This is a genomic window from Rhizobium sp. BK379 (genome assembly GCF_014193955.1).
In the GTDB taxonomy this organism is placed as follows: domain Bacteria; phylum Pseudomonadota; class Alphaproteobacteria; order Rhizobiales; family Rhizobiaceae; genus Rhizobium.
The window spans coordinates 171,553-284,854 of sequence record NZ_JACIAD010000010.1; the positions used below are offsets into that span (position 1 = coordinate 171,553).

General features: G+C 58.7%; 105 protein-coding genes and 5 pseudogenes (2 of these 110 running past the window's edge). 64 read left to right on the forward strand and 46 right to left on the reverse strand.

What is annotated here, in order from left to right; genetic code table 11:
* The 3 genes from FHT93_RS32600 to FHT93_RS32610 all read left to right on the forward strand — a co-directional run.
* Positions 1-723, forward strand: the 3' portion of a protein-coding gene (locus tag FHT93_RS32600) for an ABC transporter ATP-binding protein (protein WP_210299464.1). The gene continues 66 nt to the left of window position 1, outside the view; only the last 723 of its 789 coding nucleotides appear in the window; the start codon falls outside the window, past its left edge; its stop codon occupies positions 721-723.
* Positions 723-1,415 (forward strand): ABC transporter ATP-binding protein, encoded by a 693-nt coding sequence (locus FHT93_RS32605; protein WP_183851213.1) that lies wholly within the window; start codon positions 723-725, stop codon positions 1,413-1,415. The genes FHT93_RS32600 and FHT93_RS32605 overlap by 1 nt, the downstream gene beginning before the upstream one ends.
* Before the next feature lie 98 nt (positions 1,416-1,513).
* The gene (locus FHT93_RS32610; protein WP_246781774.1) at positions 1,514-3,979 is read left to right on the forward strand and encodes a PAS domain S-box protein; all 2,466 of its coding nucleotides are present in this window, start codon (positions 1,514-1,516) and stop codon (positions 3,977-3,979) included.
* Positions 3,980-3,998: 19 nt separating this feature from the next.
* On the opposite strand, the gene FHT93_RS32615 is transcribed toward FHT93_RS32610, so the two are convergent.
* The 4 genes from FHT93_RS32615 to FHT93_RS32630 all read right to left on the reverse strand — a co-directional run bounded on the left by FHT93_RS32615 (position 3,999) and on the right by FHT93_RS32630 (position 6,329).
* The gene (locus tag FHT93_RS32615; protein WP_183851214.1) at positions 3,999-4,382 is read right to left on the reverse strand and encodes a response regulator; all 384 of its coding nucleotides are present in this window, start codon (positions 4,380-4,382) and stop codon (positions 3,999-4,001) included.
* Between the two features lie 51 nt (positions 4,383-4,433).
* Complete coding sequence (locus FHT93_RS32620; RefSeq protein ID WP_183851215.1) at positions 4,434-5,078, reverse strand: response regulator transcription factor; 645 nt, start codon at positions 5,076-5,078, stop codon at positions 4,434-4,436.
* Positions 5,079-5,255: 177 nt separating this feature from the next.
* Positions 5,256-5,654: a GFA family protein gene (locus FHT93_RS32625; protein ID WP_183851216.1), complete on the reverse strand. Its 399-nt coding sequence runs from the start codon at positions 5,652-5,654 to the stop codon at positions 5,256-5,258.
* Positions 5,655-6,020: 366 nt separating this feature from the next.
* On the reverse strand, positions 6,021-6,329 hold the full coding sequence (locus FHT93_RS32630; protein ID WP_183851217.1) for a hypothetical protein: 309 nt from the start codon (positions 6,327-6,329) through the stop codon (positions 6,021-6,023).
* 52 nt (positions 6,330-6,381) lie between these two features.
* Between FHT93_RS32630 and FHT93_RS32635 the strand changes: the two genes are divergently transcribed.
* Positions 6,382-7,254, forward strand: a complete 873-nt coding sequence (locus tag FHT93_RS32635; RefSeq protein WP_183851218.1) for a hypothetical protein — start codon at positions 6,382-6,384, stop codon at positions 7,252-7,254.
* Between the two features lie 24 nt (positions 7,255-7,278).
* Here FHT93_RS32635 and FHT93_RS32640 read toward each other — a convergent pair whose 3' ends face one another.
* The 7 genes from FHT93_RS32640 to FHT93_RS32670 form a co-directional block, all read right to left on the reverse strand.
* Positions 7,279-7,509: a hypothetical protein gene (locus FHT93_RS32640; protein WP_018114839.1), complete on the reverse strand. Its 231-nt coding sequence runs from the start codon at positions 7,507-7,509 to the stop codon at positions 7,279-7,281.
* 179 nt (positions 7,510-7,688) lie between these two features.
* Entirely contained in the window at positions 7,689-7,886 is a 198-nt protein-coding gene (locus FHT93_RS32645; protein ID WP_018114838.1) for a hypothetical protein, read from the reverse strand.
* Between the two features lie 305 nt (positions 7,887-8,191).
* Entirely contained in the window at positions 8,192-9,007 is an 816-nt protein-coding gene (locus FHT93_RS32650) for an alpha/beta hydrolase (protein ID WP_183851219.1), read from the reverse strand.
* A gap of 166 nt (positions 9,008-9,173) precedes the next feature.
* A complete protein-coding gene (locus FHT93_RS32655; RefSeq protein ID WP_112542154.1) occupies positions 9,174-10,115 on the reverse strand; it encodes an NAD(P)-dependent oxidoreductase in 942 nt (313 codons plus the stop codon).
* Positions 10,116-10,315: 200 nt separating this feature from the next.
* Positions 10,316-11,326: a 2-dehydropantoate 2-reductase gene (locus FHT93_RS32660; protein ID WP_112542155.1), complete on the reverse strand. Its 1,011-nt coding sequence runs from the start codon at positions 11,324-11,326 to the stop codon at positions 10,316-10,318.
* Positions 11,327-11,567: 241 nt separating this feature from the next.
* A complete protein-coding gene (locus FHT93_RS32665) occupies positions 11,568-12,077 on the reverse strand; it encodes a cytochrome P460 family protein (RefSeq protein ID WP_183851220.1) in 510 nt (169 codons plus the stop codon).
* A 294-nt stretch (positions 12,078-12,371) separates the two neighbouring features.
* Positions 12,372-13,841 carry a sodium:solute symporter gene (locus FHT93_RS32670; RefSeq protein ID WP_112542216.1) on the reverse strand — a complete coding sequence of 490 codons (1,470 nt, stop codon included), beginning with the start codon at positions 13,839-13,841 and terminating at the stop codon, positions 12,372-12,374.
* 531 nt (positions 13,842-14,372) lie between these two features.
* Between FHT93_RS32670 and FHT93_RS32675 the strand changes: the two genes are divergently transcribed.
* From FHT93_RS32675 to FHT93_RS32695, 5 genes are all read left to right on the forward strand, one after another.
* Complete coding sequence (locus FHT93_RS32675) at positions 14,373-14,960, forward strand: Urease operon accessory protein (protein WP_183851278.1); 588 nt, start codon at positions 14,373-14,375, stop codon at positions 14,958-14,960.
* 171 nt (positions 14,961-15,131) lie between these two features.
* Positions 15,132-16,733 carry a GMC family oxidoreductase gene (locus tag FHT93_RS32680; RefSeq protein ID WP_183851221.1) on the forward strand — a complete coding sequence of 534 codons (1,602 nt, stop codon included), beginning with the start codon at positions 15,132-15,134 and terminating at the stop codon, positions 16,731-16,733.
* 362 nt (positions 16,734-17,095) lie between these two features.
* Entirely contained in the window at positions 17,096-17,818 is a 723-nt protein-coding gene (locus tag FHT93_RS32685) for a response regulator (protein ID WP_183851222.1), read from the forward strand.
* A 29-nt stretch (positions 17,819-17,847) separates the two neighbouring features.
* Positions 17,848-18,861: a cytochrome c peroxidase gene (locus FHT93_RS32690; RefSeq protein ID WP_210299465.1), complete on the forward strand. Its 1,014-nt coding sequence runs from the start codon at positions 17,848-17,850 to the stop codon at positions 18,859-18,861.
* Positions 18,818-21,355, forward strand: a complete 2,538-nt coding sequence (locus FHT93_RS32695; RefSeq protein WP_113206449.1) for a two-component system VirA-like sensor kinase — start codon at positions 18,818-18,820, stop codon at positions 21,353-21,355. The genes FHT93_RS32690 and FHT93_RS32695 overlap by 44 nt, the downstream gene beginning before the upstream one ends.
* Before the next feature lie 25 nt (positions 21,356-21,380).
* Here the strand turns inward: FHT93_RS32695 and FHT93_RS32700 are convergent, their stop codons facing one another.
* The gene (locus tag FHT93_RS32700; protein WP_281413617.1) at positions 21,381-22,700 is read right to left on the reverse strand and encodes an MFS transporter; all 1,320 of its coding nucleotides are present in this window, start codon (positions 22,698-22,700) and stop codon (positions 21,381-21,383) included.
* A gap of 292 nt (positions 22,701-22,992) precedes the next feature.
* On the opposite strand from FHT93_RS32700, the gene FHT93_RS32705 reads away from it, so the two are divergent.
* Positions 22,993-24,096 (forward strand): FAD-dependent oxidoreductase, encoded by a 1,104-nt coding sequence (locus tag FHT93_RS32705; RefSeq protein ID WP_183851224.1) that lies wholly within the window; start codon positions 22,993-22,995, stop codon positions 24,094-24,096.
* Between the two features lie 230 nt (positions 24,097-24,326).
* Here FHT93_RS32705 and FHT93_RS32710 read toward each other — a convergent pair whose 3' ends face one another.
* The gene (locus tag FHT93_RS32710; RefSeq protein WP_162728499.1) at positions 24,327-25,682 is read right to left on the reverse strand and encodes an ATP-binding protein; all 1,356 of its coding nucleotides are present in this window, start codon (positions 25,680-25,682) and stop codon (positions 24,327-24,329) included.
* Positions 25,683-25,948: 266 nt separating this feature from the next.
* On the opposite strand from FHT93_RS32710, the gene FHT93_RS32715 reads away from it, so the two are divergent.
* Complete coding sequence (locus FHT93_RS32715; RefSeq protein ID WP_018114824.1) at positions 25,949-26,305, forward strand: hypothetical protein; 357 nt, start codon at positions 25,949-25,951, stop codon at positions 26,303-26,305.
* Positions 26,306-26,447: 142 nt separating this feature from the next.
* A pseudogene (repC, locus tag FHT93_RS32720) lies at positions 26,448-26,594 on the forward strand (replication initiation protein RepC); the annotation flags it as partial.
* A gap of 71 nt (positions 26,595-26,665) precedes the next feature.
* Here repC and FHT93_RS32725 read toward each other — a convergent pair.
* Both FHT93_RS32725 and FHT93_RS32730 read right to left on the reverse strand, forming a co-directional pair.
* Entirely contained in the window at positions 26,666-26,869 is a 204-nt protein-coding gene (locus FHT93_RS32725; protein ID WP_018114823.1) for a cold-shock protein, read from the reverse strand.
* Between the two features lie 39 nt (positions 26,870-26,908).
* The gene (locus FHT93_RS32730) at positions 26,909-28,174 is read right to left on the reverse strand and encodes an MFS transporter (RefSeq protein WP_113013718.1); all 1,266 of its coding nucleotides are present in this window, start codon (positions 28,172-28,174) and stop codon (positions 26,909-26,911) included.
* 156 nt (positions 28,175-28,330) lie between these two features.
* On the opposite strand from FHT93_RS32730, the gene FHT93_RS35765 reads away from it, so the two are divergent.
* A complete protein-coding gene (locus tag FHT93_RS35765) occupies positions 28,331-28,459 on the forward strand; it encodes a DUF2442 domain-containing protein (protein ID WP_246715695.1) in 129 nt (42 codons plus the stop codon).
* An 82-nt stretch (positions 28,460-28,541) separates the two neighbouring features.
* On the opposite strand, the gene FHT93_RS32740 is transcribed toward FHT93_RS35765, so the two are convergent.
* Entirely contained in the window at positions 28,542-28,880 is a 339-nt protein-coding gene (locus FHT93_RS32740) for a hypothetical protein (RefSeq protein WP_113013717.1), read from the reverse strand.
* Positions 28,881-29,282: 402 nt separating this feature from the next.
* Here FHT93_RS32740 and FHT93_RS32745 point away from each other — a divergent pair, with 402 nt between their 5' ends.
* From FHT93_RS32745 to FHT93_RS32770, 6 genes are all read left to right on the forward strand, one after another.
* Complete coding sequence (locus FHT93_RS32745; protein WP_112542166.1) at positions 29,283-30,803, forward strand: alpha-N-arabinofuranosidase; 1,521 nt, start codon at positions 29,283-29,285, stop codon at positions 30,801-30,803.
* A gap of 62 nt (positions 30,804-30,865) precedes the next feature.
* Positions 30,866-31,951: a sn-glycerol-3-phosphate ABC transporter ATP-binding protein UgpC gene (gene ugpC / locus FHT93_RS32750; protein WP_183851225.1), complete on the forward strand. Its 1,086-nt coding sequence runs from the start codon at positions 30,866-30,868 to the stop codon at positions 31,949-31,951.
* A 139-nt stretch (positions 31,952-32,090) separates the two neighbouring features.
* A complete protein-coding gene (locus FHT93_RS32755) occupies positions 32,091-33,359 on the forward strand; it encodes an ABC transporter substrate-binding protein (RefSeq protein ID WP_112542168.1) in 1,269 nt (422 codons plus the stop codon).
* A gap of 100 nt (positions 33,360-33,459) precedes the next feature.
* Positions 33,460-34,293, forward strand: coding sequence for a sugar ABC transporter permease (locus FHT93_RS32760; RefSeq protein WP_183851280.1), 834 nt, complete (start codon positions 33,460-33,462; stop codon positions 34,291-34,293).
* 1 nt (position 34,294) lies between these two features.
* Positions 34,295-35,119, forward strand: a complete 825-nt coding sequence (locus tag FHT93_RS32765; RefSeq protein ID WP_018114220.1) for a carbohydrate ABC transporter permease — start codon at positions 34,295-34,297, stop codon at positions 35,117-35,119.
* Between the two features lie 163 nt (positions 35,120-35,282).
* Positions 35,283-36,206 carry an ArsR family transcriptional regulator gene (locus tag FHT93_RS32770; protein WP_112542169.1) on the forward strand — a complete coding sequence of 308 codons (924 nt, stop codon included), beginning with the start codon at positions 35,283-35,285 and terminating at the stop codon, positions 36,204-36,206.
* 49 nt (positions 36,207-36,255) lie between these two features.
* Here the strand turns inward: FHT93_RS32770 and FHT93_RS32775 are convergent, their stop codons facing one another.
* The 5 genes from FHT93_RS32775 to FHT93_RS32795 all read right to left on the reverse strand — a co-directional run bounded on the left by FHT93_RS32775 (position 36,256) and on the right by FHT93_RS32795 (position 41,811).
* Positions 36,256-37,386 (reverse strand): substrate-binding domain-containing protein, encoded by a 1,131-nt coding sequence (locus FHT93_RS32775; protein WP_183851226.1) that lies wholly within the window; start codon positions 37,384-37,386, stop codon positions 36,256-36,258.
* Between the two features lie 63 nt (positions 37,387-37,449).
* A complete protein-coding gene (locus FHT93_RS32780) occupies positions 37,450-38,436 on the reverse strand; it encodes an ABC transporter permease (protein ID WP_183851227.1) in 987 nt (328 codons plus the stop codon).
* Positions 38,433-39,419, reverse strand: a complete 987-nt coding sequence (locus tag FHT93_RS32785) for an ABC transporter permease (RefSeq protein ID WP_183851228.1) — start codon at positions 39,417-39,419, stop codon at positions 38,433-38,435. Before FHT93_RS32785 ends, FHT93_RS32780 begins: the two co-directional genes overlap by 4 nt.
* Positions 39,416-40,930 (reverse strand): sugar ABC transporter ATP-binding protein, encoded by a 1,515-nt coding sequence (locus FHT93_RS32790; RefSeq protein ID WP_183851229.1) that lies wholly within the window; start codon positions 40,928-40,930, stop codon positions 39,416-39,418. The genes FHT93_RS32785 and FHT93_RS32790 overlap by 4 nt, the downstream gene beginning before the upstream one ends.
* Positions 40,927-41,811 (reverse strand): sugar phosphate isomerase/epimerase, encoded by an 885-nt coding sequence (locus tag FHT93_RS32795; RefSeq protein WP_183851230.1) that lies wholly within the window; start codon positions 41,809-41,811, stop codon positions 40,927-40,929. Before FHT93_RS32795 ends, FHT93_RS32790 begins: the two co-directional genes overlap by 4 nt.
* A 154-nt stretch (positions 41,812-41,965) precedes the next feature.
* On the opposite strand from FHT93_RS32795, the gene FHT93_RS32800 reads away from it, so the two are divergent.
* The 4 genes from FHT93_RS32800 (at position 41,966) to FHT93_RS32815 (ending at position 46,380) form a co-directional block, all read left to right on the forward strand.
* Positions 41,966-42,994 (forward strand): AraC family transcriptional regulator, encoded by a 1,029-nt coding sequence (locus FHT93_RS32800; protein WP_183851231.1) that lies wholly within the window; start codon positions 41,966-41,968, stop codon positions 42,992-42,994.
* A gap of 286 nt (positions 42,995-43,280) precedes the next feature.
* A complete protein-coding gene (gene cmoA / locus FHT93_RS32805; protein ID WP_113211127.1) occupies positions 43,281-44,042 on the forward strand; it encodes a carboxy-S-adenosyl-L-methionine synthase CmoA in 762 nt (253 codons plus the stop codon).
* An 11-nt stretch (positions 44,043-44,053) separates the two neighbouring features.
* On the forward strand, positions 44,054-44,803 hold the full coding sequence (locus tag FHT93_RS32810; protein WP_183851232.1) for an isoprenylcysteine carboxylmethyltransferase family protein: 750 nt from the start codon (positions 44,054-44,056) through the stop codon (positions 44,801-44,803).
* A gap of 326 nt (positions 44,804-45,129) precedes the next feature.
* Positions 45,130-46,380, forward strand: a complete 1,251-nt coding sequence (locus FHT93_RS32815) for a sensor domain-containing diguanylate cyclase (RefSeq protein WP_183851281.1) — start codon at positions 45,130-45,132, stop codon at positions 46,378-46,380.
* 97 nt (positions 46,381-46,477) lie between these two features.
* Here FHT93_RS32815 and FHT93_RS32820 read toward each other — a convergent pair.
* The 5 genes and pseudogenes from FHT93_RS32820 to FHT93_RS32845 all read right to left on the reverse strand — a co-directional run.
* Positions 46,478-46,585: pseudogene (locus FHT93_RS32820) on the reverse strand (transposase); the annotation flags it as partial.
* A gap of 100 nt (positions 46,586-46,685) precedes the next feature.
* Entirely contained in the window at positions 46,686-47,432 is a 747-nt protein-coding gene (locus tag FHT93_RS32825; RefSeq protein ID WP_112542178.1) for an SDR family NAD(P)-dependent oxidoreductase, read from the reverse strand.
* Between the two features lie 493 nt (positions 47,433-47,925).
* Positions 47,926-48,522: a J domain-containing protein gene (locus FHT93_RS32830; RefSeq protein WP_112969725.1), complete on the reverse strand. Its 597-nt coding sequence runs from the start codon at positions 48,520-48,522 to the stop codon at positions 47,926-47,928.
* A gap of 602 nt (positions 48,523-49,124) precedes the next feature.
* On the reverse strand, positions 49,125-49,328 hold the full coding sequence (locus tag FHT93_RS32840; RefSeq protein WP_112542180.1) for a cold-shock protein: 204 nt from the start codon (positions 49,326-49,328) through the stop codon (positions 49,125-49,127).
* 129 nt (positions 49,329-49,457) lie between these two features.
* Positions 49,458-50,559, reverse strand: a pseudogene (locus FHT93_RS32845) (GSU2403 family nucleotidyltransferase fold protein).
* Positions 50,560-50,782: 223 nt separating this feature from the next.
* On the opposite strand from FHT93_RS32845, the gene FHT93_RS32850 reads away from it, so the two are divergent.
* Positions 50,783-51,028, forward strand: coding sequence for a hypothetical protein (locus tag FHT93_RS32850; RefSeq protein ID WP_162728497.1), 246 nt, complete (start codon positions 50,783-50,785; stop codon positions 51,026-51,028).
* A 35-nt stretch (positions 51,029-51,063) separates the two neighbouring features.
* Here the strand turns inward: FHT93_RS32850 and FHT93_RS32855 are convergent, their stop codons facing one another.
* Positions 51,064-51,453: a nuclear transport factor 2 family protein gene (locus FHT93_RS32855; RefSeq protein ID WP_113013705.1), complete on the reverse strand. Its 390-nt coding sequence runs from the start codon at positions 51,451-51,453 to the stop codon at positions 51,064-51,066.
* A gap of 25 nt (positions 51,454-51,478) precedes the next feature.
* Positions 51,479-52,231: a glucose 1-dehydrogenase gene (locus FHT93_RS32860; protein WP_113013704.1), complete on the reverse strand. Its 753-nt coding sequence runs from the start codon at positions 52,229-52,231 to the stop codon at positions 51,479-51,481.
* 108 nt (positions 52,232-52,339) lie between these two features.
* Between FHT93_RS32860 and FHT93_RS32865 the strand changes: the two genes are divergently transcribed.
* The 3 genes from FHT93_RS32865 (at position 52,340) to FHT93_RS32875 (ending at position 55,922) form a co-directional block, all read left to right on the forward strand.
* The gene (locus FHT93_RS32865; RefSeq protein ID WP_210299467.1) at positions 52,340-53,242 is read left to right on the forward strand and encodes a LysR family transcriptional regulator; all 903 of its coding nucleotides are present in this window, start codon (positions 52,340-52,342) and stop codon (positions 53,240-53,242) included.
* 292 nt (positions 53,243-53,534) lie between these two features.
* Complete coding sequence (locus tag FHT93_RS32870) at positions 53,535-54,215, forward strand: DUF1684 domain-containing protein (RefSeq protein ID WP_113013702.1); 681 nt, start codon at positions 53,535-53,537, stop codon at positions 54,213-54,215.
* Positions 54,216-54,869: 654 nt separating this feature from the next.
* Positions 54,870-55,922, forward strand: a complete 1,053-nt coding sequence (locus FHT93_RS32875; RefSeq protein WP_113013701.1) for a 2-dehydropantoate 2-reductase — start codon at positions 54,870-54,872, stop codon at positions 55,920-55,922.
* A gap of 69 nt (positions 55,923-55,991) precedes the next feature.
* On the opposite strand, the gene FHT93_RS35770 is transcribed toward FHT93_RS32875, so the two are convergent.
* Both FHT93_RS35770 and FHT93_RS32885 read right to left on the reverse strand, forming a co-directional pair.
* Complete coding sequence (locus FHT93_RS35770) at positions 55,992-57,713, reverse strand: extracellular solute-binding protein (protein WP_113013700.1); 1,722 nt, start codon at positions 57,711-57,713, stop codon at positions 55,992-55,994.
* Between the two features lie 82 nt (positions 57,714-57,795).
* The gene (locus FHT93_RS32885) at positions 57,796-58,701 is read right to left on the reverse strand and encodes an NAD(P)-dependent oxidoreductase (protein WP_112547617.1); all 906 of its coding nucleotides are present in this window, start codon (positions 58,699-58,701) and stop codon (positions 57,796-57,798) included.
* Between the two features lie 366 nt (positions 58,702-59,067).
* Between FHT93_RS32885 and FHT93_RS32890 the strand changes: the two genes are divergently transcribed.
* The 14 genes from FHT93_RS32890 to FHT93_RS32955 all read left to right on the forward strand — a co-directional run bounded on the left by FHT93_RS32890 (position 59,068) and on the right by FHT93_RS32955 (position 72,483).
* Positions 59,068-59,904: a glucose 1-dehydrogenase gene (locus FHT93_RS32890; protein WP_113013699.1), complete on the forward strand. Its 837-nt coding sequence runs from the start codon at positions 59,068-59,070 to the stop codon at positions 59,902-59,904.
* A gap of 71 nt (positions 59,905-59,975) precedes the next feature.
* Entirely contained in the window at positions 59,976-61,049 is a 1,074-nt protein-coding gene (locus FHT93_RS32895) for a 2,3-butanediol dehydrogenase (RefSeq protein WP_113013698.1), read from the forward strand.
* Positions 61,050-61,105: 56 nt separating this feature from the next.
* A complete protein-coding gene (locus FHT93_RS32900; protein ID WP_112969734.1) occupies positions 61,106-61,390 on the forward strand; it encodes a YciI family protein in 285 nt (94 codons plus the stop codon).
* Complete coding sequence (locus FHT93_RS32905) at positions 61,387-62,400, forward strand: Gfo/Idh/MocA family oxidoreductase (protein ID WP_183851233.1); 1,014 nt, start codon at positions 61,387-61,389, stop codon at positions 62,398-62,400. Before FHT93_RS32900 ends, FHT93_RS32905 begins: the two co-directional genes overlap by 4 nt.
* An 11-nt stretch (positions 62,401-62,411) precedes the next feature.
* On the forward strand, positions 62,412-63,395 hold the full coding sequence (locus FHT93_RS32910) for a zinc-binding dehydrogenase (RefSeq protein ID WP_183851234.1): 984 nt from the start codon (positions 62,412-62,414) through the stop codon (positions 63,393-63,395).
* A gap of 3 nt (positions 63,396-63,398) precedes the next feature.
* A complete protein-coding gene (locus FHT93_RS32915) occupies positions 63,399-64,457 on the forward strand; it encodes an SDR family oxidoreductase (protein ID WP_183851235.1) in 1,059 nt (352 codons plus the stop codon).
* An 18-nt stretch (positions 64,458-64,475) separates the two neighbouring features.
* Positions 64,476-65,357, forward strand: coding sequence for an intradiol ring-cleavage dioxygenase (locus tag FHT93_RS32920; protein WP_183851236.1), 882 nt, complete (start codon positions 64,476-64,478; stop codon positions 65,355-65,357).
* 2 nt (positions 65,358-65,359) lie between these two features.
* On the forward strand, positions 65,360-66,424 hold the full coding sequence (locus FHT93_RS32925; protein ID WP_348649813.1) for a maleylacetate reductase: 1,065 nt from the start codon (positions 65,360-65,362) through the stop codon (positions 66,422-66,424).
* 154 nt (positions 66,425-66,578) lie between these two features.
* Positions 66,579-66,863: a YciI family protein gene (locus tag FHT93_RS32930; RefSeq protein WP_113013691.1), complete on the forward strand. Its 285-nt coding sequence runs from the start codon at positions 66,579-66,581 to the stop codon at positions 66,861-66,863.
* Between the two features lie 50 nt (positions 66,864-66,913).
* Positions 66,914-67,093 carry a hypothetical protein gene (locus FHT93_RS32935; protein WP_113013690.1) on the forward strand — a complete coding sequence of 60 codons (180 nt, stop codon included), beginning with the start codon at positions 66,914-66,916 and terminating at the stop codon, positions 67,091-67,093.
* Between the two features lie 111 nt (positions 67,094-67,204).
* Positions 67,205-68,230 (forward strand): ABC transporter permease, encoded by a 1,026-nt coding sequence (locus tag FHT93_RS32940; protein ID WP_112969741.1) that lies wholly within the window; start codon positions 67,205-67,207, stop codon positions 68,228-68,230.
* On the forward strand, positions 68,227-69,294 hold the full coding sequence (locus FHT93_RS32945; RefSeq protein WP_113013689.1) for a substrate-binding domain-containing protein: 1,068 nt from the start codon (positions 68,227-68,229) through the stop codon (positions 69,292-69,294). Before FHT93_RS32940 ends, FHT93_RS32945 begins: the two co-directional genes overlap by 4 nt.
* A gap of 70 nt (positions 69,295-69,364) precedes the next feature.
* Entirely contained in the window at positions 69,365-71,872 is a 2,508-nt protein-coding gene (locus tag FHT93_RS32950; RefSeq protein WP_210299469.1) for an ATP-binding cassette domain-containing protein, read from the forward strand.
* Positions 71,873-71,976: 104 nt separating this feature from the next.
* Complete coding sequence (locus tag FHT93_RS32955; protein WP_246781777.1) at positions 71,977-72,483, forward strand: VOC family protein; 507 nt, start codon at positions 71,977-71,979, stop codon at positions 72,481-72,483.
* 285 nt (positions 72,484-72,768) lie between these two features.
* Here the strand turns inward: FHT93_RS32955 and FHT93_RS32960 are convergent, their stop codons facing one another.
* Positions 72,769-73,017, reverse strand: coding sequence for a helix-turn-helix transcriptional regulator (locus tag FHT93_RS32960; protein ID WP_112547632.1), 249 nt, complete (start codon positions 73,015-73,017; stop codon positions 72,769-72,771).
* 125 nt (positions 73,018-73,142) lie between these two features.
* On the opposite strand from FHT93_RS32960, the gene FHT93_RS32965 reads away from it, so the two are divergent.
* The 7 genes from FHT93_RS32965 to FHT93_RS32995 all read left to right on the forward strand — a co-directional run bounded on the left by FHT93_RS32965 (position 73,143) and on the right by FHT93_RS32995 (position 79,841).
* Positions 73,143-76,064, forward strand: coding sequence for a monovalent cation/H+ antiporter subunit A (locus FHT93_RS32965; protein WP_348649815.1), 2,922 nt, complete (start codon positions 73,143-73,145; stop codon positions 76,062-76,064).
* Positions 76,064-76,399: a Na+/H+ antiporter subunit C gene (locus tag FHT93_RS32970; RefSeq protein WP_112547634.1), complete on the forward strand. Its 336-nt coding sequence runs from the start codon at positions 76,064-76,066 to the stop codon at positions 76,397-76,399. The genes FHT93_RS32965 and FHT93_RS32970 overlap by 1 nt, the downstream gene beginning before the upstream one ends.
* Positions 76,396-78,027, forward strand: coding sequence for a monovalent cation/H+ antiporter subunit D (locus FHT93_RS32975; protein WP_183851238.1), 1,632 nt, complete (start codon positions 76,396-76,398; stop codon positions 78,025-78,027). The genes FHT93_RS32970 and FHT93_RS32975 overlap by 4 nt, the downstream gene beginning before the upstream one ends.
* Positions 78,027-78,503: a Na+/H+ antiporter subunit E gene (locus FHT93_RS32980; protein ID WP_112547636.1), complete on the forward strand. Its 477-nt coding sequence runs from the start codon at positions 78,027-78,029 to the stop codon at positions 78,501-78,503. The genes FHT93_RS32975 and FHT93_RS32980 overlap by 1 nt, the downstream gene beginning before the upstream one ends.
* Positions 78,500-78,781, forward strand: coding sequence for a K+/H+ antiporter subunit F (locus FHT93_RS32985; protein ID WP_112547637.1), 282 nt, complete (start codon positions 78,500-78,502; stop codon positions 78,779-78,781). Before FHT93_RS32980 ends, FHT93_RS32985 begins: the two co-directional genes overlap by 4 nt.
* Positions 78,778-79,167 (forward strand): monovalent cation/H(+) antiporter subunit G, encoded by a 390-nt coding sequence (mnhG, locus tag FHT93_RS32990; protein WP_112547638.1) that lies wholly within the window; start codon positions 78,778-78,780, stop codon positions 79,165-79,167. The genes FHT93_RS32985 and mnhG overlap by 4 nt, the downstream gene beginning before the upstream one ends.
* A gap of 344 nt (positions 79,168-79,511) precedes the next feature.
* Positions 79,512-79,841 carry an MmcQ/YjbR family DNA-binding protein gene (locus FHT93_RS32995; RefSeq protein WP_112547639.1) on the forward strand — a complete coding sequence of 110 codons (330 nt, stop codon included), beginning with the start codon at positions 79,512-79,514 and terminating at the stop codon, positions 79,839-79,841.
* 373 nt (positions 79,842-80,214) lie between these two features.
* Here FHT93_RS32995 and FHT93_RS33000 read toward each other — a convergent pair whose 3' ends face one another.
* Positions 80,215-80,883 (reverse strand): LuxR C-terminal-related transcriptional regulator, encoded by a 669-nt coding sequence (locus tag FHT93_RS33000; protein ID WP_112547640.1) that lies wholly within the window; start codon positions 80,881-80,883, stop codon positions 80,215-80,217.
* Between the two features lie 240 nt (positions 80,884-81,123).
* On the opposite strand from FHT93_RS33000, the gene FHT93_RS33005 reads away from it, so the two are divergent.
* Together FHT93_RS33005 and FHT93_RS33010 are read left to right on the forward strand one after the other, a co-directional pair.
* Positions 81,124-83,958, forward strand: coding sequence for a winged helix-turn-helix domain-containing protein (locus FHT93_RS33005; RefSeq protein ID WP_183851239.1), 2,835 nt, complete (start codon positions 81,124-81,126; stop codon positions 83,956-83,958).
* 175 nt (positions 83,959-84,133) lie between these two features.
* Positions 84,134-84,829: a GNAT family protein gene (locus FHT93_RS33010; RefSeq protein WP_183851240.1), complete on the forward strand. Its 696-nt coding sequence runs from the start codon at positions 84,134-84,136 to the stop codon at positions 84,827-84,829.
* 260 nt (positions 84,830-85,089) lie between these two features.
* On the opposite strand, the gene FHT93_RS33015 is transcribed toward FHT93_RS33010, so the two are convergent.
* Positions 85,090-86,388, reverse strand: coding sequence for an epoxide hydrolase family protein (locus FHT93_RS33015; protein ID WP_183851241.1), 1,299 nt, complete (start codon positions 86,386-86,388; stop codon positions 85,090-85,092).
* Positions 86,389-86,613: 225 nt separating this feature from the next.
* Positions 86,614-87,276 (reverse strand): VOC family protein, encoded by a 663-nt coding sequence (locus FHT93_RS33020; protein WP_112547045.1) that lies wholly within the window; start codon positions 87,274-87,276, stop codon positions 86,614-86,616.
* Positions 87,277-87,320: 44 nt separating this feature from the next.
* Between FHT93_RS33020 and FHT93_RS33025 the strand changes: the two genes are divergently transcribed.
* Positions 87,321-87,710 (forward strand): hypothetical protein, encoded by a 390-nt coding sequence (locus FHT93_RS33025; RefSeq protein ID WP_246781778.1) that lies wholly within the window; start codon positions 87,321-87,323, stop codon positions 87,708-87,710.
* Between the two features lie 124 nt (positions 87,711-87,834).
* Here the strand turns inward: FHT93_RS33025 and FHT93_RS33030 are convergent, their stop codons facing one another.
* The 5 genes from FHT93_RS33030 to FHT93_RS33050 form a co-directional block, all read right to left on the reverse strand.
* Positions 87,835-88,470 (reverse strand): isochorismatase family cysteine hydrolase, encoded by a 636-nt coding sequence (locus tag FHT93_RS33030; RefSeq protein WP_112547044.1) that lies wholly within the window; start codon positions 88,468-88,470, stop codon positions 87,835-87,837.
* Between the two features lie 19 nt (positions 88,471-88,489).
* Positions 88,490-89,041 carry a hypothetical protein gene (locus FHT93_RS33035; RefSeq protein WP_112547043.1) on the reverse strand — a complete coding sequence of 184 codons (552 nt, stop codon included), beginning with the start codon at positions 89,039-89,041 and terminating at the stop codon, positions 88,490-88,492.
* A 154-nt stretch (positions 89,042-89,195) separates the two neighbouring features.
* Positions 89,196-90,185 carry an enoyl-CoA hydratase/isomerase family protein gene (locus tag FHT93_RS33040; RefSeq protein ID WP_183851242.1) on the reverse strand — a complete coding sequence of 330 codons (990 nt, stop codon included), beginning with the start codon at positions 90,183-90,185 and terminating at the stop codon, positions 89,196-89,198.
* A gap of 35 nt (positions 90,186-90,220) precedes the next feature.
* Complete coding sequence (locus tag FHT93_RS33045) at positions 90,221-90,691, reverse strand: RidA family protein (RefSeq protein ID WP_183851243.1); 471 nt, start codon at positions 90,689-90,691, stop codon at positions 90,221-90,223.
* On the reverse strand, positions 90,685-91,410 hold the full coding sequence (locus tag FHT93_RS33050) for an SDR family oxidoreductase (protein ID WP_112971482.1): 726 nt from the start codon (positions 91,408-91,410) through the stop codon (positions 90,685-90,687). Before FHT93_RS33050 ends, FHT93_RS33045 begins: the two co-directional genes overlap by 7 nt.
* A gap of 421 nt (positions 91,411-91,831) precedes the next feature.
* Between FHT93_RS33050 and FHT93_RS33055 the strand changes: the two genes are divergently transcribed.
* Complete coding sequence (locus FHT93_RS33055; protein ID WP_113204081.1) at positions 91,832-92,302, forward strand: nuclear transport factor 2 family protein; 471 nt, start codon at positions 91,832-91,834, stop codon at positions 92,300-92,302.
* A 203-nt stretch (positions 92,303-92,505) separates the two neighbouring features.
* Here the strand turns inward: FHT93_RS33055 and FHT93_RS33060 are convergent, their stop codons facing one another.
* The 3 genes from FHT93_RS33060 to FHT93_RS33070 all read right to left on the reverse strand — a co-directional run bounded on the left by FHT93_RS33060 (position 92,506) and on the right by FHT93_RS33070 (position 96,695).
* Positions 92,506-93,540, reverse strand: coding sequence for an LLM class flavin-dependent oxidoreductase (locus tag FHT93_RS33060; RefSeq protein ID WP_183851244.1), 1,035 nt, complete (start codon positions 93,538-93,540; stop codon positions 92,506-92,508).
* Positions 93,541-93,713: 173 nt separating this feature from the next.
* On the reverse strand, positions 93,714-94,763 hold the full coding sequence (locus FHT93_RS33065) for an alpha/beta hydrolase (protein WP_183851245.1): 1,050 nt from the start codon (positions 94,761-94,763) through the stop codon (positions 93,714-93,716).
* Between the two features lie 1,053 nt (positions 94,764-95,816).
* Complete coding sequence (locus tag FHT93_RS33070) at positions 95,817-96,695, reverse strand: N-acyl homoserine lactonase family protein (RefSeq protein WP_183851246.1); 879 nt, start codon at positions 96,693-96,695, stop codon at positions 95,817-95,819.
* Between the two features lie 544 nt (positions 96,696-97,239).
* On the opposite strand from FHT93_RS33070, the gene FHT93_RS33075 reads away from it, so the two are divergent.
* The 10 genes from FHT93_RS33075 to FHT93_RS33120 all read left to right on the forward strand — a co-directional run bounded on the left by FHT93_RS33075 (position 97,240) and on the right by FHT93_RS33120 (position 108,975).
* The gene (locus FHT93_RS33075; RefSeq protein ID WP_113015231.1) at positions 97,240-97,938 is read left to right on the forward strand and encodes a type 1 glutamine amidotransferase domain-containing protein; all 699 of its coding nucleotides are present in this window, start codon (positions 97,240-97,242) and stop codon (positions 97,936-97,938) included.
* A 229-nt stretch (positions 97,939-98,167) separates the two neighbouring features.
* On the forward strand, positions 98,168-99,217 hold the full coding sequence (locus FHT93_RS33080) for a LacI family DNA-binding transcriptional regulator (protein ID WP_183851247.1): 1,050 nt from the start codon (positions 98,168-98,170) through the stop codon (positions 99,215-99,217).
* A 4-nt stretch (positions 99,218-99,221) separates the two neighbouring features.
* Entirely contained in the window at positions 99,222-100,187 is a 966-nt protein-coding gene (locus FHT93_RS33085; RefSeq protein ID WP_246781779.1) for an ABC transporter permease subunit, read from the forward strand.
* The gene (locus FHT93_RS33090) at positions 100,187-101,089 is read left to right on the forward strand and encodes a carbohydrate ABC transporter permease (RefSeq protein ID WP_112547031.1); all 903 of its coding nucleotides are present in this window, start codon (positions 100,187-100,189) and stop codon (positions 101,087-101,089) included. Before FHT93_RS33085 ends, FHT93_RS33090 begins: the two co-directional genes overlap by 1 nt.
* Before the next feature lie 32 nt (positions 101,090-101,121).
* Positions 101,122-102,549: an extracellular solute-binding protein gene (locus tag FHT93_RS33095; RefSeq protein WP_246781780.1), complete on the forward strand. Its 1,428-nt coding sequence runs from the start codon at positions 101,122-101,124 to the stop codon at positions 102,547-102,549.
* A complete protein-coding gene (locus FHT93_RS33100) occupies positions 102,539-103,744 on the forward strand; it encodes an ADP-ribosylglycohydrolase family protein (protein ID WP_183851248.1) in 1,206 nt (401 codons plus the stop codon). The genes FHT93_RS33095 and FHT93_RS33100 overlap by 11 nt, the downstream gene beginning before the upstream one ends.
* A 15-nt stretch (positions 103,745-103,759) precedes the next feature.
* Positions 103,760-105,859: an ADP-ribosylglycohydrolase family protein gene (locus FHT93_RS33105; protein WP_183851249.1), complete on the forward strand. Its 2,100-nt coding sequence runs from the start codon at positions 103,760-103,762 to the stop codon at positions 105,857-105,859.
* 19 nt (positions 105,860-105,878) lie between these two features.
* Entirely contained in the window at positions 105,879-106,928 is a 1,050-nt protein-coding gene (gene ugpC / locus FHT93_RS33110; protein ID WP_183851250.1) for a sn-glycerol-3-phosphate ABC transporter ATP-binding protein UgpC, read from the forward strand.
* Positions 106,925-108,142: a CoA transferase gene (locus FHT93_RS33115; RefSeq protein WP_183851251.1), complete on the forward strand. Its 1,218-nt coding sequence runs from the start codon at positions 106,925-106,927 to the stop codon at positions 108,140-108,142. Before ugpC (FHT93_RS33110) ends, FHT93_RS33115 begins: the two co-directional genes overlap by 4 nt.
* Complete coding sequence (locus tag FHT93_RS33120; RefSeq protein WP_183851252.1) at positions 108,139-108,975, forward strand: CoA ester lyase; 837 nt, start codon at positions 108,139-108,141, stop codon at positions 108,973-108,975. Before FHT93_RS33115 ends, FHT93_RS33120 begins: the two co-directional genes overlap by 4 nt.
* Before the next feature lie 269 nt (positions 108,976-109,244).
* On the opposite strand, the gene FHT93_RS33125 is transcribed toward FHT93_RS33120, so the two are convergent.
* Complete coding sequence (locus FHT93_RS33125; RefSeq protein WP_183851253.1) at positions 109,245-109,949, reverse strand: DUF899 family protein; 705 nt, start codon at positions 109,947-109,949, stop codon at positions 109,245-109,247.
* Between the two features lie 103 nt (positions 109,950-110,052).
* Here FHT93_RS33125 and FHT93_RS33130 point away from each other — a divergent pair.
* Positions 110,053-110,546: pseudogene (locus FHT93_RS33130) on the forward strand (LysR family substrate-binding domain-containing protein); the annotation flags it as partial.
* Positions 110,547-110,685: 139 nt separating this feature from the next.
* The gene (locus tag FHT93_RS33135) at positions 110,686-111,831 is read left to right on the forward strand and encodes a hypothetical protein (protein ID WP_183851254.1); all 1,146 of its coding nucleotides are present in this window, start codon (positions 110,686-110,688) and stop codon (positions 111,829-111,831) included.
* Between the two features lie 116 nt (positions 111,832-111,947).
* On the opposite strand, the pseudogene FHT93_RS35775 reads toward FHT93_RS33135, so the two are convergent.
* From FHT93_RS35775 to FHT93_RS33145, 3 genes and pseudogenes are all read right to left on the reverse strand, one after another.
* Positions 111,948-112,175, reverse strand: a pseudogene (locus FHT93_RS35775) (DnaJ domain-containing protein); the annotation flags it as partial.
* On the reverse strand, positions 112,168-112,491 hold the full coding sequence (locus tag FHT93_RS33140) for a hypothetical protein (protein WP_183851255.1): 324 nt from the start codon (positions 112,489-112,491) through the stop codon (positions 112,168-112,170). The gene FHT93_RS33140 and the pseudogene FHT93_RS35775, both read right to left, overlap by 8 nt.
* Before the next feature lie 208 nt (positions 112,492-112,699).
* On the reverse strand, positions 112,700-113,302 hold the 3' portion of the coding sequence (locus FHT93_RS33145) for an ROK family transcriptional regulator (RefSeq protein WP_112547023.1). The gene runs 606 nt beyond the window's last position; only the last 603 of its 1,209 coding nucleotides appear in the window; the start codon falls outside the window, past its right edge; its stop codon occupies positions 112,700-112,702.

The window sequence follows — 113,302 nt, forward strand, 5'->3', positions numbered from 1 at the left end:
GTCTCGAATGTAAACTTTGACATTCAGCGTGGATCTGTGACAGCGCTCATTGGCCCGAATGGCGCGGGGAAAACCACGCTGTTCGATCTGATCACCGGACATTCCCGGGCAGATGAGGGCAAAATTCTTTTCAACCAGCAGAGCATCGTCGGCCTGCCGCCCCATCGTATTGCGCGTCTCGGCTTGGCACGGTCCTTTCAATTTCCGAGAATTTTCTCCGGAATGACCGTGCTGGAGAATTTGATGGTGGCATGTCCGGGACAACCGGGAGAGCATTTGGCGTCACTCTTCGTCGCGCCGCGATCCGTCCGTGATCGGGAAACAACCGGACGCGCCGCCGCCGAAGAAATGCTGGAGAAACTGAGGCTTGAAAAGAAGGCGGATCATTATGCCGGCACGTTGTCAGCCGGTCAGAAAAAGCTTCTCAATCTCGCTCAGGTGTTGATGGCCGAGCCGTCTATGGTCCTGCTTGACGAACCAATGAGCGGAATGAACGAGGGCTTACGATCAACGATTTTCGAAACGATAATTTCCCTACAGGGCCGGTCGAAGACCACGTTTTTATTTATCGAGCATGATCTTGAGGCGGTCATGACCTACGCTCATCATGTCTTGGTGATGGTTGAAGCCTGTGTGATTGCCTCAGGCACCCCGGAAGCCGTCTCCTCGGACCCACGGGTCATCGACGCCTACATGGGCGACCTGCAATTCGGGTTACTTTGATGACGGAGCTCCTCGTCGCCGAGAAATTGACAGTCGGCTATGAGGCTGATCCTGACATCTTGAATAATATCAACCTGACTGTCTCCCATGATGAGGTCGTGGCAGTTGTCGGATCCAACGGTGCCGGCAAATCAACTCTTCTAAAGGCTTTGATAGGGTTGGTCCGGCTGCGTAGTGGCAGCATCAGGCTAGATTCGACGTTTATGGAAGGCATGGCGCCCAGCGAGTTCGTGAAGCGCGGAATGGGTTATGTCCCCCAGAGCGACAATGTGTTTGAATCGCTTTCCGTGGACGAGAACCTTGAGATTGGCCTCAGGTCGCGATCCGACATAGCCCTTCGCCCTCGCCGCGAAGAATTATACTCTAGTTTCCCCGCACTGGCAGAACGGCGCCGCCAAAAGGCGGGAAGTCTCTCCGGGGGTGAACGTCAAATACTCGCATTGGCGCGGGCCTTGATGCCAAGGCCGAGGATTTTGCTGCTGGACGAACCCACGGCGGGCCTGGCCCCCCGGTTTGTCGAGCGTATTCTTGATCAGATCCAGGCGATTAACCGATCAGGGGTCGCCGTGCTCATGGTGGAACAGCACACCTTCGCCGCACTCAAAATATCTCATCGGGGTTACCTTTTGTGCGGTGCGACCAACGAAAAGGCGCTAGCGATCGTTGACGGAGCAACCATCACAAGCCTTTAGCTCGCTGCTGCATCTGTCGAGTAATCGAGCCCGGGGTTAACACAGCGAAGGGCGTTCACAACGATTCACAATACTAAACTCGTATACGACATCCCCTGATGTCATTGACTTCGTTCGATACCGTCATGCGACGGGAGCAGTTTATCGAGGGAGAGCGACATGTTCACAGGGCAGTGGTTGGCTTTCGTACCGGTAGCGGCAATGCGTTGGTGCGCAACGATGGTGGTGTCGTGAGCACTCTTGAACTGTTTCGACGCCGCGCAGTGCCACTGCTGGCAGCCGGACGGATTGAGCGCCATCGCTGGCTTCTTGCGTTCTGGCTATTAGGAGGCGCGGCTATAGGCCTGCTCAGCCTGGCTTGCGCAGCTCTTGGCTTCAATTTGACGCCTGCTGCGCTTGTACTCCTGTTGGTCGTTATATTCCTCGCGCTATTCGACAGCTGCATTTCATCGATCTTCTTTTCGGTTCTTGCTGTCGGATGCTTGAACTTCTGGTTTGTCGGCCCCCTGCACACGTTCATCATCGGCAGCAGGCACGAACTCGCGACATTGATTGTTTTTCTCCTGTCTTCGCTTTTTGCCGCATGCCTTATCAGACTGGTTCACAGCTTGGGCGTGTCGGAGCGTGAACAGGCAAGCTTACTGGATCTGACAAGTGACGCCGTGTTTGTCCGCGATGCCGACGACATCATCACGTATTGGAACCGTGGCGCGGAAGAGCTGTATGGATGGTCCCGTCATGAGGCCATAGGAAAGGTCGCCCACGAACTCCTGAAAACCAGGTTTCAGGTATCGCTTCTCGAGATAAACGATGCGTTACGTCGTTCAGGGCGTTGGGAAGGCGAGTTGATCCGCACGACCCGCACCGGCAGGCGGATCTCAGTTTCCAGTCGGTGGTCACACCGGCTCGAAGATCGCAGGAACAGTGTCGGGACGCTGGAATGCAATACCGATATCAGTGAACGCAAACGCACTGAAGACGAGTTGAACAGGAGTCAGGCGGCCTATCTTGCAGAGGCTCAGAAGCTGAGCAACACAGGAAGCTTCGGGTGGAACCTCTCGACCGGCGAGCTTTTTTGGTCGGCCGAGACCTTTCGAATATTTGGCGTGGAAGAAGGAGCAACGCCATCAATGGCTCTTGTCCTGGAGCGGACGCACCCGGACGATCTGCCTGTTGTTCGAGATCTTCTTGTCAAAGCCCATGCCGACCGGCGCGACTTTCGACATGAGCATCGTCTTCTGATGCCAAATGGGGATGTGAAACATGTTCGCGTGGTTGCCCGATGTGACTTCGGCAGCAAGAACAGTCCCCAATTCGTTGGCGCAGTCATGGATATCACCGCTCAGAAAGAGGCCTATGCGAAGCTGGAAAAGAGCGAGCAGCGGTACCGCTATTTGTTCGACCGGATGCCCATCGCGCTATGGCAGCTTAACGCCAGCAATCTGGTTGCCCAGTTCAAGCAGCTCAGATCCGAGGGCGTGACGGATCTGGACACATATTTCGACGAGAACCCCGCATTCCTGAGGTCATGCATGGAAGCTATGATTTTCGAGGAAGCAAATGAACGTGGCGTCCAGATGTTCGGTGGCCGTGGGGCGGACGAGTTCAAAGGCAAGTCCGTTGTCGGCACCTTTGAAGAGAGCTCGGCGACCTTCCGACGCGCAATGGTGTCCCGTTATCGAGGGAATACCAACTTCGAAGAAGAAACCAAGATGGTGACGCTCGACGGACGTATCGTAGACGTGCTTTTCACAACAGCGCGCGTTGGTCTCTCCAAAGACCCTGATACCAGCCTTGTCGGTGTCCTTGACATCTCCGCCCGGGTCGAGGCTGAACGGCGCCTGCAGCAGGTTCAGGCGGAATTCGCGCACGCCGCCCGTTTGTCTGTCCTTGGCGAGTTGACGGCGTCGATAGCTCACGAAATCAATCAGCCGTTGGCCGCAATCGCCAACGCCGGGGCAGCCGGATTGCGATGGATAAACCGTCCGAAGCCTGACCTTGACGAAGTGCGAGATTCTCTGACCTCGATGTTGCATGACGCCAAGCGGGCAGCCGAACTCATCGGCCGAATTCGAGCAATGGCGAACGGGAAGCCTCCGGAGCGGACGCAACTCGACTTGGACGAGGTCATACAGGAAGCGCTGCAGTTCTTACGCCACGAGATCCAGGCACGTTCCGCAACCGTGACCCATGAGAAATCGCGTCAGCCCCTCGTCATAGCTGGGGACCGCACACAGGTGCACCAGGTCATCGTGAACCTGGCGATAAACGCACTTCAAGCCCCGCGTCCCCAACGGAGCAACCCACACATCGTCGTGCGGTCCGGGACCTCCGCCCGCAATAGGGCGGTATTCACCGTCGAGGACAATGGAGCAGGGATCAACCCCGGTCACGCCAATCGGCTTTTTGAAAGCTTTTTCACCACGAAGGAGACCGGAATGGGAATGGGCCTGCGAATATGCAAGTCCATCGTGGAAGCTCACGGAGGAGAAATAACCGCAGATACCGTCAGCAGCATCGGCGGCGCCTGCTTCTCGGTCAACTTGCCTATCGTACCAGCTTGAGAGCAGCATTCGCGTCCGATCAATCGCAGGCCACCTGAGCGGTTATCACCTTCGAGAGGTTGGCGGCCAAGAGGTCGCCATCGATGGGTTTTCTCAGGAAATAGCACGCCCCGTTTGCAAGCGCGCTGTCTTCCAGGCCAGGCGCCGCATGAGCGGTAACGACGATGACGGGCACGGTCGAGCGTTGAACAGTCATGAATTTCGTCAACTCGATGCCGCTGATGCCGGGCATCTGGACATCTGTGATGAGACAGGAGCACTCGTCGAGCGTGCTGGATCTCATGAATTCCTCGGCGGATTCGAAGCCACGAGCCTCGTATCCCATCGAGCGAACAAGACGGACGAGTGACGAGCACAGTGATCGATCGTCGTCAACAATTCCGACCAACGTTACCGCTACCACTCGTGAAATCCTTTTTCTGTTTCGACTTATGGGCGCCCGTCCTGCGCCGGCTTATTGCCTGTAACCTATGCCGAGCATTGGCCTGAGCATGTCGGCCATCCGCACGAGATCCGGGAGTGTTCGAGCCTCCATCTTCGTCATCGCAGCGCGGCGATGGATTTTGACCGTGACTATGCTGATACCCAGGTAACCAGCTGTTTGCTTGTTCATCTTTCCAGACGTTGCGAACATCATCACTTCCTGCTCGCGCGGCGTAAGGCGTGTGAACCGATCATAGATATCCGCAGCCTGATCCGTGTTCGCGCGTCGGTCATGGTCACGGCCAATTGCCGAGCTTATGGCGTCCAGCATGTCCTGATCTCGAAAAGGCTTGGGCAGGAAGTCGACGGCTCCCGCTTTCATGGCACGTACCGACATCGGAATATCGCCGTGGCCGGTCATGAAGATGACAGGGAGGAAGATGCCAAGATCATTGAGTTGCCCTTGGAATTCCAAGCCACTCACTCCGGGGAGGCGAACATCCAGCACCAGGCAACCCGGTTTGTCGGGCAAAGGTTGGCTTGTGAGTTCGGTGACGGATCCGTAGGTGCGGGCGTGTAAACCAACCGACCGCAGAAGTTGACAGAGCGTGTATCTTACAGATTCGTCGTCATCGACAATGTGAACCAAGGCTTTATCGGTCAGATCGCGCGTCATGATCTTACTCGGTATCAAGCTGGACGAATTTATCCGCGGAAATATACCATTCGCGTATTATACAGGCTATCACACCAAGGTGTGTTTGGTTCCTCTTGGCAGGCAATTTTCAGGTGTTGCGGCGGGCGTGCCCAACGCAAGCAGAGCGAATGTATCGCCCGAACCAGACGCGTCGAACTAGGAACCCGTTCGGTCGCTCTCCCCGCGAGGCGTGTCTTCCACATGCTGGGTCGCTCCCTCTATCGCGTGCAGCCAGGGTTCGCGCCTCTTCGTCCAAACCTCGATGTCAGGGAAGAGCCGGGCAGGCGCATCGTCGAGTGAGCCCAGGCGGATCTCGACATCCTGTTCATTCAGGCAGAACAGCCTGCCTCCGCACAGAGGGCAGAAGCTGCGGCCCTTATAGATCCCGGTGACGCCAGAAAATGAGAATGCGTCGCGCGGCCAGTGGGCGAAGGTTGTGAAGGAGGAACCGCTTTCCTTTCGACAATCAGCGCAGTGGCAAAGGCCGATGCGATAGGGCTCGCCCTCCACCTGATATCGAACCGCGCCACACAAGCATCCGCCGTGACGAGCCATGCTTCCTCCATCACCGTTTTCAGTCCACCTCCAGAGAACCGATCTCATCAACGAAAAGTTCAATTGGTGCGGCGTAGCAGATCCATTCCAGGAGCAGTTTGCCGACATCGTGACAACGCTTTTGGGCAGTTGTTATTTCACGTCGTGGCAGCCAGACAGGAAGTTGGCCTCGCTGAGCAGCCGAGACGACGGCGAGTTATCTGGTCAAGACCTACCCAATCCTTCTGGAAACCATTTGGTAGCCATAATCTGGTTGGTGCGCGAACCAATTCTCCGCCCAGTCGTTCCCATCAAATGACGGAGGTGCTCGCTGTGGATCAATCGCGAGAAATGCCCCTGCTGGCGACGGTTGTGATCGGAGCCGTTTCAGGGCTCGTGTCCGTAGAGGTCGTGGAGATGTTCCAGCTCTCTGGCCTTTACTATCTCGGGGCCGTCGGAGTTCTCATTTTCTTGACGACTCAGTTCGGCCTCCGCTCGATGCAACAGTTTTGGGAATAATCGCCCAACAGGCGGTCCATCTCTCCGTGCCCCATCTCTCGACGGGAAGGGGGGAAGGTAGAAACGACGGTAAATCCCTTTCGCCAGCGCTTTTTTCTCGATCCAGCGGCAGCTTGAAAAATGGATCGCTGCAATCGCGGCGAGGTCTCCGAACCCCCAGCAAACGATAGCGGTCATGGCGAACCTCACGGGTCGCTTCCGCGTTTTGCTTGGAGCGGGAAGACCTCCAATGAGCAACGATGAAGATCGAAGAATGGACGATGCGACGACGGGCGAGGCAGTGTCCTTTCCCTTCGACAGGATGACAGCGCAACGGTTCCGGGAGACGTTCCTGCGTGCGCGCTGGAGCGAGGAGAAAAAGGCCTGGTTCGTACCCGGAAGTACGGCGCGGCGCCGTATCGACCGATGGCTTGCGCGCGAAGCATCCCGAACCGAGCCCTTCGCGGATGAGAGGGGGCGCGACGCATATAATTTCGAGCCTATTCTCAGTCCCTACCTGAACGTGGGCGACATTGGTTTTTGGATACGCACGCCTTATTCTCGGACGGCGGTGGAGGAACTCCGGCAGGTCCCGTTTGCAAGATGGGAGAGTGCGAAGCGCGCCTGGCTTGTCCCCTTTTCGTCCTATGACGAACTTCTGCGACGTTGGAAGACCATCGAAGAGGCCGCGCTGCGCAATGAGCCGGACGAAAGACGAAAACGCGCGGCTGCGCGAAAAGGGACGCAGGAGGAAGCAGATAGACGACGGCGTGCGGCCGAGCGACGTCGACACAGGTTGCCGGTTGCAGGCAACGATCCGCCGCCGCTCGGGAGACCTGTCGCCACAAATGCATACGGAATTGTCCTGATCGTCGAGGTCACGGGCGAAATTGTCGACCCCGAAATTGCACAGGAGTTCTATCCTTGCTCGGGGGAGCAGGTCTGGGCATTATGGAGAAGCCCGACCCTGGACGAACTTGTACATACCTGGCCGTCAAGAACCCCGACCGGAGACGATGAGAGATCGCGCGGCTGGTGGCAGCCGACGCTCGACGAACTGCGTGAGGCAAGGAAAAGCGCTCGGTCGCGCGAACGACGCCTCAAGCAGCCCAACGGGTCATGATTTGCTTACTCCCACCGATCACCGTCAGATCGCAGGCACCCATTTCCAGAAGACGCCTTCCTTGCGGTCGGGGTAGTGCTTGAACTCGCATTCGAATGCTCTGCCATAGGCGGCCGCTGCATCGAGCGCCTTGCTTCCCACGGGGTTCATTCCGGTGCCAGGCGCAAACCAATCCTCCAGCAGGTCGTCGGGAACGTATACGCCGATGCGTAGCGGTAGCTTCGTCAGGACTTCATCCAGTTCGCTTGCCGGCATGTGACCTCCCTATTGCTCATTCCGCAACCCATCAGGTGTTCGAACATGCAGCGTGAAGATTGGTTCCACGCTTTTGCCGGTACCGCATGCAAGCCCGATGCATTCGAGGCCATTTAGGGCAAGCCAATCGTTGCGAGACGCATGCCATGAGCCGCGTCGGCCTGTCAGGGAGCGAAACTTCAGGCGTCCGGATTTGCGCTCCGCCTATTTTTGGGGTCCAAAACGAAAATGAGCCCCATTCCGCAGGTGATGAGCACCACGCTAAAAATGTTCCAAACGAAGAACAAAGGATAGCCGAGAAAGGTGGTGCTGTCGTTGAAGGCCACATTTCCGGCAAAAACAGAGGCAACGACAATGACCGCAATCAGAAATCGCATCGCTCCCCCATATCCGCAATTCGTCGGAGAGCGCTACTTTAACATGGCCACGCCGAAGTGGAAGCCTTTCCAAGGAGCGGCTAATGCCTTTCCCGGCATACCTTATGTCGGCGACCTCATCTCCGTGCGATGCAATGTGATCAAGGGGTATATCGTCAGCGCGTTCGTCGAAAGCAGAAGCAGTCCGGCCGAAATTGCTTCATCTCATCGGCGGAGCTTCGAGACCGTTTCCTGACCGTGTTGGCCAGATTGCGGCACTTCGGCCCGTACGCGAGCATTAGGATGAAGGCCTCTGTCATCATCGGTCATTGATGAACATCATCGAGAAAGTTCCTGAGCAGGGCGTTAAAACTGGCGGGAACTTCCCAAAAGGGAGCGTGCGAGGCGCGTGGGATCCGGATGCATGTGTCGTTCCACAGATTTCCGTAGGGGACGGATTTGACGTAGTCCAGGTTGACAATGTCATCCAACGCGCCGTTCACGATTGCTGTCGGTACGTTGGTTGCAGAAAGCACGTCCCGCTGGTTTGCGCCCTGGCCTTTCATGGCTCCGCTCACGAGCAAGGGCCGAAAATGTTTGTCCGTTCGCCTGATTGTGTTTGGGATGAAAGGCTCCAGATGAGGGCCCATGATGGCGTGTGCAAATTCGACCGCCTCTTCCGACGTAAGCTCTGCCTCGCCGGCCAGTCCGCCGAGCGGCCTGCGGCGAAATCCTTCGGCGATGTTGTCCCCGACGGGTGGGGTACCGGTCACCATGATGCCGTCGATTCCTGCCGAGCGGGATAGCATCTCGATGGCTATATGACCGCCGAGTGACCAACCGACGATAACGGCGCTCCTGATGCCCATCGCCGCCATCACCTCCAGACACGCATCCGCCAATCCTGGCCGCGAATAGGTCCGTTTCGGATCCACCGCATCGCCGGATTCTCCGTGGCCCGGCAAGTCAAGCGCGATGAGATGGTATGATCCGAGAATGTCATCCATGAATTGCTTCCGAAAGACCGCGCGACAGGTCGAGTTACCGTGAAGAAAAAGTACTTTCGGGCCGTGTGCGGAGTTCTCCTCTACAGCAATGACCCCGTGAGAGGTGACTACTTCGGTTTTTGAAAGTTTGGACATCTACCTTCGTCCTTTGCCTGATGGCGCAATTCTCGAATATATTCGTCCGATGGGCATGGGCCGGGTCCGAGCATTGCAGCGTTGTTTTATCGGGACTACTGGCCGGTTTCTAAGCGAGGCTCGTTGGTTTCAACTGAAACCGACGGGTGAAAGCCGGGGATCCGGGTTAGTCCACTGTGTTCAGCAAGGGCCGCATCACGGCAAAACGCTCGATGTTTTCCGCAACCGCTCGTGCGATGTCGGCCAGGGATCTGTCGGTAATGCCGGCAACATGGGGGGTCATAATGACATTTGGATGCGCAAGAAGAGGGTCGAGCGCGTCGGCGGGTTCCGTCCAGAATACGTCCAGGCCCACTCCTCCCAGTTGGCCGTCTGCGATGCAGGCCTCAAGCCCCTTCCTGTCGATAAGCCCGGCGCGTGCAATATTGATGAGGACGGCACCGGGACGCAGCCATCGCAAATGCTGCTCTTGAACAAGCCCTGTCGTTTCGGACGTATGTTTTACGCAAACGATCAGGATATCCGACTGTGAAAGGCAAGCTTCTGCATTTTCAGCGGAGTAGCACCGATCGAGGTGATATTCGGATGCTTTTCCCGCGCTGGGCGCTCTCGTCAAGCCGAGCAACCGAACGTCAAACGCCTTGAGACGTTTCGCAAGCGATTTCGCAACAGCGCCAAGACCGTACAAGCAGACGCTACGACCTGCCAGCGCGGTCCCGATGGGGGCTCCAAGAATTCCGTCTCGGATATTTTCTCGAACTTTATTGCATTGGCGCAAGAGCATCAGCAGTAGAAGAATTGCGTGCTCGGCAACGGAATCCGCGTTCCCCCCGGTTCCCGGAACGTTCGCGACGGGGATTCCTCTGCAACGCGCGGCGGCGAGGTCAACGCCATCAAGGCCAACGCCGAATTGTTGTATGAACTTCACATTACCGCGGTCCATTTCGACCGCTCCGATCCGTTGAGCACGCGGGATCAGGATATCGATCTTGGAAGGCATAGTTGCGAGTTCACCATCCCACAGAAGTATCTCGTGGTCGCCTGCAAGCGATCGTTTTAGATAATCGGGCATGTCCGGGAATGTATGTCCGGAAAACACGATACGCATCAAAGTCACCTCGATGTCTGAGACAAAAGAAGAGCCCGAGCTATCGCGCCGTGCGAATGCAGGAATGTTTCACAGCTGGCCTCGTTTGTTTCAGATGTGAGAAATGGCTGGAATGCTCTGGGATGGGAAAGCACTTGCGGACGGAGGATCGGTCTGTTGCTACGCATGTCGGGCGTTCAGCGGATGAATGTAATCCGCGACTAGGCGGCATGTGACCGTTCAGCGGTGTCTCTGAAATGTGCGAGGCCGGTGATTGCCTCTGTAACCGGCATTCGGATCCCGCGCTGGTTGGCGAGTTCGATGACGGCATCGCAAATCGATGCAAGTTCCAGCTGGTTCCCTTTCTCAAAGTCCTGCAGCATCGAGGTCTTCACATCTCCAAGCTTTCGTCCGGATTCGAGGATGATATCCGGGTCGACTTCAAGCTTGGCGCCATAGGCATCGATCACAGGAATGACTTCCCGCAACATCTGTCGGCTGATGTCTGCAAGGTAGTGATTGCCGAAGTTTTCGCGCAATGTGGCTCCCGTGATGGCGGTTACCGGGTTGGAAATGAGATTGCGAACGACCTTGGTCCACACTGCATCTCGAATACGAGGCGCGATCCTGGCGCTGATCCCGGCGGCGTTCAGCATACTTGCCAGGACATTTGTGCGCTCAGAGGATCGGTCATCAAGTTCCCCGATCGTCATCTGCAGCGGGTTGGCGGTTCGTGCTGTTCCCGGGCACGTGCGCTCGGCAGTGATCAGCGTGGTCGTGCCGATTATCTGTCGTGAGGGTATCAATCTCTTCAGTCTCCCATCGGGATCGACCGATTTCACGACTTGACCGGTCCAATCACCCTCATCGCCGTCGAAATACCACCAGGGTATGCCGTTGACGACTGGAACAATGATGGTCTCGGCGGAAATGAGCGGCTGTAGAACGGCCGCCAGGTCAGCCAAATCATGAGACTTGGAGCAGAGAAATAAAATCCGCTGCGGGCCAAAGTCCGTCGCCTGGCCGACGTCGACGCGCGCACGATGGTCGCCTTCGCTGTCCAGTAAGCGAATACCCTGCTTGTTGATCGCGGCGAGGCTGTCGCCCCGAGCGACCAGCCGGACATGAAAGCCGGCGATCGATAGGCGCGCTGCAACCGTAATCCCTATCGCACCAGCACCGGCTATACATATCGGTAAGCCTAAACCGGCTTTGTCGAAAAATCCGGGCATATGCCCTCCTGCTGATATCTATCGGCAGGATCGGTGAGCCTCGTTTCCGCGCTATTACAGCAATCGTCCAAACCGTTACAGACTTAGTCAATCAACCTGAGTGATGACATCAAATCGTCGCTTTTGAAGAACCGGTCCCGTCACGGGATGATCGCCTCGCCCGACGCAATCCTGTCGTATCGGGCCGTGTCAATGATCACGCGGGCGATCGCCGCGTCGCCTTGCCTGTCTGGCCGGAAGTTCAAGGCGCATATCGTATGAAGACGTAGTCGTGGTTCTCGACGTTGCTGACATGACAGGAAAGACAGGTTTCGTGCTGGGCAATATCGACCGGCTTGCCGTTTACGAACCTTCCGAAACCCCAGCCATGACTGTCAGGGTATTTCTTCGAGTCCTTCACCATGACCTGCACAGTCGTCGCGGCGCCCGGAACGGTCGCAGGCGCGAACTCCGTCGACTGCTTGCGCTTGTAGGCGAGCTTGACCAGAATCGAACCATCCGGAAAGGGCAGCGTACCCTTCTTGTAGGCGTCGACCGCGATGTCGTTGCCAAGCACCGAGCGCAGTTCATCAAGCGGCGGCGCTTCCTGAGCCGGCGCTATGAACTTCCAGTCTCTGTAGCCTTCCGGAATGGTAACCCCGTAGATCGGAGAAGCATTTTCAGGAGCTGACTGCGTCGCCGCGCAAAAGGACGCGACGGCGCCAAATGCAAGTGCGGAAATGACAAATATGCCAGGGAGTGCGGGCTTCAATTTGGACTCCTTTCGGACCGATGATCTGAAGCCACGATTGCTGGCGATTGTATCCGCATAATTTCAGGGAGGCGCCGATATGTATCAAAATGTGTACGGGCTGGCCCAAAGGACCTTGAATCGGCGTGTATATCAGACTGACAGCACGAGGTGATACCGGCCGCGATTGCGGCGAGCATGGTGCTATCGCCCAATTCTGTCCGGTAATGCGGAGGCAATCGCAAGGTGATTGAAGACACGCGAAGCCTTGGGGAAACTGCACCGAAGCGCATCGCGAGACACCTATGTTCGCAGCTATGGATTGAAGCGCGCCGAAGACGTTTGTCGTTGGGCAGTCGCAACGCTGACCAGCAGTGCGACGAGCACGTTCAGAGTCAGTGCGATGAAACCGGTGTTGATCTGCTTTACCGTCGCCGGAGCATTTGGAAAGAAGCTGGCGATCGTCAAGCCAGTCGTGACGACGATGCCGACTGTGCCGACGCCGACGATTATTCCCGCGGCTGCCCCCTCCTTCGTGAAGGGGTTTTTCGGCAGGAGGCTCGCAAGAAGAGCCGGAAAGAGCTGGGTCACGATGCTGTAACCCATAATCAAGATGGCAACGATGCTTTCTCCCCCCATCAAGGTGAAAAGCACTGCAATAGCGGTCATGAGTAGAACCGAGCACTTCGTAAAACCGGTGACCAGCCTGTCAGAAATCGAGGGTGCCAGCTTTCTCAGAATATTCGTCGAGATCAGAGTGGATCCGACGATGACGATGGTCGAACCCGGCACAAGTGCCGTAAGCACGCCTGCGGCCCCGATCACGCCGACGAACCAGGGATCAAATGTGGCAATGGACAGCTTCAAGAGCGCCAGGTCGATTTCGTCGCCCTGCAATCCGGGGATCTTGAGGACGGCCGCAAAACCGACGAGCATTGCAAACAGCATAACCAGCGAATAGAGCGGCATGAGCACAGCGTTCCGCCGAAATGCACCCTCTGATCTGGACGTGTAGACGGAGGAGAAGGTGTGCGGCCACATATAAAGGCCGAGGGCCGAAAGCGCGACGGTGCTGCAATACCAAACGATCGTTTCGCCGGTATTCGGAAGTGCCAAGAAGCCGGGCCTTGCCATCTCGATCTGATCGAACATCGGTCCAATCCCCCCATAGTAGTGATAGGGAAGGTAAAGCCCGAGAAACGCACAGATGATCCAGATCGTTACGTCTTTGACCGCAGCGGCCCACGCAGAACCGCGCATGCCTGAAGCGATGACGTACAGGGCCATCAGCGCCGCGCCCAAAATCACTGCCCTGGACTTCGAAATCTCGCCCCCGGACAAGGTTTCGGCGATGATACCAAGGCCCTTGAGTTGCAGGATGAGATAGGGAATGAGGGCCACGAGGCCGACGACAGTGACCAGAAAACCGAGACCGGGGCTGTCGTATTTCTGCTCGAAGAAATCCGGTTGCGTGACCAGTCGCATCTCGTTGGCAAAACGCCAAATAGGCGGAAGCAGCCAGTAGGATGTGACAAAAGCCAGGCAGGTGTAAGTCAGGATGTAAAATACTGTGCCGCCCTTGCCATAGGCAAATCCACTTGCACCAAGGAATGTAAAGGTGGTGTAGATTTCCCCCGCCATCAGCAGGAAGACCAGGACGGGCCCAAATCGCCGCCCGCCCAGCGCCCACTGCTCGAGACTGACGCGGCGATGATTGCGGCCCCAAGCAGCCAGGATCAAAATCGCCGCTACGACTGCGCAAATCAGCCACAAGGCACTGTTCACAACGAGCACTCCTTCCGGTCGATTGCGAGGGCAACGACTGTGGCAATCCAGAGTGGAGGCAGGGACGTGCTCTCCAAGGCCGAGCGGTTTGTGCGGATGTCACCACGTCTTTTCCGTCGCCGTGAAAAACCAACTGGGCTTCGAAGAGAGGCGGGCATCTAGCGAACAGTCTCGTTGCGATGGGGCGGCTCCAGGGTGGATCCGCGTTGGAGCCGACTCGCAGACTATCTCCGGACAAGCGAACTGAACAGGGCAGGGACGCTTCTTCTCAGGCCAATCGTCTTACGATCGTAATAATTGATTTCCGTGCTCCGGGTCTGCTCACGGTGATGTTACGAACACAATGATTTCCTCTGATTTTGCAATGAAGCGTTCATGACCCGAACCAAGCTTTGCGACCTCTCCAGGAGGCCGGCACGGACCGGTTAGCCGTCCATTGCCCGCTACGCCCCGACGATCTGCTGCCTCATTGGGCTGCGGTCCCTTCGCGGACGGAGCCATTCAATCGAGGAATTTTACATGACCCGCATTATGATCGTAGGAAATGGCGCCGTCGATTGCCGCTACGCGCCGATTATCGAGTCCGCGGATCTGGTTGTCCGGTTCAATGATTGCCGCTCCAGTGGCGCCAGTGGCCTGCGCACCGACGTCGTTGCGGTTTGCAACACCGGCCGACCAGCCAAGTCGATGCTGGGCTCAAACGTCTGGCGATCACATCCAGCTGTCGCTCAAGCGGGGGAGATCTGGTGTGTACGTGATCCCAGGAAATTTGCCGCGATGAAACCCCTCATTGCGGTGCTCCACCCGGAACTAGACGATTTCTGCGACGATGGCACGCAGGCATTCAATGCGTTCTGCCTGGAAAGCGGCAAGCGCTGCTTCGTCATCGACGAACGAACGCACGATTGGGTCGATGACGTGCTGCAGTCCTACCACCCGGCGCCCTATGTCGTCCCAAGCAGCGGCATCATCGTGATCGCCAGCGTGCTGGACAGATATCCCGATGCAACGGTTACCATTGTCGGATTTGGACATGAAGGATGGGAATATCACCCATTCGCCGCCGAACGGCGGCTCGTCGATGACTACGTGACGTTGGGCAAGCTGCGCAGGCTTTAGCCGGCAATCATATCCTTGCAGATGTAACCGCAATCCCCCGATCGATAACCGGGCAGACACCTGGTTTCGCAATATCCGTCACCGGCGCCGAGGAGGTAACCAGCGCAAAATTCGCGCTGGGAGCCTCCATGGTGCCGGGTGCAAATGCCATTTCCACGGAGACAACACACAATGCCTGACGCATCTATCCCGAAAACGCTGGCCAATTCCTTCGATGTCATCGTTTGTGGTTCCGGGACATCTGGTTCGATCGTTGCTCGTCGTCTGTCCGACAATCCAGATCTCAACGTCCTACTGCTTGAATGCGGATGGATAACTTATTCAGACACGATCGAAACCGCCACGCGATGGCCCGAAAATATCGGCGGCCCTCACGATTGGGCGTTCCATTCCGAACCGCAGGCGGGTCTGCGCGGTAGATCGCTGCTGATGTCGATGGGCAAGGTCGTGGGTGGCAGCTCCAGCATCAATGCGATGATCTGGGCGCGAGGTCATCGCCACGATTGGGATTTCTTCGCTAGCGAAACGGGGGATGCCGGATGGGGTTACGAAGCGATTTTGAAGCTTTACGGCACGATCGAGGATTACCGCGGCAGCCCGGACATGGCGCGTGGGAAAGGCGGTCCCGTCGCGGTTTTTCAGCCGGCGCGACCTCATCCGATTGCGCCAGCCTTGGTAGCTGCCGCAAAGTCTGTCGGGATCCCCGAATTCCGAAATCCCAACGGCTACATGATGGAGGCGAAGAGCGGTTGTGCCATCTCGGACGTGCGAGCCGATGGGCTGGAGCGGGTAACCATCTTCGATTCCTATCTGCGTCCGGTGTTCGGTCGCGACAATCTGACCTTGGTCACCGGCGCAGTCGTGCAGCGCGTCGTCACAGAATCCGGACGAGCAGTCGGCGTCGATGTTCTGCTCGACGGCATACCGCAACGCTTCGCTGCCTCACAGCAGATCGTGCTGTCCACCGGATCGATCAACACGCCGCGCATTTTGATGCAATCCGGCATCGGCAACGAGATTGAACTGAAGCGGCTCGGAATTCCGATCGTTCAGCATCTTCCCGGAGTCGGCGAGAACCTGCAGGATCACCTTTGTTTCCCGAGCATTTTTGAGTATCACGAGCCGCAGCCAGCACGGGGCAATGGCAGCGAAGCGACAATCTACACATCGGTTCATTCCGACAGCGCTTCACCGGATGTGCTGATGTGCCAGGGCGAATTCCCGGTCTGCAGCCCCGAACTTGCAAAACAGCATTCCGTTCCCCAAAATGCCTGGTCACTGGTCGCAGGATTGGCGCAGCCTCGCAGCCGAGGCAGGGTCAGACTACGCAGCGCCGATCCACGCGATGACGTCGTGCTGCAACTCAACGCTTTGTCGGATCCGCGAGACCTGGCGACTGCACGGGCAGCGGTCGAACTCAGCCGGGAAATCGGTGCCCAGGCGCACTTGAAGGAGCTGACAAAATGTGAGGCCTTTCCCGGGAGCGCCTACAAGAACGACCTCGACCTATTCATAAGGCAGAGCGCCGTTCCCTTTTGGCACCAGACCTGCACGGCCAAGATGGGGCGGGACGAATGCTCCGTCGTGGATGCAAAGCTCAAAGTCTACGGCATCGACAATCTTATGATCGCCGACGGATCGATATTCCCCCGGATTCCGACGGGAAACACAATGGCACCCTGTGTCGTCGTCGGTGAGCGGGCTGCGCAGATATTGCTGAAGGAAATATCAGGCAGCGTCGCGACCCCGACCGCTTTCGAAACCCGGCTCTGAAGGGTCATGGGACCGGCAATTCCGTCGGCGGCGCTGCCGATCGGAATTGCCGGGGGCCGATAGCTCGGGCCACAATTCTTGGACGTTCAGCCGGCCACGCCAGGAAGAGTTCGCTTTGGCGCCAATTCCGGCCTGATTTTGCTTGCGCCTGTGAGGAAATGGAGAGCCACTGTTGACCGCGATTCCGTCGGATGCTCGAGGTTTTGGCGTCTAGGCGGTGCAAATTGAGTCTCACTGGCGCTTGTCGACAGCCGGCGTTTCAATTGTAACAAAGCCGCGCCGGCTGTAATGCATTTGAAATCTCGTGCAGCAATACGCGAAGCTAGGCCGAATTCATTCGAGTGGTGTCTGGGGGTTACAACGTGAAACACATTCTGGTCGTCGATGATGACAGTAAGCTTCGTGGCCTTCTGATAGACTATTTCTCGCAACACGCCTTTCGTGTCACCGGCGTGAAGGACAGTCATCAGCTCGGCCAGGTGCTGCAAGCCGAACCGGTGGATCTCGTTATTGTCGATCTCAACCTCGGCCACGAGGATGGGCTGGAAATCGTTCGGACATTATCGGGCAAATCGGACGCGCCGATCATCATTATCAGCGGAGACCGGCTCGACGAAACCGACAAGGTGGTCGGGCTGGAGCTCGGCGCCTGCGATTACATCACCAAACCTTTCGGCCTTCGGGAATTTCTGGCCCGTGTAAGAGCAGCGTTGCGCGTTCACCCGGTGGCGAGCGATCGCAAGGATCGCAAGATCTATTACTTCGACAAGTGGATCCTGAACGTCAAAAGACGGCAATTGATCTCGAACGAAGAAAGCGAGGTCAAGCTGACCGCCGGTGAATTCAATCTGCTCACGGCGTTCCTCGATATGCCCCGCCAGGTGCTGTCGCGCGAGCAGCTTCTGTCGGCAAGCAGGGTGCATGACGAGGAGATTTTCGATCGCAGTATCGACGTTCTCATCCTGCGGCTCAGACGCAAGCTGGAAGCCGACGCCTCGGCGCCGAAGTTGATACGTACCGAGCGCGGCGCCGGCTACCTATTCGATGCCGACGTTGTTGTTGAAGCGCGCAGGCGAGCCAAGTGATCGGTTCTCGACGGGGCGCCAGGTTCCGCATGTGGGCGACCTGGCGAAACCGTCAGGCTGTTCTTGCGGTGATTGCCCTGGGTCTTTCCTTTGGCGTTGAAGCGGTTCACGCGATCGATCGCAATCCCAATCCCCGTGAGCCGCTTGCCCCACTGACTGTGCCTGAAGGGCTTGATGCCGAGAAGGTTGCACTTGGCGGGTTGTTGTTTTCTGACCCTATCTTGTCGGGCATGAACAAGCTTGCCTGCGTGAGTTGCCACGACCTGACCGCCGGCGGAACCGTCAACGTCAGGCGAACGGTCGGCTACAAGGGTCGCGTTCACCGGTTTAACGCGCCGACGATTTTCAACGTCGGCAATAACTATCGGCTCGGCTGGAGAGGAGATTTCACGTCGCTCGAGGATCAGAACGAACGAATATTGCTCGACGACAACCTCATGGCCGCGACGTGGCCGGATCTGCTCGCGCGGCTACGCCAGAATCCGGCATATTCGGCCAAGTTTCAGAGCCTTTATGGCCGTCCGGTGCAGCGCGAGGACCTGCTTGATGCCATCGCGACCTTTCAGCGGTCCTTGACAACGCCCAACGCGCCGTTTGACAGATACCTTGCCGGTGATCTCAACGCTCTGTCGGAGAAGGAGCTGGAAGGATACCGTCTCTTCAAGGACCTTGGTTGCGCATCCTGCCACCAGGGGTCGAACGTCGGTGGAAACATGTTTCAGAAGTTTGGGATCTTTGCTCCTCCGCCTTCAATTGATCCCGACAACGATGGAGATCTCGGGCGCTACACACTGACTGGAGTTGATGCAGATAAAGGCGTGTTCCGCGTCCCCAGCCTGCGCAACGTTGCCGTCACGGCACCCTATTTCCATAATGGCAGCGTCTCTTCACTGTCGGATGCAGTCGAAATCATGGCTCGCAGCCAGCTTGGGCGCACGCTCAGTCAGCGCGATGTGGAGTCCCTGGTGGCGTTCCTGAACACTCTTACGGGCGAGTACAATGGACACAAGCTCCAGCCGGCCCCAGCGTCGAGCAACGATTGAATTATGGCGTATCGCCGTACTCGTCATCGGTGCATTCTGCTTCGCTCTGCTGGCAATCGGACGCGTTCCGTCACGAGACACGCACGAGGCGATACTGACGGCATTGAGGGCTATCGATGTCAATCATGCTTCGTTGCAGCGCGACGTGCTGCGGGCAAGAGCAGGGCTGCTCAGGAATTATGATCCGTTGGTCGAATCGATCGTCAACCTTCATGCTGCGCTCAGCAGGCTAAGGGCGACGTTCCCGGAAAGCGGTGTCGAGAACGTCTCCGACCTCGATCGGGAACTGACCGCGCTCGCCCAGTCGATCGACCGGGACGAGGCATTGGTCGAGCGTTTCAAAACGGACAACGCGATCCTGCAGAACTCTCTTACGATAGCAAACCAGTTGCTCAGCGAACTGCATGCCAGCACTGATCCGGCAATCCAACAGGCGCTGGGGCGGTCGAACGATCTCGGCAATATGATGATGCGCTTTGAAGCCGATCCCGGCGAGCGGCTGGCTCGTTCGATCCAGGACCAACTTGGCGCCATACTTCGCTCCGATGCCGCAAACGTCGCCGAAGTCAGAACCTATGTCGCGCATGCCCGCATGATCCTCGCGACGCTGCCGGCGGTCGATGGCACGATCGCCTCGATCCAGGCATCGCAAACGCCCGTCGAGGCGCAACTCCTGCAGAAGCATTATCTCGATGCCTTCGGCGTCATCAGCGTTCGCTCGGCCTGGAGCAGGATCTTGCTGGGCTCGATCTCCGTTCTGCTGTGCATCTACGTCGCTATCCTCGTGTACCGATTGCGCAGTCAGACCAATCGGTTGACCCAGCAACTCGATCTCGAAAATCTGATAGCGGATATCAAGCAGCGTTTCAGCGATGATTTCGACTCGGTCGCGAATGCTGTCATGGACTCGCTTGTCATCGTGGCGGAGTTTTTTGATGCAAGCCGATATGCTTTCGTCGTCGTCGACACGAGTTCTCGATCGGTTGTTGAGAGCTTCGGAAATGTGGAGGCGCCGACCTTGGCCGGTCTTACCGCCCGATTTTCGGACCAGATATCGGCTTCGACCATGGCGGAGAAGCTTCACTGGGATCGCTTCTTTTACCAAAATCTGCAGCGCTCGGAGATGCAGGCACTTCCCGAAGGTTCGCTCAGTGCCGGTTCAGTCGTTGCGACGAGCATAGACGCCGGAAAAGTCGGATTGCTCTTCCTCGAACATGCCGAAATTCGCAAGAAACCGGGTAGCGACGAAATAAGATTGCTCGGGCAAGCAATCGTCGCACTCTCACATAGCTTGAGGGGAAAGCGCGAGCGCAAGGAAAGGCAGGAGCTGGAGGGGCGCCTTGAGCATGCGCAAAGGTTGGAAGCAGTCGGCACGCTCGCCGGCGGCATTGCGCACGAATTCAACAACGCGCTTAGCGCGATAATGGGTTATGGGGAAATGGCGCTGGAGCTCAACCAGGCACCATCACGTACGCGCCAATATATTCAGGAGATTGTCTCGAGCGGCCTGCGCGCGAAGCACGTTGTCGATCAAATTCTCACTTTCAGCCGGAAGCGCGAGCGGGTAAGCAGGCCCTTCGACGTCAAGGAGGCCATCGACGACATCGTGCCGCTCGTGAAAATGTCGATTCCGGACACTATCCAGCTATCGAGCACTATCGCGCCGAACATGCCGGCGGTCGCCGGCAATCCGATCGAGCTTCAGCAGGTGATAATGAACCTCTGTACGAACGCCGCGCAGGCGACGGGCGAAAATGGAAGGATTCAAATTTCGGCGCAGATGGCAGAGTTTTCTGCCGACATTGCCCTTTCGCATGGCAATATTACCGCCGGGCGCTATATCCTTCTCGGCTTGACAGACAATGGAACCGGTATCGCACCCGGCCTTTTCCCGTACATCTTCGAGCCTTTCTTCACGACCCGAGTGAATCGAGGCGGAACCGGCCTCGGTCTGGCCGCTGTTCACGGCCTTGTCACTGCGATGGACGGCAGGATCGACGTGGAAAGTCGGCAGGGCGAAGGCACGACCTTCAATCTCTATTTCCCGGTGAGCGCTGCAGCACCCGTTCCTTTGGAACAATTTTTCAATGAAAGGACGGTTCCGCTTGGCAATGGCGAAATGGTTCTGCTTGGCCAGCGCGATCACAATCTGCGTCTGATGTACGAGGAAAAGATTGCCGCGCTCGGATATGAACCTGTCGGCTTTGAGAGCCTCTCAGCGCTCAAGGACTGGGTGTCGGAAAGCGCGCGCGCGCCCGACCTGATCCTTCTCGATCTCGATTTATGGCAAGTCATGCCGGACCTGCGACATATCGCCGGCGAATTCGGGCAGACCACCACGGTGTTTATCGTTGAGCCGGAGCATGCCGGTGCCGATCATCGCGTCTTTGCCGACATATCAATGTTGCGAAAACCCATCAGTTCCAACCGCCTTGCTGCTACGCTGTTCGAATTGATTGGGAACAAGCAACCGCGCCCCGAGGTCCCCCGATAGCCGGCCAGGTTTCCGGTAAAGTATTTTACCTTTTAGTGGTCGAGACTTGCTGCCGGTCGGTCAAGGCCTCGGGCCGAACCAAGAAGTAAACACCCAGGCCCATCGTGAGCGCGCTGACGAAGAGCAGGTAAAACACATGCGAAAGCGACGAGATCGTCAAGAACGTGGCGAGCGTTACCGGTGTCAGGCCACCAAAAAATGCGTAGGAAACATTGTAGGAGAAAGATACGCCCGAAAAACGGACTGGGGGCGGAAAGCATGAGACCATGACAACGGCTGCTCCAACGGCACTAAGGCCGGAAAAGCCGATTATGGCGCTCGAAAGAAAGACCTGGGCCGGGGCTGGCGTAGAAATATTGTAAAAAGCAAAGCCGCCGATGGCCAAAAAAAGGCCTCCGACCATGAAGAACCGCGCCGCGCCGATCCGATCGAAAAGCAGTCCGCCTGAAACCACCCCGACCACGAGGGACATCGCGCTTATCGTTGTCGCGATCAGCGCAACTTGATGGTCGACATGGTGAGATCCCTCCAGGATTGTTGGGACCATCAGCGTCAGCATCACGACACTAGCCGACAGGATCCAGGTGCAAAGGACAGAAATAACGATGCTCCGCCGATAGGTCTTCACGACCACGGCCAGAGGCAGTTCGGGAACAAGTTGTTTTTTTGCTCTTAGAGTCACAAACACCGGCGTTTCATGCAACATGCGGCGAAGCCGCATCCCGATGAGGCCGAAGACACCACCGAGAATGAAAGGCAACCGCCATCCGTAACTCAACATGTCGGCGGGCGGCAGAATCATCGTCGTCAGTGCCGTAAGGGATGCGCCCAGGAAAATCCCAACCCCAAGCCCGGCGCACACCAGGCCACATGCAAAGCCCACACGACGCGAGGAAACGTGTTCGGCCGCAAATGTCCACGCGCCGGGCACTTCCCCGCCGATTGCAATACCCTGAAGTATGCGCAGGACGACGAGCAATAGGGGTGCGGCAATCCCGGCGCTCTGATAGGTCGGTAAAAGCCCGACCGCGAGCGTTGCGCCGGCCATCAACAGAATTGAGAATGCAAAGACGCGCTTGCGGCCAAACATGTCGCCGAAATGGGCAAGCACTATTCCTCCGAGAGGCCGGAAAATGTAGCCGGAGGCGAATATGCCGTAAGTTTGTATCATCGCCAGCCATGTCGGCATATCAGGCGGGAAGAACAGCACGCTGATCGCCTCGGCAAGGAAGACGAAAATTACAAAGTCATAAAATTCCAAAGCCCCGCCAGCGGACGCAAGACAAAGCATCCGAAACACGTCTCGGCGTCTTGAAGGACGGGTCGAATGCCGATTCCATTGCATGTCGGCTTCGGTTTGTTCTGAGCGGGTCAATTTTGATGCGACGCCAATTGGGCCTTGATGGAGCGTATAGGCTCCTAACGTCGATGGTACCTGCGGGAAAAGTGAAATTCGGTTACAGATGAAAGAACCGCACTATCCGAGGGCCAATTCCCCTCGAATCTGTGCTGAACGCGGCAGTTTGCTACAGATGAAATACCAAGGCAGGTTTTTGAAGCGACGGCGCAACATTTCATCCTAACCTAGGCGTATTGCAAAGTGGTCATTCTGGCCGCGCGACAATGGGAACCCAGTCATGAAGATTCTGATCGTCGGGGCCGGTATTGCCGGACTTGCTACGGCAAGAGCGCTCGAGCTGAAAGGATTTGAGGTCGACATCGTCGAGCGGCGCAGTATCTCCCCCACGACCGGTCAGGGCATCTTCCTCTTGGGCAATGCATCACGCGCCCTGGCAATGCTTGGGGTACTGGGGGACGTCTTTGATGTCGCCTTTCCAATCGAGGCACAGAGAATTTTGACGTCACGCGGTGTGATCATCAATGATGTCGCCACCCAGACGGTCTGGGGCGACTGCGGTCCCTGCCTCGCACTGCCGCGGCACAAGCTGATCGATGCGCTCCAGGCGTCGATCAGCACGACGAAAGTGTCCTACGGTATCTCCGTCACCGCGGCCCGGTTGCGGGATGGCATCAGAGAAGTGCACTTCAGCGATGGCAGCATCGACAAATACGACCTCGTCATTGGCGCTGACGGAATTCGCTCGGCCGTGCGAGAATTCGGTTTTGGCGGGAGGACACCGCGCCCCCTCAGCATGTCTTGCTGGCGTTTGGTGGTCGAAAACCACAATCAGGTGGACGCCTGGACGGCTATGCTGGGAAAAGGACGGACGCTCCTTGCCATACCTTTGAGCCGCTCCGAGCTCTATATCTATGCCGACTGTCCGGTGGAACAGTTCGGCGATGGATCGATTGGCGTTCTCCGGGCACGCTTTGCCGACTTTGGCGATCCGCTGGGCTCGATCATCGCTGCTCTCGACGATAAGGTCACAGCCCACACTGCAAGACTTGAAGAGATTCCAGCCGGTCGTTTCATTGACCAGGGGCTTGTGCTGGTCGGCGACGCTGCGCATGCCTCTTCGCCGAGCATGGCTCAAGGCGCGGCGATGGCGCTTGAGGATGCCATCGTGCTTGCCGCCTGCCTGGCTCAGAATGGTCAAGTCGCGCAAGCGCTGGAGGAATTCTACACGCGGCGAAAGGGGCGTGTCGAATGGGTCCAGCAGCAATGTCATGCGCGTGACAAGCTGAGAGGCGCGGCAGATATTGTCCGAAATCTGGTGCTTCGCAACTTCGGAAACGCGCTCTACGCGCGGTCCTACCGGCGCCTGGCGCAGAGCCTTTAGATCGATCACCCAGCGGCTCTGAGAGAGCATTGGGGGCGCTGTTTGTTGTCGGCTGTGCCGCAACTGCCTAGCGTCGCCTCTCTGGCCGATCCTCCCTCGCGCTCGGAAGAACATTGCTTGCGCCCATCGCCGGCAATGCATGATGAAATGAGATTTCACGGCTCGACCCGAACAATCAAACCGACGAAAACAGGCGCCGCGCTCTCAAGACAGCCAGCCGTTTGGGGCTCCTAACAGTCGACAGCCGGCGCTATGACCAGTTCTGCGATCAGGCCGCCGTCCGGCCTGTTTCGCAAATTGAGGCTTGCTCCGAACGTCGCGGCTAACTGTTGGGCGATCGCCAGACCGAGACCGCTGCCGGGAATTCCCTCGCTGGCGATCTGGCCGCCCCGCACGAAAGGCTTCTTGACAGCCTCCAGCAGTTCGTCGGCGATCCCCGGCCCCCGGTCCAATACGGTAATTATGATCTCATCGCGATGTGAGCGGATGGCGCTGACCTCGGCGGCTCCCGCGAATTTTAGCGCGTTATCAATGAAGTTCGAAAGGCTTCGTCTCAAGGCCCGCGGCTTGGTCACGATCGGACCGGTAACGGAATTGGCGATGGAAACAGTCCGGCCAGTGTCTTGATAATCAAGCACGAGGCATTCGATGAATGAGCGGAAATCGACAAGTGCGAAGCCCTCTTCATTCGCATGCGCATTCCTGGCATAGGCAATGCCTTCGCGGACCAGCCGCTCAGTCTCATCGAGATCTCTGAGGAGCTTTTCCTTTTCCGGAAAATCGCTTGCCAATTCAGCGCGCAGTCGCATGCGGGTAATCGGGGTCTGCATGTCGTGGGAGAATGCCGACAGAACCTGTATGCGCTCGTCCAACTGTTGCGAGATTCGGTGTCGCATGGCGTTGAAGGCCTTCGCCACCGCGGCAACCTCAAGAGGGCCACCCTCTTTCAACGGTTCGCCCGGGCGATTTGGATCGAGCGCCTCCACTGCCGCGGTGATTTGGGTCAGCGGCAAAATCGACTTTCTGACGGCGTAGGCAAACATGCCTGCAGACACCAGCAGGAAGACAACATGACTTGCAATCATTGCCATCGCCGGTCCCATGGTCTGGCGTTCTGTGTTACCGGCTACGAGAATCTTCCGAGGGGGCAAAATCTCGGGCGGGGGAGGGGAAACAGCATCTGAGCCGCTGCTCTCCAGCATCCCCGCCCCATCAGCGCTTGCCTCTTCCCGCGTGACCTGCAGCGGCGTCTGCCGATCGTCGAGCGCTGCAAGTTCGGTCGGTACGGCTAACACTTGTTGTTCGGCCCCGTTCGGCTGGGCTGGGTGCCGCACCTCGTTGTAGAGGCCGACCGCCAGACCGCCATGAGCAAAAACGAGACCGACGGACAGGATGAACAGCAGCCGCCCGCGCAAGGTTCTTGGCGGTACGCGCCATGCGGCGTCGGTGGAAATTGTGGTCACAGAAGAACGAAATCGCCCGGTCATCGGTTTCTCTTCAATGCGCTTGATGGCAAACGGATGAAAGACTTGTCCATCTTCAGACGAGAAGCAGGGGCCAAGTCGCAGGGAGAAGTGCTGCTGCAAAACCGCAGCATCGTTTCAGTTCTCTGGAAATATGTTTCGTCTGTAATGAAGTACGCCGCAGAATTCTTGCGGCAGCAAAGTATAGGGCCATCGACAATCAACCCGTTGCGACAACCTAGACCAAAGTCTAGTGACAAGTGAATTGCCGTCTAGTGTCGATCCCTGCTGCGAGGCCCTACCTCAAATATGTCTTCACACCGGAGCGCCAAGCACTTTCGAAGCGACCGACGAGAAGACCTATCGTAACCCCCTACGGAGATTTTCCGATGAACCGCGTTCTTAACCTCGCCGCCGTCGTCCTCGTTTCCTCGTTCGGCTTCGCAACTGTCAGCCACGCAGAGAGCCTTGACATGAATGCCCCGGGCCCCCTCGAAAACACCCTTCGCACCTTCTCGTCCGATTTCGACGTCCACGTACTTGGTAACTGGGACCAGTCGCCCGAGCATACAACACGTGGGTCTTCCGTTTCGGATCGCTCGGAGAATGCCATTCAGGGAATTCAGGCTGCCATTGAAGCCAATGGCCCGCTTGTCGCAAGGCTCGAAAGAGATGGCGTGAAGGTCTCCAATATCGTCGACGCAGAACAGGCTGCGGACGGCGGCATGACGTTCTATTCTCGTTAATTGCCGGTGCGGCGGGTGTTGCCGAAGCATTGCAGCACCCGCTGCAGCAAGAATATTACGGCAGAAAGGGGGGCGGGCAGCGACCTGAGAATCCTTTCCTGTGCGGCGGGCAGCAAGATCTCATCGCCCGCGGAAAATGCGGGCGACCGTGATCGCTTGGATCCTGGAGTGGACAGGCCAGGTCAATTCGGTCGGCGGTTCTCTGCGCGACCTGACGAGACGAGCCGGACACGGGGAGTTTGTGCTCGGTGCCATCCTTATGGCGCTTCCAGGCAGCCGACAGAGATAAACTTCTAAATGAGAAGGGCGCCTCATGGGCGCCCAGCTAGTGCTTGTGATTTCTTAAGCGAGTGTCGCAGGTCAGAGCGGCCTGACGTTTTCCGCCTTAGCCTTGCCGGTCTTGCGGTCCTGGCCTACATCGTAGGAAACGCTCTGCCCTTCCTTCAACCCATCGCCATATTGAAGCGCGGTGACGTGGACGAAAATATCGGGTCCGCCCGTCTCCGGCGTGATGAAGCCAAAGCCCTTGTCCATGTTGAAAAACTTAACCTTGCCAGTCGGCATGACGTCCTCATGTGTTTGTACGTGTTGCGGGGCGGCAACCTAGCCCTCGCCTTCCGTGAGATCAACCCGGTTTGAACCATTGACCGACGTGTCATCCTCATCTGCCTGCGATGGCGCGATGGAGCCGAAAGCGGTGCAGAAGATCGCAACGGCGAAGAGTGCCACTCCCCCATGAACGAAATAGGCAAGGCTGTAGCCGCCAAGATCCGTCAGCCAGCCGGCGACAATATTGCTGAGAGACGCGCCGATGCCCTGAACCGTCATGACGGCGGCCAGACCGACATTGAATCGCCCGGTGCCTGACAGGATACGCTCTGCGGCGATCGGTGTCGCGATGCCGATGAGGCCTGCACCGACGCCGTCGAGGATCTGGACTGGAAAGATGGCGGCAAAACTCGTGAAGGTGCCGGCGATCAGGCCTCGAACAGGCAAGGCGGAAAGCGCGATGATAAAGACGGTGCCAAGGCCGAAGCGACGGATCATCAAGGGGGCGGCTAGGGCCATCGCGATCATGGACAGTTGTGACACCCCTGTCGTGACCGCGGTGGTTCGGAAGGGTGTCCCGAGCTGGATTGAGAAATCCTGGGCGATCAGGCGGCTGATCGGGGCGTTGCCGAAATGGAAGACCATCAGCACGACGGCGAGCAGGACGAGACCCTTCTTGGCAAATAGAACGGAGAAGCCGGAGGGACCAGGCGCTCCGTCGTCGTGCGCAAGACCGCGGGCGGCCTCATGGTCGATGCCGCGCGGATCGACCGCAAGAACAGCCAGAATGGTCGCTGTGGCCGTCATTACCATCATGGCAATGACGCCCTTCAGCCCGAAAGCGAGCGACGCGAGATAGACCCCAGCAAGCGATGCGACGTTGCCGGCGTGGTTCCAGAATTCGTTGCGCGAGACCTGCCCGGGAAAGCGGCGTTCGCCGACAAGTCCGAGCGTCAGCCCCATGAGAGCGGGGCCGACGACCGCCCCGACGATTGCGGTTGCCGATTGGCCGCCGAAGACGGCGGCGTTACCGGGGCTTGCAAGCGTCCAGAGAGCGGCAGCCGTCACCAACAGAACCGGCAGGATGATCAGCGTCCGTTTGCGATGCGTCGCGTCGACCCAGGCACCGAAGAATGGCGTGGCGACCATGCCAAGCACGCCACCGATCGTGGCGACGAGGCCAAGCGCCATAGGTGACCAGCCTCGGGTGGCAAGGAAGCCGTCGAGAAAAGGTCCGAGACCGTCGCGGGCGTCAGCCAGGAAGAAGTTCAGGACGGCAAGCGCCAGAAGTGAGCGATCCTTGGCGAGCGATGCGGGCATCGAAGGCTCCGAGAGAGGCGAGGTTTAGGGCTTCAACGGGAAGCAGGCGACGGAAAACGGATGCTCTCGGCAAACGGTTCCGCTGACGCCCAATGGAGGGTCCACGCGTCCTGCGGGCCGGCGTCCCTTTCGCGTCATCTTGGAAGGAGCGGTTCAATGTGGATTTCAATAGATGATGGGCGCACTCTCAGTGTGCCTTTGGCTTGCATTCCACAGTTCTTGAACGCGACATCGGATCAGCTGCGCAAAGTTCAGGTCAGCCCAATGGGCCCTGGACTGACCTGAACGAGGATATCTTTATTAGCGACTTACTGCAGGGACGCGGCGACCGGCCGCGATCCGTTGGCAATCCTGGGGCGGTCCTGCTCTAGAGATCCAGGCGGAAATACACGCCGTTGCGATGTGGGCGATAGTAGCGATCACCGTAGTAACGGTCACGGTATCGCCAGCCGCGATCGTCCCGCCAGCGCCGCTTTGCACGCCAATCCCGATAGTCGCGATCTCGATAGTAGCGGCGGTGATGCCAGCCATACCGGTCGTAATCACGATGATGGCGGTAGTGGCGGTGCCGGACCTGAACGACCGCGCTCTTTTCCACCGATGCGGACGGCGCCGCCGATCGAGGCATCGCCGCTGCAGGCTCTGCCGCGACCAAGGCCGAGCCGAGCGAGAGAACGGCTGCCACGGCAAAATGAGTGATTTTCATAGTTTCTCTCCTTGGTAGTTGTGACCAAGGCTGGCCCCTGCGCCATGAACTCCTTCTGAAGACGCTCTTCAGCTTAGGTTCATGTCAAAACCGCAGCCCGCGAGCGGCGCGTGAGATCGGTATTGTGAGAGAGCTCTCATTTTGCGTCGCGAACGCCCCAATTTCGCGCTTGGATATGCCGCTGCGGCGCGGTGGCCACCAGAATTCCGTTTCCCATCTTTTTTAAGGGGCGCCTTTGCTCCCACCGCCCACCACATGAATGGTTTTCCCAGATTTTTCATGGGCTTCGCATCTCGCGTGCGATATCAAAACCGATTTATGGATACAAAACAAAATACTTGATAAAAAAAACTTGTCAGAATAGCTTCTTCAAAAATCAAATTCAATAAACGAGGAACATTCATGCGAGCTAAGGCGACCCTGAACAGGGAATTCACCATTTCGAACGTCGATAAGCGTGTCTACGGCTCCTTCCTGGAGCATATGGGCCGCGCCGTTTACACCGGGATTTATGAGCCGGGCCACGAAAAAGCTGATAAGGACGGATTCCGTACCGATGTTCTTGATATGGTGCGCGACCTGGATATGCCGATCGTACGCTATCCGGGCGGCAACTTCGTCTCGGCCTATCATTGGGAAGACGGCATCGGCCCGCGCGACCAGCGCCCCACGCGTCTCGACCTCGCCTGGCGGACCCGCGAGACCAACCAGATGGGCATCAATGAATTCGCTGACTGGTCGAAGCTCGCAAAGACAGAGATGATGCTGGCCATGAACCTCGGTTCGCGCGGCCTGAACGATGCCCGCAATTTCCTCGAATATTGCAACCATCCTGGCGGTACATATTGGAGCGACCTGCGCGCCAAACACGGCTACAAGGACCCGCACAATGTGCGGATCTGGTGCCTCGGCAACGAGATGGACGGCCCCTGGCAGGTTGGCCATAAGACCGCGACCGAATATGGCCTGCTCGCCAACGACGTCAGCAAGGCGTTCAAATATTTCGACAAGACGCTCGAAACCGTCGTCTGTGGCTCGTCGAATGACAAGATGAAGACCTATCCCGAGTGGGAGGCGCAGGTTCTGGACGCAAGCTATGACAGCGTCGACTACATCTCGCTGCACAAGTATTTCGGCAACGAGGAAAACGACACGCTGAATTACTACGCCAAGGCGATCGAACTCGACCGCTACATCGTCACGATCGGCGGCGTCATCGACTATATCAAGGCGAAGAAGCGTTCCAAGCGCGACGTGAAGATCTGCTTCGACGAATGGAACGTCTGGTATCACGACCGCAAGGAAGACGATCAGCGCTACAAGAACTGGGACTGGCCGGAGGCGCCGCCACTCCTGGAAGAGCTCTACAATCTCGAGGACGCGATCTTCGTCGCCTCGCTGATCAACGTCTTCATCCGTCGTTCCGACCGCGTCAAGATCGCCTGCATGGCACAGCTCGTCAACGTCATCGCGCCGATCCTGACCAAGGCGGGCGGCCCGGCCTGGCGCCAGTCGATCTACTATCCGCTGCAGTTTGCTTCGAAGTACGGCCGCGGCACTGCACTGGCGGTGTCTTCATCCGGCCCGACTTACGATTGCGAAGTCGCACAGGACGTTCCCTATCTCGATCTCTCGGCCGTGCTGCATGAGGATGGCAAGAGCATCGCGCTCTTTGCGATCAACCGCAGCCTCGATGAGGCTATCGACCTCGATGTCGACCTGCAGGGCTTCAAGGGCGTCAAGGTGGTCCAGCATCACGCGATGGTCGGCGATGACCTGAAGGCCCGCAACTCCGTCGAGGATCAAAACCGCATCGTGCCGAAGGCAGGATCCGGCCTGCAGGTCACCGATGAAGGCAGGCTCACCGGGTCGCTGCCGGCGAAATCCTATCATTTCATCCTGCTGTCAGTCGCTTCGGCATGAGCTGATCGCTATCGGGGCAGCGGAGGAGGCTGCCCCGTTCGGACTGCCAATCGGGAGGATGTATGTCTGGGATAAAACTGACTGATGTCAGGAAGTCGTTCGGCTCCTTCGCCGTCATTCACGGCGTCGATATCGAGATCGAGCAGGGCGAGTTCGCGGTTTTCGTCGGCCCCTCCGGCTGCGGAAAGTCGACGCTGCTGCGAATGATTGCCGGGCTTGAAGAAACGAGCGGCGGCGAGATCAGGATTGAGGATGAGGACGTCACCCACAGGGAAGCGTCGAAGCGCGGCGTTGCCATGGTCTTCCAGTCCTATGCGCTTTATCCGCATCTTTCGGTTTTCGAAAACATGGCCTTCAGCCTGTCGATCGCCAAACGGCCGAAGGCAGAGATTCAAGCGAAGGTGAAGGCGGCCGCCGATATTCTTCGCCTGACCGACTATCTCCAGCACAAGCCCAGCCAGCTCTCTGGTGGTCAGCGCCAGCGCGTGGCGATCGGCCGCGCCATCGTGCGCGAACCGAGGGTTTTCCTGTTCGACGAACCGCTCTCCAACCTCGATGCCGAATTGCGCGTGAAGATGCGCATGGAAATCGCCCGTCTGCACCGCCAGATTGGTGCGACGATGGTCTATGTGACCCATGATCAGGTCGAGGCGATGACGCTCGCCGACAAGATCGTCGTGCTGAAGGAGGGTGTCGTCCAGCAGATCGGCGCACCCCTGGAACTTTACCGCAATCCGCAGAACATGTTTGTCGCCGGCTTTATCGGTTCGCCGGGCATGAATTTTCTGAAAGGCAGGGTCGTGTCCGCTGGCCAGGGCTCTGCCCGTGTCGAGCTCGATGATGCGCCGGGCCAGGCCTTCGACCTGCCGACACGCAGTCCGGTCGCCGAGGGTGCAGCCATCAATGTCGGCGTGCGGCCCGAGCATATCGGCCTTGGCGCCTCAAATGGCGGCCTGACACTGCCCGCCACTGCCGAGTTCACCGAGGAGCTCGGTGGCACCGGATATCTTCACGTGTTGACCGCAACCAATGCGGAAATGACGGTCGAGTGCCGCGAAAGCAGGCCTCAGCCGAAGGAGAAGATCAGCCTCTCCCTGAGAGTGCCTGAAATGCTGGCTTTCGACGCCGAAGGCAGAAGGCTCAGTTGATTGAAACGGAATCCGGATCGGATCCGGCGACCGAAAGAAATGCAGGACATCTGATCGCGCGCCTTTGGAGGAGGTTCGCGGCGAGAGACGCCCCGTGCCGCGGGGTGACCTTAACCCATGCTTTAGAGGAGGAACAAACGTGAGAAAGATTATAAAACTCGCCGTCTCGGCAGCCATCGCATTGCTGCCCTCGGCGGCGGCATTTGCGCAGACGGACATTACCTGGTGGGATTTCTTGAGCGGCGGCGACGGCGTTCGCATGAAGGCGCTGATCAAGGAATTCAACGACACCCATCCTGACATCAAGATCAATGCCACGACGCTCGAATGGGGCGTGCCCTTCTATACCAAGGTGCAGACGTCGGCCGCCGTCGGCCAGCAGCCGGATATCATGACCTATCACATGTCGCGCTATCCGCTGGCGGTGCCGACCGGCATCCTGCGTCCCTTTACCGACGAAGAGCTGGCATCGGCCGGCATCAAGAAGGAAAATTACGTGGACGCGGCGTGGAAGCAGGCGACCTTCGACAACAAGGTCTACGGCATTCCCTTCGACGTGCATTCGATCGTTCTCTATTACAACAAGAACATCCTGAAGGAAGCCGGCCTGCTCGGCGACGACGGCCTGCCGAAAGGTTTCGACGGTCTCGACAATTTCAACGCCGCCCTCGACAAGATCAAGGCGACGGGCAAGGTCGAATATCCGCTGTCGCTGCACACGGATGAAGGCGGCTCCATGTGGCGCGTCTTCTATACGCTGCTCTCCCAGCAGGGGGCAAAGTTCATCGACGGGGACCAGATCCTGCCAGGCGATGCCGGCGTGAAAGCCCTGAAGACCATGGCGAACTGGGTCTCCGGGGGCTATTCGCCGAAGCTGATCTCCTATGAGGCCTCGATCGCGCTCTTCACCTCCGGCAAGGCAGCTCTCCACGTCAACGGCGTCTGGGAAGTGCCGACGATGGCCGATCTTGCCAAGAAGGGCGAACTCGGTTTCGAATGGGGTGCCATCGAAATTCCGAACCTGATGGGCACGCAGGCCACCTGGGCGGACTCGCATTCCTTCGCTGTCCCGAACAGCGAGAGCAAGCCGATCACCCCTGAAAAACTGAAGGCCGTGCTGCAGATCATTGCCTGGATGAATGAGCACTCGATCTCCTGGGCAAGTGCCGGCCACATTCCTGCTTTCAAGCCGGTCACGGACAGCAAGGAATTCAAGGAAATGCAGCCGAACGCCACTTATGCGAAGCTGGCCGATACCGCCGTCTTCGACCCGGTTTCCAAGCTCGCAGGTGTTGCCGGTCCGATTTACGAGGCAACCCAGAACTTCGTGGTTCCCGCACTCAACGGTCAGCTCGATCCGGAAGATGCGATCGACCAGATGCGCGAAGAGCTGGAAAGCCAGAAGTAGGAAGACACTGGCCGGAGCCAGCCTCCGGCCAGCCCTTCGTCCAGGGAGATGATCTGTGGTCAACACTGAAAAGCGACGCAAGACGCTGACGGCGATCGTCATGATCGCGCCGTTCCTGATCGCCTATGCGACCGTCTTTGCCTATCCGGTCTACAAGATGTTCGCCTTGAGCTTTACCGACGCACCGCTCGTCGGCGAAGGCCAATGGGTGGGCTTCGACAATTACGTGAAGCTCTTCCACCAGAAGCTCTTCTATACCTCGGTGTGGAATACCGGCTATTTCGTCGTTCTGACCGTCATCCCGAATACGCTGATCGGCCTCGGACTGGCGCTGATGGTCGTGCGCCTGAAGGGCTGGATGCAGAGCCTGGTGCTCGTGCTTTTCTTCATTCCCTATATTCTTCCGGTTTCCGTCGTGACCCAGATCTGGAAATGGGTGCTCGATCAGCAGTTCGGCATCGCCCAATTCGTCATCGAGGCCGTCACCGGCTCGCGCGTCAGCGTCTTCCGCGATCCGGTCTGGGCCATGCCGATGGTGGCGCTTGTGACCGTCTGGTGGACCAACGGTTTCAACCTGCTGCTTTTCATCGCAGGCCTGCGCAACATTCCCAATGACTATTACGAGGCGGCCATGCTTGATGGCGCGACGCGCTGGCAATGCTTCCAGCGTATTACCTGGCCGCTGATCTGGCCGGTAACCGCGCTGGTGCTGACGTTGCAGTTGATCCTGCAGCTCAAGATCTTCGACCAGGTCTACCTTCTGACCGAGGGCGGGCCGTTCAATTCCACCTATGTGCTCCTGCAGCTCGTTTATCGCGAAGCCTTCCGATCGAACCATGGTGGTCTCGGCTCCGCAGTCGCAGTGATCCTGTTTCTGATCATCGTCGTCGTCTCGGTGCTGCAATACCAGCTGTTGCGAGTGAGGGAGCGCTGAGATGCCCGGCAAGACAATTGGCAACGCGCTGCTGCTGCTCCTCACGGTGGTGATCGCCTGCACCTGGGCCTTCCCGATCTATTGGGCGATCGTCACATCCATCAAGCCGGAACAGGACGTGGTCAACAAGACCACCCTCATTCCCGACGTCCTGAATTTCTCAGGCTATTATTACGCGCTCTTCGAGACGAAGCTGTCGACCTGGTACCTGAATTCCATCGTCACCTCGGTGACGGTAACCGTCGTCGTCATCCTGATCAGCGTGATGTGCGCCTACGCGCTGTCGCAGATCGTCTTTCCCGGCCGCCGGCTTCTCTACGGCATCATCCTGGCGAGCTTCATGGTGCCCTCGCAGGCGCTCGTGATCTCCCAATTCGTGCTGATGCACAAGCTGAACCTGATCAATACCTGGGGCGGCATCATCCTGCCGCAGCTGATCGTTCCCGTTGTCGTCATCGTCTACAAGCAGTTCTTCGATTCCGTGCCGAAGGAGCTGCGCGAGGCCGCAAAGCTTGATGGCTGCGGCGAGTTCCAGATCCTGTTCAAGCTCTATTTGCCGCTGAACTGGGGTATCACAACCGCGCTCGCGATCATTACCTACATCATGGCCTGGAACGCCTTCCTCTGGCCGTTCCTCGTCACCAGTTCCGACGACATGATGACGATCACCGTCGGCATCACCCAGACGCGGGATGCGTTCGGCGTCAAGTATGCGCGCGATATGGCTGTCGCCATCCTTGCCGCGATGCCGGTCGCTCTTGCCTATCTGCTGTTCCAGAAACGCGTGACACAGGCCCTGATGCTGTCATCCGGCATCAAGGGATAATGCATCAGGGGTTGTTTCCGGGCCGAGGTGAGAAGGCCCCAGCCGGTCCGCGAGAGCTCTCCCGAGGCGCGGGCCGGCGATCAAAAAAGAGCGGCGACATCGGATATGACGCCGTGATATTAGCTCAAACCAACCAGAAAGACTGGAGAACCAGTATCAGGGCATGGAGACGAAACTTCTAACCGTCGATCCGATGCGGGACGTTGACGTCGTGCAGGCACTCGGTTCTCCGACGCGCATCGAAATCCTCAACCTCTTGCGCCAGAAAGGGCCGCTGAATGTCAACGACATCGCGGCACAGATGCGCCTGCCGCAATCGACGACGGCAACCAATCTGAAGTCGTTGGAGCAGGCGGGTCTCATCCAGACCCAGACGATGAAGGCGACGAAGGGAAATCAGAAGATCTGCTCCAGCATCTATGACGAAATCCTGATCCGCTTCGATACCAACGGCACGAAGGCAAGCCAGGATGTGGTGACCGTCAGCATGCCGATCGGCCTCTTCACGGAATTCGACGTCGGCGCCCCCTGCGGCCTCTGTTCGGTCAACAACGTCATCGGCATGCTCGATGTGCAGGAAGTCTTCCTCGATCCGCAACGCATGCAGGCGGCGCTGCTGTGGTTCACCCGCGGTTATGTCGAATATAAATTCCCGAACAACGCCAAGGTCTCGGGCAAGAAGATCCGCAAGGTGGAATTCTCGGCCGAGCTGAGCTCCGAGACCCCGGCCACGAACGCGAACTGGCCATCCGACATTTCCATCTGGGTCAACGGCATCAAGGCCGGACACTGGACTTCGCCTGGCGATTTCGGCGATCGCCGCGGCATGTATTCGCCATCTTGGTGGAAGCTCTCGGGCTCCCAATACGGCAAGCTCAAGACCTGGACGATCGATGAGACAGGCACCTGGATCGACGGCGCGATGGTCTCGACCCAGACTATCGCCTCCCTCGGCATAGCCGACCGTCACTCGATCCGCTTCCGTATCGGAATCGACGAAAAGGCCGACAACCCTGGAGGCATGAACCTTTTCGGCAAGGGTTTTGGCGATTTCGACCAGGATCTGGTGATGTCGATCTATTTCTGATTGTTATGGATACCCCGGCGTTTCCGCCGGGGCTCCTGTCGTTCAAAGCCTATTTCTTGCCACCCCAAAGCTCCGGATAGCCAGGCAGGTCCTGGCAGCCGCAAAGGCTGTAGTGTAGCGGCGGCATGCGCTCGTCGATATAGCTTGCCAGCGTATCCTGCGTGATCGCCGGCTGCGGCAGGATCCATTCCGGACCCGGCACCTGTTTACCGTCGAGCACATCAAGAGCGCCGAGGATCGCTGTCCGCCACTGGTAGGTCGGATAGGATGGGCCGATTGCCGTCAGCTTGTCCTTCTGCCATTTGCGCAGGAAGTCCTGCTGGTCTTCGCCGCTGATGACAGGATAGGGCAGCCCGGCATCTTCGAATGCTTCGAGTGCTGCGGTGGACGTATCGCCGGCATCCATCCAGACTGCATCGATCTTTTCGCCGCGATTGATGTAGTCCTCGACAACCGCCTTGGTCTTGGCTCGGTCGCTGGCGGTGAATTCGGAGCCGATGACCTTCAGGCCGGCTTCGTCGAAGATGTTCTTCGCCGCCGAATAGCGGGTCTCAAGTACGTCGACACCCGGCATGATGCGCAGTGCCAGAACATTGGCGCCCTTCGGCAGCTTGCTGGCGATGAACTCGCCCGAGGTGATGCCGAAGCCGTACCCACCGACCGGGTGGATGTAGGTGACCGGGCATTTGGTAGCGACGCCGCGGTCAAAGACGATGACCGGCAATTTCGCACAGGCTGCCTCCACAGCCGGCGTTAGCGCCGCCGTCGTGTTCGGCGATACGATCAGCGCATCGCACTTGCCGCCGCTGACCAGGGCTTCGATATCGGAGATTTGCTTATCGTCCTTGCCTTCGGCATCGACGACCACCAGTTCCTTGATGCGATCCTTGTGCAGTTCGGCCTCGGCCTGCAGATTGTGCATGCCAACGACGCGCCAGGGGTTGAATATCCCGGCATTGGAAAAGCAGATCGTGACCGGGCCGTCCTTCTTGTATTTGGCGGCATCGACCATTCCGTCCCCGAGATGCTGCGCCCACGGCTTGCCCTCCGGGCCTTGCGGCGTCATCGAAAGCTGCTCGCGCTGCTTCTTGAATTCAGCGGGATCGTTGAATTCCTGCGCATAGCTAACGCCGGCAAATGCCATCGCTACCAGTGCCGCAACAACTGCTTTGTATTGCATCTTCTTCCTCCTCCACTATGCCGGCGTACCGGCGGTTCATCGCTTGTCTCTCCCTGCAAGCAATCAGGTCTTTCTCCGATCTCGCCAGGCGCTGGCGCCGACGGCGGCGATCAGAATCACCCCCTGGATGCTGTCGCGCAGCGCCTGGGGCAGGCCGGCGAGATTGAGTAGGGTGAAGAGTGCAAAAAGGCTAAGAGCGCCAAATAACGCACTCCATAGCGAGCCGCGGCCGCCGAGCAGCTGGGCACCGCCGATGACGCAGGCGGCGATCGCCTGCAGTTCCATGCCGCGGCCGGCGTTGACGGACACGCCGGAAAAGCCACCGACGAGGATGCCGGCGGTTACCGCCGCCAGTGCCGACACAACGAAAGCGGCGATGCGGGTGGCGGCGACCGGCAAGCCTGCGAGTTCCGCAGCCCTCGGATTGTCGCCGATCGCCAACGCGCGTTTGCCGTAGACAGTGCCGTGCAGTCCCCACCAGGCAACCACGAGAAAAAGCAAGAGGATGATGACTGCGAGCGGCAGGCTGCCGATCAGCCAGACATCGCGCATCAGGAGACGGCCGAGATCGCGGAAATTGTCCGGCAGATCGCCGCGCGCCGCACCACCCGACCAAGCCAGCGCTAGGCCGTTGACGAGCAGCATGGTGCCAAGCGTGGCAATGATCGAAGGCACTTTCAGAAAAGTGACGACGAGGCCATTCACCAGGCCAACAGCGAGACCCATGAGGTAGAGGACGCCGATCATCGGCCAGGTCATCTCGGGGTCGCCATTGATCAGGATGGAAGCTGCCAGAACGACGAGGGTGACGATGGCCCCCACGGAGAGATCGAAACCACCGGTCAGAACGACATAGAGCTGCCCGACGGCGAGGATGATCAGCGGCGCTGCGCGGCGCAGGAAGTTCATGAAAAGGCCGGCTTCGAGGTAGTTCGGCTGAAGGCTCGCGATAGCGGCATAGAGGATAATAAAGACGATCAGGCCGAAGTTGATCTTTGCAAGCGAAATGACCGGGCGACGCATCGGTGTCGTTTCTGAAAGCGGGGTCATGCGACATGCCCCTTGTGACGTATGGCGTGGATGGCAACAGCGACGATCACGATCGCACCGCGCAGCACCTGCTTGAGAAATGCATCGACACCGAGCATATTGAAGCTGGCGTCAAGCGTGGCAAAGAGCAGGACGCCAGCGACCGTGCCCGCCACTCCCCCCTTGCCGCCGGCCAGTATGGTCCCGCCGATGACGGTTACCGCGATCGATTCCAGGTCATAGATGCCGTCGCGGCCGATCCAGGGCGTACCTGACTGCAGCCGGGCCGCCAGATAGAGCCCCGCAACGCCGGCAAAGAAGCTTGCGATGACATGGGCAGCGAGCACCACGCGCTCCGTGCGGATGCCGGCCAGACGGGCGCCTTGCGGATTTCCGCCGACGGCGTAGATGCGCGCGCCGAATACGGTGCGCGTCAGCAACAGGCTTGCCGCGGCGGCAAGTGCGACGAACAGCAGGACCGGGTAGGGAATGCCGAGAAGACTGGTATAGGCGAAGGCCTGGAAGGACGGCGCGACCGAACCTTGGAGGTAAGTGAAGGATGCCGACAATAATCCCTGGATTGTCAGGCCTGTGCCAAGCGTTGCGATCAGCGGGTTTATGCCGCAGTAGGCGACGAGCAGCCCGTTGATGGCGCCGACGATCAGGCAGAGGACGAGGCACGCAAGGATCGCCGGCAGGATCATTGCCGGATTTGCCTGCATGATGAACGAGGCAAGGACCGCGACCGCGCTGATTAGCGCCGCCACCGAAAGATCGATCGAGCCGACGAGAATGACGAAGGTCTGGCCGAGCCCGACAAGGCCGAGAGCGACCATCCGTTGAAACAGGCCGGCCAGCCCTTCAAGATTCAGCTGGCTTGTCTCCCCCGTCGCTATCGCCGTAATGACAAAGATGCAGGCCGAAACCAGCACGAGCACGGCGGCCACGGAAAGGCGTATCGGGTGACGGGTGCGGCTTGTCGCCGGAAGGGTCTCGCCACTCATGTGAGGGCCTCCTGCTTCTGGCGTATATCGATGCCGAGCGACAGTGCCATCACTGCTTCCTCGCTTGCCCCGCGCGGCAACTCGCCGGCGATCCGGCCCTGATGCATCACGAGAATCCGGTCGGAAATGCCGATGAGTTCTGGCATGTCAGAAGAAACGACGATGATGCCGCGGCCGGTATCGGCGAAGCTTCGCATCGCCTCGTAGATCGCCGCCTTGGCGGCGATGTCGATGCCCCGGGTCGGCTCGACGAAAACGAGGATATTCGATTGCCGCGCAAGCCAGCGGGCAATGATGACCTTCTGCTGATTGCCGCCGGAAAGCGAATCGACCGCCTGGCCGAAATCGGCAGCCCGCACGTCCGTCACCCGCAGCACCTCGTCGATGCGGTCTCTTGAGAAGGCCCCGCTTTCGGGGCGGGTGAAGAAATTCGACATGGATCGGAGCGTCAACAGTGCGTTGTCGCGAACGGACTGCCGCAGCAACAGTCCCTCGCGCTTGCGATCGCCCGGCAGATAGCCGATGCCGCGGCTCGTCGCGCGGCGCGGCGAGGTGATTGCCTGCGGACCGCCGCCAAGTCGTATCGTACCTGCGGTCAGCGGCTCATCGCCGATAATTGCCTGTGCGAGCGATGCCTTTCCGGAATCTTCCAGCCCGGCGACGCCGATGATTTCGCCGGCCCGGAGATCGAGATCGATGCCGCGCAGGTAGGTATTTCCGCCCTGTTCCACCGAGAGCAACGAATGACCGGGCTTGCCGGCCGGCGGCGATGGATAGAAGTCCTTGAGATCACGACCGACCATCGCCCTGATGATCGCGCCAATATCGGCGTCTTCCCGCGATTTCGTCCAGATCCTGCGGCCGTCCTTCAGCACCGTGATGCGATCGGCAAGAGCCATGATTTCCGGCATTCTGTGCGAGATGTAGATGATCGAGACGCCCTCGCTCCGCAGGCCGCGCACGAGTTGCAGCAGGGCTTGGGCGTCACGTTCGTCAAGGGCCGCCGTCGGCTCGTCCATGACGAGAATCTGCGCATCGAGCAGCAACGCCTTGGCAATTTCCACCAATTGCTGGCCCGCAATCGAAAGCGTCGAAACCTGCCGGTCCGGATCGATACCGGCGCCGAGACGCTGCAATAACTCCATGCTGCGGCGACGCATCTCGCGCCGGTCGAGAACGCCGCGCCGCGAGGGCTCGCGGCCCACGAAGATATTTTCCGCGACGCTGCGATAGGGCAACAGGCTAAGTTCCTGATGGACGATGGATATGCCGGCCGCCTTGGCCTGTTGCGGGTGGGCGAAATCTGCGGATTGGCCGCGAATGCGAATCTCTCCACCATCCGGTCGATAGCTGCCACCGAGGATCTTCATGAGCGTCGACTTTCCGGCGCCATTCTCGCCACAGATTGCGTGCACCTCTCCGGGACGGCAGTCGAAATCCACCTCGTCAAGTGCGAGCACGCCGGGGAACGTCTTGGTGATGCCGGCCATTTCAAGTGCGGGTAGCGTCATTGCGCCGCCCCCTTCGAGCCCGATGGGGTGCGTTCTCCGGCAATGTCCCATTCCCTGCGGATGAAGGCGATGCTCTCGGCAAAGAGCGTGTCCAGGTCGTCGAAAAGATCCCGCCAGACGCGCGTGGCTCCCGCAAGCTCGGGTAGGGCACGGCTGAAGGATTCGACCGTGAGCCAGCCGTCATATCCGCAACGGCGCAACGCTTCAAAATGGGCTGCGAAGGGCACGTGACCGGTCCCCGGAATGCCGCGATCGTTCTCCGAAACATGGTAGTGATTGATTTCCCTGTGGTAACGTTCGTAAGTTGCCGGCGGATCCTTTTCTTCGATATTGGCGTGGAAGGTATCGAACATGTAGCCATAGTTCGGGTGACCAACCTCGCCGTAGATCTCCGAGGCGGCAGCGATCGTCGACATCAGGTAGCATTCGAAACGGTTTACGGCTTCGGCGGAGATGCGAATGCCTGCAGATGCGGCATATTCGGCCAGCGCCCGCATCGCCTCGACGCAGCGGCCGCGCTCATTCGACGTTGGACCGAAGCCGGTGAAGACACCGACGGGGGAATGGAGCGGACCGGCGATCACTTCGCCGCCCATTGCCTGCGTGCAGTCGACGATCCACTTGTGATGGTCGCGGGCGCGTCGACGGATCGCAGGATCTGCACTCACGGGATTGGCCTCCTGGGTCGCGACTGCAGCGGCGCCGGCGGAGAGACCGATATCGCGCAGCATCTTGCCGAGGGCAGCGTAGTGATCCGGCTTTCCAAAAAAGACAGGGATCTCGACCGCGTCATATCCCAGCGCCTTCAGTCGCTCGAGCTGACGGCCATGCGCCGTGGTGATCTCCGCTCCGAGCACAAGTAAGTTGAATGCGATCTTCACGTGTTCTCCTTCCCGTGCGGCAGTCACGTCGTCGTCCCGCGGCATGGTTGCCCATCCTCGGGGTGGATACTTGGCAGACTTGACTCGGTAAAACTTGCGCCCCACAACAGTGGTAAATTTCTTAAGTCATTTTCTGCGTTGGGAGGCGCGCGAAATGAATAAGCACACAATCATCAAGCCAGCCGACATTCGTCGTCCTTCGGTCTTTCGTCAGCCGGATTCGATGATGTATGCCGACAATTGCCGCGAGTTGCAGGCTGCCGCCGCGCGTGGCGAAGTCGAGTTGCACGCGTGGACCCGCGGCAGTTATCCCGGCCAGTCGCTCGGAGACCGGCTGCCGGGGATCCGTACGGTCGGCTTCTGGGATGCGCGTTATGCGCAAAGCTGGGGACTCGGCCGCCACTGCAATGAAGGGTTCAAAATCGCCTATCTGGCGCGCGGGAACCTCAATCTCGTCGTGGATGACGAGACCTACAATTTCGAGCAGGGCCAGTTCATCGTCATCCGTCCCTGGCAGCTGCATTCGATCGGCAATCCCGGCGTCGATGCGAGCCGCCTGCTGTGGATCATTCTCGATGCGGGGCTAAGGCGTCCGAGCGAAGCCTGGGGATGGCCGAGCTGGATGGTGTTTTCAAGCGAGGAAGCCCGCACGCTCGGCGAATTGCTGACGCAGAACAACCAGCCGGTCTGGGATGGTGGCGCTGATCTGTGCCGCGCCTTCGAGGCCGTGCCCTCGATCCTGCTCGGACGAACGCCCGAAGATGGCGAAACTCGGCTGAAGGTGGCGATCAATACGATCATGCTGAGCCTGATCGACCGGATGACGGAGCAGGCGCCGAAGCTCGATCCCGATCTTTCGACGTCGCAGCATACGGTGGCGATCTTCCTGCGCCGGCTGGCTTTCGCGCTTGCCGAAGACTGGACGCTCGATTCCATGGCCGAAGAATGCGGTCTGTCGCGCACCCGTTTTTCGGAATATTGCAAGCGGCTGACCAACATGACGCCGCGGCAATATCTGCAGCATCTGCGGCTGGAAGAGGCCTCGCGCCTTTTGAAGACGCCGGGGCGTAGCAGCATCACGGAGATTGCCTTTTCCTGCGGCTTCAACTCCAGCCAGTATTTCTCCAACGCATACCGCAAGCGTTATGGCCATGCCCCGAATGGTGCGGCTGCTTCTGCCTGAGGCGGTGCGTCCGACCGCCTCGCGTGACGACATCATCGATATCGCACGGTCGCTGGTGCGGCCGGGCAGGGAGGTGAGGGAAGGGGCGGCGTGGATTGTAATGATAGCGACTGGTTGCGAGCCGGCCTCACGTAGGCAGGATCACTTCTAGCCGTTTCCCCCGCCATTGTTGTGAGTGCAGATCGTCTTTCAGGTTATTGTCAGACTCCTGTGCTCACATCGCACAGCGCCGGGTGTGCTCGGGGAAAGTACTCCCACCTGAAATTGCTATAAATTAGGAGCGGGTATGACCGACCAGTCTAGCCGTCTTGTCTTGCATATGAATTCGCGCGACGAGGTCTTTGCCGACGAACGCAATTCGGTTGCGGACTTTTCTTTCAATTCCACCGTCGCAAACGTTTTCGATGACATGGTCAGCCGTTCAGTCCCATTCTATGGGGAGATGCAGCGGATGGTTTGCGAATTGGCCCGTGACTTCGCCCAACCTCATTCGACCCTCTATGATATTGGCTGCTCGACGGCCACCACCCTGTTGGCATTGGACCACGTCGTCGACAATCAACTTGATTTCGTCGGAATCGACAACGCGCCGGACATGCTCAAGAAGGCGGCGGAAAAGATTGAGGAATCGGGAACAAACCGATCAATCGATCTGGTCACAAGCGACCTCCACCGCGGCTTTACGATCGAAAATGCTAGCGTCGTGACAATGCTTCTGACGCTTCAGTTCGTGCGTCCACTGTTTCGCGAAAGAGTGATGAAGACGATCTTCAACGGGCTCAAAGCGCACGGATGCCTGCTGCTGATCGAGAAGTTGACCAGCGAGGACACGACGTTCAACAGACTGTTCATCGACCACTATTATGACTTCAAGCGGCGCAACGGATATTCCTCGATCGAAATCTCGAAGAAGCGAGAGGCACTGGAAAATGTCCTCATTCCCTACCGCCTCGAGGAGAACATCCAGTTGCTCAAGGAGGTAGGCTTCAAGAGCACCGAGGTCTTCTTCCGCTGGTACAATTTCTGCGGCATCGTCGCGGTCAAGTGAGTCGAAAAGCCATGAACAGAGTCTCCCTCGCGATCGGCAGCTTCTTTTTCAAATACCGAAACCAGGCTTTCCCGCTCATAATCGTCGCACTGTTTGTTTCTAGCCCGCCGGCCACAACGTTTTTCGGTAGTGCTGCGCTCGAAGGATGGAAAAACATCATCGCGTTGCTCGTCGTCATCGCTGGTTTGGTACTGCGCGCAACCGTGATCGGATATGCCTATATCAAGCGCGGTGGCCTCAATAAGCGGGTTTATGCCAGCGATTTGGTGACGGAAGGCATGTTTGGCGTTTGCCGCAACCCCCTGTATGTCGGGAACATGTTGATTTACTCCGGGCTCTTTCTGTTCCACGGCAATCCGGTGGTCGTCGTTGCCGGATGCCTACTGTTCGGCCTTATCTACCAGTGCATCATTTATGCCGAAGAGGAATTCCTCGCGAACAAGTTCGGCGAGGCATATGGCGCTTATTGCCGGGACGTATCCAGATGGGGGCTTAAGCTGAGCGCGTTTTCGTCGTCAACGGAAGGTATGGCTTTCAATGCGAAGCGCGTCATTGCCAAGGATTACTCAACGATGTCGTCCACATTGATCGCCCTGTTGGCAACTGAATTCTATCGACTGGCGGCAGATTCAATATCGCCTGAGGAGCTTTCTTACGCGATGGTACTTGTCGCGCTCTTCGTAGCAGTCGTTGCGCTCACCGGCGTCGTGAGTTCGTTGAAGAAAATGGGGGTCTTGGACGAACTGACTGCCGCGCCCTGAAGGTATCTCGCGTCATGCTACTCCAGGCCGAATTAGAGGATTGGGTGAACTCCTGCGGTTCGATATCGACGGCGAGGCGATATGCGTCCCACCAGCGAACATTATCTGGTGAAGTGGTTCTAAGCCGTGTGCATTGCTTTGATGCGCATAGGACTATCTCCGTTCTGTTCGCGCTCCTGGGCGATGCGCTGGTATTCCTTAGAGGAAAGCTTGCGAGCCAGTGGCGAAGTTTCAAGCAAGCGCTATCCAGAGTATGCGTAGCTAGCCGTCTAATCGAAATTTAATTTATCGCTCCCATGATCCACCTGCTTGATATGGTGGGCTACATGAACACTTTACGGACATTCGGAAAATTGACGGCGGAGCGAGCTCAGCGCGAACGCGCGCGGCTCGAAGCACTGGACCAGTTTGACTTGTTGGACGCGCCAAGGGATTCGAGCTTCGAACGAATCGTTCGGCTTATCAAAGAGATATTTTCAGTCGATATCGGGATTGTGTCTGTCATCGACGCACATCGTCAAAGTTATCAAGCCTGTGTCGGCTTGCCGAATTCGGAGGTCCCACGAGAAGAAAGCTTCTGCACGTTGATCGTCGACTCGGGAGTGCCGATGATCATTCAGGACGCGTCAAAGGACGCGAGGTTCGCAAACAATCCTTCGGTGACTGGCGAAGCTCATGTCCGTTTCTATGCTGGCGTGCCGCTCCAAACGCGCGAGGGGTTTGTCTTGGGAACGGTGTGCGCCATTGACCGTCGGCCCAAGTCATTTGGGGCGAGGGACCTTGCTATTCTTCAGGAGCTCGCTGGACTTGCAATGGAACGCATTGAGCTGCTTCAATCTGCTGCGACAGATGGTCTGACGGGCGTTCTCACACGAAAAGCCTTCAAGTCCGAAAGCGAGAAATTAATCGCGCAGGCACTGAGGCATCAGCATGATCTCGCATGCCTTGTATTGGATGTGGATCACTTTAAGAAGGTAAATGACACTTACGGCCATTCTGCCGGCGATGAGGTTCTCAAAGCTGTTAGTGGTGCATGTAGGGGCAGCCTGCGGGCAGGAGACCTAATTGGACGTCTAGGGGGCGAGGAATTCGCCTTTTTACTTCCCCATGTCGACAAGGCCGCAGCCGCAGCTGTTGCGGAGAAGTTGCGGAACGCTATCGCGGGGTCCCTTGTGAACGGCGACTTCGGCAGCGTGAGTGTGACCGCCAGTATCGGATCGACCAACCTTTCAATTGTCAGCCGTGACACCGATACGCTCATAGCCCAGGCGGACGCGGCGATGTATGCCGCCAAAAGCGGAGGACGAAATCGCTGCGTCTCATGGCATGATCTCAAGGGTGCAAACGGAGGAGAGCGCCGCAGGGTACTGAAAAGCGCCTCCATCCTGTTCAACGAGCGGCGTTCAGTAATCGACTGCACGGTTAAGTCGCTTGGAAGCGACGGCGCAGGGCTGGTCCTTTCAAACACCTCAGGCATACCGCCGGAGTTTGATCTGGTAATCCGCGGCGAAGGCTTCGAAACCCGTTGCCGCGTTATCGCGCAGGACCGTCAAAACGTCGAAGTGTCTTTCAGGTAATAAGGGGTATCAATCACGACGCGGTCAGTGGGGCCGTCTAGGATCCTGCAGGGCTGTCCACATCTTGAAGGCAAAGTCACCTCGCAAGGCGGCTTCGGGAAGCGGTCGTCGCCCAACTCTCTGCTCCGGCATCGTGTCCGGCAAAGAGAGCATTCTTACGATTAAGAGCGACTGGCCGGATAGTTCTCTCAACGCTGTTGTTGTTATCGGCCACCGGCTTGGCCAAGGGCTTCACGCCGTCCGTGCACGTGAGCGGGAGAAGGCGCCTTCAGCCAATGCGGTGCCGCAAGGGGCAATTGATGCACTTAGTAAGTCGTTCTTCCGCCACTGAGATCGAATGTGGACGCCGTCGTGAACGAGTTTTCCTCCGACAGGAGCCATACCGTCATCGCCGCGATCTCCGTAAGCTCGGCGAAGCGATCTCGCGGAATCCTGACCAGCATGTATTCAATGAATTCGGGCGTGAGGCCATCGAGGATCGGCGTCTTCGCTGTGGCGGGCGTAATGGCGTTGACGGCGATTCCGGTTTTCGCAAGTTCTTTGCCCAAAGACTTGGTGAAGCCAAGCACGCCTGCTTTGGCAGCACTATAGGCCGCGATATTCGGGTTGCCTTCTTTTCCGGCCACCGATGAGATGTTGACGATCCGACCGTAATCTCGTTTCAACATGACCGGCACGACATGGCGGCAGCAGTTGAATGTGCCCGTCAGGCAGACGTCTACGACACTTCGCCACTCCAAGACATCGTATTCGATCGTCGGTTTGACCTTCCCCGTAATCCCTGCCGAATTCACCAGGCAATCGATCCGTCCGAAAACCTCCTCTGTCGCCGAAGCCGCCCTGCCGACGAGATCGAAATCCGTCACGTCGACCTGGAATGCGTGGGCATTCGGTCCGAGTGTGCTGGCACTATCGGCCGAGCGATTGCCATTTGAATCCCAGAGAGCAACTTTCCCGCCGGACTGGATCACCCGTTCGGCGATGGCATAACCGATCCCCTGTGCGCCGCCGGTGATGACGGTCACTCTGTCTTTCAAGTCAATCGAATTCATCAAGCGCTCCTCCAGCACGTTCCGAATGCACCCGCCGAATTGAATAAAACAAGCCTCATTTCGTCCTCGCCTTGAAATCAAAACTTGAAATGAGACCGAGTCGGCGGCGGATGCGTCACGATCCTAGCAATCTGCGGACATCTCGCCAGCGCAAAACTCGACCGACCGCAACCAACAATCTTACAAGGGCGCCCTGCGCCAGCAGCCTTATCGAAGCTGAAAATCGAGATGTCGGCCTCGACTTGTCGCGTGCGGACGTCGTCGTCACGCGCGCGGAAAGCAGTCGCCGAGTTCTCGGAAGGGAAGAGGCCACCCACATGCTCGTGATGAAGGCGTCGCCTTCAGAGAAATCAGAATCGCATAGGTGTACGAGCGACGCCAAGATCCTGAGCGGGCAGGTCTACGACGAGCCTGTTGGCGCGTTCAGACCAAAAGCCTTCATAATAGCTGGAGGTCGGCTCGAATCCGGCCGATACGCCCAATGCCCACCGATCTAACAGAAATCGTTGAGCTTCAGGATTTTATAGGCCTCGATCGTCGCCCGAAGTGCCTCCTCTGACGCGCGGTCTCCATCGTTTGCGTCGGGATGGTGCATCTTGAGCCTCTGCTTGTAGCGACTTCTGATTTCTTCCGGCGTGGCATCCGCGGAAAGATCGAGCGTTTCGAATGCTTTCGCTTCAAGAACTTTAAGCTTTCGGGACTGCAAAGCCGCGTGGCTGCGCGCAGCGTTTTTCCTTGCATTGATCGCCTTAGCGGTCCCGGAGCGAACTGAGGAAGGGAGGGGTGCGGCGGAAGCGTGATTGACCCTGACGCCCCAGGTCGGCCGGCTGCCGCTTGCCGCTTCCCTCTGATAACGGGCAGTGACAGGGTTCGAGAGCTTCGTCACGTAATTGTAGCCTTCGCTATACTCTTTTGCGTGGCCACGACAGAAGAGAAGATACAGGCCCTCAGCATCCGCTCCAACGGGAGCGCGGTGCATGCCTTGTTTGTCACATCCATCCCATTGGCATGTCGGACCGCCTGGATCGCGACGTTCAGCCGGCTTGTTTCGGATCGGTCTCAGGCCGACAAAAATCTTTGAATCAGTCATCGCGCCTTATATGGCCGTACTGCTGGCCGCGGCAAGATTGTTCTTGGCAGATGACAAACCCGTTGTTCACCGGAACGTACCTGCTATCGCGGAATGTATTGTTTGGAATATCCATGATCTCTCGATCTCATTCCGTCACCGCAAACAGGCTTTACCTGGAAAATCGGGCTGAGCTTCCGAACGACATAAACTGAAAGCGTCAAGGCCAGCCCCCGATGGCAGCAAACGAAGACCGTATTGGAAAGCGCGTCTACGAGATCTGGGAGCAGGAGCGCCGGCCGCTCGGGGAAGACATGCAATACTGGCCGCAGGCGTCCAGGAAATTGCCGCAAGCGCCGAGGCGGATGGCGGCGCGGTCAAGAACAGCCGGGTAAAGAAGCGTGGCCCGCAGGGCCGAAACTGCTCGCGAAGTCCGAGCCTGCCGGCAAAGCCAAAGGCGGCGCTCAGATCGCTCCGACGACCACGCCATCGCCGTCGGCTGCGAAGATCACCACCGGCGTCACCAAACACTGCGGAAAACACTGGCGAGCGGTTTGGGTATCGGAAGAAACGGGGCGCGGTCGACCGCGCCCCGCTGGAACAGGCTCTCGAAAGAGTTTGGCTCAGAGCGGCCTGACGTTTTCGGCCTTCGATTTGCCGGTCTTTCGATCCTGACCGATGTCGAAGGATACGTCTTGGCCTTCCTTCAAGACATTGCCGTATTCCAAGGCAGATACGTGGACGAACACGTCGGCACCGCCCGTTTCCGGCGTGATGAAGCCAAAACCCTTGTCCGCGTTGAAAAACTTTACTTTACCGGTCGGCATGAAACCCTCGTATGTTTGCAGTTGATCGCGCGTGCAATCTAGCGACCGACATTTGCCACGGCAACCAGGGATCGAAGCAATCGTTCGACGCCGACCGGGCCCGCCTTTCTTCGACAAAGGGATCTTGTCTCAAGGGCTCGCTTCGAAGGGCAGGACGACGTTCTCTGCAATCTCCTCCGAACCCGTCGTGAGACAGGTCGCGAAATTGCCTCTACCGCCCGCATCCAGCATGGCAGCGGCTGCGCGAATGGCGCTTTGCCATGACGAGCCACGTTCCCAGGCCTCGTTGTAAACAAGAGCAAGGTCAGAGGCTCGACTTGTTTGCAGGAGGGCTTCGAACAGGAGTGCCGCTTGGCGGATATCCTTAGCCCGTTTGACTGCCGACTGGCCGTCGGTGTGCCTGCGGCTTGCAACAATCAGCTTGTGGACAGCAAAGCGCGATGGGTCGGGGACGGTCACCGGGACACCGCTCTTGTGCAGGAGCATCGTCCGGAGAGGATCACGGATCAAGAAATCGAGGAAGCGAAGCGGAGCGGCGCTGGCGCCTCCGAGCGTCGGCATCGTTGCGGGCTGATCAAGATAGTCGTCTGTTCCGCGGTTCGATGTCAGGAATTCTACCCTGTAGCCGTTCCTGGTCTGAAACGCAGACGAGACGGCGGCGCGCCTGGTGTGGGACCGCCCCGAATGAGGGGTCAATGCCCTGCAGAAGATCAAGGATTGGTGGAAGGCTATCGGCGACCTCGCAAGAGACGGCATAATCCTGGGCGATATCCGCATCGCCCGTCAGGATGGCGGCCATAGGCAGGCGAATGCCAAGCAGGCCGCTGTAAGTCTGGAACGCCACCGCGCCGATCAACACGCCGCGCAACCGGAAGAGGCCGCCTGCGGCCAGGGCTTCGACAAAGTCTCCCGTCATAACGTCTGCTGCGATCATTCCGCCTTCGCGTGTCAGCGACGACACGATGCGCCGGCGGGCTCTGAGATCGTCCTTGTCGCTCTTATGGGCTTCAACACGCTCCGCAATGTCCGGGTCGTCCGCAGGCCCGACATAGCGGCGTGTCCGACCGCGCTTGCCGTCCGCGATATCGAAATACCAGTATTTGCGGTCCTTGACGGTGACGGGCGTGAACCGCCCTTCGGGGGGGGGGAAGTCGCCCGTCCATGCGGCATCAAGCGAGCGCTGGCCGAGTTCGGCGAGCATCGTCTGATACATGAGATCGATCGGTTTCACCTATGCGCCAACCTTATTATACCTTTTTTGGGGGAAGGTATAACTGAGGATGAGCGTTCCGGCCTTCCGTGAAAGGCGCCGACCCCGTCACGCAATCTTCCGCCGAGTGATCTGTTCAGGCTGGGAAAAGGAGAGGGGGGTAAAATTGCCGGCGAAACAGCGCTGTGCGCAAGGTGCTATCGGACTGGTGCTTTGATGCCGTCGAAAGCAGGGAGGAGGCCACGTGACGCTGGGAGAGCTGATCGATCGATACCGGCCGTGTCTGGCTGACGAGACCGTGGGTGTACGCCGCAGCTGGGAGGAGATGTTTACCTATACGCTTCGCCACCATAGCAAAGATACGCCCATAGCCACTTTCGATCCTGAAATACTGTCGGAGCGACTTGTCGTGTCCGGCATGCATCACCTCATCGTCGTGGGATATGTGAAGCGGTGGCGCGACCTGCTTTCCTGGGCAGGCCGCGAATAGGGCAGGGTGCTAGGCACCACGCCACTTGTTCAGAATCATGCCGGTATCGGCGGGCTGGTGGGATCAGGTTGACCGTCGAAGAACAGATAGATGGCAGCAATTCTTCCATCCCTTGCCACGATGAAATCCGTTCCCGCGTAGGACGGCGCCTTGCCTGGGCTGCCGGACACCCACCTCATCCGTCCTGCCTCTTCGTGAAGCACTTCGGCCGGAGCGATCGGCGTATATTTGAACTCTGGATGCATGGCGCGGATGACGCCGGCAATGCGGACGATCTCTTCGCGGCCGCGGTAGGTTCCGTGCGGCTCGACGAATACGGCGTCTTCATGAAAAATCTCCTCGGCCACCGTCCGGCGGAGGGCCTCGTCGCCCTCCCCGAAGATGCTGTGCAGATTGCGTTCAAGCAACGTTGCGATATCTACCATGACAGCTCTCCTACATTTTACCGTGTCAGATCTGAGCCTGGCCGCCATCGACGAACAGTTCGACGCCGTTGACGAAGGAGGCATCGTCGGATGCGAGGAAGAGGACAGCCTTGGCGATCTCTTCCGGCTTGCCGATACGACCGGCAGGGATGAGGCTCGCAAGGTAGTTCTTCGTGTTCTCCGCTTGGTCGCCATTGCCGAACAGCTCATTGAGGCCTGCCGTATCAGTAACGCCAGGGCTGACCGCGTTGACGCGGATATGGCGGTCCTTGAGGTCGAGGATCCAGTTGCGCGCAAAGTTGCGGATGGCCGCCTTCGTTGCCGAGTAGACGCTGAAGGCAGGCGTGCCGGAAATGCTCGTTGTCGAGGAAGTGAGAATGATCGACGCACCATCGCGTAGCAGCGGCAGCGCCTTCTGGACGGTGAAGAGCGTACCCTTCACGTTCGTCGCAAATGTCTTCTCGTAGTGTTCTTCAGTGATCGCCCCGAGCAGCGCCATCTCGCCACCACCGGCATTGGCGAAGAGGATATCGATCTGAGCGTGTTTCTGCTGGACTGCGTCATAAAGACGATCGATATCGACGAGCTTGCTCATGTCGGCCTGCACGCCAGTCACCCTGCCGCCGATGTCTTTGACGGCAGCGTCAAGCGCTTCCTTCCGGCGGCCCGTGATGAAGACCGATGCACCTTCCTGAGAGAAGGCCTTTGCTGTCGCCAGCCCGATGCCGCTTGTGCCACCGGTGACGATTACGACTTTGTTCTCGAACTTCTTGGTCATTGCCTTGCTCCTTGTTTGCGGCCGGTTGCCGTTGAGAAGGAACATGCCAGTAGAACGCTGGTGCCAGTAGCCAGCAAATGTGTTACCCAGCGTTCTGAATGGAGAACGATGATGCGGACCGACCTGAACGATCTGGTTTATTTTGCCGAAGTCGTGGCGCATGGCGGTTTTGCCGCGGCGGGCCGGGCGCTGCGCGAGCCGAAATCGAAGCTCAGCCGGCGGATCGCGGGCCTTGAGGCACGCCTTGGTGTCCGATTGATCGAGCGGTCGAGCCGGCGCTTTCGTGTAACCGATGTCGGGCAGTCCTTTTACGAGCGCTGCAAGGCGATGCTGGCAGAGGCAGAGCGCGCCGAAGCCCTGGTTGCTGAGGCGCAGTCAGAGCCGCATGGCCTGATCCGGATGAGTTGTCCGACCGGCCTCGTCGAACCGATCTCTGGTCTGGTCACGCAGTTTCTGGCGCAACATCCGAGGGTACGCCTTCAGCTTGTCGCGATCGACCGTCCGGTGGATCTGATCGAAGAACGCATAGATGTTGCGCTGCGTGTGCGAACGTCGCTTGATGGCGACGCATCACTGACGATGCGCTCGCTGGGAAATTCGGTTCGCATTCTTGTCGCAAGCCCACAGATAGCAAGCCGCATCGGCGACATCGCCGGGCTCGCCGATCAATCGACGCTCTCAACGACTGATGACCAGGGAGAGGTCAACTGGTTTCTCGAAACCGATGACGGGCATACCCATACGCTACGCCACGAACCGCGCATGGGCTGCGCGGACTTCACTGCCGTCAGGGCCGCAGCGATTGCCGGGCTTGGGGTCGCACTCCTGCCCGACCATACCTGCCGCCAGGCCATCGACGAGGGAAAGCTCGTTCATGTGCTGCCGACCTGGCGTGGCATGAAAGGGCTCGTCCACCTTGTGTTCACGACACGCCGGGGTCTTCCGCCGGCGGTGCGCAAGTTCATCGACAGCCTGGCTGCCGGGTTTCCGAGGGATGCCTTGGCACGCTGACATTTTTGGTTGCAGCCTCCGAACCCGCTAGGCTGTGCCTGAGGTGTCGGCTCGGAAATCGATTTTCCGGAACACGCGGTCGTGGCAGCCGGTCCCGCTTCTTCTTCGGATCGCCGACGCTGGCGCTCCCGCGGCTGCCCTTCTTCACGCCCGCCTGTGACGCGAATTCCCGCTTTCCCGCGCTTTTGGCGCGGCCGCTATGCTGAAAGCTCCGATATGCTTCTGTCTGGTTATTGTTGACATGCACCCAAACGTGGGCTGCATATTGTTACGCAGTGGTGCGCCGCGATGAATGGGCGAGCATCATCACGATGATAAAAGCCGGCTTAATTTCGGACATGGAAGGTGTGGCTTGAACGAGGATCTACAGCTGTGGGAATGGCGGGAGAGGATCTCAAATCTCTATTACGAGATACGTTCCAGTGCGGACGCAGTTGCTGCCTGGAGGCTTTGGTGCGACACCCGTTCGACCCTGTTTCGCGACCATCCTCAGTCACCAATCGAACAGGCGGATCGCAAGGGGTTCGGAGGGCCGACCCTATTTCCTTATGATCCTTTGTTGCGCCTGACGGTTCAGCTTGTACCGGAAACATCGGAACGGATAACCATCGCAACAGGCGTGGACGGTGATCTGTCAATGCATGCGTTCGCCCGCACCGCAGGGCTGGAAGACAGATTAGGCGGCGAATTGACCCTTTACTGGATTGAAGGATACGGAGGTGGCGTGTTCCTGCCGTTTGTAGACGGGACTTCGGGGACAGAGACGTATGGTGGTGGCCGATATCTCCTCGACACCATCAAAGGAGCGGACCTCGGAGTTGTCCGAGCAGGCGGCGTGCTGGTACTCGATTTCAACTTTTCCTATTTTCCGTCTTGCGCCTACTCGCCCCGTTATGTTTGTCCATTAGCGCCGTCGGGCAATCGACTGAAGGGCGCGGTGAGAGCGGGCGAGCGACTACCAATCTCGAAATGAGCCGCGTTTAACGGGGAGATCGATCCCGCCGTGATCGACGTGCTGCCGGCCTTCCTGTCACGTGTCGCAAGGTTGCGGGGCCGGGATGTGATCCTTCGCGTCGGCCCTGCCGGTTCGGATCGGCCTCCGCGACGCTGTCGCCGGTTTCCGGCTGTTGCTCATTAACGGGCGGGGCCCGCCGGTCGTCCACGCTGGTTTCGGGAAGCTCGTCGTCTTGCGTGTCCTCGTTCAACGACTTGGGGGCACCGATCGGAATCGGCTTTGTCCGAAATCGGGCTGGTAATCGCGAGCGGTCGGGATTGACCACCGCGATAGTAAACGCAAATCGAGGCGATCTGGCACGCACCTGAACGAATATCTCGGTGTTCGAACAGATCTTGATTCATTTCACGACACTGCGGTCCGAATCTCGTCAAGAGGGTCAGTCTGGACAGCCTTTCAAATTGCGTCTCGTTTCGCAGCCACAGACTGTCGTTGTATGAAGGGATTTGGATTCCCCATCTAGAGAGCTCCGCTGTTCCTGTAGACAGCCCGAGGTCAGCTACATCCAGATTGGATAAAACCGTCGTTTAAGTTTCTACGATCGGCATTACGATCGTCCTATCTGATCGCGCGAAGCTGTTGAGCGGCGCGAAAATGTTGGGAGAACATAGGATGACCGGAGCTGATAAGAGACCAAGGATCGCGTTCTTGGGAACGGGCGCGCAAGGGGCCTCCATTGGTGCAGATTTCGCTCTTGCGGGACTTGACGTCACGTTCATTGAGCAGTGGCCGGAACACGTCGAAGCAATTCGTCGCGACGGCATCACGGTTAATCTGCCGTCTCGTACGATAAATGTTCGAGTCCCGGCGTTGCACCTGTGCCAGGTAGCGGAGATCAAGGAGCCATTCGATTTGATTTTCCTGGTCGTCAAAGCTTATGACACGAAATGGGCATGTCAGTTGATCAAGCCGTGCCTCGCTCCCGATGGTCTGGTCATCGGTCTCCAGAATGGCATGACGCATGAGGAGATCGCCGATGTCGTAGGTCGACATCGGACGGTTGGTGCCGTCATCGAGATAGCGTCCAACATGTTCGTCCCCGGCATTACCAATCGCCAGAACGATCATGACACCTCGTGGTTTGCTCTTGGCGCCTTGGATCCGGTAAACCAGGATCGGGTGGAGCACGTTGCGGAGCTTCTAAGACACTCTGGCCGCGTCGAAGTGCTGGACGACATTCATTCGGCGAAGTGGATGAAGCTGGTCGTGAACGCAGCGGAGCTTATCCCCTCCGCGATCGTCGACCTTCCACTGGCTGACGCCGCGCGGCATCCGGGAATGCTGGAAGTAATGCGGGAGGCGGGATACGAAGCGATGCAGGCAGCGCTGGCCGACGGAGCTCAGATCATCCCGATCATCGGCATGTCTGCCGTCACAACCAACCATCCGGAACGGTACGTGGACCAAATTTTTGAAGAAGTCCTAAAGACGTTTTCCCAAGCCGACACGCTCACCACGTCTCTCCAGGATTGGCGAAAGGGCCGTCGGGCAGAGGTGCAGGAGGTAAATGGTCTGGTTGTGGACATACTCGCGCGTCACGGAAGGAAGGCGCCCGTGAACGAACGCGTTGTCCAGGTCGCTTTGGATATCGAGAAGGGGGTGCTCCTGGCCCAACCGGATAACTCCGGCTTGTTGATCCGAACGGAGCAGGCCGTTCCGGCCTAGTGTTAGGACCCCGATGATCGCAGCCGCCTTGGGGCGGCTGTTCTTCTGAGCAAGCGCAGGTGGAGGTGCTCAAACGCTCCGAACTTCTCGACGGTGATGACTTCCCGCTCTTAGGCTTGCCTCAATTTGACAAGCAGCCGTCTCGAGTGCCGCGCGAGGTGTCTTGTTGCCTAGCAATGCGTCGTGAATTTCCTCACCCAGGACTTTCTCGATCGTTGTGTACTGCGGAATTTTTGGACGCTGCCACGTGTGTAGCAGGCTCTTCTTCGCAAGTTGATCAACGAACCTGACGATCGGGGAGCTCGCTGCAGCTTCCGGATCCGCGCTCACGGAGAAACGCGGTGCTACGGGAAAGCCGTTCTTCACATGTGCTTTCATAGCTTCCCTCGAGGCCATCCACGCGATCGCATCAGCGGCCATTTCGACACGTTCTTCAGGAAGGTTTGTGGGGATGCAGAAGAGAAAGCCGCCGATCGGCGAAGCGCGTGTGCCGCCGGGTCCCGAGGGCTGTGGGAGATACTCGACCCTGCGCTTCACCACCGATTGAACATCATACTCGAACCGCGCGGCGCGCATCGTCCAGAAATAGCCAAGACTCGCTCTACCGCGAAGGAAGACGTCGAGCGTCTTGTCCCAGGCCATCTCCAAGATCTTAGGCGGTGAGATCTCCATGAGTCGGCGCATATAGTCCAGGGCGGCAAATCCTGCGTCTGAGAGGATTGTGCAGGTGAGCTCATCCGGATCGAGACCATCGAGCGTAAAACCGGATCGCATCCTGCGGAGCGATATTGCTGGTTGTCCGCACGCGCCCATGAAGAAGAGGAAACTTGAGGCTATCGGCATGCCGCGAGCGCCATCCCAAACCGCACCGTACATGCCGTCATCGGGTTGGTGGAATTTGCGACCGGCCTTGATTACTTCGTCGAAGGTTTTCGGGAAGGGTACGCCGGCTTCGGAGAGAAGGTCCTTGCGGGCGGCCAGGAATTCTACCGTGCAGTATCCGGGAACGCCATAGTCTCTGCCATCCCATGTCGCCGATGACCAAATGGTTGGATGGAAGTCGAGAGGGTTAATGCCTGTTTTTTGAATATACTGGTCAATCGGACGAACGATCCCGCTTTCGGCGAACTCTCCGAGCCACGGCATATTGATTGCAATTACGTCGTAGTCGGAGAGCTTCTTGGCCGCGTTTTCCCTTACGCGTTTATAAAGCTCGGGAAGCGGCAACAGGTCGAAGTTCTTTCGCGAGGCAAGATTGCTGCGGAAGTCGGCCCACATGTTCCGCATGGCGGAGAAGTAGTTGTCGTTGTTCAGGAGAAAACGGAGCTCGATCTGGGACTCGGCCCGACGCTGGACAAGGCGCATTGGTGGGATGATCTGCGAGCCGAGCGGTGTCCCTCCGAAGTAGTACTCGTCTTCCTCTTCTCCGGTTCGCAGTCCCAAGGTTTGTGCAAGTAGCGACTTCGTCTTGCGAGCGTAAGACTCGAACGAGCGAATGAGCTGGTCGCTTGGCTGCAAAGCGAAGCGCTGGCCAGAGGGGCCCTTGGAGATCTTGACTATGTGGCCGGCGTCAATGAGACGATTGATCAATCTCATCGATGTTGCATAGGGGAGACCCGACTCCTGGCCAAGAGTGGAGATCGATACAGGCTGGCTCAAAATATGCGACTTGATCAGGAACATGACGATCAGCCAGACCGCATCTTCGTTGGCGGCATCGATTACCTCCCTGAACGGTCGGCGCGTCTTTTCAATGAAGTCGATGATGCGCAGCATTTCGTATTCGTTCACGTCGGCCTCCCAACCGTCGCTGTTGGCAATCAGACTAGCGTGCCGCCCATGCTTGCACCAGCCATGACGCGGACGCTCTTGCTCAGGAGGCTTTCTTCTCTCGGCTGAGACCGGCTAGGCGCTCGGATTGCTCAAAGAGAACGAAAAAGTCCTTCTCCGCCAAGCCATCGGCGAATGCGGCTTCGTACTGCTGGCGGATCACGGAGGCGAGGTACATGGGCACATGATCAGACTTTGCTGCGCCAAGGATCAGATCAAAATCCTTCATCATTTGAGAGACCGAGAAGGCGGGGTCAAAGTTCCGATTTACCAGTAGGTCGCGCTTGTATGCGATCAGCGGTGAGGCAACAGCGCTCTCGCAAATGACATTCAGCATTGTTTCAACCGACAGATTGCCCTTCAGTCCGAGTGTGAGAGCTTCGCCAAGGAGAGCGGCAGTCGCACCAACGAGCGCGTTCAGGACGAGCTTCAGGTATCGGGCCTCCTCGCCATCTCCCAGGTAGAACTGCTTTGTGGAGAAACTGGCGAGGATCGGCTCGACCTTGCGGTAGGCATCCTCTGGGCCGGAGACCATGACAGAAAGCATGCCGGAAGACGCGGTAACCGTGCTGCCTGATACCGGAGCTCTAAGATATGCGACACCGGCCCGGGATAGTGCGTCCGCAACCTCGGCTGAGAGCTCGGGAGATACGGTGCTCATCTCGACTACTATCTGACCGGGCCTCAATAGCTCGGCGAGGGTGGCTGGTGCCAGTATGAGAGTGCGCAGAATGACGTCGTTTGGAATGGTGAGCATCACCACGTCCGATGTTTCCACCAGGTCTTCAAGGCTATGAGCTACGTTTGCACCAAGAGCCACCACTGAGGCGCGATTTTCGGGGAGCGGTTCATAAACGGAAACGGGGTATCCGTTCTCGAGCACACGTCTGCTCATCGGGGCGCCCATCTTGCCAATGCCAGCCCAGCCCACTCTCAATGTCTCGCTCATTGCAAAACCTTCCTTCCCTGGCGGCGTCTGCCGTCCAGATACTTCTTGCCGCTATGTCGAAGGAGAGCCTGACAATCGGCTGCATGCGTCCGTTCGGCGCAAGCGCCATCTCCTCCCACAGAAATAGTAGCTTCAGCCCGAGAAGGATTGCTGCATTCAAAATATCCGTTTCGGATAATTAAAGATTTGTCGAGCCGCCGGTCCATCCTCTAGCGTTCGTCTAGGATCGCACGGCGTTTCATGTGGGAGGAACCAAGCCGTCAGTCGAATGAGAACACGTGCAAGCCACCGGTTTGCGCGAAGGAGTTCTGTAGCTGATGGCTTCCTTGCATTGGCGAATTAGGCGGACCAACGACCTGCTCCCCGATGCGCCGGCTAACGGGTGGTGGAATATGGAATTCAGGGAGGTGTGTCGTGACGGGATCAGTTGAAAACAAGGTCGTCATCGTGACTGGTGCCGCGCGAGGCATCGGTGCGGGCATCGCAGCCAACTTGGTCGAGAACGGCGCTAAAGTTGTCATCGCAGACCTGAATGAGGAAACGGCGAGACAGACGGCGGCGAAGATTTCAACCGGCGACGGCGATGCCATCGCGATTGGGGTCGACGTTTCCGATCGACAGAGCGTGCAAGAGCTGATCGCAAGGACCGTCGAGCATTTCAGCCGCCTCGACGTGATGTTCAACAATGCCGGAATCAGCCAGACCTGCCCGTTCCTCGAGGTCACTGATGACGACTTCGACCGGATCATGCGGATTAATGGCCGAGGCGTGCTGATAGGTACCCAGGAAGCCGCCAAGCAGATGATCGCACAAGGCACCGGCGGGAAGATCGTAAATACGGCATCCATCGCCGGAAAGCAGGGCTATCCCTTGTTCGCGCATTATTGCGCTTCGAAGTTTGCAGTCGTGGCCCTCACGCAGGCTGCCGCCCGTTCGCTTGCAGAACACAAGATCACCGTCAATTGCTTTGGCCCCGGTGTCGTGAAGACCGAGCTCTGGGAGCAGCTTGACCGTGAGTTCATGGATCACGGCCTCACCGCAAAGCCTGAACAAGCGATCAATGAGTTTTCGCAGTCGATCCTCTTGGGAAGGGTGTCTCTCCCCGCAGACATCACCGGCGTGACCACGTTCCTCGCCTCAGCGGCGTCCGACTACATCACCGGGCAGACGATCATGGTCGATGGCGGGATGGTCCTGATCTGACGACGCGCTTAGGGGCGAGAATTATTCGACCGTCAGGAGATGGCGGAGCAGAACATGCAAAGGACAGAGCAATGAAGGCTGTTAGATACTACTCCAAGAAGGATATTCGGGTCGAGGACGTGAAAGCCCCCGAGGGACCGCTTGGCGACGACATGGTGCTCGTCGAGCCCCTTGTGTGCGGTATTTGTGGCACCGATATCCATGAATATATCGCGGGCCCGATCGTCACGCCGGCGACACCCCACGTCTATTCCGGGGCGACGTTGCCGCAGATCCTGGGGCATGAGTTTTCTGCTCGTGTGATCGAGGTCGGCAAGAACGTGACACACGTCGTTCCCGGATCCCGCGTCTCCATCCAGCCCCTGATTTCGCCTCGCGACGACTACTATGGACGTCGTGGGCTGTTCCATCTCAGTGAAAAGATGGCCTGTGTCGGTCTCTCTTGGGACTGGGGTGGAATGGGTGAGCGCGCAGTCGTGAACGGTTACAACGTTTTTCCGGTTCCTGACACCGTCTCGGACGTTCAGGCGGCGATGATCGAACCCGCAGCCGTGGCCGTCTACGGCGTCGATCGTGGAGGCGTTACATCGGGAAGCTCGGTCCTCGTCTCCGGAGTAGGACCGATCGGCGCGCTCGTGTTGCTGGCGACCAGGGCTGCAGGCGCGACCAAGATCTTCGTATCCGAGCTGAACCCCAATCGAAGGGAACTTGCCAAGGCACTTGTTCCCGAGGCGATCGTCTTCGATCCGCGCGAGACCGATACCGACCAGCTATTTCGCGATCATACGGAGGAGGGGGTGGGCCTAGACGTTGCCTTGGAGTGTGTCGGCGCCGAAGCTTCGCTCAATCTTTGCGCCAAGGCGGTCCGCCGCCAAGGGACCGTAGTCCAGGTTGGACTTCATGTCCGGCCAGCATCCATTGACGCCATGTTGTGGGCGCTGAAGGACATAACCGTCGAAGCCACTTGGTGCTACCCTGTTCAGATCTGGCCGAGGATCGCTCAGATGATCGGGGCTGGCATTTTCCCGGTCGAAAAGATCGTCACCGCTCAGATTGCTCCCGAGCAAGTCGTCGAAAAGGGCTTCGAAGCACTTCTCGACCCCGCGGGGACCCATCTCAAAATCCTTGTCGACATGAAGGCCTGATCGCTTGCGAGCTGTCGCTGCCGCGACGCTACCGCTGAATTGAAAGGAATTATCGAATGCATTTCGTTGTTCATTGCCTAGACCATGAGGGCGCCGTCGAAAAACGACTGGCGAACTATGATGCCCACAAGGCGTATCTTTCGACGGGCAAAACCAAGACCGTGATCTCCGGGCCGCTGCTGGCCGACGACAACGAAACCATGATCGGCTCCCTGTTCGTTTTCGAGGCGGACACCAAGGAAGAGATCGTCGATTTCAACAGAGCCGACCCGTTCACCAAGGCCGGCGTATGGAAAACGGTCAATATCCATCCCTTCAACAAGCGGGTGGATAATCGATGACCATTCGCGAGGAAAAACCCATCATCGCAGCGCTCGTTGGTCTTGGCTGGTGGGGGCGGAAGATGGCCGCCCTCGTCAGCGCCGGCGGGGCCGGAATGCACTTCACCCATGGCGTCGATCCCAATCCCGATGCATCCGCTTTCGCTGCGCAGATGGGGTTGCAGTATTCTCAGGACATGGCGGACGCGCTTGCAGATCCGTCCGTCGAGGCTGTCGTGCTGGCAACGCCGCACTCGCTGCATCGTCAACAGATCGCTCGCGTCGTTGCTGCAGGCAAGCACGTCTTCTGCGAGAAGCCCCTCGACCTTACCAAGGCGGGTGCGGAAGCGTCGGTGGCGCGTTGCCGGGAAGCTGGCCTGGTGCTTGGGATGGGGCACGAGCGCCGGTTTGAAACACCGATTGCAAGGATCCTTGAAGCAGCGAGCTCCGGCAAGCTGGGGCGCCTGCTACAGATCGAGGCCAACTTCAGCCATGACAAGTTTCTCGGTCTCGACCCTTCGAACTGGCGCTTGAAGGCAGACCAGGCTCCCGCCGGAGGCATGACGGCGACGGGCATTCATCTTACAGACCTGGCCGTGAAGCTGATGGGGCCTGCCAAGGACGTGCGCGTCGTGTGCGAGAACCTTGCCTCGTCGATTCCGCAAGGCGACACGATGAGTGCTCATGTTCGTTTCTCCGGCGGTGGTACCGCCTACATATCGGCAACGCTCGCGACGCCGTTCATTTCCCGCTTCGCGGTATTCGGCACCGAGGGATGGATCGAAGTCCGCGACAAGGCTCACGTCGAGGCGCCGGATGGGTGGGTCGTCACCGAGGGGTGGAAGAACAAGCCGATCACGGTTCAGGAACTGCCGCCCGCTGAACCAGTTCGTGACAATCTACGGGCGTTCGCCACCGCCGTGAGAGGTGAGGGCTCATATCCGATCACCGGGGAAGACCTGATCAACAACATTGCCCTGCTGGAAGCAATCGTACGCGCCGCCAACACTGGCTCGTTGGAACAGATTTAAGGAGGAGGATAATGAAAGCTCTAGTTTTCGAAGCTCCGGAACGGCCGGTTATCGCCGATGTCGGGATGCCGGATCTGTCGGCCAACGAGGTGCTCGTCCACACCAAGGCGGTTGGGATCTGCCATTCGGATTACGAGCTCCTCGCTGGCCGCTACATCATCCCGATCTCCTACCCGGTGACGCCCGGACATGAATGGAGCGGGGAGATCGTGGAAGTCGGCCGAAACGTGAAGGGATTCAAGAAAGGCGAGCGCGTCGTGGGCGAATGCGTCGTCCGCACGCCCGAACGTCTCCATCATTTCGGTTTCTCCATGAGCGGAGCCGACCGCGAGTACTTCGCAGTCAATCCTGAATGGCTCCACAAGCTTCCTGATGCCGTCGACAACAAGAAGGCGGCGCTGATCGAGCCCTTCACATGTGGCTACTATGCGGTGATGAGGTCTGGTGGCACGAACGCAAGCGAGACGGTCGTCGTGTCGGGCGGTGGCACCATTGGCTTGGTTTCGGCCGCAGCAGCGATCGGTATGGGGGCGAGGGTCATCGTGGTCGATCCTCTGGCAACACGCCGCGAGGTCGCCAAGCGCCTCGGCGCCGACGAAGCTATCGATCCTTCTGACGGAGGCGCCGCAGACAGGATTCGCGAGCTGACCGGGGGGCACGGCGCAGACCTCGTGATCGAGGCGTCAGGCCATGATGCATCTCTCGCTGCGGCCTTCGATTACACTCGCGAGGAAGGAAGGATGTCGATGGTTGGCATCAACATCGGACGCAAGGTGCCGGTGACGATCGGCCAGATCCAGATGAAGAACCTGACGGTGCGCGGCTGCATCGGCTCTCCCGGTGTGTGGCCTGCTGCAATTCGCTTCCTTGAGCGCACGGGGATCGACTTGTCGCCGATCCAAACCCACGATTACGCTCTCACCGACGCCGTGGAGGCGTTTTCATTCGGACAGGATCCGACGAAGAGCATCAAGATCACACTGCTGAACGGATAAGAGATGACCAAGAAGGCACTCATCGTAGGCGCGACCGGCATCACCGGAAGCAATCTTGCAGAAAACCTCCTGGCGAGCGGTGACTGGACCGTGGCAGGCCTTTCACGTTCGCAAAGCAAGGTTCCCGGGGTGCGGACGCTGAGTTGTGATCTAGTTGACGGTCAATCGGTAAAAGCCGCTCTCGCTGAAGAGCGCCCCAGCCACGTGTTCATCACGGCCTGGTCACGCCAGGATACCGAAGCGGAGAACTGCAGAGTGAACGGCGCTATCGTTCGCAACGTGCTCGATGCCGTTTCCGGCCGAGGCGTTGAACACGTAGCGCTTACTACGGGCACCAAACATTATCTCGGACCGTTCGAATCCTACGCGAAGACCAAACCGGAAACCCCGTTCAGAGAGGAGCAGGAGCGCCTTCCTGGAGAGAATTTCTACTATGTCCAGGAAGACGAGATTTTCACTGCGTCCGCGAGGGACGGCTTCACCTGGTCCGTGCATCGTCCTCACACCCTTATCGGCTATGCAGTTGGCAATGCCATGAACATGGCGGCGACACTGGCCGTCTACGCTGGCATCTGCCGTGAAACCGGTAGAGCTTTCATCTTCCCAGGATCACCGGAGCAGTGGGAAGCGGCGACAGACGTCACTGATGCCCGGCTCCTGGCAAAGCACCTCAAATGGGCGGCAACCACCAGCGCGGCGGCCAATCTCGCCTACAACGTCGTCAATGGCGAGGTGTTTCGATGGAAGTGGTTGTGGCCACGTCTTGCTGCCTATTTCGGTCTTGAAGCCGGCGCCTATCCAGGGAGCCCGACCCCGCTCGAAGAGCAGATGCGTGAGGCGGGTCCGATATGGGACGAGATGGTGGCGAAATACTCGCTGGAACCAAATGCTCTTACCCGCGTAGCATCGTTCTGGCATTCGGACGCAGATCTCGGGCGCCAGATCGAGACGTTCAACGATATGGGCCGCAGCCGGGAACTGGGATTCCTTGAATATCAAGACACAACCCGGTCTTTCACGGATGCCTTCGATCGTTTGCGGCTGGACCGCATCATTCCCTAGATGTCTCGAGGACTGGACATGGCCAAAAGCATAACCGCGATCACCTCGACGGCTGGTTTCTTTACCGAAGATAATTCCGTCGAGGCAGTGAACGCCCGAATGGGCAAAGATATAAGTCCCCGGCTTAAGGAGGTCATGTCCTGCCTTGTGAAGCACCTTCACAGCTTCGCCCGTGAAATCGAGCTGACGCAAGCGGAATGGGAGTTCGGGATCGATTTCCTGACCCGCACCGGGCAGATGTGCACGCGGGAACGACAGGAGTTCATCCTTCTTTCCGATACGCTTGGAATGTCCATGCTGGTCGATGCGATCAACAATAGACGCCCAGTTGGTGCGACGGAAAACACGGTCTTCGGACCCTTCCATGTGGAGGGGTGCCCGATCCGAAAGATGGGTGAACAGATTTGCCTCGACGGCAAGGGCGAAAGCTGCCTCTTCATTGGACGGGTGGTCGATCTGGAAGGCAATCCGGTTTCGGGTGCCCGGATCGACGTATGGTCGGACAACGCGGACGGTTATTACGACGTCCAGCAGCCCGACATCCAGCCGAAGTGGAATAACCGGGGTGTATTCATCACCGCTGCCGACGGCCAGTACAGCTTCGTTGGGATCAAGCCGGTTTCATATCCTATCCCGGACGATGGTCCTGTCGGACAGATGCTCTCAAGCCTCGGCCGCCACCCGTTTCGTCCCGCGCACATGCATTACATGGTGCGAGCGGATGGCTTTCAGAAGCTGGTGACCCACACGTTCGTTGGCGGCGATCCGTATTTGGAATCCGACACGGTTTTCGGCGTGAAGCAGACGCTCGTCGCGCCCTTCACGAAGGTGGAGGATGGCGAGACGCTCTGGCGGTCCGACTTCGACTTCGTGCTCGCACGGCAGACCGATAGGAGATGAGGGTGGAACGGTTCCTTTATACGGGAAATCCCGCCAGGGTGGTTTTTGGCCAGGGCACGATCGCTAGCCTTCCTGAGGAAGCAGACAGGCTGAAGGCCCGCCGCATCCTAGTGCTCTCGACGCCAGAGCAGGCGTCGCAAGCGGCAGACATTGCCAAGAGCCTGGGAGCGCGCGTCGTTGCGACCTTTTCCAAAGCGCAGATGCATACGCCTGTCGAGGTAACGGCCGACGCGATGAAGACTGTGGAACGCCACGATATCGACGCGCTCCTTTCAGTTGGTGGCGGGTCGACGACTGGACTGGGCAAGGCCATTGCCTTGCGAACCGACCTCCCACAGATCGTCGTCCCGACTACGTATGCTGGCTCTGAGGCGACGCCCATCCTCGGCGAGACCGATGGTGGGCGCAAGGTCACCAGGTCAGATCCGCGGATACTCCCAGAGGTCATCGTCTATGATGTCGATCTTACCCTGACCTTGCCCGTGCCGTTGTCGGTGACGAGCGGGATCAATGCCGTCGCCCATGCGGTCGAGGCGCTCTACGCCAAGGAGGCAAATCCCGTCGTCTCTCTGATGGCGGAGGAAGGGATCGGTGCCATCGTGCGCGCGCTTCCTCGCATACATGCCGACAAAGGGGACGTCGAAGGACGCTCTTCAGCTTTGTACGGCGCCTGGCTCTGCGGCGTGTGCCTCGGATCCGTAGGAATGGCTCTGCATCACAAGCTCTGCCATACGCTCGGTGGCATGTTCAATCTACCGCATGCGCAGTTGCATACAGCAGTCTTGCCTCATGCTGTGGCCTACAATGCGTCTGCTACATCGGCTGCGATGGAGAGGCTAAGCCGCGCACTGGCCGCGCCTGATCCTGCGATGGCACTTCATAAACTTGCAAAAGGTCTGGGCGCCGAGATGTCGTTACGAGATCTAGGCATGCCCGACGGCAGTATCGAAGCGGTGGCAGATCAGGCTCTTAGTAACGCCTATTGGAATCCAAGAGCACTCGATCGCAAAGCCCTTGTTCAACTACTGGAACGCGCCTTCCGCGGAGATGAGCCGAGGCTCGGATGATGTCAGAAGGCAACGCGGAGGCGGGATAATACTGGAACATCCGAAATGGATAATTCCCTTGTTTTCTTCCGGCACCATCAGGCTACCATCGATAATACGAAATCAAATATCGTCGGTATTGTGAGGAATCGCCGATAATTTGGGAGGTGGAGAAATGCTCGCAGTCCGTTTCGCGATATCGGATCCGAACAAGGACTCCCTGCGCGAAATCTACCTCGAAGAACACAAGCGGCACCTGCGATCGAAAGAAGTTTCGATCATCCAATCCGGGCCGATATTAAACGAGGGCGGATCAGGCGAGGGCGGGGTAGTCATTGCCGACGTCGGATCTCTCGAAGAAATGCGTCGTTTCAGCTCGGCGGACCCCTTTGTTGTCCACGGCATCTACCGCGATGTTGCGATCTACGAGTGGCGCCCCACGATTGGAGGTCGTGGCTAGGCTCGCTCGCGAACGGGATTGATCTGCTGATTTTCTAAGGAGGAGAGAAAATGAAAGCGGTGACAGCTATTACCTTGAACGACATTCTCGATTGGATCGCAGAGGCGGGAAGCATCTGTAGCGGCATCCTCGTAGAGTATCGCGAGCTGCGCGACGGGGAGGCCAATGCCTACCGTTTACGAAATCTACTCCATGATCGGGACAGGTTTTTGCAGTCTCGCGCGAACTGACCGCGCTCTGATCTGACCGCTCCTTCCTTTTCCAAACCCAACCGACCAGGCCCGGATTTATGCCGCGAGCCCGCCGGGAAGACAGTGCCCTTTTGAGCGAAAGAAAGCTTGATGCCAAACGCTTCGCCCATCGCCGACATCGGACTTCCCAAGGAGACAACTTTGAGGATTCCCTTCACGCGAAATTTCGTCACGGTCGTTTTCTCGACGCTCGTGCTCGTAGTCCTGTGTGCTTTGTTTGCTCCGAGCAGTCTTTCGAGCGGCGCGCTCTCGGGAAGCCTTCCGTTTGCTGCAATCATAGCCATCGTGGGCCTGGGCCAACTCCTCGTCGTGCAGCAGGGTGGTTTCGATCTGTCTCTCCCCGGCGCCGTGTCGTTATCCGTGGTCATCGCCACGCACTATCCCCAGCAGGACGACGGGTTGCTTTTTCAGGCCGTGCTTCTTTCTGCGGGACTGTGTGTCGCAGCGGGCATTCTCAACGGCGCCCTGGTGAGCTTCTTCAGGCTGAATGCAATCATTGCGACGATCGGCACCAACGCCCTTTTATACAGCGCAGTTTTCGCGGTGTCGGGCGGCGTGCCATCGATCACCACCAATCTTCTAGCCGAGATCGCGGGCGGCGAGACGTTGGGATTGCCGAACTCGGTGCTCTTCGCACTTGGCGCTATGGCTGTCGTCTCGTTCGCGCTCAAGAAGACCGTGGCCGGTCGCAGGTTCGAGGCGATCGGTGCCAATCCCCTGGCTGGCAAGGCCGCTGGCTTGAACGTGCGCCTCCATCAGATGATGGCATACATCTATGCTCAGCTTCTTTACTGCCTGGCCGGGACGCTCATCGCGGGAATAACACGTGAGCCGACCGCTTTTCAGGGCGATAGCCTGCTGCTGCCGTCGGTTGCCGTTGTGGTGTTAGGCGGAACATCGCTGCTCGGGGGACGGGGCTTCCCAATCTCGACGGTTATCGCAGCATTTTTCCTAAATCACCTGAGCCTGTTCGCGCTGACGATCGGCGTGCCCTTTTCAGCTCAGACAATCATCCAGGCACTCGCTCTGGGCTTCGGTATCGCGGTTTATTCGATCCGTTGGTCGATGAACCAAGGTGGGAAAACTTCAGCAACAAAAGTGGAGGACGCAAAATGAAATATAGGGAACTTGCAACTTATCTCGGACTGGCAGTGACGACCGCGCTCAGCGGGATTGCGATTGCGGGAGCGGCTCAGGCAGAAGCGCCGTCCTGGTGCGGACCAAAGAAAGCGACACTTGCTTTGCTCGACGGCTATGGCGGCAACAGTTGGCGCCAGGTCACGACCGCTTCCGGCAAGCAGACGGTTGAGCTGTGCCCCAGCATAACCAAGTACGAATACGCCGACGGCCAAGGCGATACCATGAAGTCCATTTCGGATATCAAGAGCATGGCCGCAAAGGGTTTGGATGCCCTGGTCGTTTTCGGTGATGCAGGACCTGCCGTTCTGCCAGCCCTCACGAGCGTCTTCAAATCCGGAAAGGTCGTCGTTCCCTATCGCGTGGCCGTTGGTGGCGCCGATGGAAAGAACTACTCGAAGTTCGTTGGCGCATCGTTCGAGAACGATGGCGAGAGCTGGGGCAACTGGATCAAGACGATTTTGCCCAAGGGAGGCAATCTGCTGTTCTTGAGCGGTCCAGCCGGAAACAGCCAAGGCCTCGACGAGCTGAAGGGTCTGAAGAAGGTGCTCGGTCCCGAATATGTTTTCGTGAACCAGGCGCCTTTCGCAGTCACGAACTGGGATCCGGCGCTGACGCAAAAGGTGCTCACGGCAGAAATCGCGAAGAACCCGAAGATCGACGTTATCATTTCCGACTTCGGACCTTCGCTGGTTGGTGCGCTTCCGCTGTTCGAAAAGCAGGGCAAGTCGGTACCGGCCCTTGCTACGTCTGACGGCAACTCCTTGGGCTGCTTCTGGCAGGAGAACAAGGACAAGAACCCCGACTTCAAGTTGTTCACCGTTGCCACTGGCAACGACAATGTCAGGTTGGCGGTCCAATGGGCCGTGGCTTTGGCGACGGGCGGAACGCCACCGAAGGACGAGGTGTTCAAGGCGCCGGGTTTCGAGGACTCCGTTTCGGGGAAGCCGAACCCAGTCCAGTGCCGGAAGGAGTTGCCCGGCGCGATTTACCTATCGTCTGAGCTTCCTGCGGAAGAGCAAGCCAAGGCTGTTGGAAAATAGCCAATCGTCTTGAGGCCTGCTCGGAGCGAGTACTTTGAGCAGGTCATCCTTTGGAATTGGATCGTGGACCATGGCAGCAGTTGAAATGAACGCATACGAGACACTTTCACCGGCGACTACCGAAGAGACGATCCGGCTGGCCGGAATTTCGAAGTACTTCGCTGCGATCCCGGCGCTGCGCGACATCAATGTCGACTTCAAGCCGGGCGAGGTCCACGCCATCCTGGGTGAAAACGGTGCAGGTAAGTCCACGCTGATGAACATCATCGCTGGTACGCTGCAACCCACCGAAGGCGAGATCATCTTTGAGGGACAGAAGGTCCCGCAGATGTCGCCCGACATGGCGGCTTCTCTTGGAATTGCCATATGCTTCCAGCATCCGGCCATCCTGAACGATCTCTCGATCTTGGAGAACCTGAGTGTCGCTCTGCCCGCTTCGGTGCTGCGAAATCGATCGACGCGAGATTTGGCTGAGCAGACCTTGAGATCGGTCTGTCTCGACCTGCCTTTGAACCTGCGATCCGGTCACATGACGGTGGCCCAGAAGCATCTGCTTGAGATCGGTAAAGCAATTGCCGTGAACCCGAAGCTCTTGATCCTCGACGAGCCTACTGCCTCGTTGGATCAGGAGGCAACTGAGATGCTATTCCGTCTCATTCGGACCGCGGCCAAGAACGGCACTGCCGTCATCTACATCACTCATCGACTGGCAGAGATCCGGCAGATCGCTGACCGCGTCACAGTTATGCGCGACGGACGCATCCGCGGAGCAGCCAGCGTCAGCGAGATCAGTGACAGCGAGCTGGTCAATATGATCGTCGGCCGCACCCTCGAAGCGGCTTTCCCACCGAAGTCTGAAGCTGGCGATCTTTCGCCTGTTTTCAAGGTCGAGGAACTGAGCGGCGAGGGGTTCAGCAATGTCAGCTTCAGCGTAGCGCGCGGACAAATCCTCGGTGTTGCTGGTGTTTCGGGGAACGGCCAATCTGAGCTGATGCGCGCTCTGGCAGGCCTGCATCAGACGCGGGGCGCCGCAATCTTGCATGGGCGTCAACTCGGTCAGAAGGAGCTTCTGGACGAAGCAGCCTTCATGCCCTCCGATCGCCATCTTGAAGGTGTGGCAAACGGACTGACAGTTCGTGAGAACGCAACGTTCTCGGCCCTCGAAAAATTCGCGACCGGCGGGATTTTGAGCAAGACTGCTGAACATCAGAAGGTCAGGTCGATCTTCGGTGATCTCGCGGTCAAGACGCCGGGCCTTGAGGCGTCGATCCAAGCATTGTCTGGCGGCAATCAGCAGAAGGTCGTGATGGCGCGCGCCCTTTTGTCCGAGCCTGGCATCGTGATCGCCGATGAGCCCACGCAGGGCGTGGATGTCGGGGCACGTTTCGAGATTTATCGTATTCTCAGGAGCGTCTCCAAGGCAGGAACGCCCGTTATCGTCAATTCTTCCGACGCGGTCGAGTTGGAAGGCATTTGCGACAAGGTCATCGTGATGTCGCGAGGGCAGGTGGTCGAAACTCTTGTAGGGGAGGAGATCACCGAGGAGCGGATCGTTGCCGCAGCCGTCCGGTCCGAGGCGCATGACATCGGCCATGAAAGCTCTGGGAGCCCGCAGAGCATGTCGCGCCTGAGGCATTTCATGGAATCGGACATCGCGCCGGTGGTTCCACTGGCCCTCGTGACGATTTTGCTCGGCCTCTTCGTCAACAGCCAGAACGACAACTTCTTGTCGGCCTACAACATTTCGAACATTCTTCTGCTCGCGACCGCTCTGGGCTTCATAGCCATGGGCCAGACGATAGCGCTTCTGATGGGTGGGATAGATCTGTCCGTCGGGCCGCTTGCCGGCTTCCTTGTTGTGATCGCCTCATTCTTCGTGAATGAAGACATGTCTGCGGGGGTGATGGCCTCAGGGTTCCTGCTGATGGCCGTCGGTGCATTCGTAACGGGAGCGATCAACGGTATTCTCATCCGGTTTGCCAACTTCACGCCGATCGCGGCAACCCTTGCGATGTATATAGCGATCCAAGGCCTGAGCTTCCTACTCCGCGAGAACCCTGACGGTTACATCAACTCGACCGTCACTGATTGGGTGAATTGGCAGATTGGCCCGTTTCCGGTGGCTTTCCTCGTGTTGGTGGGCGTCACGTTGCTCGGGGAATACGCATTGCGTCGGTCCAGAGCCGGCAGGCGCCTCCGCGCTGTGGGTTCCAACGAGGACTCCGCACGCAGGGTAGGCATCCGGGTCGACTTGACCTATGTCGGAGGCTACATCCTGTGCTCCATGCTCACGTGCCTGGGTGCGGTCATGCTGATGACGCAGATTGGCGTCGGGGATCCGCGACAAGGCGTGGCCTACACGTTGTCCAGCATCACCGCCGTCGTTCTCGGAGGAACCAGCCTGGCAGGCGGGCGAGGGACGTTCGTAGGCACCATCATGGGCGCGGTATTGCTGACTGAGGTTCTCAGTGCGGTGACGTTTCTTAGCCTCACGCAGACCTACCAGTACCTCTTTCAAGGGGCGCTCATCGTGATCGCGGCTCTCATCTACTCTGCCGCCCGCCGCCGGTCCGCCTAACGCAGGAAGCACCAATGCGATCGTCTTCGTGTTCGCCGGACGGGCACGGGTTGGAACCACTCGGTTGTCTCGGGAGAAATGAAATGACAAACAAAGTTCGCGGCATGCACCACATCGGGATCACCGTGCCGGACATCGAGGAAGGCATTTCGTTTTTCAAAGCGGTGTTTGGCGCCGTCGAGGTGTTTCGCACTGGACCCTTCGATGTCGATCAGGACTTCATGGAAAACAAGCTCGGGGCTGCGAGGCATTCCAAAATCCGTGACCTCGTGTTCCTTCGCTGCGGCAATGGGACCAGCGTTGAGCTTTTCGAATACGAAGGGGAGAGCGTGTCGCCACCCAAACGATCATCTGAAGTGGGCGGCATGCATCTCTGCTTCGAAGTCGACGATGTCGACGCGGCCGCTGACAGGCTGCGTGATCAAGGCGTGGAGCTGCTCGATGGTCCCAACCTGGTAGACGCAGGGCCGTTGGCCGGGTTCAACTGGATCTACTTCCGTGCGCCATGGGGCCTCATTCTGGAGGTCGCGAGTTTCACTAGCCTCGGTTATGAGGATACTTCTTCCGAACGCCTTTGGCGACCCGATGAAACGCTAAGCGCCGAGCCGTGAATTCCAACTGATATTCATGGATGACCTAGATCGCAGGTTCGCGTCCTTTCAAGAGCCGCAGCTTTCGGCCCTAAGCGGTCATCGCCGCAATAAAGTCGACGACAGAAATTCGGCGGCACTCTGGTGAGCTTTGTCAGCGTTCCGCGTCCCTGGTCTCAGGAAAAAGTCGTGTGCGCCGCCCTCAAAAACATCAAGGCTAGCAGGCTTGCCAAGCTGTTGGGCCTTCCGTTGCAACTCCTGCCCAATAGACAAAGGAAATGTCCGGTCTGCACTTCCCCAGCAAGGTCAGCCGGTGCACAACCCTATCTTGCCGCCCTCGACGGGAATAAAAACCGCCCCTCCGACTTCGAGCGCAAGGCGCAACTGCGCTGCGGTGGCGCGATGGACATCATGCCGGCCACCTTCAAAGTCTCTGATGGTGCTGCGCGATACGCCTGCGCGTTCGGCAAGGTCCGTTTGTGTCCAGTCCAGGAGACCGCGTGCAGCGCGGCACAGCTCCGGTGTCAAAATCGTTGTCCCGCTTGCTTGACCCATCGCCTAGAGTCGCCCATATTGGTTGATATAAGCCATATAGAGCAACAAAGCCCCGATTGCTAGACGGCAGTTGAACTGTTGCCCAAGCGATGGATACCGATTTTTTGGAGGATTGAGGCGTTGGGATAACAGCCGAACCATTTTTGCTTCTCGTTCTGCTGCTTCTGCCTTTCGTCGGAAGCCTCCTCTCCATTCTCTTGCTCAAGACGACTTCGCCACGCCTGCCTGCAGGTCTGGCAGCTATCATCGTCACCGCTTTGTTGCTGCTCACGGGAAGCTTTTATCCGGCGGTGGCAGACGGCGGGGTGGTGCGGTTTCGGGCGGAATGGCTGCCGCAGTTTGGCCTGGACTTCGCGTTGCGCATGGATGGTTTTGCATGGATTTTCACCATGCTTGTCACCGCAATCGGCCTTCTCGTCGTGCTTTATGCGCGCTACTACATGTCCGAGGAAGATCCGGTTCCACGGTTCTTCTCGTTCCTTCTTGCTTTCATGGGAGCCATGCTCGGCATTGTCGTCTCAGGCAATGTGATCCTGCTGTCCGTGTTCTGGGAACTGACCAGCATCTTCTCGTTCTTGCTGATCAGCTATTGGCATAACAATGCCAATGCGCGCGATGGCGCCAGAATGGCACTCACGATTACCGGGATTGGCGGCTTCTGCTTGTTGATCGGCTTCATTCTGCTCGGCAACGTGGTCGGCAGCTATGACGTCGACAAGATACTCGATTCCGGCGACATCGTTCGCAGTCATCCTCTCTATCTGCCAACTCTGATTTTCATATTGCTAGGCGCTTTGACAAAGAGCGCGCAGTTTCCATTCCATTTTTGGCTTCCCAACGCCATGGCTGCCCCGACGCCGGTTTCGGCCTTCCTTCACTCGGCGACCATGGTCAAAGCCGGTGTGTTCCTGTTGGTGCGTTTCTGGCCGGTGCTTTCGGGAACGTACGAATGGTTCTGGATCGTCGGCGTCGCCGGGATCTCAACCCTGCTGCTGGGCGCATATTTTGCGCTGTTCCAGCGCGACTTGAAGGGCCTCCTGGCCTATTCGACCATCAGCCATCTTGGATTGATCGTGACACTGCTGAGCCTCGGCAGCCCATTGGCGACCGTGGCCGCCATCTTCCATATGCTCAATCACGCGACCTTCAAGGCGTCGCTCTTCATGGCAGCGGGCATCATAGATCACGAGACCGGCACACGCGACATGCGCAAGCTCAGCGGTCTCTTCCGCTTCATGCCGTTCACAGCGACCTTGGCGATCGTGGCAAGTGCCGCAATGGCTGGCGTGCCACTCCTCAACGGGTTCCTGTCCAAGGAAATGTTCTTTGCCGAGGCGGTGGAGACCCATGCCGATTCGATCCTCGACCGTATTCTTCCCTATGTCGCGACCCTCGCCGGCGCCTTCAGCGTGGCCTATTCGCTGCGGTTCATTCACACGGTTTTCTTTGGTCCGCCGCCGACCGATCTGCCGGTCAACCGTCCACACGAGCCACCCAGATGGATGCGGTTTCCGGTCGAGTTCCTCGTCATCGTCTGCCTGATCGTGGGCATCATTCCGGCTATATCGATTGGTCCGTTTCTTCACAGCGCCGTAGTCAGCGTGCTCGGGACTGCTACTCCCGAATACAGCCTGGCGATCTGGCATGGCGTCAACCTTCCGCTCGTAATGAGCGCGATCGCTCTTGTCGGTGGCGCGCTCATCTATTTTTTGCTGAAGGATTACCTCAGTCGTTGCGATGACGGTCCGCCGCTGTTTCGCAGGCTCAAGGGGCAACGGGTCTTCGAGCGCGTAATTGTCGAACTATCCTGGCGATGGGCGCGCCTTGCCGAGGGGCGCCTGGGCACACGCAAGCTGCAACCCCAGCTGCGCTGGCTGATCGTGACTGGTTTTGCCGCAGGCACGTTGCCGCTTTATCTGAGCGGCTTCGAAAGCCGGCCGGTTACCTACGCGAGCGTCGATCCCGCCTTCACGGCGATCTGGATCATCGGCGTGTGCCTTGCGCTTGGGACAGCCTATACGGCGAAATACCACCGCCTGGCCGCACTGGTGATGCTCGGCGGTGTCGGTCTCGTCGTCTGCATCACGTTCATATGGCTTTCGGCGCCCGATCTCGCAATCACCCAGTTGCTCGTCGAAATCGTCACGACCGTCCTGATCCTTCTCGGCCTGCGCTGGCTGCCCAAACGGTCTGAGGGTTTTGGCGAGGCGATGACGTTGAGAGCACGGTTTCGCCGGTTTCGCGACCTTGCACTGGCCGTTCTCTGCGGCGTCGCCATGTCCTTCGTCGCCTATGCCGTGATGACGACGCCAGTACCCGACGCGATTGCCAACTACTTTTTGGAGAATGCTTATACCGAGGGCGGTGGCCGCAACGTCGTCAATGTCATTCTGGTGGATTTCCGTGGTTTCGATACGTTGGGAGAGATCGCTGTTCTCGGTGTCGTTGCGCTCACCGTCTATGGGCTGTTGCGCCGTTTCAGGCCTGCCGAAGACAGCATGAGGGCGCCAGAGCAGCAGCAAGCGCAAAACCGCTTTGACGAGGAGCGGCCAGAGCGGTCTGCCGGCGATACAGTGCGCGACTATTTGCTCGTGCCATCGGTCATCATGCAGTGGCTTTTTCCAGTCATCATTACCTTCTCAGTCTACCTCTTCATCCGCGGACACGATTTGCCGGGCGGCGGCTTTTCGGCGGGCCTGACGATGTCGATCGCCTTCCTATTGCAGTATCTGGCGGGAGGAACACGCTGGGCAGAGGATCGCATCCGCATCCTGCCGCTCCGCTGGATGGGCGCGGGACTGCTGACCGCCGTTGCAACCGGGGTCGGAGCTTGGTTCCTTGGTTATCCGTTCCTGACTTCGCACTCCCGCTACCTCGATCTGCCGCTGATCGGAAAAGTGCCCGCGGCCACTGCGCTGCTCTTTGATCTGGGTGTCTTCTGCCTTGTCGTCGGATCGACGGTGCTCATTCTTGTCGCACTCGCACACCAATCCTTGCGCATCAACCGGCTGCGGATGATCGACGCGGCGAAATCGGAGGAGGCGTGATGGAACTGATCCTGTCGATTGCCATAGGGGTGATGACCAGTTGTGGTGTCTGGCTTATCTTGCGCCCGCGAACCTACCAGGTGATCGTCGGCCTTTCACTGCTCTCGTACGCGGTCAACCTGTTCATCTTCGGGGTCGGCGGCGTCAAGGCAAACGTCCCGCCTATTATTACTGACGATGCGGCAGGCCCTCTGGCCGATCCGGTTCCACAGGCTCTGGTTCTGACCGCCATCGTCATCGGCTTTGCGACGACCGCCTTGTTTCTGGTCGTGCTCCTCGCGTCGCGCGGTCTGACGGGCAGCGACCATGTCGACGGGAGAAATGAGCCGCGATGAATGCCTGGGCCCACCATCTGATCATTGCTCCGGTACTCGTACCACTGGTCGCCAGCGCATTGTTGCTGCTCGTGGACGAGCGTCAACGATTGGCCAAGGCGATGATCAGTCTTGCATCGACCTTGGTTCTGACCGCCATCGCCATCTGCCTGTTTCGCATTGAAAGCGGCCCAAACGCCTTCGACGGCATCTACCTGCTCGGTAACTGGGCGGCCCCTTTCGGTATCGTCCTGGTACTTGACGGACTGTCGGCGCTGATGCTGCTGTTGACGGCGTTGCTGGCCGTTCCTGCGCTGATCTTCTCGCTCGCTCGTTGGCACGCGGTCGGCGCGCATTTCCACAGCATGTTCCAGATCCTGTTGGTCGGCGTCAATGGTGCCTTCCTCACCGGTGATCTGTTCAATTTATTCGTGTTCTTTGAGATCATGCTGGCGGCGTCCTATGGTCTGCTCCTGCATGGTTCCGGTCCGCTTCGGGTCAAGGCGGGCCTGCACTACATCGCCGTCAACCTGGTGGCAGCCCTGTTGTTCCTCATCGGTGTCAGTCTGATTTACGGAACGGCCGGGACCCTTAATATGGCGGACCTTGCAGCGCGCATTCCCGAAATGGAGAGCGATCGCCGGATGCTCATGGAGGCAGGAGCGGCGATCTTGGGCGTAGTCTTCCTCATCAAGGCGGGGATGTGGCCGCTCTGCTTCTGGCTGCCGACAGCATATAGTGCGGCATCAGCTCCAGTGGCTGGAATGTTTGCCATCATGAGCAAGCTCGGGATTTACATAATCCTGCGCCTGACGATGCTTCTGTTCGGAGAGGGGCCGCTGGCCGGATTTGGCGCCAACGTGCTCTTATACGGTGGTGTGGCGACGCTTGTCTTCGGGACGATCGGTGTGCTGGCATCCCAGGCGCTCGGCCGGCTCGCAGGATTTTCCGTACTCGTCTCGTCGGGCACCCTGTTGATGGTCCTCGGCATCAATGACGGTGCCGTATCATCCGGTGCGCTCCTTTATCTCGTCAGTTCAACATTGACGATCAGTGCCTTCTTCATGCTGATTGAACTTGTCGAGCGCGGACAGGACGCCGGCGCCAACGTCCTTGCGGTAACGATGGAAGCCTACGGGGACGCCGACGAGCAAACCGCCGATGAAGAAGAGGGTGTCACCATGCCCGGGACGATGGCGATACTGGGAATTTGCTTTGCTGCCTGCGGGATCCTGCTGTCCGGACTGCCGCCGCTTTCCGGTTTCATAGCCAAATTTGCAATGCTGTCGGCAATGATGGGCACGGGTGCGATCGGGGTGCCGCCGACGGCGGCAATCTGGACACTGATCGTGCTCGTCATCCTCTCCGGTATCGCGGCGCTGATTTCCATGACGCGCGCTGGCATTCGCACCTTCTGGAGCTCGATCGAAGGCACAGTTCCGCGTGTCCTCGTGATCGAGATCGTCCCCGTGCTGTTTTTGCTGGTGCTCACCCTTGCCTTGACCGTGCAAGCAGGGCCGGTCCTGCAATATATGGACTTGACCATTCGCACGCTGAGCAAGCCTGCAAACTATATCGATGCGGTCCACAATGCGGTTCAGGTCCCGGGCTATCAGGGCCCGGCCGCGCCCGGAACGGAGAGCAACTGATGCTGCCTTATCCCGTTCTTTCGCTGTCGCTGCTCGTCATGTGGCTGTTGCTCAACGGCTTTACGGTCGGTCATCTTATTCTGGGTATCTTCGTCGCCGTGTTCGCCAGTTGGGCGATGGCGTCGTTGCGTCCGCAAAAGCCGCGATTGGTGAAGTGGTACCTGCTGCCCAAACTTTTTTTCGTCGTACTCTACGACATCCTCAAATCCAACATTGCGGTCGCGGGCATTATTATCCGGAGCGGTTCGCGCCGGCACGATCCCGGATTTCTGACCATTCATCTCGAAATGAGAAGCCCGTTCGCATTGGCCGTTCTTGCAGTGATCCTGACAAGTACGCCCGGATCTGCCTGGCTTGAATACGATTCCAACGAGAATTCCGTTCTTCTCCACATCCTCGATCTGCAGAACGAGACGGTGTGGCGAGACACGATCAAAAATCGATATGAGAAACTGCTGATGGAGATCTTCGCGTGAGCGCAATTATCTTGTTCAGCGCCGTTTCGATCGCTCAGTTGATGCTGGTCGCGTCGATGGCGATTGTTTCGGTGCGCATGGTCATCGGGCCCCGCGCGCAAGATCGGATTATCGGTCTCGACACCTTTTACATCAACGCCATGCTGTTGCTTGTGACTTTTGGCGTCGGCACGGGTCGCGTCCTCTATTTCGAAGCGGCATTGGTGATCGGGATTTTGGGATTTGTCTCCTCCGTCGCGCTGGCCAAGTTTTTGATGCGGGGTGAGGTGATAGAATGACTGCGGCTGCAGATATCCCGTTGTGGGCGGCCATCTTTGTCGCCTTCCTTCTTCTCGGTGGCGCTTCCCTGGCATTGATCGGCGCGATAGGCTTCCTGCGCCTCCCAACATTTTATGAACGTATTCACGCGCCAACGCTCGCGACCAGTTGGGGGATCGGCGGGATCATGCTCGCCTCGATGATCTTCTTCTCAGTCGGTTCAGGACGACTTGAGATTCACGAGATCCTCATCGGGATTTTTGTAACGGCGACGACGCCGGTTACTCTGATGATGCTTGCGCGCGCTGCTCTTTACCGTGATCGTGTCGAGAATGATGAAAGGGCGCCGCCAAAACAGATCGACGACGTTGCTGCAAGAAAACAAGGCAGCAACGGAGAGACTTAAACCTCCTCGGCCCCACGCAAATGGCCATAAGCGCGATTTTTCATGCGCATTGACGGCTGCGGCACCGCTGAGCCGTCCTCGTTGATACAGAGGACTATTGGGCGAAACGTTGGCTAGGTCGGAGATAGGCGACCTTCTCGGGCAGGTCAGATCCATCTGAGGTTTTCACTACTATAAATTCTAACAACCACTGTTCTGCCATCGGGCAACGTACCTCGCCAACCTGATCCTCCATGCTTCAATTTTATCTGCATGATGTTGACCAAGCCAGCCGGCTCGATGTGTCTCGGCACCGAGGAGCTGTTATAAAGTGCTCTCGGTCCGATCAGCCACAAGAGGACGCAATGGCGAGCGAGAAGGATTTACGGCGCTTGGCTTTGTTGCTGGAAGGCACGACCGAGGTGCCACATTTTGATCGAGCCGCTTTCAAAGTGGCGCGAATCTACGCGACAATTGCGGCCGATCGCTTGACGGCCAACTTCCACTTCACACCGGATGAGCAGGCGTTGAAATGCATGCTACTGCCGGAGGTTTTTTCTCCCATTCCTAATGCCTGGGGCAAGAAGGGATGGACTGTAGGTATTCTGTCAGGCCTTAGCGAAGACGACCTCAACAACGCGCTACGGACGGCCTGGGCGCATGGGCAGAAAGCTCATAAACCGGCGCGAAAATGAATGCCGGCAACGCTAAAACAGCCAGACGAACTCGGACGCGGTCCTTCAAATCTTTTGAACGCCGAAGCCGGGAGACGGACCCGGCCTTGATCGCCCCAAGACGCCACTGATCAACGGCGACGACGAGAAGGTGGTGATTCGTCGCTGTCAGCACGCGAGAAGCCGGATGGAGAGACAGCTGGCAGCTTCTATACTTGTCTGAAAGCGCTAGAGCGTCGCCGAGCAGCCTCGAGCCGCGCCGCCCGTCGGCGCCGAGCCGAACGCGTTAGGGCAATAGCAACTACAGCGCATTTTTTCAAAGAAGTCTTCGCAAGAGGTTGTGTAGACCTGTCAACGCAACCGGTTGTCGTCATCCGCCAGCCCATTCCGTTTTTCAGAGTGCTGCAACACAGTTGGGAAGAGGTTCGGTGTTCGGTCCCAGCTTCGCTGCCATGTGGACCAGGTCGGGGAGAGACCTTGCTCTCATTTTCCTCATGACTTGTCCACGATGCGCCTTTACAGTTATCTCGCTTATATTCAGCTTGAATGCCACCTGCTTGTTCAACAGGCCCTCAGCCACAAATTTCATTACCTGACGTTCCCGAGGTGTAAGCGACAGAAAATACGCTTCCAGACGGCTGGCGTCTTTCACCGCACTTACGGCTGCCTCGATCTCCTCCAGAAGATTGAGGCGATCAACAGACTTGGCCATGAATGTCACACGGAATTTGTTGGTTGCAACAGTCATCGCCCCACTGGCCCCTGCAGTCAGCACGATGACGGGGCAATACGAAGCACGCGAACAGATAAGATCCGTGAGATCTGAAACTGTCAGTTCTGCCGTTGTCGTATCAACGACGATGCAGGCATGCACGCCGACCTGCACCAATCTTAGAAAGCTATCCGCCGAGTGATAGAATTCTGGCTGCCACCCAGACTGAGAAAAATCTCCGAGCAAGGCTGAACAGACGTCGGTGGCATTACTCAGGATCGCCACCAGCGCGTCGCTGGTTGGTCTGTTCGGATGCTTTACGGAGGAGGTAAGGTGTCGAGTATAGTACATGTCATTCTCCCACGCCGATTATGTTCGCGCTGTTGCGATGCAAGACTTGAGGTAGACGTTTTGATAAAAGAGCTTCTGTAGTCGTTTTAGACGAACAGCCCGCCTGCTGCGACTTAAGTGGCGTGATAGAACCTGAAAAAAACTGAAATATTCTCCCGCGGGTTGCGGAACAATGGTTGGCTCAATCTCCCCCTCTATGGTTTTATCACTACGATTTGAAACGGATAGAATTGGCTGGCATTGGGACAGATTGAGATTGGCCGCTTCGAGTACTCCGGATGGGAGCTTGATCTCGAGAAACGGGAGTTGCGCGCCATGGGCGCTCCGGTTCCGCTCGGCAGTAGAGCTTTCGATATCTTGGAAACCCTTGCGCTGTCCTCGGGTGGGATGGTCACTAAAGTCGACCTGATGAAGCGCGTCTGGCCCGGACTTGCGGTTGAGGACAATACCCTGCAGGTCCATATCTCAGCGATCCGGCGGGCGCTGGGAAAGGATCGCGAATTGCTGCGCACCGTCTCCGGTCGGGGTTATCGGTTGCTCGGGGAATGGGTCGAGCCCGAGTCGCAATATGCCGAACCGGTGCCTGCGCCTCGAAAGCAGGTGGGCGAACGAGGCGATTTTGTCTCAAACATCCCTTCAGCAGCATCTGAACTTATAGGTCGTCAGGCCTCGGTTTCGCAAATTCACACACTCATGTCGGCCTATCGTGTTGTAACCCTGACGGGACCGGGTGGAATTGGTAAGACCGTGCTGGCGTCCGAGGTTGCCCGCCATCTCCAGCAGTCGATCGGCGGTGATGCGTATTTTGTCGAGCTCGTGTCTCTGTCCGATCCCCATCTGGTTCCGACAACTCTCGCCCAGGCCCTCGACCTGCGCCTCCAAGGCGACGACATCTCGACCGAGATCGTGGCAAGAGCCATAGGCAGCCGGAGGATGTTGCTCGTGATCGACAATTGCGAACACGTCGTCGACGCCGCCGCCGAGATGGTGGAGGCGATCCTGCGTGCTTGTCAGAACGTATCCGTGCTCGCGACCAGCCGAGAAATTCTTCGCATCGAAGGCGAATTCGCATATAGAGTGCCGCCGCTTGAAGTGCCGGCCAAGGAACAAGAAGCCGATCTGCTTCAACACAGCGCAATCCAGTTATTCATCGCTCGAACCCGGGCGCTGCAATCTGATTTTAACGTGACCAGGGAAAAGATCTCGGTGATTGCGGGTATTTGCCGGCATCTCGATGGAATTCCCTTGGCCATAGAGTTTGCAGCTGCACGTGCGGCCACTTTGGGCCTTCAACAGATTGCCGGTCGTCTGGATGATCGTTTCGTCCTCCTGACCGGCGGACGACGAACGGCGCTGCCCCGACATCGTACCCTGCGAGCCGCACTCGACTGGAGTTATGAGCTGTTGCCGGAAGGTGAACGTTTCCTCCTTCGCCAGCTCGCCGTCTTTCCCTCAGGTTTCACGTTGGAAGCTGCCACAGCGGCGAGCGGGCAGCAAGAAGGTGAAGCCGCTTCTGGGCTTTCAAATCTCGTCTCAAAATCGCTGGTCACCTTTGAAGGAACGGGCGCTGCGCCTCGATGGCGTTTGCTAGAGACCGTAAGGGTCTACTCCCTCGAGAAGCTGGGAACGGGTGCCGACTATCACGTGACGATGCGGCGATGTGTGGCGTTTTTCGCATCGTTCTTCCAGCCATTTTCAAACGAGAGTTCGCTACACGCAGCGATCGAACATCTTGGCCCCTTTAGGCGGGAGATCGACAACCTGCGGGCAACTTTGAACTGGGCATTTTCGCCCGGTGGCGACGGGACGTTGGGAGCCAAACTAGCAGCCGTTGCATCGGATTTCTGGATCGCCCTCGGTCTTGTGTCCGAATCCGGTGAATGGGCACAGAAGGCTCTCCCTTACCTTGAACGTACAGAAGGCAGCCGATCAGAAATGGTCCTTCAATGCGCCCTTGGATTTGCGCTGATTTATACAGAAGGGATGAGCGAACGAGGAAAGGATGTGCTGATCCGGGCGTTGTCGATTGCGAGAGCGCTGGATGATCGCGACTACCTGCAACGCGTAACTTGTGCCCTCTGGCTTTTTTGCGCCCGTTCGATGGAGTTAGACGATGCCCTTTTCTATGCGCGCGAATATGAGCGGGGAGCCAGTGGCCAGGACGAAAGGGCAACAGCAGCCTGGTTGATAGGCATCCCGCAAACCTATCAAGCCGAGCACTTGGAGGCGCAGGCCAGGCTCGATTGGGCTGCCCGACATTCGTCTTCCAACAATCGTCGCCGAGACATGCTGAGGCTCGGTGCAGACATTCGAACGTCTTCCATGGCCCACAACACGGTCAACATGATATCGCGGGGTCAACTCGACACTGCCTTGAGAACAGCGCAGGATTCAATCCTTGAAGCGCGCTCGACGAGACAACCCTTTGTCTCTTGTGTCGCTTTGGCCTGGGCTTCCGCTTTCCTATCCCTGAACCTCGAAAATTTTGTTCAAGCCAAAGAATGGGGCGAAGAACTGATCGAGCATGCGGTGCAGCACAATCTCAGACCATTTCACGCTGTTGGTGTGTGCGTGCGTGGCACTCTGGCGTCACGTTCGGGTTCGCCCGCGGACGGTATCGCCGACTTGTGTGCGGGACTTCGCGAAATGCGTGAGACGACATACTTGCTCTTCTACCCCTTTTTCATGTCTGAACTCGCAGCCGCGTTACACGGATCAGGGCGTTCGGATGAGGGCTTCAATCAGATTCATGAGGCATTGAAGTTTTCATCCGAGAAGGGTTATCACTGGATGGTCCCCGAATTGCTGCGCAGAAAAGCCGAGATTGTCGTGACACAACGAGCCGGTGCAGGTCTGCAGACGGATTTATTTGAAGAGGCCAGCCAGAAAGCTTCCGCCCAGGGCGGTTTATATTGGGAGCTGACGGCCGGTATCAGTCTAGTCGAACACCTTGCCGGTCTCGGCGAACGTCGCTCGGCCCGGAAGATCCTCCTGCCCATTTACGAACGTTTCACGGAAGGCCTTACCGCACCGCGACTGTTGCGCGCGAAGGCATTGATAGCCGGTGACGTCTAGTGCCCGGTCGATATTTTGACGCCGAGTCTTCTATTTACGAGACGACAATTTCTCGCAAGATGGCGGCGAGTTTGCGGCACGCGCGCCGCTCACAATCAATTCGGCGACGGACCGATGCGAGGCCAGCTTGCCGCGCAAAGGTGGCTCGCCAATATAGCTTTCAGGAGTAATCTCGATGCGGAATCTCCACGATTATAAAGTTGCCCCGCCAGACTATGTGACACTGAAGGGTCGCCACGGCACGGTCGAACCTTATGTTCCCGACCTGCATCTCCATAAATTGTGGGATGGACTGGGAGGAATGGGGATAAACCCTCTGCTCCTGTATTTTGTCCAGGACGATTTTGGCGGAATCGACGATTTCGGCAGGTGGCTTAAGGAGGTCAAGAATAATGGCTGGCTGACACATATCTTCCGCAGCAACATTACAGGTGAAATCTTGGGGATGGCGAGTTTCATGCGCGCTGACCCGTCAAACGGCGTGGTCGAAATAGGGGGCGTCGCCCATGGAGCTGGAATGAAGCGCTCCCCGCTTTCCACCGAAGTGCACTATCTTCTGGCAAAGCACGTATTTGAAGTCCTTGGATACCGCCGTTACGAGTGGAAGTGTGACAACAAAAACGAGCCGAGCAAAACGACGGCCGTGCGCTATGGCTTCAGTTTCGAAGGCGTTTTCCGCCAGCATATGATCTCGAAGCAGCGCAATCGCGATACTGCCTGGTTTTCGATGCTCGACAATGAGTGGCCTACGCTCAAGGCTGCATTCGAGGATTGGCTCTCTCCTGACAATTTCGGAGCAGAAGGAAGGCAATTGCGTCGGCTGGAGGATATCCGCGCGGAGTTGTCCGGGCAAAGCTCTCAAAAAGCTTAGGATCTGCAAGTGATCGTGGATGCTAGGAAGGCAAAAAAACGCAAACGTCGTGGCATTCTTTCGTGACGATCAACCCCAGGGTCGGTGGGCTTTTAGGCTTCTACTGATTGCAGGACGGGCGCCGGTGAAGCCCGGTGCCCTCCATTAGCATCACGTACACGACGCGATTCGAGTTTCCGCGAGAGAGCGGGCAGCCGGCAAAAGCGGCAACCCGGTTTGGACACTGCCAATAAAGCGGACAGGTGTCGTTTTGATCGTTTTCAGATCTGGTCGCGCAGCGACTTGAAGGAGGCGCGCAGCTCCTCGGTAAACAGCTCCGGCTGTTCCCAGGCGGCGAAATGCCCGCCCTTGGCCGGCCTGTTGTAGTGGATGAGCTTCGGATAGGCCTTTTCCGCCCAGCTCTGCGGCGCCTGGTAGATCTCGTCCGGGAAGGCGCTGACGGCCACCGGGATCTTGATGCCGCGCGGATCGAAGAAGCCGCCGGAGGGGAAATGCGCATTGTCCCAATAGAGCCGCGCAGACGAGATCGCCGTGTTGGTCAGCCAGTAAAGCGTGACATTGTCGAGGACATCGTCAGGCGTCAGGCCTTCCTTTTCTCCGTTGAAGGAGCGCGCGATCATTCGGTAGCTTCTGATGTCGTGGTCAAGCATCCAAGAGGCGAGGCCAACAGGTGAATCCACGATGCCGTAAAGCGTCTGCGGCCGGTTGTTCATCTCGATCGCGTAACCGAGGCCGTTCTTGTAGAAATCGTCGAGCTGCTCATAGGCGCGTTTTTCATCGGCCGTGAGATCGGCCGGCGCAGGCGCCCCTGCTGACAGCAGCTTGGCGATGTCGGCAGGCACGGTGGCTGCCATGTTGGTATGGATGCCGATAAGGCCGGCAGGCTCCTGCACCGCCATGAGCTCGGTCACCGCATTGCCCCAGTCGCCGCCCTGGGCGACGTATTTCGTGTAACCGAGGCGCTGCATCAGCACGGCCCAGGCCTTGGCGATGCGTGGCGGGTTCCAGCCCGCTTCCTTCGGCTTGCCCGAGAAGCCGTAGCCCGGCAGCGAGGGAATGACGACGTGGAAGGCATCGGCCTCGGTGCCGCCAAAGGCGGTAGGATCGGTCAGCGGCTTGATGATCTTCATCTGCTCGATGATCGAACCCGGCCAACCATGCGTGATGATGATGGGCAACGCCTTTTCATGATTGGACTTCACATGGATGAAGTGAATGTCCAGCCCGTCGATCTCGGTCATGAACTGTGGGAAGGAGTTCAACCGTGCCTCGACCTTGCGCCAGTCATGCGCCCGCCAGTATTTGGCGACTTTCTGGATCGTGTCGAGCCGCACACCCTGCGTATCGTCGGAGACTGTCTCACGGTCCGGCCAGCGGGTTGCGGCAACGCGCCGGTGCAGATCCTTCAGCTGCTCGTCGGTCGCCGAAAACTTGAATTGCCTTATGTCGGCGCTCGGTGCCGAAGCGGCCGGCGTGCCCGGAAGCATCCCGACCGCCGCCGCAGCAGCGGCTGCGGCAAGAAGCTTTCGACGTGTGAGCTCAGTCTGTATGCGGGACATGGTATCCTCCTTTGTGTGGGTTGATGTGGAGGAAGTTGACACTGAAAGCGCGTTTGACCTATTGCACCATGGTATCGCCGATATCTTCGTATGTAGCTCGCCGCTCGCATGACCGGGCAAGGTTCTCAGAACCCCTTCTACGGGCTATACTTCGCGCCGAATGAAAAACTCAGCGCGACAGGGGCGTCTCAACTGGCCTCAGTCTGCTCGACTGCGCGTCGACGGTCAGGTCGGGAGAGTGCTCCCCGACTTTTCGCTCACCATGTATTCGGCATACCAGTCCGGCCATGCCTCGTCATGTTTCCCGCCCGTGCGTTTTTCATGTTCGCCATGGGCTTCGGCGGCGCGACGAAGGGCGTTCGCAAGATCGGCAGCGGAGCTGAATGTTGCAGCTTCGACCCGGCCCGGTAGTCTTGTGGTCACTTCCTGAAAGAGCCATCCGTTACCGTCCGGATCCGTGAACGAGGCGAATGAGCCATAGCTGGCACGAGACGGATGGGGGCCGTGGAGCCGCCGGTCTGTGCCCTTGTGGTGAAACACTCCACCTGCATCATGGAAGACATCGCTAATTTCAACGCCGTGAGCGGCAAGGGCCGCATGGGCCATCACGATATCCGAAACGATGAGGTGCAGGCCTTGCGCCGATCCCGGGACGGCCGCAGTAACGTTACTACCGAAGATGACCGAGCAAGGCGATCCGCGAGGCGTTACCTGGACGACCCTGAAGCCGTCCGCGCCGGAGACGTCGGCGTCTAGCCTCCACCCAAGGCCCGTGTAGAAGGACTTTGCGCGATCGACGTCGGAGACCGGTATCACGACTACCTCGAGTTTCATGTCAATGTCATTGGCGGCGGCGGCAGGCTGCGTGTTGTGCTCCTGAATGGTCATTTGCTTTCCCTCTATGTGATCTCTGCGGACCGTCCGCAGAGGGCGTGACGATGCTCTGGCGCACCGGTCGCGTCCATTGTCCCATGGTGTTGGTTCCAATCTGGGATAGGCCGGAAAGCTCCTTCCAAGGTATCGACGATACCGTTGTTCAACGGGTTCTTGGAACGGAGTGGAACCGCAAGCCGTTCACCGCGACGCTTATCGCAGCACTGGCGGGTCGCGCGCGCTCGAACATCTCAGGGATATCGGAACTGCAGATGGTTTCCACGCGCACAGCCGTTCACATCGGCGATTTCTTTGCGATGTTCCCGATGGGCGGCAACGAACCAATCCAGGAGATCGAAGCAAATCTCCTGCCATCGGCCAAGATTGCGCTCGATGAGCTGGTCTGGTGGGCAAAGGCCACTATAGGCGCCAAAGCGACCGAAGCTTGAAGGGGCGAGAGCGGAGTTCAGGGACTGGCTCCGCAACTCTCCATTGCTCCAGAGGTCACGTAAATGACAAGGAAAACCCCGGCCGACCCTTATGGTCCGCCGGGTTTTTTGTTGCCCTTCAGGATCAGGCAGCCTGAGCGACTGACAGTACCGAAAGGATCTCGTTCGTATCGACGATGGCGCTTGCGTAGCTCGGCATGTTGATCTCCAGAGCGGCGTGCATCATCTCATGCGAGTAGTCGGCGACCGCGTCCTTGACGACGGTCACGTCGTAGCCGAGTTCGGCGGCGTAGCGCACCGTTGCCTCGATGCAGGTATGGGCAACGAGCCCGATCACGATGAGCCTCTGGATTCCATGCCGCTTCAGTTCGAGATCGAGATCGGTGTTGGCGAAGCCGCTGGAGCACCAGTGTTCGGAGGCGACGACTTCACCCGCCTGCGGCACGAACTCGGCGCGGAATTCTCCGCCCCAGGTGCCGAACTCGAAGCTCTTGCGATGCCATGCCGCGCGCTGGATAGGAGCGATGAACTTCCAATTCTCGTAGTCGCCGGGTCGATACCGGTGATGCATCGCATAGAAGACGCGAAGTTTCGCCTGGCGTGCCGCGTTCAGCACCTGGAGCATATGCGGTACGCAGTCGTTCGCCTCCGCCACCTCCTTGATCCTTGGCCAGATCTTCCCGCCTTCGGAAATGAAGTCGTTGTACGGATCAACCACCAGCAGACCGGTATTGTTCCGGTCGAAAGTCAGTTGGGTCATGGGGTATTCCTCCGGATGCTCAGGCCGCTTTCGTGGAGGCGGCGTTTTTCAGCGCCGCCCGTTCGATGCTTGCGGCGAACAGGGGTGTCTCGCCCTTGTTGTGTGCGATCGACATCGGTTGCCGCTGGGTCCGGAAGATGTCGAAGGGGATGCCTTGGCGGTCGAGCGAAGCCATCATCTCGTCCGTCGCATAGGACCTGACCCGGTTTGTGAATTCGCATCGACCTGCGTCGAGTTTCTTGACGCTGAGCTCCCAGGTGACGTGGATCGTCACGCGGCCATTCGGCGTGAACACGTCGGAATCCGAGTCGAGAATGAGATGATCCTTCTCCCCGAGGGTTTCGAGGTAATGCTGGACCATCAGGCTTCCGCCGATCGTCTCGACATTAATCGACATTCGCGTGCCGTCGGGCGCCGTCGTGAAGCCCGCGGCAATGTGCGCCGGAGAGCATCCCTGGTATTCCTTCTCGGGCAGGGTGAAGCACCACTTCGGAATATCCACCTGTTCGATCGGGGCATTGATGATTGCCGAAAAGCTGGAATCGACGATCTGGTTTTCGATGCTGTGCATGTGACGTCTCCATGGCTGGTTGGGTGGTTCGCGCGGAAGACCGCGCCTTCATCACCGCGGCTGGGGGCCGCGCGATTTCTCTGATTGGACGAACGGCAGGATGAGATGTGCGCCCGCGCGACCTGCCGTTCCGACGCGCGGGCGCGGCTCCGGCCTACTTGTCGGCCAAAGTCTGCGTGTAGTGCCCGAGGCGCGCTTCAACGTCGGGGTTCGTCTGAAGCCCCATTTCCATCAGGCGGCCGATGTTCTTTTGCGCCACCGGGCGCTGGACGGACTGGATGAAGGCGTCCCACCCAGTTCCGATTTCTGGATCGCTCGGGAGGCTCGCGAAATCGACGAGCCGCTTCGTATCGGCGATCGCCTGGCGGTCGAAACCGGAAATCCTCGCGGCGAGTGCATCTACGAACGGGTCGAGCTTGTCGTCGTCGAACGAACGGTTGACGTAGCCGTATTCCTCGGCGAGTTCGCCGTTGATGTCATCAGACCCGAGAAGCACTTCGAGCGCACGGCCGCGGCCCATCAGACGCGGGAGGCGCGCCATCGGACCACCACCCGGAACGAAGCCGGCTCCGACCTCCCATTGGGAAAGGATTGCATTCTCCTTGCTGGCAAACCGCATGTCGCTGGCGAGCGCCAATTCGCTGCCGACGCCCGTGGCTCGCCCGCGGATGAGGGCGATAGAGACAACGGGCGCCTTGCTGATGCGAACGAGCATGTCCGGCAGGGGATGGAGGCCGGTCTTCCCATAGGGAAGGCTCGTGGATTCGGAGAGCGGCGGCGTAAAGTTATAGTGGGTGAGGAAGAAGCCCGGGACCGCGCTGTCGAAGACGACGACCCTGAGATTCGGGTCCGCTTCAATCTCCTCGACGACCTTCTCCATTTGCGGAATGGTCTCCGGCCCGAATATGTTGAAAGGCGGATTGTCGAAGGTGACACGCCAATATGCGGGCGTGCGCTTCTCGATCCGGATCTGCGGCTTCTCGCTCGCAGGCTGTGACTTGGCGTCGGCCGGACGATCGGTCTTCTCCGCGACCATGGTCTGCCCGGAAAGCGCGAGCGCGGGAAGCATGAGCACTGCCGCAGCCGTCAGGAACTTCGACGATGCGATCATTGCGCTCGTCGAGATGGGTGATCTGACTTTCATGAATACCTCCATTCAGGTTGTTGCGAACGATGTCGCTAGGATTCGATCTCGAGCACGAGTTCGATTTCGACCGGCATTCCCAACGGAATGCTGGAGACGCCGAGGACGATGCGGGGCGGAACCGACGACGCGCCAAAGACATCCCGCAGAAGCTCGGATGCTCCGTCAGCCACCTTTGGGTGTTCCTGGAAATCGCCGGGCGATGCGATGTAGACGCCGAGCTTGGCGATACGGGTGATCTTGTTCAGCGACCCCAGGTGGGCTTTCGCCGCGGCGAGCCCGCTGAGGCAAGCAGCACGGGCGGCGTCGTATCCTTCAAGAACCGAAAGACCCTCGCCGATGCGCCCGTGGTAGATGGCCTCGTGTCCGATCACAGGGAGCATGCCGCTGAGGAAGAGAAGCGGGCCGACCTGGACCGCCTCGACATAGGCGCCGAAAGGTGTTGGCGGGGGAGGGAGGTCGATATCAAGTTCCAGCAATCGTGCGTCAGCGCCAGGGACTACCATTTTCCAAGATGTGCGCCGTTGTCGACGTGCAGCACCTCCCCGGTGATATTGGTGGATTCCGTCAGATAGACGACGCCGTTGACGATCTCCTGGACGGCGGTGATCGTGCCCATTGGCGAGAGAGACTTCAGAAAGTCCTTCGGATCCATTTCATGCATCGGCGTGTCGACGATGCCGGGAGCAACGGCGTTCACCCGGATATTGTCCTTGGCGTACTCCATCGCGAGACTCTTCGTGACGGCATTCAGGCCGCCCTTTGTGATCATGGCGAACGACGCGGTCACGCCGGCGATCGGGTGGTCCGTCAGCGAAGTCGTTATCGTGACGATGCTTCCGCCCGATCCCTGGCGGAGCATTTGCCGGATCGCATGCTTGGTGAAATGAACGAATCCTTCGACATTCGTCGCCGTAAACTGCCGAAGGTCGTCGATCGTGTATTCGAGGAATGGCTTGGTGAAAAAGATACCGGCATTGTTCACCAGCGCGTCGATCGATCCGAAGCGTTCGATCGCACGTTGGGCCACGCGTTCGGCGGTCGCCGGATCGCCCACGTCGCCATCGACCAGTTCCAGGTATTCCATCGTGTCGGCCAACAATGCCCGAGTGGCGCGTCGCGATGTGCCGACGACATTGTAGCCTCTCGCGATGAACGATCTGACCAGTCCGGCCCCGATCCCCTGCGACGCGCCGGTGATCAGGATTGTCTTACGCGTGCTCATTTCGCACCTCCGTTTTTGGACACACGGGATTCCTCGCCCGCCGAGGCACGGTGGGCTCGCCAGGATTTTCAAGGTCATGTCTCTGCTGTTGCGGACAGGAACGATCGTCGCCAGCCGCCGTGACGACACCATCTCGCGGATTGCTGCGTCTCACTATTGTACGAAGGTGTCCCCGATACCTTTGGATCGGGTGTCAGATATGAGGTGCAATAGACCCGCCACGACGCGGTCGCTCAGATGCGATGGAGGGCGATAGGTTTGCGCCGACACCATCGTACAATGGATTACGCCACTATCGCCGTGCATGCTGCCTTCGTCGGCACGGTCACTGAGTGTGAGGGGCGTTATCTCCTTCCGCAAGGCGACCGACTGCCGGCAGGTCGGCGTAGCTCGCCAAACGAATCCGGAAAGAGGTTTCGGCATGAACGAACGTTTCGAGGAGATCACGGGCGCGGAACAGAAGACAGGGGATGGTGGCCCCCTGGATGCGCTGATCGAATTCTACAGGGCATTTAATTCGGCCGATATGGCGGGCCTGGAAGGGGTCTGGTTCCCCGGGCAGGCTCCGAGCATGGACAACCCTATCGGTGGGATCCGTCGCGGTTGGAATGAGATCGCGGGGGGCTATGCCAAGCTGTTCGGTGGCGCCGCCACAGTGAACGTCACGTTCCACGACTTCACGAGCCAAGGCGGACGAGAGTGGCATCTCTTCGTCGGTCGCGAGCGGGGCAAGTGCCGCACCGCCAGCGACAGTCTGGATGTCGCCTTCCGCACAACCCGCTGGTTCGTTCGGATGGACGGCGCCTGGAGGCAACTCCATCATCACGGCTCCGTCGAGGATCCGCAGATGCTAGCAGACTATCAGAAGCTGATTTTCGGCAGCAGCAAATGATCACAGCGCCAGCACGGATGCGGCTCTGTGATCGCGTATGATTGTCTTGACCAAAGGCCGAAACAACATCGGTTCATCACGCCGGCGTCTGGATCGCCTGTGGGAACGCGTTGGCGCTTCCATCAGAAGGTTTCGACCGATCCTACCGGTGATCTGGCGGCGCTCGTGGCTTCCCTTGAAGCTCGCGTCGTTTGACGGCACAGCTAAGGACGTTGTCCGCGAACGAGCGGCGCGACATCAGTGCCGAGAAACTCGATAGAGCGGCGCATCGCCTTGGTCTCCAGGGCAGCGGTGCTCATCTGGAAGGTGATGCGAGACACTCCGCGCAAGGTCTCGTTAAGATGCAGGATCTTGGCCGCAACCGTCCGCGGGCTGCCAACCAGGAATGCGCCGTTCGGACCGCACATCTGATCGAACTGGGCCTTCGTCGGCGGCGGCCAGCCCCGTTCCCGTCCCGCGTCGGAGAACATTTGGAACCAACCCGGAAAGAACGCTTCCCTCGCAGCCGCGTCCGTCTCTCCCACAAAGCCGAGGGCATGGACGCCGACCTTCTGGCCCTGCCGGGGGTGACCCGCGGCGTCCCATGCGCGGCGATAGAGATCGACCAGAGGCAGGAACCGCTCGAAGCTTCCGCCGATAATGGCGACCATCAACGGCAAACCGAGTGTTCCAGCTCGGACGAAGGATTCGGGTGTGCCGCCGACGCCCAGCCAGATTGGCAAATTCGGCTGATGTGGACGGGGAAACACACCCTCGCCATTGATCGCAGGACGAAAGCGACCCTGCCATTTGATGTTGGGTTGCTCCCTGATCTTCAGCAACAGGTCCAGCTTTTCCGCGAACAGCGTATCGTAGTCCCGCAGGTCGAATCCAAACAGCGGATACGCCTCGACCGAAGAGCCACGACCGACCACGATTTCAGCTCTTCCGCCGGATATCAGATCCAGTGTGGCAAATTCCTGGAAGAGCCGCACGGGATCGGCGGCGCTGAGGACTGCAACAGCGCTTGTCAGTCGGATCGACTTCGTGCGTGCCGCGGCGGCCGCAAGGATGACGGCCGGGGCTGAATCGAGCGCGTTCTCTCGATGGTGTTCGCCCATTCCGAAGACATCGAGGCCGACTTGATCTGCGAGCTCGATCTCCGCAAGCACGCTCTCCATGCGATCGATGGCTGACTGCAATCGCCCCGTGGCGGGGTCGGTCAGGAGCATTGCAAAACTATCGATACCGATTTCCAATGTCGGATCCTTTCAAGGTGACGTTTCCGCCAGGCGCAAGTTGGGCGATGCGCAGCGACAGATACGCGCCTTTCATCCTACTTCCGCCAGCGCCGCGCCACCCTCCTTATTAGGATGATGATGATCGATAAATTCGATGGGTGCTTCCCACGTGAAGGGGCGCTGAGTTCCCGTCATGCCCAGGCATCGACGTCCATCACTGCCTGCGCGAAGGCGTCTGGTGCTTCCTGCGGAAGGTTGTGGCCAATCCCACCTGTGATCAGACGGTGTTCATATCTTCCCTTGAACTTCGCGGCGTAGGTCTTGGGATCCGGATGAGGTGCCCCGTTTGCGTCGCCTTCGAGCGTGATTGTCGGGACCGATACGTCTGGGGCCTTGGCGAGCACGGCCTCGTATTCGTCGAACCGGTTCTCGCCGGCTGCCAGTCCGAGACGCCATCGATAGTTATGGACGACGATCGCCACATGGTCGGGATTGGCGAATGCGGCGGCGCTTCGCGAGAACGTTTCGTCGTCGAACTTCCAATGTGGGGAGGCGAGCTGCCAGATAAGCTTGGCGAAGTCGTTCGTGTATTTCTCGTAGCCTTCGCGACCGCGATCAGTGGCGAAATAGAATTGATACCACCACTGAAGTTCGGCGGTCGGCGGCAGTGGCGCCTTTCCGGCAGACTGGTTCCCAATCAGATAGCCGCTGACCGACACGAGGGCTTTGCAGCGTTCCGGCCAAAGAGCCGCGACTATGTCGGCGGTCCGCGCTCCCCAGTCGAAGCCTGCGATCGTAGCCTGCTTGATCCCTAGGGCGTCCATCAGCTTGATGATATCGACTGCAATTGCGGCCTGCTGGCCGTTGCGTTTCGTCTCCGCCGATAGGAAGCGCGTGCCCCCGTAACCCCGCAGGAAGGGCACGATGACGCGGTGTCCTCGGTCGGCAAGGAGAGGTGCGACCTGCGCGAAGCTGTTGATGTCGTAGGGCCAGCCGTGCAGCAGCAAGACTGGTGATCCAGTCGCCGGTCCTATGTCGGCATAAGAGACGAACAAGTCTCCTGCCTCGATGCCCTTGTTTGCTTCGAGAGTGGCTCCGTCAGCAACTGTCGGCATGTCCACACGCGTGGTCGCCTGAGATGCTTGGGTCGTCTTTTCGCCGAGGACACCCGTCGCGGCAATAGCGAGTGCAACGCTGCCGAACGATCGACGTGTGAGATTTGCGGGTACGAAATTGAACATTGCGCCAGTCTCCGATGGTCATTGCTTATCCTGGGTTAAGGCTGCGCTCTCGATCAGGATTCCGAGAGTGTTTGCGCTGGCCTTTCGTACCGAGATCTGCTGTCGATCCGTACCCGGAAACATTGAGGCTGGCCCATGCGGAGCGCCATTGCACGATGGTATCGCCTATAAAAACGTATCCCCTATACCAAGGTGCAAATGCCTTCCTGACAGTTCGCCGACATAGTCTCGGTCGAAGCCGGCGGTTGCGATCAACCGCGGCCAAAAATCGGGAGCAGATGATGATCTACCGCGCTGCTAGTTCAAGCCTTCCGCTTGTTGTGATCGTAATTGCCATGGTGGCGATCGTCGGAGTTCTGATTGCCATCGGCGATCGGCCAGCACCGACCCGTGTCTGGGTACCTTCCGCTTCCGTTGGTTCCGGAGCGACCGCCGCTGTGTCGGACCCAGTTTGAGCTGCCAAGGGAAAAACAATCATGCCAAGCCCAATCGATAGGCCGTGTCTTCGCCCGCTCATGCCGGAGGAGGTGTCGTTGGCCGCAGACGTCCTGAAGGAGTACTGCGAAGCTCGACGTTGCAACAGAAAAAGCGAGGAAGCGGAGGCCGTGGCACGGGATATTATTCGCTGGCTCCAGACCGGAGTTCCGAGCCGGGAGCGGCTTCAGGAAGTCCTCAGAGCAAGATACTAAGACCGCTCATACCGCGCGTTTGCTGACCTGGGACGGTAGCGGTCAGCAAGGCTCAAAGGCACGCCACCGTTTGTCACGTCGAAGACCACCTCCGCGCCTGGAAATGCGCGATACAAGCGTGGGTGTTGACATACCGAGTGCAAATGACACTTCACCATTGAGTCAGATGCTCCACAGTGTGCCGCCAAGTTCGATGTGTGACACTGGGCGATGAGTGGTATCCCGGTCATGCGAAATGTAGGGAGATCACCATCGTGCGGGGGCGGGATCATGTCCAAGTACAGAGGATGGACGCCGGACGTGCCTCCGGTCGCCCGCGGCCATTGCTGATCAATCTGCGCGGGATAAGCGGAATCGCTGTTCTTCAGTCGTAAAAGTCCGGAAGAACCTTCAATGTATCCGTCTGCCGTTTATCGTGGTTTATGAACATCGTCGCATTGTACTGCTTCATCAATTCCCGCACACGATCCATCGAGGCGATCGACTTTGCTTTGTCGACGTTGAGTGCGGGAACGATGTCATGTTCGAAATTGCTCTCGAAATGCACGACGTCGCCCGAGAGAACCACGTACCCTGTCTTGGCCAGGTGAACCATGAGTGACTGGCTGCCGGGAGTATGGCCAGGCGTTGAAATGAGCCTGACGCTTCCATCGCGAAAAAAGTCGATGTCACCAGTGACAAGTTCTAATCGCCGAGGTTGGCCAAGCAACTTCCTTGCAAGGATTACAAGCGTGTTGATGTTGGGATCAGCCGGGGGAGGCGAGTTTATCCAGTCGTACTCCGCCTTCTGCATAACAACGGTGGCGTCCGGGAACAGGCCGATATTTCCGATATGATCGCCGTGCGTGTGTGAAACAAGGACGTATTTTACATCTGCCGGGGTCAGCCCGATCTGCGCGAGCTGCGACGATATCGTCTTGTCAAGATGGTAGACGATGAGACTGGGAAGTGTGGACCAGCCGTTTGGATCGTCAATGGTGGCTTCAGGCACCCCGGTGTCCCAGATGAGTATATCTGAGCCGTGCTTTATCAGATAGCACGTCGATGAGAATTCGATGGACTTGCCTACGTTCTGACCGGGCGTCCAGACAGACTCGTCGTTCGCCAGAGAGTGACCACAGTCAATGTGGTACAGCTTATCTATTGTCCCTTTTGGTGCGGCGCCGTCTTCTGCCAGCATCGCGCTTCCCGGCATAGCAAACAGAGCAGCCGCTACGAACATTGCTGTTGGACGAGATCTCATTCCAATTCCTCCAGAATATAATGATACGAGGATCCAACGGAACACAACGAGCACCGGGCGCGCAGCCGGCCCCGCAGTCCTGCGAGAGCAGCAGGCGCTTCAGTCGAGATTGGGAGCTCGAGAGCCTTTGCCTGTTCCGAATTTTTGCCCAGCCAGAATGAGGGCGACGCGTCAGAGGTAGGCGGTTCAATCGCTCGCGGTAAGTGAACTAAGGTATCGATCGTTGCTGCCCGCTGGCGGCCAACAGTGTTGTTGCGGACATACGCGCGCACCTAGCAATGACGGGCGCGCTGATTGCTTCCGTTCATGCGAAGGCCCAGTTGATAAACAGGCGCCTTCTCGTCACGCATTGGGATAGTGAATAGAAGGGTCGTCACGGTTCCCCGTCAGTCGCTTCGGCTGATAACCGTCGACACCCTCCTCGCCGGACATACCAATACCAACGTGTCGGCGATACCATGGTCCAAGTGTGAAATGCCTCGATCCTCAGTAGTCCTTGTGTGCAGCTATTCTGCTGTTGGACAGAACTGGATGGAGCTGAACAATGAAGATCCTCATGGTATTCACCTCTCATGACATACTCGGAAGCACAGGGCGCAAGACAGGCTTCTGGCTCGAAGAGGGCGCCGCCCCGTACTATGTCTTTCGCGACGCCGGAGTCGATTTGACGCTGGCGTCACCCAAGGGCGGTCAACCGCCGATCGACCCGAAGAGCGATCTGCCAGAGAACCAGACGCCTGCCATGACGCGGTTCAAGCACGACGAGGCAGCGCAAAGGGTGTTCGCGACCACCACCAGGTTAAGTGACGTGCGCTCTGACGATTTCGACGCTATCTTCTATCCTGGCGGTCACGGTCCCATGTGGGATCTGGTTGACAACCCCGTGTCCATCAAGTTGATCGAGTCCTTCTACAACAACGGTAAGCCCGTTGCGGCTGTCTGCCACGCGCCCGCCGTCTTGCACCGCGTAACCTATAAGGGCGCTCCGATTGTCAAGGGCAAGCGGGTGACCGGCTTCACCAACGGTGAGGAAGAAGAAGTGCAACTCACGAAGGTCGTACCGTTCCTGGTTGAGGACGAACTCAAGCGGCTCGGTGGTCTTTACGAGAAGAAGGCAAACTGGGAGAGCTTCGCGATCACTGATGGCAGGCTGATCACGGGACAAAATCCGGCATCGTCGACCGCGGGAGCCGAGGCGCTTGTCACCCTCCTCACAAGTCTAAAGGCCGGTGTCGCCGTATAGCCGGGCATTGATGAGGAAAGGCCGGGAGATGAGTATCTCACGGCCTTCAAGTGATTTGAATGACTACGTGCCGCTTCGCGGGTGGGCAGACGCTGCGGCAATCCTGGTGAATGCAATTGCCGTCTTTGTCCTATTGGTGGTCCTCGGCATTGCAAATCTCAATTTTTGTGGTAACGTTCCCACATATCGGCTCATGGCCGTGTTGCTGTCGCGCGAATGGAGGAGGCCGATGGAGAAGAAGCCTCTGCGGAGGGCAACCATTATCGATGTGGCAGAGCGGGCCGGTGTTTCCAAGAGCACCGTTGCGCGCGTGCTGGCCGGTTCGGGGCGGATTTCCGATGAGGCGCGCGACAGTGTGCTGAAGGCGGTCGCCGCCACCGGCTACGAGCCCAATCATCTCGCCGTCGGCATGCGCTCCGGGCGCAGCGGCCTGCTCGGCATCGTCATTCCCGATATTACCAACCCATTCTGGGCTGAAGTCGCGCGTGGCGCTCAGGACCGGGCGGCGAAGGAAGATATCTCGCTTCTGGTCTTTTCCTCCGACTGGGATGCGGAGAAGGAAGCGCGGCATCTGCGGGCGCTGCGCCGCGCCCGTGTCGATGGCGCCATCATCAATCCGGTGGCCGACAGTTTCGACGATCTCGGGCGTTTCGGCCTGCCTTTCGTGCTGATCGGCTCCAGCGCCGAGCGCTTTCCCGATACGTCGAGCGTCGGCTCCGATATTCCCCAGGCGGTGCGTCTCGGCATGGATGTCTTGACGGCGCGCGGCCATGCGGCGCCTGCGCTGCTGCTCGGACCGCGTTCGCGCCTGGCGCGGGCCCGTTTCCTGCGCACGGTGCACGAACATTGCGTCGAGCGTGATTTCGATCCGGCTCTGCTGCCGATCGAGGAGGCCGAATATACGGTCGAAGGCGGGCGGCAGGGCATGGCCCGGCTGCTGGCGAGGAGAGGCCCCGGGCATCTGGCCGTCTTTGCCGCCAACGACCTGATGGCGCTCGGCGCCATGATGGCGGTGCGCGAAGCCGGCCTGCGCTGCCCGGAAGATGTCTCGATCCTCGGTTTCGACGGCATTCCGGCCGGCGCCTTTTCCTGGCCGGGCCTGACCACGATTGAAAAGCCCGGGCGGCTGATCGGCGTTCGCGCCGTCGAATGTCTGCTCGATGAAATTGCCGGCCGTCCCGAACACGGCCGGGTCTATATGCCATGCCGGCTCATAGAGCGAGGATCACTCGCCGATCTGTCGGTTCCGGCACCCATCAGGGTGGCGGCAGGGAGGTAATGCTATGACCGTAAGCAACAATATGCCGATGTCACTTTCGACGTCCAAAAGTGGGAACGTTCCCGCAGTTCGTCGAAGCCGACTCGGCAAGGGCATCCGCCAATGGTGGCCCTATTATGTGATGATGGCGCCCGGCCTCGTCTTCTTTCTCATCTTCCATTACCTGCCGATCTGGGAAGCCAAGATCGCCTTCGAGCAGCTGCGCATCATCGGCCCGAACCTCTGGGTCGGCCTCAAGCATTTCCAGACGCTGTTTGCCTCGGCGATCTTCTGGCAGGTGCTCGCCAATACGCTGATCATCTCGACGCTGAAGATCATCTTCGTCTTTCCGGTGCCGATCGTCGTGGCGCTGCTGCTGAATGAAATCCGTGGCGGTTCCCTGCGCAAGTTCATCCAGTCGGCGATCTACCTGCCGCATTTCCTCTCCTGGGTGGTCATAGCGGGCGTCTTCATCGCCGTGCTCTCGCCAAGCGATGGCGCGGTCAACGACGTGCTCGGCGTCTTCGGCATGCAGCCGGTCTCCTTCATGACCGATACGGGCTCGATCCGCTGGGTTCTGGTCTTCTCGGAAATCTGGCGCTCGGCCGGCTGGGACAGCCTGCTCTATCTCGCCGCCATCATCGCCATCGACCAGGAGCTTTATGCCGCCGCCGAGATCGACGGCGCCAATCGCTGGCAGAAGATCCGCTACGTCACCATCCCCGGCATCGTGCCGACGATCGCGACGCTCTTCATCCTGAATGCCGGCATGTTCCTCAATGCCGACCTCAATCAGGTCATCAATTTCTCCAATGACGTCGTGCGCAGCAAGATCGATATCATCGATACCTATGTCTACCGCATCGGCCTGCAGACCGGCGAATATTCGCTGGCGACGGCAGCAGGGCTCTTCAAGGCCGTGCTCGGCATGCTGATGATCGTCGGCGCGCACCTCCTCTCCAAACGCCTGACCGGCAAGGGAGTGTGGTAATGGCCGCCCTCAATATCCGCCGCACGCCGCTCGAACGCGCCGAATATGCGATCATCGTCTCGACGCTGCTCTTCCTCGTCGTGCTGACCGTGCAGCCGCTCCTCAACCTGCTTGCCATCTCGCTCTCCGATCCGAGCGAGGTCGCCGGCATGAGCGGGCTGACCGTGCTGCCAAACGGCTTCTCGACCGATGTCTGGAGCTTGCTTCTGAACAACCCGGCGGTGCTGCGCGGTGTCGTCAATTCGATCTTCATCACGCTCGTCAGCAGCTTCCTCGGCGTCATCCTGACGGCGCTGATGGCCTGGGCGCTGTCGCGTCCCGGCCTGCCCGGGCGGCGGGTCATCTTCGTTCTCATGCTGGTCACGATCGTCTTCGATCCCGGCATCATTCCTGACTACCTCGTCAACAAGCGCCTCGGCCTGCTCGACAGCTACTGGTCGGTCATCCTCTTCAAGCTGGTCAATGCCTGGTACCTGATCATCCTGATCCGCTTCTTCGAGGAAGTACCGAAGGAACTGCTTGAGGCCTCCGAGCTCGACGGCGCCAATCCCTTCCAGATCTTTTGGTATGTGGCGCTGCCGCTCGCCAAGTCGGCGCTTGCCACCATCGCGCTCTTCTATTTCGTCTTCCACTGGAACGAGTTCTTCCGGGCGATGATCTATCTCAACGACCAGTCGAAATGGCCGCTGCAGGTGGTGCTGCGCCAGTTCGTCGTCGAGGGCGACAAGCTCGCCATGGTCGGCGTCGATAATTCCAACAATTACACCGGCGCCAGCCAGATCAATATCCGCGCGCTGAAGGCGGGCATGATCCTGCTCACCATCGTGCCGATCCTGGCGATCTATCCACTCATTCTCAAGTTCTTCACCAAGGGCACCATGAGCGGTGCGCTGAAGGGCTGAGACACGAAACCAAAGCATATAAGGAGGAAATCATGCTTGGGAGAATGCTTCTGGGGGCCATGACAGTCATGGCGCTGACGGCGGGAACCGCCATTCCCGCTCTTGCCGATCCGGTGACGATCCGCGTCGTTTCCAAGGATCTGCTGACCACCAATCCTGATGACGTCAAGCTCGTGAAGAAATACGAGGAGGCGCTGAAGGCCAAGGGCACCGACATCCACATCCAGATCGTCGACCTGCCGTCTTCGGGTTATGCCGACAAGCTGAGCGCCATGCTGCTCTCCGGCGATATTCCCGATCTCATCTATTTCCAGGGCGGCGACGCCAAGATGGCCGAACAGGGTGTTCTCGAAGACTGGAACAACTGGCTGCCGAAGACGACCTATCTGAAGGACGCGCTCTTCCCGCACAATGTCGAGCGCCTGAAGAACTATCCCTACCTGCTCTACGTCTATCCGCCGCGCATTCCCCAGCCGGTCATCCGCACCGACTGGCTCGCCAAGAGCGGTGTCGCTGCCCCGCAGACGGTCGATGACTACGTCAAGCTCTTCACGGCGATCAAGGACGGCGATTTCGACGGCAACGGCAAGGCCGACACCTATGGTGTGACGACCGCCGACAATACGCAGGAACTCGATTCCATCTTCAACCAGGCTTTCGGCGTGACCGGCACCTGGATGAAGAACGACGCCGGTGAGTGGATCGCGGCGCGCACCTCCAAGCAGGAGAAGGACAAGATCGCCTTCTACGCCTCGCTGAAGGAGAAGGGCCTCTACGATCCGGAATACATCACCACCAAGTGGGACGTGAAGGAAGACAAGTTCTATTCCGGCCGCGCCGGCGTGGTCTTCGGCTCGTCCGCCGAGGTCATCGATATCTATGGCGGCAAGATGCGCCAGGCCCATCCCGACCAGAACCCGACGCTGACGCTGCTTGCGCCGCCCAAGGGGCCGGCCGGCCAGGGGCTGATCGCGCTCGACGTTTCCAAGGAAGCGCGCGGTCTCGCCATCGCCACGACCTCCGAGCACAAGGAAGAGGTCGTCAAGCTGCTCGACTTCATCGCCAGCCCCGAGGGCCAGGAGATCGAACGCCTCGGCTTCGAGGGTGAGCAGTACACGAAGGACGGCAATACCATCAAGACGACCGACAAGATCGCCACCTGGTATGCCCGCTTCCTCGTCGCCGCCAACTGGCAGCCGCCGGTGCAGTGGATGAGCGACGCCGCGCAGGGCTCGCTGAAGACGATCGCCGCCAACTTCAAGCCGGACAATGCCTTCGTCTGGCCCGCAGACTACGCCACCGACATCGACGCCACGGAAAATGTCTACCGGGCCTGGGTCTACAAGTTCATCTCCGGCGAAGCCAAGATGGATCAGTGGGACCAGTTCGTGTCCGAATGGAACAGTGCCGGCGGCGAACACATGACCGAATATGCAAGGACGGTACTGAATGGCAAATGATGCAAAGGGGCTCTCCCTCAAGGGACGAGTCCGTGCGCTTCTCTTTGGCGTCGCCTATGGCGACGCCCTCGGGGCGCCGGTCGAAAAACTCTCCGCTGCCGAAATCCGCGAGCGTTACGGCAGGGTCACCTCGCTCGATACCGAATGGCACCGCATGAGCCAGAGCGAGACGGCCCGCAACGGCCGGGTGCGCGGCAGCGGCATCGTCACCGACGATACGCTGATGACGCTCTGCCTCATGTCGATCTATGGCGACGTCAAGCGCCATGTCGATGCCTGGGATATGGCCTCCGGCATGGTGCGCGAGATTGCCTGGACGCCGCGCTGGGTGCCGGAACTGCAGCGCGAGGCGATGCTGATCGAGCGCCTTTTCTATCCCGAAAAATGGATCTTCCAGCGCCACCAGCTGTCCAATTGCGATCCGCGCCAGGGCGGGATCGGCAATATGGTCAATTGTGGTGCGGCCATGTATATCGCGCCCGTCGGCGTCGTGAATGCCTGCAATCCAAAGGCTGCCTATGACGAGGCGATCGCCTTTGCCTCCGGCCACCAGCAGAGCTTCGGCCTCGAAGCCGCCGGCGTGCTGGCCGCCGCAATCGCCGCCGCTTTCGTGCCGGGCACGACGCTCGATGCCGTCATCGATGAAGCGCTCGCCGTGGCCAAGGATGGCACGCGCGCTGCCATCGCCGATATCGTCGATGCCGCCCGCATCCTCAAACACGCCGACTACAAGACCGTGGTCGAAGAGTTCCACAAGATCATCGCGCGCTATTCGCCGATGGGTGACAATGTCAATCACACCGCGCAGAAGGCCGGCATTGCCTCGGACGCCTATCAGCCGTCACGGCTCAACGCGATCGAGGAACTGCCGCTGGCGCTCGGTTTTGCCATCCTCAACGATGGCGATTTCTACAAGACCATTCAGGACGGCATCAATTCCGGCCGCGACACGGATTCGATCGGCGTCATGGCCGGCGCGATCCTCGGCGCGCTGCACGGTGAAAGCGTGATCGACGCGGCCGCTGCCGCACAGCTCGACCGGGTCAACAGGCTTGATCTCTTCACGTCTGCCGATGCCTTCACCGAAACGGTCATCGCGATCCAGACGGCCGAGCACGCGCGCGATGCCGCCAAGATCAGGGCGCGCAAGGGGCTCCTCGGCCTTGCGGATCAAACCCAGCTTGAACGCCTATAAATTTTGGACAGGACGATGTTGAACACAACAGAGATTTTCGAACGCATTTATTCCGGTTTCATCGGCAAGGCGATCGGCGTGCGCCTCGGCGCCCCTGTCGAGCCCACGATCTGGAGCTATGACCGCATTCGCGGCACCTATGGCGAGGTCACCGAATATCTGCGCGATTTCAAGAATTTCGCCGCCGATGACGATACCAACGGGCCTGTTTATTTCATCCGCGCGCTGCGCGATTACGGGCTCGGCGCCACCGCCGAGGATGTCGGCAAGACCTGGCTGAACTACGCGGCCGAAGAGCACGGCATGTACTGGTGGGGCGGCTTTGGCAATTCCACCGAACACACCGCCTACCAGAACCTGCGCGCCGGCATTCCCGCTCCGCAGTCGGGTTCCATCGCCCAGAACGGCACGACCGTTGCCGAACAGATCGGCGGCCAGATTTTCATCGACAGCTGGGGCTGGATCCATCCGGGTGAACCTGAAAAGGCGGCCGATGCCTCCGCGCGTGCGGCAAGTGTCGCCCATGACGGCGAGGGGCTGAACGGCGCCCGTTTCTGCGCTGCCGCCATCGCCCAGGCCTTCGTCGCCAAGAGCATCGAGGAGATTATCGAAACCGGCCTTTCGACGATCCCAGCAAGCTCACTCTACGCCCGCGTCGCCCGTGCCGTCCTCGCCTTCCACAAGGACAATCCCGGTGACTGGCGCGCCTGCCGCGACATGCTGACGGCCGAATGGGGTTATGATCGCTATCCCGGCGTCTGCCATATCATTCCGAATGCCGGCGTCGTCTTCATGGCGCTGATCTACGGCCAGGGCGACCTGCCGCGCACCGCCGAGATCGCCACCATGGCCGGCTGGGATACCGACTGCAATGCCGGCAATGCCGGCGCGATCGTCGGCACCTTTCAGCAGGTCCAGCCGGGCTGGGACAAGTACCGCAAGCCGATCAACGATTTCGTCGTCGCCTCCGGCGTGACCGGCACGATCAATGTCGTTGATATTCCCTCCTTCGCCCGCGAACTGACCGTGCTTGCCCTGCGCCTGCAGGGCAAGGAGCCGCCGGCGCTCTGGGTCGAGGATTTCGAGCGCCGCGGCGTGCGCTTCGATTTCGATGCGCCGGGTGCCACCCACGCTTTCCGCACCGAGCCCTTCAACCAGATCGCCGTCAAGGCTTCGAACGAGCGCCATACGGACGATGCCAGGGGCTCGCTGGAAATCCTGCTCGACCGGCTGGAGCGCGGGCAGGGCGGCCGTATCTTCTGGAAGCCTTTCTATCGCCGAGCCGATTTCGACGACGAGCGCTACCGGCCGATGTTCACGCCGCTTGCCGATGACGGCCAGACGGTCAGGTTCAAGCTCTGGCTCGACCCGTGGAATGGCGACGGCCATCTGCGCGTCGCCCCCTATGTCCGCCGCGCCATGACCGGCACGATCGAGGAGACCGGCGCCTGGCACGTTCCCTCTTCCGAGGGCTGGCAGGACTATGAATTCACCATTCCCGATGGCAAGAGCGAGGCGATCGACGAAATCGGCATCCTCGTCGAATATTTCGGCCGCCTGAAATTCCTCGGCCGTCTCTTCCTCTCGGAATTCTCCGTCTCCGGCGAGGGCCGCACCGTGATCGACCCGGCCAAGGAAGTGCTGGAATGGGGCGGCATCACCCGCTTCACCTGGAACCGCGGCCACTGGAGCCTGCAGCAGGGCCGCATCCACGCCCACACGGCAAGTGACGCCGATGCCTGGACCGGCAATGCCTATCTGCGGGATGTGAGCGTCAACACGGATTTGAGACCGCTCTCCGGCGCTTCGCATCTTGTGGTGGCCCGCGCGCAAGGGACCAGCCGCTTCTATGCCGGCGGTTTCCAGAATGGCGAAGCGGTGATCCTGGCCGAAAACCACGGCACGACCATCCTGGCGCGGGCGCCCTTCAAGGCGGAATACGGCCGGGACTATCAGGTCAATCTGACGGTCACCGGCGACAGGCTCGCCCTGTCGATCGACGGCAGCCTGGTTCTCGAAGCCGAGGATCAGACATTCGGCTACGGCATGGCGGGCCTGCGCATGGCATCGGCTGGCCGCATGTCGATCGGCCGGCTCGAGATCGTCGAGCTGTAACGCCAAGGGGAGGAAGAACATGTCGGAGATCGAACTCAGGAATGTCGGCAAGAGCTACGGCAGCGTTGCCGTGCTCAACGACGTCTCGCTCGATATGGGCGACGGCGAATTCGTCGTGCTCGTCGGCCCCTCGGGCTGCGGCAAGTCCACGTTGCTGCGCATGATTGCCGGACTGGAGGATATTTCCGCCGGCGAGATCACCATCGGCGGCAAGGTCGTCAACGACATGCCGGCCAAGGAGCGCGATATCGCCATGGTCTTCCAGTCCTATGCGCTCTATCCGCACATGAAGGTCGCCGAAAACATGAGCTTCGCCCTGAAGCTCGCCGGCGCCCCGAAGGCGGAAATCCGCAAACGGGTCGAGGAGGCTGCCGGCATCCTCGGCCTTGAAAACCTGCTGGACCGCCTGCCGCGCGAGCTTTCGGGCGGTCAGCGCCAGCGTGTCGCCATGGGTCGCGCCATCGTGCGCGATCCGCGCGCCTTCCTGTTCGACGAACCGCTCTCCAATCTTGATGCCAAGCTGCGCGTCAAGATGCGCAGCGAAATCAAGAAGCTGCACCAGCGCCTCGGCAAGACCACGGTCTACGTCACCCACGACCAGACCGAGGCAATGACCATGGCCGACAAGATCGTCGTGCTGAACGGCGGTAAGGTGGAACAGGTCGGCGCGCCGCTGACGCTCTACAACGACCCCGCCAATCTCTTCGTAGCCGGCTTCATCGGCTCTCCGGAGATCAACCTGATCCCGGCGACGATGGGACAAGGGGCGGCCATGACGGCAAGCGGCGTCGCCCTGCCGCTGACAAACCCGCTGCGGCCGGGAACGGAAATCGTCTACGGCATCCGCCCGCAACATATCACGCTTGCCACGGATGGGGTGCCCGGCCGGATCAGCCTCGTCGAGCCGACCGGCGAGGACCAGGAACTCGTGGTCGACATGGGGGGCGAAGACATTTCAGTCGTCGTTCACGGCGGTCGGCTGCTCTCGGCCGGGCAGGATGTGAAGCTGTCGATCGATATCGACAAGGTGCTGCTCTTCGACAGGGCGACCGGCGAGCGCATCCGATGACCGGACATTCCCAAAGACAGTTCGACCCTGCAGCGAAAGGCCCGCTCGCCGGTATCCGCGTGCTCGACCTCTCCCGTCTCGTCGCCGGCAACATGCTGTCGCTGCAGCTTGCCGATTTCGGCGCGGATGTGGTGAAGATCGAGCCGCCGTCAGGCGATCCGCTGCGCGACTGGAAGGATGATGGCCACTCGCTCTACTGGAAGACCTATAGCCGCAACAAGCGCTCGGTAATGCTGAACCTGCGCGAGAAACCGGCCATGGACGCGCTCTGGGCGCTGATCGAAACGGCCGACGTCTTCATCGAGAATTATCGTCCCGGCACGCTGGAAGAAATGGGGCTTGCCCCTGACGTCCTCCATGCCCGCAATCCCGATCTCGTCATCGTGCGCATTTCCGGCTTCGGCCAGACAGGGCCTTATGCGCAATTTCCCGGCTTCGGAACGATCGTCGAGGGCATGAGCGGCTTTGCCTATCGCACCGGCTTTCCCGATCGCGAACCGGTGCTGCCGCCGCTTGCACTTGCCGACATGATCGCCGGCGTCTACGGCAGTTCGGCGACCGTCACGGCGCTGTTTGCCCGCGACCGCGGCCAGTCGCGCGGCCAGGTGATCGATCTCTCGCTGCTGGAGCCGATGTTTTCGGTGCTCGGGCCGGAAGCGGCGATCTACAAGGTCACCGGCAAGGTCAAGGAACGCGTCGGCAGCGCCTCGAACACCGCCGCTCCCCGCAATGTCTACCGCTGCCGCGACGGTAAATATGTGGCGCTGTCGGGATCGACACCGCAGGTCGCCCGCCGCATCTTCGACATTATCGGCCGCAGCGACATGAACGAGGATCCGCGCTTTGCCACCAATTCGGCGCGCGTGAACAATCGCGCGCTGGTGGATGAGGCCGTGGGCGGCTGGTTTGCCGGGCATGATCATGACGAGGCATTGCAGATCATGCGCGATGCCGGCGCCACCGTCGGCCCGATCTACAGCATCGCCGATGCGGCCGAAGACGAGCATTTTTCCGGACGCGAGATCATCGTCGATGCCGAAGATGCCGAATTTGGCAGCCTGCCGATGCACAATATCGTTCCCCGTCTTTCCGCGACACCAGGCGTCTGGCGCCGGCCGGCACCGTCACTTGGTCAGCATACGGCGGAAGTGCTTGCCGAAGCCGGCCTCGACGCCGCTGCGATCGACGCCATCGTGAAGGGAAGTGGCGCATGAGATTTCGTTCGCTCCTCTATGTGCCCGCCTCCTCCGACCGGTTCATCGCCAAGGCGCATGAGCGGGGGGCGGACGCGATCATTCTTGATCTGGAGGATTCAGTCGCACCCGCCGAGAAGGAGGCCGCCCGCGCGAGGCTGACCGAGGCCGTCGCCTCCGTCGGGCGCAATGGCGCTGTTGTCTTCGTCCGCATCAATTCCGAACCCGAATTGCAGATGCCGGACGCCGAGGCCGCCTGCCGGGCCGGCGCCTTCGGCCTTTACGTCGCCAAGACGCGCTCGCTCAGCCGCCTGCATCTTCTTGCCTATCACCTGCAGACATTGGAGCGCCAACTCGGCCGCGAGCAGACGTGGTTCGTGCCGCTCATCGAGGATGCCGCCGCCGTGCTCGATGCGCGCTCCTTCGCCGGCTGCCAGCGGGTTCTTGCCCTTGCCGCGGGCGGCGAGGATCTGGCGGCCAGCATGGGTGCCGAACCGCTGCCGGACGTACTGCGCCTGCCGAAGCTAATGGTGCACATGGCGGCAAAGGCGGAGGGCAAGCTCTCCTTCGGCACGCTTACGACGGTCGCTGACTACGGTGATCTCGAAGCGCTCGACGCCGCGGCGCAGGAGGCCAGGCGCCATGGTTTCGATGGAGCGAGCTGCGTCCATCCTTCCGCGGTTGCCATTCTCAACGCCGCTTTTTCGCCGAGCCCGGAAAGGCTTGACTGGGCGCGCCGTGTCATCGAGGCTGCCGAGATCGCCGGGTCAGCCGGCAAGGGTGCCATTTCGCTCGACGGAAAGATGATCGACGCGCCTGTCGTCGCGAGGGCGCGTGCGCTGCTGTCGCAGTGATGCTGGCATGCGGGATCAAGCCCAACCGGGAGTGCGAAATAAACGGCAGGAACGATAAGAAGCATCCAACACACCAGGCCAGCCAGGGTAACGCCAGTGGGCCGTATGAATGGAAAAACGTCGGGCCGTTGCGTCGGTAAGCGACGGTGGCAAGACGGCTACGGGTTAGCCTCTATGTGAGGGCAAAGAACCCTCGCACGCTGGTCCGGTTCGGGTCGACAGGCGCGCCGGGTCGTAGCCGAAGCTCGCACTGCGCAAACTGCGAGTACTTAATAGGTGAGCTTCGGATACCAGCTCGTACCGCGACCGGCTGGCGTCATGTCCAGAATGTTCCAGAGCGGCGCGATGTCGACGGCTCCTCTCGGATCCTGTCCGGGATCTGCCGCCTCGGCAGGCATTTCGGAACTATAGAACACGCGGACTTCGTTTCCGTCCTTCTGATAGACGGTAAGCCCCGGATACTCGTTGCCCTTGGCGTCGAGCAGACCCAGATCTCTCGCATAGTCGTCGCCGACGGTCTGAGCGAAATCGAGGTCGCGCCAGCCGCGCTCCATTGCGAACGCGCGCTGCCTCTCGACCGGGCTGCGACCGATGATTTTGAACGCGACCCGCTGCTTGACATCGGCGCCGTTGCCGTTCGCTCCGCCCAGGAAATTTGTGCACATCGGGCAGGGTCGTTCGCGCTGCGGACCGAACATCCAGAAATAAGTCACGAGCGTATCGTGATGTCCGAACATTTCGGCCAGACCGGTCTCGCTGCCGTTCTCGTCCTTGAAGCGATAGTTCTTTTCGACGACCGGGCCGGGAGGCAGCCGCCTGCGTTGCTCCGCAAGCCTCGTCAGATGCCGCCGAACTTCGATCTCTTCTGCCAAAAGCGCCATTCTTGCCTTGGCGTAGTCGGCTGTTTCGTTTGCGAACCTGCTTGCGCGTTTCGCGGCTAGCTCCGTTGCCGGTCTCAATTCGCCCGTGTCCATGTGATTTCTCCCTTGAACTGCTTGTTCGCCTCACATCCATAGACGTACGACAAAATTCGTTATCGACAAGGACGATCGATTTTTTGCCAATCGCATCTAGAGGCTCATCCGCCATATCGAGGAGGGCCGCATCAATCTCGGCTTCTTCCGGCCGGTGGAGAATATCGGCTCGTTGCGTTTCTTCTCGATTGCCTATGAGCGCTATCTGTTGGCTGTCGCCAAGGAGAGCCCGCTGTCATTTAAGAGCGAGATCGATCTCGAGGATTTGAGGCGAGAAGATCATCTCCTTTTCCCGTCAGAACCTCTCCTACAGCGAACGCTATTTTGCGGAAGTGCTCTAGGAACACGATCTGACCGACAATGTCACTTACACCTGCAACGACACCTTCTCGCTGGTGTCGCTGGTCTCGGTCGGTCTTGGCATCTGCTTGGTGCCCGAATGGACGCAGGATGTGCCGAACCGGGGGCGAGTTCAAGAAGGTGAAGGGCATCGATTTCAAGATCGGGCTCGGGGTTGCCTGGAACCGGGAGGACCCGACCGCCGGCCGCGACGATATCATTGATATTGCCCGGTCGCTCGCACGGCCGGGCAGGTGAGGGGTGTCAGAAGATTGGCAGACGCGCCTGTTCGTCGTGCCGCAAACGGTCGTTGAATTCAGCTTCAAGCAAGCGACCTGGGGTTTATTCTCCAGAAGAAGCACCACATCTTCAGATTGATCGCACATGGAGCCGACACATGATGGACAACCGGATTGATGCGAAGATTGCGAGCCAACAGGAATATGCCTTGAAACTCCTGCAGGCATCGACCGATCGCGACCCTGACTCTATCGCCGTGTCGACGACAACGTTGCCGAATCTGGCGCTGGATCTCGCCATCGGCGACACCAAGACACGATTCTTGCGCATCATCCTCGATGCCCTCGGCAATGCCGACGTTACAGTGCGTATCGATGGCGGAAAGGCGTCGGTCCAGACCGGCTCCGGCAATGACACGATATCGGTAGAGGCGGCCTGGGCCACGGTGCAGGCCGGTGCCGGCGACGATCGCATCACCGTCAAGACGTCGGGCCTATACGCTTTTTCTGACGGCATGTTGGTGCCGTCCGTGGACCTCGTTCGGGGCGAAGCGGGCAAGGACATCATCAACGTCAGTAGTCATGGCCTGATTGACCGAACGGAAGGTGGCGAGGGCGATGACGTCCTCGTCATTTCCGGTAACGGAAGCGTCGATCGCACCGAAGGCGGATCGGGCAACGATAGGATCTTCATATCGAACGCATCAGGCATCGACTGGGGCATGTCCGGGATCAATCGCACTGAAGGCGGAGACGGCGACGATGAGATCTACCTTCGAAGCGAAAACGATGTGTTCATCGCAGATGGTGGTGATGGCAATGACAAAGTCTTCGTCGAGGCCCAGGACACGGTTTGGTACGTCGATGGCGGGGAAGGGGACGACGACATGACGATTCGATCCCTGAGCGCCGCATTCATCGACGGCGGCCACGGCGACGACACGATACACATCGCTGCTACTGCCACCTATATCTCCGGGGGGAAAGGAAACGATCATCTTATTCTTGACACACCCGGAGGGCGGGCCACCGTCGATATGTTCGAAGGCGATGGCTATGACCTCGTCGAAATCAACGGGACACTCGAAATACGACGTAACGGGATTGACGGTGCTGCGCTGAGCGAAAGTGACATCTCGGTTGCGAAAAACGATGACGGTACAGTGTCTGTAAAATTTCCGGGGAGTGATGATGCGGTGACTGTAAAGTTCACCGGCGCGGCAGCCGAAGCGACGGGTTTTGATGTCGAGCTTGCCGGCAGCTCGCTCATTATCACGCCGAAGACAGAGGCCGGCATTGTCTGATGCCAATGAGACCGCAAAATATACGGATGCCTGTTCCTGAGCTTGCCTTCACCGGGCGCGTCACTCGTCACCACGGTTGCACGGTTCGCATCGCGCTCAATCAGTCGGCGGCATCGTTAAGCCCTCCGTCCTGGCAGTTCAGATGGCGAGCCATTCAGCTTCAGGATCTCATGGGCATCGACTGTAGCCTGGAGAGCTTCCTCGGAGGCGGTCGCCGTCGTTTGCTTCGGGATCGTGCATCTTGAGTTTCTGCTTGTAGCGACTTTTGATTTCGTCCGGCGTCGCGTCCGGTCCGGTGAGAGCCCTAGCGTCTCGAATGCTTTTGCTTCCAGCACCTCAAGTTTGCCGGATTGAGGCGCCGTTTTGGCCGTGAGGCTCTGCGCGGCTGACTGCCCCGTCCCACAGAAACGGCCGGCAAAAGCCGGCCGTTTCCAATACGGTAACTGCTGCATTCCTCAGACCAAGAGCGAGCTGGATCAGGATATCGCTATGGTCGAAGAAGGCCTTGTTGACGCCGACGAAGGCGAGAGTAAGTCCCAACGATGTGTCGAAAGAACCTATTACGAGCGAAGTATCAAAAGATCCGCCGGTGAAAGTAGTATTATCGACAAACTCTCCAAAATAGTTACTGCCGCTTTGCTTAAGAATGATCGTCCCCATTGAATCCCTAAAACTCCATGAACGAAATATGTCTTCCGCGACTACAACAACAAGTCAAAGTACAAATTAAGACATTATTAGGCTGCTGCAGGGAATCCATAATCGGATTCCTATAATATCTGGCGCTCGTTGATCGCGGCCACCGTGCCGAACTCGCTCAGCAGATGTAGACGGGCATCATCGCCCGTCCTCATTCGGGAACTTTCCCCTACGATGCCCGCGCTGGTCCGTATCCATTCTCGCCGATACCGGTAATGCCGCCGGACGACTCGAAGTCGAACATTCGCTGCGTGACGAGCGCAGCGGCACCTCTCGCCCACGAATTATCCTCCCAGTCCGGAAGGATTGGAGGGGGGCTGCGAAAGGTGCGCAGCGAAAAGGCTTCACGTAACGGCGCCAGGAAATATTCTCCGAGCGAAACCGCTTCGCCTCCAGCGACAATCACTTCCGGGTCGGTGACGTTGACGAGGTTTGCGAGCGCCGTGCCGATCCCGCGGCCAGCCTCCCCGACAATGGCAACCGCGGCCGGATCCTCGGCAACCAGTGCCTGGCGCAATTCGGGTGCGCCGAGGTCCTCGCCTCCGCCTCTTGCCTCTTTCCATCGTCGCAGGATCGATGCTTCGGAATGATAGGCCATCAGACAGCCGCGCTTGCCACACTCGCAAAGTCGCCCGTTTTCTTCAAAAAGCGTGTGGCCAAATTTGCCGGCCGCGCCATTGGCACCGCGATAGAGCTTTCCCTCGATGACGAGGGCGCAGCTTATGCCGACGCCGACCGCCAGCACCGCCATGTTGCGATGCTGGCGTCCAAG

What these genes read in the sequence shown, in the direction of transcription:
- FHT93_RS33050 (WP_112971482.1), bottom strand. Translation starts at nt 91,410, where the DNA reads ATGAGCACGCGTAAGACAATCCTGATCACCGGCGCGTCGCAGGGGATC.
- FHT93_RS33045 (WP_183851243.1), bottom strand. Translation starts at nt 90,691, where the DNA reads ATGGTAGTCCCTGGCGCTGACGCACGATTGCTGGAACTTGATATCGAC.
- FHT93_RS32730 (WP_113013718.1), bottom strand. Translation starts at nt 28,174, where the DNA reads ATGCCCGCATCGCTCGCCAAGGATCGCTCACTTCTGGCGCTTGCCGTC.
- FHT93_RS33085 (WP_246781779.1), top strand. Translation starts at nt 99,222, where the DNA reads ATGACCGTAAGCAACAATATGCCGATGTCACTTTCGACGTCCAAAAGT.
- FHT93_RS32680 (WP_183851221.1), top strand. Translation starts at nt 15,132, where the DNA reads ATGCCTGACGCATCTATCCCGAAAACGCTGGCCAATTCCTTCGATGTC.
- FHT93_RS33115 (WP_183851251.1), top strand. Translation starts at nt 106,925, where the DNA reads ATGACCGGACATTCCCAAAGACAGTTCGACCCTGCAGCGAAAGGCCCG.
- FHT93_RS32655 (WP_112542154.1), bottom strand. Translation starts at nt 10,115, where the DNA reads ATGCGTATCGTGTTTTCCGGACATACATTCCCGGACATGCCCGATTAT.
- FHT93_RS32970 (WP_112547634.1), top strand. Translation starts at nt 76,064, where the DNA reads ATGGAACTGATCCTGTCGATTGCCATAGGGGTGATGACCAGTTGTGGT.
- FHT93_RS33140 (WP_183851255.1), bottom strand. Translation starts at nt 112,491, where the DNA reads ATGGGGACGATCATTCTTAAGCAAAGCGGCAGTAACTATTTTGGAGAG.
- FHT93_RS32930 (WP_113013691.1), top strand. Translation starts at nt 66,579, where the DNA reads ATGCTCGCAGTCCGTTTCGCGATATCGGATCCGAACAAGGACTCCCTG.
- FHT93_RS32910 (WP_183851234.1), top strand. Translation starts at nt 62,412, where the DNA reads ATGAAAGCTCTAGTTTTCGAAGCTCCGGAACGGCCGGTTATCGCCGAT.
- FHT93_RS33015 (WP_183851241.1), bottom strand. Translation starts at nt 86,388, where the DNA reads ATGTCCCGCATACAGACTGAGCTCACACGTCGAAAGCTTCTTGCCGCA.
- FHT93_RS32635 (WP_183851218.1), top strand. Translation starts at nt 6,382, where the DNA reads ATGAGCAACGATGAAGATCGAAGAATGGACGATGCGACGACGGGCGAG.
- FHT93_RS32790 (WP_183851229.1), bottom strand. Translation starts at nt 40,930, where the DNA reads ATGACGCTACCCGCACTTGAAATGGCCGGCATCACCAAGACGTTCCCC.
- FHT93_RS32700 (WP_281413617.1), bottom strand. Translation starts at nt 22,700, where the DNA reads ATGCAATGGAATCGGCATTCGACCCGTCCTTCAAGACGCCGAGACGTG.
- FHT93_RS32920 (WP_183851236.1), top strand. Translation starts at nt 64,476, where the DNA reads ATGGCCAAAAGCATAACCGCGATCACCTCGACGGCTGGTTTCTTTACC.
- FHT93_RS32645 (WP_018114838.1), bottom strand. Translation starts at nt 7,886, where the DNA reads ATGCGATTTCTGATTGCGGTCATTGTCGTTGCCTCTGTTTTTGCCGGA.
- ugpC (WP_183851225.1), top strand. Translation starts at nt 30,866, where the DNA reads ATGTCTGGGATAAAACTGACTGATGTCAGGAAGTCGTTCGGCTCCTTC.
- FHT93_RS32995 (WP_112547639.1), top strand. Translation starts at nt 79,512, where the DNA reads ATGGCGAGCGAGAAGGATTTACGGCGCTTGGCTTTGTTGCTGGAAGGC.
- FHT93_RS32975 (WP_183851238.1), top strand. Translation starts at nt 76,396, where the DNA reads ATGAATGCCTGGGCCCACCATCTGATCATTGCTCCGGTACTCGTACCA.
- FHT93_RS33040 (WP_183851242.1), bottom strand. Translation starts at nt 90,185, where the DNA reads ATGAAAGTCAGATCACCCATCTCGACGAGCGCAATGATCGCATCGTCG.
- FHT93_RS32940 (WP_112969741.1), top strand. Translation starts at nt 67,205, where the DNA reads ATGCCAAACGCTTCGCCCATCGCCGACATCGGACTTCCCAAGGAGACA.
- FHT93_RS32895 (WP_113013698.1), top strand. Translation starts at nt 59,976, where the DNA reads ATGAAGGCTGTTAGATACTACTCCAAGAAGGATATTCGGGTCGAGGAC.
- FHT93_RS32870 (WP_113013702.1), top strand. Translation starts at nt 53,535, where the DNA reads ATGGGCGAGCATCATCACGATGATAAAAGCCGGCTTAATTTCGGACAT.
- FHT93_RS32725 (WP_018114823.1), bottom strand. Translation starts at nt 26,869, where the DNA reads ATGCCGACTGGCAAGGTTAAGTTTTTCAACATGGACAAGGGCTTTGGC.
- FHT93_RS33055 (WP_113204081.1), top strand. Translation starts at nt 91,832, where the DNA reads ATGAACGAACGTTTCGAGGAGATCACGGGCGCGGAACAGAAGACAGGG.
- FHT93_RS32900 (WP_112969734.1), top strand. Translation starts at nt 61,106, where the DNA reads ATGCATTTCGTTGTTCATTGCCTAGACCATGAGGGCGCCGTCGAAAAA.
- FHT93_RS32865 (WP_210299467.1), top strand. Translation starts at nt 52,340, where the DNA reads ATGATGCGGACCGACCTGAACGATCTGGTTTATTTTGCCGAAGTCGTG.
- FHT93_RS32775 (WP_183851226.1), bottom strand. Translation starts at nt 37,386, where the DNA reads ATGCAATACAAAGCAGTTGTTGCGGCACTGGTAGCGATGGCATTTGCC.
- FHT93_RS35765 (WP_246715695.1), top strand. Translation starts at nt 28,331, where the DNA reads ATGTGGATTTCAATAGATGATGGGCGCACTCTCAGTGTGCCTTTGGCT.
- FHT93_RS32875 (WP_113013701.1), top strand. Translation starts at nt 54,870, where the DNA reads ATGACCGGAGCTGATAAGAGACCAAGGATCGCGTTCTTGGGAACGGGC.
- mnhG (WP_112547638.1), top strand. Translation starts at nt 78,778, where the DNA reads ATGACTGCGGCTGCAGATATCCCGTTGTGGGCGGCCATCTTTGTCGCC.
- FHT93_RS32760 (WP_183851280.1), top strand. Translation starts at nt 33,460, where the DNA reads ATGATCGCGCCGTTCCTGATCGCCTATGCGACCGTCTTTGCCTATCCG.
- FHT93_RS32855 (WP_113013705.1), bottom strand. Translation starts at nt 51,453, where the DNA reads ATGGTAGATATCGCAACGTTGCTTGAACGCAATCTGCACAGCATCTTC.
- FHT93_RS33020 (WP_112547045.1), bottom strand. Translation starts at nt 87,276, where the DNA reads ATGACCATTCAGGAGCACAACACGCAGCCTGCCGCCGCCGCCAATGAC.
- FHT93_RS32765 (WP_018114220.1), top strand. Translation starts at nt 34,295, where the DNA reads ATGCCCGGCAAGACAATTGGCAACGCGCTGCTGCTGCTCCTCACGGTG.
- FHT93_RS32695 (WP_113206449.1), top strand. Translation starts at nt 18,818, where the DNA reads ATGGACACAAGCTCCAGCCGGCCCCAGCGTCGAGCAACGATTGAATTA.
- FHT93_RS32815 (WP_183851281.1), top strand. Translation starts at nt 45,130, where the DNA reads ATGAACACTTTACGGACATTCGGAAAATTGACGGCGGAGCGAGCTCAG.
- FHT93_RS32625 (WP_183851216.1), bottom strand. Translation starts at nt 5,654, where the DNA reads ATGGCTCGTCACGGCGGATGCTTGTGTGGCGCGGTTCGATATCAGGTG.
- cmoA (WP_113211127.1), top strand. Translation starts at nt 43,281, where the DNA reads ATGACCGACCAGTCTAGCCGTCTTGTCTTGCATATGAATTCGCGCGAC.
- FHT93_RS32785 (WP_183851228.1), bottom strand. Translation starts at nt 39,419, where the DNA reads ATGAGTGGCGAGACCCTTCCGGCGACAAGCCGCACCCGTCACCCGATA.
- FHT93_RS33120 (WP_183851252.1), top strand. Translation starts at nt 108,139, where the DNA reads ATGAGATTTCGTTCGCTCCTCTATGTGCCCGCCTCCTCCGACCGGTTC.
- FHT93_RS33100 (WP_183851248.1), top strand. Translation starts at nt 102,539, where the DNA reads ATGGCAAATGATGCAAAGGGGCTCTCCCTCAAGGGACGAGTCCGTGCG.
- FHT93_RS32740 (WP_113013717.1), bottom strand. Translation starts at nt 28,880, where the DNA reads ATGAAAATCACTCATTTTGCCGTGGCAGCCGTTCTCTCGCTCGGCTCG.
- FHT93_RS32885 (WP_112547617.1), bottom strand. Translation starts at nt 58,701, where the DNA reads ATGAGCGAGACATTGAGAGTGGGCTGGGCTGGCATTGGCAAGATGGGC.
- FHT93_RS32955 (WP_246781777.1), top strand. Translation starts at nt 71,977, where the DNA reads ATGCACCACATCGGGATCACCGTGCCGGACATCGAGGAAGGCATTTCG.
- FHT93_RS32960 (WP_112547632.1), bottom strand. Translation starts at nt 73,017, where the DNA reads ATGGGTCAAGCAAGCGGGACAACGATTTTGACACCGGAGCTGTGCCGC.
- FHT93_RS33135 (WP_183851254.1), top strand. Translation starts at nt 110,686, where the DNA reads ATGATGGACAACCGGATTGATGCGAAGATTGCGAGCCAACAGGAATAT.
- FHT93_RS33125 (WP_183851253.1), bottom strand. Translation starts at nt 109,949, where the DNA reads ATGGACACGGGCGAATTGAGACCGGCAACGGAGCTAGCCGCGAAACGC.
- FHT93_RS32860 (WP_113013704.1), bottom strand. Translation starts at nt 52,231, where the DNA reads ATGACCAAGAAGTTCGAGAACAAAGTCGTAATCGTCACCGGTGGCACA.
- FHT93_RS33070 (WP_183851246.1), bottom strand. Translation starts at nt 96,695, where the DNA reads ATGAGATCTCGTCCAACAGCAATGTTCGTAGCGGCTGCTCTGTTTGCT.
- FHT93_RS32675 (WP_183851278.1), top strand. Translation starts at nt 14,373, where the DNA reads ATGATCGTAGGAAATGGCGCCGTCGATTGCCGCTACGCGCCGATTATC.
- FHT93_RS32950 (WP_210299469.1), top strand. Translation starts at nt 69,365, where the DNA reads ATGGCAGCAGTTGAAATGAACGCATACGAGACACTTTCACCGGCGACT.
- FHT93_RS33000 (WP_112547640.1), bottom strand. Translation starts at nt 80,883, where the DNA reads ATGTACTATACTCGACACCTTACCTCCTCCGTAAAGCATCCGAACAGA.
- FHT93_RS33010 (WP_183851240.1), top strand. Translation starts at nt 84,134, where the DNA reads ATGCGGAATCTCCACGATTATAAAGTTGCCCCGCCAGACTATGTGACA.
- ugpC (WP_183851250.1), top strand. Translation starts at nt 105,879, where the DNA reads ATGTCGGAGATCGAACTCAGGAATGTCGGCAAGAGCTACGGCAGCGTT.
- FHT93_RS32705 (WP_183851224.1), top strand. Translation starts at nt 22,993, where the DNA reads ATGAAGATTCTGATCGTCGGGGCCGGTATTGCCGGACTTGCTACGGCA.
- FHT93_RS33035 (WP_112547043.1), bottom strand. Translation starts at nt 89,041, where the DNA reads ATGCACAGCATCGAAAACCAGATCGTCGATTCCAGCTTTTCGGCAATC.
- FHT93_RS32770 (WP_112542169.1), top strand. Translation starts at nt 35,283, where the DNA reads ATGGAGACGAAACTTCTAACCGTCGATCCGATGCGGGACGTTGACGTC.
- FHT93_RS32745 (WP_112542166.1), top strand. Translation starts at nt 29,283, where the DNA reads ATGCGAGCTAAGGCGACCCTGAACAGGGAATTCACCATTTCGAACGTC.
- FHT93_RS32945 (WP_113013689.1), top strand. Translation starts at nt 68,227, where the DNA reads ATGAAATATAGGGAACTTGCAACTTATCTCGGACTGGCAGTGACGACC.
- FHT93_RS32690 (WP_210299465.1), top strand. Translation starts at nt 17,848, where the DNA reads ATGTGGGCGACCTGGCGAAACCGTCAGGCTGTTCTTGCGGTGATTGCC.
- FHT93_RS32915 (WP_183851235.1), top strand. Translation starts at nt 63,399, where the DNA reads ATGACCAAGAAGGCACTCATCGTAGGCGCGACCGGCATCACCGGAAGC.
- FHT93_RS32890 (WP_113013699.1), top strand. Translation starts at nt 59,068, where the DNA reads ATGCGCCGGCTAACGGGTGGTGGAATATGGAATTCAGGGAGGTGTGTC.
- FHT93_RS32825 (WP_112542178.1), bottom strand. Translation starts at nt 47,432, where the DNA reads ATGAATTCGATTGACTTGAAAGACAGAGTGACCGTCATCACCGGCGGC.
- FHT93_RS32840 (WP_112542180.1), bottom strand. Translation starts at nt 49,328, where the DNA reads ATGCCGACCGGTAAAGTAAAGTTTTTCAACGCGGACAAGGGTTTTGGC.
- FHT93_RS33075 (WP_113015231.1), top strand. Translation starts at nt 97,240, where the DNA reads ATGAAGATCCTCATGGTATTCACCTCTCATGACATACTCGGAAGCACA.
- FHT93_RS33105 (WP_183851249.1), top strand. Translation starts at nt 103,760, where the DNA reads ATGTTGAACACAACAGAGATTTTCGAACGCATTTATTCCGGTTTCATC.
- FHT93_RS32905 (WP_183851233.1), top strand. Translation starts at nt 61,387, where the DNA reads ATGACCATTCGCGAGGAAAAACCCATCATCGCAGCGCTCGTTGGTCTT.
- FHT93_RS32800 (WP_183851231.1), top strand. Translation starts at nt 41,966, where the DNA reads ATGAATAAGCACACAATCATCAAGCCAGCCGACATTCGTCGTCCTTCG.
- FHT93_RS32780 (WP_183851227.1), bottom strand. Translation starts at nt 38,436, where the DNA reads ATGACCCCGCTTTCAGAAACGACACCGATGCGTCGCCCGGTCATTTCG.
- FHT93_RS32935 (WP_113013690.1), top strand. Translation starts at nt 66,914, where the DNA reads ATGAAAGCGGTGACAGCTATTACCTTGAACGACATTCTCGATTGGATC.
- FHT93_RS33080 (WP_183851247.1), top strand. Translation starts at nt 98,168, where the DNA reads ATGGAGAAGAAGCCTCTGCGGAGGGCAACCATTATCGATGTGGCAGAG.
- FHT93_RS32620 (WP_183851215.1), bottom strand. Translation starts at nt 5,078, where the DNA reads ATGACGCGCGATCTGACCGATAAAGCCTTGGTTCACATTGTCGATGAC.
- FHT93_RS33095 (WP_246781780.1), top strand. Translation starts at nt 101,122, where the DNA reads ATGCTTGGGAGAATGCTTCTGGGGGCCATGACAGTCATGGCGCTGACG.
- FHT93_RS33090 (WP_112547031.1), top strand. Translation starts at nt 100,187, where the DNA reads ATGGCCGCCCTCAATATCCGCCGCACGCCGCTCGAACGCGCCGAATAT.
- FHT93_RS32830 (WP_112969725.1), bottom strand. Translation starts at nt 48,522, where the DNA reads ATGACTGATTCAAAGATTTTTGTCGGCCTGAGACCGATCCGAAACAAG.
- FHT93_RS32660 (WP_112542155.1), bottom strand. Translation starts at nt 11,326, where the DNA reads ATGCCCGGATTTTTCGACAAAGCCGGTTTAGGCTTACCGATATGTATA.
- FHT93_RS32650 (WP_183851219.1), bottom strand. Translation starts at nt 9,007, where the DNA reads ATGTCCAAACTTTCAAAAACCGAAGTAGTCACCTCTCACGGGGTCATT.
- FHT93_RS32605 (WP_183851213.1), top strand. Translation starts at nt 723, where the DNA reads ATGACGGAGCTCCTCGTCGCCGAGAAATTGACAGTCGGCTATGAGGCT.
- FHT93_RS32630 (WP_183851217.1), bottom strand. Translation starts at nt 6,329, where the DNA reads ATGACCGCTATCGTTTGCTGGGGGTTCGGAGACCTCGCCGCGATTGCA.
- FHT93_RS32640 (WP_018114839.1), bottom strand. Translation starts at nt 7,509, where the DNA reads ATGCCGGCAAGCGAACTGGATGAAGTCCTGACGAAGCTACCGCTACGC.
- FHT93_RS32715 (WP_018114824.1), top strand. Translation starts at nt 25,949, where the DNA reads ATGAACCGCGTTCTTAACCTCGCCGCCGTCGTCCTCGTTTCCTCGTTC.
- FHT93_RS32980 (WP_112547636.1), top strand. Translation starts at nt 78,027, where the DNA reads ATGCTGCCTTATCCCGTTCTTTCGCTGTCGCTGCTCGTCATGTGGCTG.
- FHT93_RS32810 (WP_183851232.1), top strand. Translation starts at nt 44,054, where the DNA reads ATGAACAGAGTCTCCCTCGCGATCGGCAGCTTCTTTTTCAAATACCGA.
- FHT93_RS32610 (WP_246781774.1), top strand. Translation starts at nt 1,514, where the DNA reads ATGTCATTGACTTCGTTCGATACCGTCATGCGACGGGAGCAGTTTATC.
- FHT93_RS33030 (WP_112547044.1), bottom strand. Translation starts at nt 88,470, where the DNA reads ATGACCCAACTGACTTTCGACCGGAACAATACCGGTCTGCTGGTGGTT.
- FHT93_RS33065 (WP_183851245.1), bottom strand. Translation starts at nt 94,763, where the DNA reads ATGTTCAATTTCGTACCCGCAAATCTCACACGTCGATCGTTCGGCAGC.